The organism is Salinicoccus halitifaciens (assembly GCF_021026095.1).
Lineage (GTDB): Bacteria > Bacillota > Bacilli > Staphylococcales > Salinicoccaceae > Lacicoccus > Lacicoccus halitifaciens.
This window is the reverse complement of sequence record NZ_JAJNCU010000004.1, coordinates 120,015-235,357: the sequence shown is the minus strand read 5'-3', so window position 1 is coordinate 235,357 and position 115,343 is coordinate 120,015. Positions and strand designations below refer to the sequence as shown.

117 protein-coding genes, 6 tRNA genes, 1 riboswitch and 1 other annotated feature (1 of these 125 only partly in view) are annotated in these 115,343 nt (G+C 49.9%); of the genes, 94 read left to right on the top strand and 29 right to left on the bottom strand.

Annotation, left to right across the window (positions count from 1 at the left end; genetic code table 11):
* The 21 genes from LPW40_RS09880 to LPW40_RS09780 form a co-directional block, all read left to right on the top strand.
* Positions 1-61, top strand: partial view of a ribose-phosphate diphosphokinase gene (locus tag LPW40_RS09880; RefSeq protein WP_230822083.1) — the end only. It extends 908 nt beyond the left edge of the window; only the last 61 of its 969 coding nucleotides appear in the window; its start codon lies off the left edge, out of view; its stop codon occupies positions 59-61.
* Between the two features lie 104 nt (positions 62-165).
* Complete coding sequence (locus LPW40_RS09875; protein WP_230822082.1) at positions 166-795, top strand: 50S ribosomal protein L25/general stress protein Ctc; 630 nt, start codon at positions 166-168, stop codon at positions 793-795.
* 61 nt (positions 796-856) lie between these two features.
* Positions 857-1,429, top strand: coding sequence for an aminoacyl-tRNA hydrolase (pth, locus tag LPW40_RS09870; protein ID WP_230822081.1), 573 nt, complete (start codon positions 857-859; stop codon positions 1,427-1,429).
* Complete coding sequence (gene mfd / locus LPW40_RS09865) at positions 1,422-4,892, top strand: transcription-repair coupling factor (RefSeq protein WP_230822080.1); 3,471 nt, start codon at positions 1,422-1,424, stop codon at positions 4,890-4,892. Before pth ends, mfd begins: the two co-directional genes overlap by 8 nt.
* Positions 4,892-6,073, top strand: coding sequence for a MazG nucleotide pyrophosphohydrolase domain-containing protein (locus tag LPW40_RS09860; protein ID WP_230822079.1), 1,182 nt, complete (start codon positions 4,892-4,894; stop codon positions 6,071-6,073). Before mfd ends, LPW40_RS09860 begins: the two co-directional genes overlap by 1 nt.
* The gene (locus LPW40_RS09855) at positions 6,060-6,353 is read left to right on the top strand and encodes an RNA-binding S4 domain-containing protein (RefSeq protein ID WP_230822078.1); all 294 of its coding nucleotides are present in this window, start codon (positions 6,060-6,062) and stop codon (positions 6,351-6,353) included. Before LPW40_RS09860 ends, LPW40_RS09855 begins: the two co-directional genes overlap by 14 nt.
* Positions 6,354-6,396: 43 nt before the next feature.
* Positions 6,397-6,819, top strand: a complete 423-nt coding sequence (locus LPW40_RS09850) for an FtsB family cell division protein (RefSeq protein ID WP_230822077.1) — start codon at positions 6,397-6,399, stop codon at positions 6,817-6,819.
* A gap of 82 nt (positions 6,820-6,901) precedes the next feature.
* Positions 6,902-7,282: a S1 domain-containing RNA-binding protein gene (locus LPW40_RS09845; RefSeq protein ID WP_230822076.1), complete on the top strand. Its 381-nt coding sequence runs from the start codon at positions 6,902-6,904 to the stop codon at positions 7,280-7,282.
* Between the two features lie 62 nt (positions 7,283-7,344).
* Positions 7,345-8,625 carry a tRNA lysidine(34) synthetase TilS gene (gene tilS / locus LPW40_RS09840; RefSeq protein WP_230822075.1) on the top strand — a complete coding sequence of 427 codons (1,281 nt, stop codon included), beginning with the start codon at positions 7,345-7,347 and terminating at the stop codon, positions 8,623-8,625.
* A complete protein-coding gene (hpt, locus tag LPW40_RS09835; protein ID WP_230822120.1) occupies positions 8,615-9,148 on the top strand; it encodes a hypoxanthine phosphoribosyltransferase in 534 nt (177 codons plus the stop codon). Before tilS ends, hpt begins: the two co-directional genes overlap by 11 nt.
* A gap of 73 nt (positions 9,149-9,221) precedes the next feature.
* Entirely contained in the window at positions 9,222-11,336 is a 2,115-nt protein-coding gene (gene ftsH / locus LPW40_RS09830) for an ATP-dependent zinc metalloprotease FtsH (protein ID WP_230822074.1), read from the top strand.
* Between the two features lie 55 nt (positions 11,337-11,391).
* Entirely contained in the window at positions 11,392-12,264 is an 873-nt protein-coding gene (gene hslO / locus LPW40_RS09825) for an Hsp33 family molecular chaperone HslO (RefSeq protein ID WP_230822073.1), read from the top strand.
* Positions 12,265-12,331: 67 nt separating this feature from the next.
* A complete protein-coding gene (cysK, locus tag LPW40_RS09820; protein ID WP_230822072.1) occupies positions 12,332-13,261 on the top strand; it encodes a cysteine synthase A in 930 nt (309 codons plus the stop codon).
* A 165-nt stretch (positions 13,262-13,426) separates the two neighbouring features.
* Positions 13,427-14,215 carry a dihydropteroate synthase gene (folP, locus tag LPW40_RS09815; protein ID WP_230822071.1) on the top strand — a complete coding sequence of 263 codons (789 nt, stop codon included), beginning with the start codon at positions 13,427-13,429 and terminating at the stop codon, positions 14,213-14,215.
* Positions 14,208-14,573, top strand: coding sequence for a dihydroneopterin aldolase (folB, locus tag LPW40_RS09810; RefSeq protein WP_230822070.1), 366 nt, complete (start codon positions 14,208-14,210; stop codon positions 14,571-14,573). Before folP ends, folB begins: the two co-directional genes overlap by 8 nt.
* Positions 14,573-15,040, top strand: coding sequence for a 2-amino-4-hydroxy-6-hydroxymethyldihydropteridine diphosphokinase (folK, locus tag LPW40_RS09805; RefSeq protein ID WP_230822069.1), 468 nt, complete (start codon positions 14,573-14,575; stop codon positions 15,038-15,040). Before folB ends, folK begins: the two co-directional genes overlap by 1 nt.
* Before the next feature lies 1 nt (position 15,041).
* Positions 15,042-16,046 (top strand): tRNA dihydrouridine synthase DusB, encoded by a 1,005-nt coding sequence (gene dusB / locus LPW40_RS09800; RefSeq protein WP_230822119.1) that lies wholly within the window; start codon positions 15,042-15,044, stop codon positions 16,044-16,046.
* Between the two features lie 13 nt (positions 16,047-16,059).
* Positions 16,060-17,550, top strand: coding sequence for a lysine--tRNA ligase (lysS, locus tag LPW40_RS09795; RefSeq protein ID WP_230822068.1), 1,491 nt, complete (start codon positions 16,060-16,062; stop codon positions 17,548-17,550).
* Positions 17,551-17,690: 140 nt separating this feature from the next.
* Positions 17,691-18,527 (top strand): glutamate 5-kinase, encoded by an 837-nt coding sequence (proB, locus tag LPW40_RS09790; RefSeq protein ID WP_230822067.1) that lies wholly within the window; start codon positions 17,691-17,693, stop codon positions 18,525-18,527.
* Positions 18,524-19,795, top strand: a complete 1,272-nt coding sequence (locus LPW40_RS09785; RefSeq protein WP_230822066.1) for a glutamate-5-semialdehyde dehydrogenase — start codon at positions 18,524-18,526, stop codon at positions 19,793-19,795. Before proB ends, LPW40_RS09785 begins: the two co-directional genes overlap by 4 nt.
* Before the next feature lie 72 nt (positions 19,796-19,867).
* Positions 19,868-20,239, top strand: coding sequence for a cupin domain-containing protein (locus LPW40_RS09780; RefSeq protein WP_230822065.1), 372 nt, complete (start codon positions 19,868-19,870; stop codon positions 20,237-20,239).
* Positions 20,240-20,267: 28 nt separating this feature from the next.
* Here LPW40_RS09780 and LPW40_RS09775 read toward each other — a convergent pair whose 3' ends face one another.
* A complete protein-coding gene (locus LPW40_RS09775; protein ID WP_230822064.1) occupies positions 20,268-21,140 on the bottom strand; it encodes a helix-turn-helix domain-containing protein in 873 nt (290 codons plus the stop codon).
* A 464-nt stretch (positions 21,141-21,604) separates the two neighbouring features.
* On the opposite strand from LPW40_RS09775, the gene LPW40_RS09770 reads away from it, so the two are divergent.
* From LPW40_RS09770 to LPW40_RS09740, 7 genes are all read left to right on the top strand, one after another.
* Positions 21,605-21,680, top strand: a tRNA-Val gene (locus tag LPW40_RS09770).
* Between the two features lie 24 nt (positions 21,681-21,704).
* Positions 21,705-21,779: transfer RNA gene (locus tag LPW40_RS09765), tRNA-Gly, on the top strand.
* 56 nt (positions 21,780-21,835) lie between these two features.
* Positions 21,836-21,909: transfer RNA gene (locus LPW40_RS09760), tRNA-Pro, on the top strand.
* A 10-nt stretch (positions 21,910-21,919) separates the two neighbouring features.
* Positions 21,920-22,001: transfer RNA gene (locus LPW40_RS09755), tRNA-Leu, on the top strand.
* A 29-nt stretch (positions 22,002-22,030) separates the two neighbouring features.
* Positions 22,031-22,103: transfer RNA gene (locus LPW40_RS09750), tRNA-Ala, on the top strand.
* A gap of 26 nt (positions 22,104-22,129) precedes the next feature.
* Positions 22,130-22,203, top strand: a tRNA-Ile gene (locus LPW40_RS09745).
* 167 nt (positions 22,204-22,370) lie between these two features.
* Positions 22,371-23,687, top strand: a complete 1,317-nt coding sequence (locus LPW40_RS09740; protein ID WP_230822063.1) for a CitMHS family transporter — start codon at positions 22,371-22,373, stop codon at positions 23,685-23,687.
* A 36-nt stretch (positions 23,688-23,723) separates the two neighbouring features.
* On the opposite strand, the gene pdxR is transcribed toward LPW40_RS09740, so the two are convergent.
* The gene (gene pdxR, locus LPW40_RS09735; RefSeq protein WP_230822062.1) at positions 23,724-25,058 is read right to left on the bottom strand and encodes a MocR-like pyridoxine biosynthesis transcription factor PdxR; all 1,335 of its coding nucleotides are present in this window, start codon (positions 25,056-25,058) and stop codon (positions 23,724-23,726) included.
* 101 nt (positions 25,059-25,159) lie between these two features.
* On the opposite strand from pdxR, the gene pdxS reads away from it, so the two are divergent.
* The gene (pdxS, locus tag LPW40_RS09730) at positions 25,160-26,020 is read left to right on the top strand and encodes a pyridoxal 5'-phosphate synthase lyase subunit PdxS (protein WP_230822061.1); all 861 of its coding nucleotides are present in this window, start codon (positions 25,160-25,162) and stop codon (positions 26,018-26,020) included.
* A gap of 258 nt (positions 26,021-26,278) precedes the next feature.
* Here pdxS and LPW40_RS09725 read toward each other — a convergent pair whose 3' ends face one another.
* The 3 genes from LPW40_RS09725 to LPW40_RS09715 are packed head-to-tail and all read right to left on the bottom strand — an operon-like array spanning position 26,279 to position 28,849.
* The gene (locus tag LPW40_RS09725; protein WP_230822060.1) at positions 26,279-27,271 is read right to left on the bottom strand and encodes an ABC transporter substrate-binding protein; all 993 of its coding nucleotides are present in this window, start codon (positions 27,269-27,271) and stop codon (positions 26,279-26,281) included.
* Between the two features lie 23 nt (positions 27,272-27,294).
* Positions 27,295-28,074, bottom strand: a complete 780-nt coding sequence (locus LPW40_RS09720; RefSeq protein WP_230822059.1) for an ABC transporter permease — start codon at positions 28,072-28,074, stop codon at positions 27,295-27,297.
* Positions 28,007-28,849: an ABC transporter ATP-binding protein gene (locus LPW40_RS09715; RefSeq protein WP_230822058.1), complete on the bottom strand. Its 843-nt coding sequence runs from the start codon at positions 28,847-28,849 to the stop codon at positions 28,007-28,009. The genes LPW40_RS09720 and LPW40_RS09715 overlap by 68 nt, the downstream gene beginning before the upstream one ends.
* Positions 28,850-29,070: 221 nt before the next feature.
* Here LPW40_RS09715 and LPW40_RS09710 point away from each other — a divergent pair, with 221 nt between their 5' ends.
* Together LPW40_RS09710 and LPW40_RS09705 are read left to right on the top strand one after the other, a co-directional pair.
* Positions 29,071-30,063, top strand: a complete 993-nt coding sequence (locus LPW40_RS09710; RefSeq protein ID WP_230822057.1) for an LLM class flavin-dependent oxidoreductase — start codon at positions 29,071-29,073, stop codon at positions 30,061-30,063.
* 104 nt (positions 30,064-30,167) lie between these two features.
* Entirely contained in the window at positions 30,168-30,653 is a 486-nt protein-coding gene (locus tag LPW40_RS09705; RefSeq protein WP_230822056.1) for an SRPBCC domain-containing protein, read from the top strand.
* A gap of 35 nt (positions 30,654-30,688) precedes the next feature.
* Here the strand turns inward: LPW40_RS09705 and LPW40_RS09700 are convergent, their stop codons facing one another.
* Positions 30,689-31,003: a DMT family transporter gene (locus tag LPW40_RS09700; RefSeq protein WP_269063308.1), complete on the bottom strand. Its 315-nt coding sequence runs from the start codon at positions 31,001-31,003 to the stop codon at positions 30,689-30,691.
* Positions 31,003-31,338, bottom strand: a complete 336-nt coding sequence (locus LPW40_RS09695) for a DMT family transporter (protein ID WP_230822055.1) — start codon at positions 31,336-31,338, stop codon at positions 31,003-31,005. Before LPW40_RS09695 ends, LPW40_RS09700 begins: the two co-directional genes overlap by 1 nt.
* A 52-nt stretch (positions 31,339-31,390) precedes the next feature.
* Positions 31,391-31,486: riboswitch (guanidine-I (ykkC/yxkD leader) on the bottom strand.
* 130 nt (positions 31,487-31,616) lie between these two features.
* Here LPW40_RS09695 and LPW40_RS09690 point away from each other — a divergent pair.
* Complete coding sequence (locus LPW40_RS09690) at positions 31,617-31,805, top strand: hypothetical protein (protein WP_230822054.1); 189 nt, start codon at positions 31,617-31,619, stop codon at positions 31,803-31,805.
* A 65-nt stretch (positions 31,806-31,870) separates the two neighbouring features.
* On the opposite strand, the gene LPW40_RS09685 is transcribed toward LPW40_RS09690, so the two are convergent.
* On the bottom strand, positions 31,871-33,082 hold the full coding sequence (locus tag LPW40_RS09685; RefSeq protein ID WP_230822053.1) for a NupC/NupG family nucleoside CNT transporter: 1,212 nt from the start codon (positions 33,080-33,082) through the stop codon (positions 31,871-31,873).
* Between the two features lie 216 nt (positions 33,083-33,298).
* Between LPW40_RS09685 and LPW40_RS09680 the strand changes: the two genes are divergently transcribed.
* From LPW40_RS09680 to tuf, 29 genes are all read left to right on the top strand, one after another.
* Positions 33,299-33,766: a CtsR family transcriptional regulator gene (locus tag LPW40_RS09680; protein ID WP_097041440.1), complete on the top strand. Its 468-nt coding sequence runs from the start codon at positions 33,299-33,301 to the stop codon at positions 33,764-33,766.
* A gap of 4 nt (positions 33,767-33,770) precedes the next feature.
* Complete coding sequence (locus LPW40_RS09675) at positions 33,771-34,292, top strand: UvrB/UvrC motif-containing protein (protein WP_230822052.1); 522 nt, start codon at positions 33,771-33,773, stop codon at positions 34,290-34,292.
* Entirely contained in the window at positions 34,279-35,301 is a 1,023-nt protein-coding gene (locus LPW40_RS09670; protein ID WP_230822051.1) for a protein arginine kinase, read from the top strand. Before LPW40_RS09675 ends, LPW40_RS09670 begins: the two co-directional genes overlap by 14 nt.
* Positions 35,302-37,749: an ATP-dependent Clp protease ATP-binding subunit gene (locus LPW40_RS09665; protein WP_230822050.1), complete on the top strand. Its 2,448-nt coding sequence runs from the start codon at positions 35,302-35,304 to the stop codon at positions 37,747-37,749.
* 121 nt (positions 37,750-37,870) lie between these two features.
* Positions 37,871-39,244, top strand: a complete 1,374-nt coding sequence (gene radA / locus LPW40_RS09660) for a DNA repair protein RadA (protein WP_230822049.1) — start codon at positions 37,871-37,873, stop codon at positions 39,242-39,244.
* A gap of 33 nt (positions 39,245-39,277) precedes the next feature.
* Positions 39,278-40,327 (top strand): PIN/TRAM domain-containing protein, encoded by a 1,050-nt coding sequence (locus LPW40_RS09655; protein WP_230822048.1) that lies wholly within the window; start codon positions 39,278-39,280, stop codon positions 40,325-40,327.
* Position 40,328: 1 nt separating this feature from the next.
* The gene (gene ispD / locus LPW40_RS09650) at positions 40,329-41,012 is read left to right on the top strand and encodes a 2-C-methyl-D-erythritol 4-phosphate cytidylyltransferase (protein ID WP_230822047.1); all 684 of its coding nucleotides are present in this window, start codon (positions 40,329-40,331) and stop codon (positions 41,010-41,012) included.
* Positions 41,009-41,494, top strand: coding sequence for a 2-C-methyl-D-erythritol 2,4-cyclodiphosphate synthase (gene ispF, locus LPW40_RS09645; RefSeq protein ID WP_230822046.1), 486 nt, complete (start codon positions 41,009-41,011; stop codon positions 41,492-41,494). Before ispD ends, ispF begins: the two co-directional genes overlap by 4 nt.
* Positions 41,494-42,945: a glutamate--tRNA ligase gene (gltX, locus tag LPW40_RS09640; RefSeq protein WP_230822045.1), complete on the top strand. Its 1,452-nt coding sequence runs from the start codon at positions 41,494-41,496 to the stop codon at positions 42,943-42,945. The genes ispF and gltX overlap by 1 nt, the downstream gene beginning before the upstream one ends.
* A 257-nt stretch (positions 42,946-43,202) precedes the next feature.
* Entirely contained in the window at positions 43,203-43,859 is a 657-nt protein-coding gene (cysE, locus tag LPW40_RS09635; RefSeq protein WP_230822044.1) for a serine O-acetyltransferase, read from the top strand.
* Complete coding sequence (cysS, locus tag LPW40_RS09630) at positions 43,843-45,237, top strand: cysteine--tRNA ligase (RefSeq protein WP_230822043.1); 1,395 nt, start codon at positions 43,843-43,845, stop codon at positions 45,235-45,237. Before cysE ends, cysS begins: the two co-directional genes overlap by 17 nt.
* Positions 45,197-45,634 (top strand): Mini-ribonuclease 3, encoded by a 438-nt coding sequence (locus LPW40_RS09625; protein WP_230822042.1) that lies wholly within the window; start codon positions 45,197-45,199, stop codon positions 45,632-45,634. The genes cysS and LPW40_RS09625 overlap by 41 nt, the downstream gene beginning before the upstream one ends.
* Positions 45,627-46,367: a 23S rRNA (guanosine(2251)-2'-O)-methyltransferase RlmB gene (rlmB, locus tag LPW40_RS09620; protein ID WP_230822041.1), complete on the top strand. Its 741-nt coding sequence runs from the start codon at positions 45,627-45,629 to the stop codon at positions 46,365-46,367. Before LPW40_RS09625 ends, rlmB begins: the two co-directional genes overlap by 8 nt.
* Before the next feature lie 4 nt (positions 46,368-46,371).
* On the top strand, positions 46,372-46,896 hold the full coding sequence (locus tag LPW40_RS09615) for an NYN domain-containing protein (protein ID WP_230822040.1): 525 nt from the start codon (positions 46,372-46,374) through the stop codon (positions 46,894-46,896).
* Between the two features lie 57 nt (positions 46,897-46,953).
* A complete protein-coding gene (locus LPW40_RS09610) occupies positions 46,954-47,547 on the top strand; it encodes an RNA polymerase sigma factor (protein WP_230822039.1) in 594 nt (197 codons plus the stop codon).
* A gap of 80 nt (positions 47,548-47,627) precedes the next feature.
* Complete coding sequence (rpmG, locus tag LPW40_RS09605) at positions 47,628-47,762, top strand: 50S ribosomal protein L33 (RefSeq protein WP_269063307.1); 135 nt, start codon at positions 47,628-47,630, stop codon at positions 47,760-47,762.
* A 20-nt stretch (positions 47,763-47,782) separates the two neighbouring features.
* Complete coding sequence (gene secE / locus LPW40_RS09600; protein WP_097041408.1) at positions 47,783-47,959, top strand: preprotein translocase subunit SecE; 177 nt, start codon at positions 47,783-47,785, stop codon at positions 47,957-47,959.
* Positions 47,960-47,976: 17 nt separating this feature from the next.
* A complete protein-coding gene (gene nusG / locus LPW40_RS09595; RefSeq protein ID WP_097041406.1) occupies positions 47,977-48,516 on the top strand; it encodes a transcription termination/antitermination protein NusG in 540 nt (179 codons plus the stop codon).
* A gap of 146 nt (positions 48,517-48,662) precedes the next feature.
* Complete coding sequence (rplK, locus tag LPW40_RS09590) at positions 48,663-49,088, top strand: 50S ribosomal protein L11 (RefSeq protein ID WP_097041404.1); 426 nt, start codon at positions 48,663-48,665, stop codon at positions 49,086-49,088.
* Positions 49,089-49,166: 78 nt separating this feature from the next.
* Positions 49,167-49,865, top strand: coding sequence for a 50S ribosomal protein L1 (gene rplA, locus LPW40_RS09585; RefSeq protein WP_230822037.1), 699 nt, complete (start codon positions 49,167-49,169; stop codon positions 49,863-49,865).
* A 44-nt stretch (positions 49,866-49,909) separates the two neighbouring features.
* Positions 49,910-50,062, top strand: a sequence feature (ribosomal protein L10 leader region).
* A gap of 34 nt (positions 50,063-50,096) precedes the next feature.
* Positions 50,097-50,597, top strand: coding sequence for a 50S ribosomal protein L10 (gene rplJ / locus LPW40_RS09580; protein WP_230822036.1), 501 nt, complete (start codon positions 50,097-50,099; stop codon positions 50,595-50,597).
* Positions 50,598-50,634: 37 nt separating this feature from the next.
* Positions 50,635-51,003, top strand: coding sequence for a 50S ribosomal protein L7/L12 (gene rplL / locus LPW40_RS09575; RefSeq protein ID WP_097041399.1), 369 nt, complete (start codon positions 50,635-50,637; stop codon positions 51,001-51,003).
* A gap of 100 nt (positions 51,004-51,103) precedes the next feature.
* Positions 51,104-51,694, top strand: coding sequence for a class I SAM-dependent methyltransferase (locus LPW40_RS09570; RefSeq protein WP_230822035.1), 591 nt, complete (start codon positions 51,104-51,106; stop codon positions 51,692-51,694).
* A 271-nt stretch (positions 51,695-51,965) separates the two neighbouring features.
* Positions 51,966-55,502 (top strand): DNA-directed RNA polymerase subunit beta, encoded by a 3,537-nt coding sequence (rpoB, locus tag LPW40_RS09565; protein WP_230822034.1) that lies wholly within the window; start codon positions 51,966-51,968, stop codon positions 55,500-55,502.
* A gap of 38 nt (positions 55,503-55,540) precedes the next feature.
* The gene (gene rpoC / locus LPW40_RS09560) at positions 55,541-59,158 is read left to right on the top strand and encodes a DNA-directed RNA polymerase subunit beta' (RefSeq protein ID WP_230822033.1); all 3,618 of its coding nucleotides are present in this window, start codon (positions 55,541-55,543) and stop codon (positions 59,156-59,158) included.
* 357 nt (positions 59,159-59,515) lie between these two features.
* The gene (gene rpsL / locus LPW40_RS09555) at positions 59,516-59,935 is read left to right on the top strand and encodes a 30S ribosomal protein S12 (protein ID WP_230822032.1); all 420 of its coding nucleotides are present in this window, start codon (positions 59,516-59,518) and stop codon (positions 59,933-59,935) included.
* Between the two features lie 81 nt (positions 59,936-60,016).
* Complete coding sequence (gene rpsG, locus LPW40_RS09550) at positions 60,017-60,487, top strand: 30S ribosomal protein S7 (RefSeq protein WP_230822031.1); 471 nt, start codon at positions 60,017-60,019, stop codon at positions 60,485-60,487.
* 59 nt (positions 60,488-60,546) lie between these two features.
* Positions 60,547-62,628: an elongation factor G gene (gene fusA, locus LPW40_RS09545; RefSeq protein WP_230822030.1), complete on the top strand. Its 2,082-nt coding sequence runs from the start codon at positions 60,547-60,549 to the stop codon at positions 62,626-62,628.
* A gap of 130 nt (positions 62,629-62,758) precedes the next feature.
* The gene (gene tuf, locus LPW40_RS09540) at positions 62,759-63,946 is read left to right on the top strand and encodes an elongation factor Tu (RefSeq protein WP_230822029.1); all 1,188 of its coding nucleotides are present in this window, start codon (positions 62,759-62,761) and stop codon (positions 63,944-63,946) included.
* A 283-nt stretch (positions 63,947-64,229) separates the two neighbouring features.
* Here tuf and LPW40_RS09535 read toward each other — a convergent pair whose 3' ends face one another.
* Genes LPW40_RS09535 through LPW40_RS09525 form a run of 3 tightly spaced genes read right to left on the bottom strand, consistent with a single transcriptional unit; the run spans position 64,230 to position 67,758 of the window.
* Positions 64,230-65,405: a M20 metallopeptidase family protein gene (locus LPW40_RS09535; protein ID WP_230822028.1), complete on the bottom strand. Its 1,176-nt coding sequence runs from the start codon at positions 65,403-65,405 to the stop codon at positions 64,230-64,232.
* Positions 65,402-66,592 (bottom strand): M20 metallopeptidase family protein, encoded by a 1,191-nt coding sequence (locus LPW40_RS09530; RefSeq protein ID WP_230822027.1) that lies wholly within the window; start codon positions 66,590-66,592, stop codon positions 65,402-65,404. The genes LPW40_RS09535 and LPW40_RS09530 overlap by 4 nt, the downstream gene beginning before the upstream one ends.
* On the bottom strand, positions 66,583-67,758 hold the full coding sequence (locus LPW40_RS09525) for an amidohydrolase (RefSeq protein WP_230822026.1): 1,176 nt from the start codon (positions 67,756-67,758) through the stop codon (positions 66,583-66,585). Before LPW40_RS09525 ends, LPW40_RS09530 begins: the two co-directional genes overlap by 10 nt.
* A gap of 159 nt (positions 67,759-67,917) precedes the next feature.
* Here LPW40_RS09525 and LPW40_RS09520 point away from each other — a divergent pair, with 159 nt between their 5' ends.
* Genes LPW40_RS09520 through LPW40_RS09500 form a run of 5 tightly spaced genes read left to right on the top strand, consistent with a single transcriptional unit; the run spans position 67,918 to position 72,206 of the window.
* Entirely contained in the window at positions 67,918-69,108 is a 1,191-nt protein-coding gene (locus LPW40_RS09520; protein ID WP_230822025.1) for a glycine C-acetyltransferase, read from the top strand.
* A 12-nt stretch (positions 69,109-69,120) separates the two neighbouring features.
* Entirely contained in the window at positions 69,121-70,065 is a 945-nt protein-coding gene (locus tag LPW40_RS09515; protein ID WP_230822024.1) for an NAD-dependent epimerase/dehydratase family protein, read from the top strand.
* A 41-nt stretch (positions 70,066-70,106) separates the two neighbouring features.
* Complete coding sequence (locus LPW40_RS09510) at positions 70,107-70,811, top strand: HAD family hydrolase (protein WP_230822023.1); 705 nt, start codon at positions 70,107-70,109, stop codon at positions 70,809-70,811.
* A complete protein-coding gene (tadA, locus tag LPW40_RS09505; protein ID WP_230822022.1) occupies positions 70,795-71,286 on the top strand; it encodes a tRNA adenosine(34) deaminase TadA in 492 nt (163 codons plus the stop codon). Before LPW40_RS09510 ends, tadA begins: the two co-directional genes overlap by 17 nt.
* A 38-nt stretch (positions 71,287-71,324) precedes the next feature.
* Positions 71,325-72,206: a Cof-type HAD-IIB family hydrolase gene (locus LPW40_RS09500; protein WP_230822021.1), complete on the top strand. Its 882-nt coding sequence runs from the start codon at positions 71,325-71,327 to the stop codon at positions 72,204-72,206.
* 27 nt (positions 72,207-72,233) lie between these two features.
* Here LPW40_RS09500 and folE2 read toward each other — a convergent pair whose 3' ends face one another.
* The 4 genes from folE2 to thiD form a co-directional block, all read right to left on the bottom strand.
* Entirely contained in the window at positions 72,234-73,112 is an 879-nt protein-coding gene (gene folE2 / locus LPW40_RS09495) for a GTP cyclohydrolase FolE2 (RefSeq protein ID WP_230822020.1), read from the bottom strand.
* Between the two features lie 10 nt (positions 73,113-73,122).
* Complete coding sequence (gene bshB2 / locus LPW40_RS09490) at positions 73,123-73,791, bottom strand: bacillithiol biosynthesis deacetylase BshB2 (RefSeq protein ID WP_230822019.1); 669 nt, start codon at positions 73,789-73,791, stop codon at positions 73,123-73,125.
* A gap of 12 nt (positions 73,792-73,803) precedes the next feature.
* Positions 73,804-74,163, bottom strand: coding sequence for a DUF1806 family protein (locus LPW40_RS09485; protein WP_097041362.1), 360 nt, complete (start codon positions 74,161-74,163; stop codon positions 73,804-73,806).
* A 63-nt stretch (positions 74,164-74,226) separates the two neighbouring features.
* Positions 74,227-75,057, bottom strand: coding sequence for a bifunctional hydroxymethylpyrimidine kinase/phosphomethylpyrimidine kinase (gene thiD / locus LPW40_RS09480; protein WP_230822018.1), 831 nt, complete (start codon positions 75,055-75,057; stop codon positions 74,227-74,229).
* A 116-nt stretch (positions 75,058-75,173) separates the two neighbouring features.
* Between thiD and LPW40_RS09475 the strand changes: the two genes are divergently transcribed.
* Genes LPW40_RS09475 through LPW40_RS09465 form a run of 3 tightly spaced genes read left to right on the top strand, consistent with a single transcriptional unit; the run spans position 75,174 to position 76,481 of the window.
* Complete coding sequence (locus tag LPW40_RS09475; protein WP_230822017.1) at positions 75,174-75,827, top strand: uracil-DNA glycosylase; 654 nt, start codon at positions 75,174-75,176, stop codon at positions 75,825-75,827.
* Positions 75,824-76,099 carry a DUF5327 family protein gene (locus LPW40_RS09470; RefSeq protein WP_230822016.1) on the top strand — a complete coding sequence of 92 codons (276 nt, stop codon included), beginning with the start codon at positions 75,824-75,826 and terminating at the stop codon, positions 76,097-76,099. The genes LPW40_RS09475 and LPW40_RS09470 overlap by 4 nt, the downstream gene beginning before the upstream one ends.
* Before the next feature lie 19 nt (positions 76,100-76,118).
* The gene (locus tag LPW40_RS09465; protein WP_230822015.1) at positions 76,119-76,481 is read left to right on the top strand and encodes a DUF423 domain-containing protein; all 363 of its coding nucleotides are present in this window, start codon (positions 76,119-76,121) and stop codon (positions 76,479-76,481) included.
* A 109-nt stretch (positions 76,482-76,590) separates the two neighbouring features.
* Here LPW40_RS09465 and LPW40_RS09460 read toward each other — a convergent pair whose 3' ends face one another.
* The 3 genes from LPW40_RS09460 to hemQ all read right to left on the bottom strand — a co-directional run bounded on the left by LPW40_RS09460 (position 76,591) and on the right by hemQ (position 78,220).
* The gene (locus LPW40_RS09460; RefSeq protein ID WP_072710409.1) at positions 76,591-76,830 is read right to left on the bottom strand and encodes an indolepyruvate ferredoxin oxidoreductase subunit alpha; all 240 of its coding nucleotides are present in this window, start codon (positions 76,828-76,830) and stop codon (positions 76,591-76,593) included.
* A 155-nt stretch (positions 76,831-76,985) separates the two neighbouring features.
* The gene (locus tag LPW40_RS09455; RefSeq protein ID WP_230822014.1) at positions 76,986-77,222 is read right to left on the bottom strand and encodes a hypothetical protein; all 237 of its coding nucleotides are present in this window, start codon (positions 77,220-77,222) and stop codon (positions 76,986-76,988) included.
* Between the two features lie 251 nt (positions 77,223-77,473).
* Positions 77,474-78,220, bottom strand: a complete 747-nt coding sequence (hemQ, locus tag LPW40_RS09450; protein WP_230822013.1) for a hydrogen peroxide-dependent heme synthase — start codon at positions 78,218-78,220, stop codon at positions 77,474-77,476.
* A gap of 138 nt (positions 78,221-78,358) precedes the next feature.
* On the opposite strand from hemQ, the gene pta reads away from it, so the two are divergent.
* The 11 genes from pta to iadA all read left to right on the top strand — a co-directional run bounded on the left by pta (position 78,359) and on the right by iadA (position 90,049).
* Positions 78,359-79,351: a phosphate acetyltransferase gene (gene pta, locus LPW40_RS09445; protein ID WP_230822012.1), complete on the top strand. Its 993-nt coding sequence runs from the start codon at positions 78,359-78,361 to the stop codon at positions 79,349-79,351.
* On the top strand, positions 79,344-80,180 hold the full coding sequence (locus tag LPW40_RS09440; protein WP_230822011.1) for a lipoate--protein ligase family protein: 837 nt from the start codon (positions 79,344-79,346) through the stop codon (positions 80,178-80,180). The genes pta and LPW40_RS09440 overlap by 8 nt, the downstream gene beginning before the upstream one ends.
* Positions 80,181-80,225: 45 nt before the next feature.
* Positions 80,226-81,404, top strand: a complete 1,179-nt coding sequence (locus LPW40_RS09435) for an MFS transporter (RefSeq protein WP_230822010.1) — start codon at positions 80,226-80,228, stop codon at positions 81,402-81,404.
* Between the two features lie 57 nt (positions 81,405-81,461).
* Positions 81,462-81,665, top strand: coding sequence for a hypothetical protein (locus LPW40_RS09430; RefSeq protein ID WP_230822009.1), 204 nt, complete (start codon positions 81,462-81,464; stop codon positions 81,663-81,665).
* A 137-nt stretch (positions 81,666-81,802) separates the two neighbouring features.
* The gene (locus tag LPW40_RS09425; protein ID WP_230822117.1) at positions 81,803-83,104 is read left to right on the top strand and encodes an HD domain-containing protein; all 1,302 of its coding nucleotides are present in this window, start codon (positions 81,803-81,805) and stop codon (positions 83,102-83,104) included.
* A 12-nt stretch (positions 83,105-83,116) separates the two neighbouring features.
* Positions 83,117-83,641 (top strand): YwhD family protein, encoded by a 525-nt coding sequence (locus LPW40_RS09420; protein ID WP_230822008.1) that lies wholly within the window; start codon positions 83,117-83,119, stop codon positions 83,639-83,641.
* A 185-nt stretch (positions 83,642-83,826) separates the two neighbouring features.
* Positions 83,827-84,228 (top strand): YwiB family protein, encoded by a 402-nt coding sequence (locus tag LPW40_RS09415; protein ID WP_230822007.1) that lies wholly within the window; start codon positions 83,827-83,829, stop codon positions 84,226-84,228.
* Positions 84,228-85,874 carry an arginine--tRNA ligase gene (argS, locus tag LPW40_RS09410; protein WP_230822006.1) on the top strand — a complete coding sequence of 549 codons (1,647 nt, stop codon included), beginning with the start codon at positions 84,228-84,230 and terminating at the stop codon, positions 85,872-85,874. Before LPW40_RS09415 ends, argS begins: the two co-directional genes overlap by 1 nt.
* A 16-nt stretch (positions 85,875-85,890) precedes the next feature.
* Entirely contained in the window at positions 85,891-86,856 is a 966-nt protein-coding gene (locus LPW40_RS09405) for an ABC transporter substrate-binding protein (protein WP_230822005.1), read from the top strand.
* Between the two features lie 68 nt (positions 86,857-86,924).
* On the top strand, positions 86,925-88,904 hold the full coding sequence (locus LPW40_RS13705) for a S9 family peptidase (protein WP_230822004.1): 1,980 nt from the start codon (positions 86,925-86,927) through the stop codon (positions 88,902-88,904).
* Positions 88,901-90,049 carry a beta-aspartyl-peptidase gene (iadA, locus tag LPW40_RS09395; protein ID WP_230822003.1) on the top strand — a complete coding sequence of 383 codons (1,149 nt, stop codon included), beginning with the start codon at positions 88,901-88,903 and terminating at the stop codon, positions 90,047-90,049. The genes LPW40_RS13705 and iadA overlap by 4 nt, the downstream gene beginning before the upstream one ends.
* A gap of 20 nt (positions 90,050-90,069) precedes the next feature.
* Here the strand turns inward: iadA and LPW40_RS09390 are convergent, their stop codons facing one another.
* Positions 90,070-90,675, bottom strand: a complete 606-nt coding sequence (locus tag LPW40_RS09390) for a hypothetical protein (RefSeq protein ID WP_230822002.1) — start codon at positions 90,673-90,675, stop codon at positions 90,070-90,072.
* Between the two features lie 106 nt (positions 90,676-90,781).
* Here LPW40_RS09390 and LPW40_RS09385 point away from each other — a divergent pair, with 106 nt between their 5' ends.
* Entirely contained in the window at positions 90,782-91,888 is a 1,107-nt protein-coding gene (locus tag LPW40_RS09385; RefSeq protein WP_230822001.1) for a M24 family metallopeptidase, read from the top strand.
* Between the two features lie 157 nt (positions 91,889-92,045).
* Entirely contained in the window at positions 92,046-92,576 is a 531-nt protein-coding gene (locus LPW40_RS09380) for a hypothetical protein (RefSeq protein WP_230822000.1), read from the top strand.
* A gap of 25 nt (positions 92,577-92,601) precedes the next feature.
* Here LPW40_RS09380 and LPW40_RS09375 read toward each other — a convergent pair whose 3' ends face one another.
* Positions 92,602-93,054: a hypothetical protein gene (locus LPW40_RS09375; protein ID WP_230821999.1), complete on the bottom strand. Its 453-nt coding sequence runs from the start codon at positions 93,052-93,054 to the stop codon at positions 92,602-92,604.
* 243 nt (positions 93,055-93,297) lie between these two features.
* On the opposite strand from LPW40_RS09375, the gene LPW40_RS09370 reads away from it, so the two are divergent.
* Entirely contained in the window at positions 93,298-94,500 is a 1,203-nt protein-coding gene (locus LPW40_RS09370; RefSeq protein WP_354542476.1) for an MFS transporter, read from the top strand.
* A 99-nt stretch (positions 94,501-94,599) separates the two neighbouring features.
* Positions 94,600-95,643: a PepSY domain-containing protein gene (locus tag LPW40_RS09365; RefSeq protein ID WP_230821997.1), complete on the top strand. Its 1,044-nt coding sequence runs from the start codon at positions 94,600-94,602 to the stop codon at positions 95,641-95,643.
* Positions 95,644-95,824: 181 nt separating this feature from the next.
* Here the strand turns inward: LPW40_RS09365 and nhaC (LPW40_RS09360) are convergent, their stop codons facing one another.
* Positions 95,825-97,291 (bottom strand): Na+/H+ antiporter NhaC, encoded by a 1,467-nt coding sequence (gene nhaC / locus LPW40_RS09360; protein ID WP_230821996.1) that lies wholly within the window; start codon positions 97,289-97,291, stop codon positions 95,825-95,827.
* Between the two features lie 116 nt (positions 97,292-97,407).
* On the bottom strand, positions 97,408-97,842 hold the full coding sequence (locus LPW40_RS09355) for an acyl-CoA thioesterase (RefSeq protein WP_230821995.1): 435 nt from the start codon (positions 97,840-97,842) through the stop codon (positions 97,408-97,410).
* A gap of 264 nt (positions 97,843-98,106) precedes the next feature.
* Here LPW40_RS09355 and LPW40_RS09350 point away from each other — a divergent pair, with 264 nt between their 5' ends.
* Together LPW40_RS09350 and LPW40_RS09345 are read left to right on the top strand one after the other, a co-directional pair.
* Entirely contained in the window at positions 98,107-99,540 is a 1,434-nt protein-coding gene (locus LPW40_RS09350; RefSeq protein WP_230821994.1) for a plasmid pRiA4b ORF-3 family protein, read from the top strand.
* 99 nt (positions 99,541-99,639) lie between these two features.
* A complete protein-coding gene (locus LPW40_RS09345) occupies positions 99,640-100,344 on the top strand; it encodes an MOSC domain-containing protein (RefSeq protein ID WP_230821993.1) in 705 nt (234 codons plus the stop codon).
* 30 nt (positions 100,345-100,374) lie between these two features.
* Here the strand turns inward: LPW40_RS09345 and LPW40_RS09340 are convergent, their stop codons facing one another.
* Positions 100,375-100,893, bottom strand: coding sequence for an acyl-CoA thioesterase (locus tag LPW40_RS09340; RefSeq protein ID WP_230821992.1), 519 nt, complete (start codon positions 100,891-100,893; stop codon positions 100,375-100,377).
* Between the two features lie 148 nt (positions 100,894-101,041).
* On the opposite strand from LPW40_RS09340, the gene LPW40_RS09335 reads away from it, so the two are divergent.
* Positions 101,042-102,235, top strand: coding sequence for an amidohydrolase (locus tag LPW40_RS09335; protein ID WP_230821991.1), 1,194 nt, complete (start codon positions 101,042-101,044; stop codon positions 102,233-102,235).
* A 34-nt stretch (positions 102,236-102,269) separates the two neighbouring features.
* Here the strand turns inward: LPW40_RS09335 and LPW40_RS09330 are convergent, their stop codons facing one another.
* A complete protein-coding gene (locus LPW40_RS09330; protein WP_413776004.1) occupies positions 102,270-103,133 on the bottom strand; it encodes an alpha/beta fold hydrolase in 864 nt (287 codons plus the stop codon).
* Between the two features lie 174 nt (positions 103,134-103,307).
* Between LPW40_RS09330 and LPW40_RS09325 the strand changes: the two genes are divergently transcribed.
* The 3 genes from LPW40_RS09325 (at position 103,308) to LPW40_RS09315 (ending at position 107,167) form a co-directional block, all read left to right on the top strand.
* Positions 103,308-104,795 (top strand): aldehyde dehydrogenase family protein, encoded by a 1,488-nt coding sequence (locus LPW40_RS09325; RefSeq protein ID WP_230821990.1) that lies wholly within the window; start codon positions 103,308-103,310, stop codon positions 104,793-104,795.
* Between the two features lie 17 nt (positions 104,796-104,812).
* The gene (locus LPW40_RS09320) at positions 104,813-105,331 is read left to right on the top strand and encodes a helix-turn-helix domain-containing protein (RefSeq protein ID WP_230821989.1); all 519 of its coding nucleotides are present in this window, start codon (positions 104,813-104,815) and stop codon (positions 105,329-105,331) included.
* Between the two features lie 207 nt (positions 105,332-105,538).
* Positions 105,539-107,167: an IS1182 family transposase gene (locus LPW40_RS09315; protein ID WP_230821988.1), complete on the top strand. Its 1,629-nt coding sequence runs from the start codon at positions 105,539-105,541 to the stop codon at positions 107,165-107,167.
* Here LPW40_RS09315 and LPW40_RS09310 read toward each other — a convergent pair.
* From LPW40_RS09310 to LPW40_RS09290, 5 genes are all read right to left on the bottom strand, one after another.
* On the bottom strand, positions 107,120-107,521 hold the full coding sequence (locus LPW40_RS09310; protein WP_230821987.1) for a hypothetical protein: 402 nt from the start codon (positions 107,519-107,521) through the stop codon (positions 107,120-107,122). The genes LPW40_RS09315 and LPW40_RS09310 overlap by 48 nt on opposite strands.
* Positions 107,522-107,660: 139 nt before the next feature.
* Positions 107,661-108,833: an NAD(P)/FAD-dependent oxidoreductase gene (locus LPW40_RS09305; protein ID WP_230821986.1), complete on the bottom strand. Its 1,173-nt coding sequence runs from the start codon at positions 108,831-108,833 to the stop codon at positions 107,661-107,663.
* Positions 108,823-109,158, bottom strand: a complete 336-nt coding sequence (locus LPW40_RS09300; protein ID WP_230821985.1) for a (2Fe-2S)-binding protein — start codon at positions 109,156-109,158, stop codon at positions 108,823-108,825. Before LPW40_RS09300 ends, LPW40_RS09305 begins: the two co-directional genes overlap by 11 nt.
* Positions 109,151-109,426: a (2Fe-2S)-binding protein gene (locus tag LPW40_RS09295; RefSeq protein ID WP_230821984.1), complete on the bottom strand. Its 276-nt coding sequence runs from the start codon at positions 109,424-109,426 to the stop codon at positions 109,151-109,153. Before LPW40_RS09295 ends, LPW40_RS09300 begins: the two co-directional genes overlap by 8 nt.
* Before the next feature lie 54 nt (positions 109,427-109,480).
* Positions 109,481-110,848 (bottom strand): sigma-54 interaction domain-containing protein, encoded by a 1,368-nt coding sequence (locus tag LPW40_RS09290; protein ID WP_230821983.1) that lies wholly within the window; start codon positions 110,846-110,848, stop codon positions 109,481-109,483.
* 134 nt (positions 110,849-110,982) lie between these two features.
* Between LPW40_RS09290 and LPW40_RS09285 the strand changes: the two genes are divergently transcribed.
* The 4 genes from LPW40_RS09285 to nhaC (LPW40_RS09270) form a co-directional block, all read left to right on the top strand.
* A complete protein-coding gene (locus LPW40_RS09285) occupies positions 110,983-112,158 on the top strand; it encodes an NAD(P)/FAD-dependent oxidoreductase (protein ID WP_330166188.1) in 1,176 nt (391 codons plus the stop codon).
* A complete protein-coding gene (locus tag LPW40_RS09280) occupies positions 112,155-113,159 on the top strand; it encodes a proline racemase family protein (protein ID WP_230821982.1) in 1,005 nt (334 codons plus the stop codon). Before LPW40_RS09285 ends, LPW40_RS09280 begins: the two co-directional genes overlap by 4 nt.
* A 12-nt stretch (positions 113,160-113,171) precedes the next feature.
* Positions 113,172-113,903: a hypothetical protein gene (locus tag LPW40_RS09275; RefSeq protein WP_230821981.1), complete on the top strand. Its 732-nt coding sequence runs from the start codon at positions 113,172-113,174 to the stop codon at positions 113,901-113,903.
* A 30-nt stretch (positions 113,904-113,933) separates the two neighbouring features.
* On the top strand, positions 113,934-115,343 hold a 1,410-nt coding region (gene nhaC, locus LPW40_RS09270; RefSeq protein WP_230822114.1), incomplete at its 3' end, for a Na+/H+ antiporter NhaC.

The following is a 115,343-nucleotide window of genomic DNA, read 5'->3' as shown; positions in this document are numbered from 1 at the left end:
TGCCCAGGCGATCGTCAGAGTGTATAAAGAGGAATCCGTCAGCACTTTATTCGATAATTAAAAGTTTTTTTTACAAACAGGCGGGTAATATGTTATTATTGTTTGTGCTATGTGTTAAATTGGACATAATACATTGTCTGTTATATGAAAGGTGGAATTATTATCATGGCAAAATTAGCCTCGGCAAATAGAGAAGCAAAAACCCGTTCATCCGTTAAACAACTGCGCAACAGCGGTCAAGTACCGGCAGTAGTATACGGATACCAAGTTGAAAACACTTCAGTTTCGGTTGATGAAGTTGAATTCATCAAAGTCATCCGTGAAGTGGGCCGTAACGGTGTAATCGATCTGGACCTGAACGGTGAAACGACGAAAGTGATGGTCTATGACTATCAGTTCGATTCACTTAAAAACCAGATCACTCACATCGACTTTGTGGCAATCAACATGAAAACGGAAGTTACTGTTGATGTTACAATCGAAATCACAGGTGAAGCGGTGGGCGTTAACGAAGGCGGCATCGTGGAACAGCCGATCTTCGAAGTTGAAGTTACGGCGACACCGGACAACATTCCGGAAACACTGGTAGTGGATGTCAGCGACCTTGGAATCGGCGATACACTTTATGTCTCCGACATCAGAACGACAGGCAACTTCACAATCGAAAACGAAGATGATGAAGCACTCGTGACAGTTGTACCTCCACAAAAAGAGGAAGAGCTTGACGACGAAGAGTCAGAGGAATCTGCAGAGGAATCAGCAGAAGAAACTGAAGAAGAATCTTCACAGGAGTAATACATCAAATGACAGGCGGTGGGCGACCATCGCCTTTTTTAACGTTGCATGAGGTGATGAGATGAGATGTATAATTGGGCTTGGAAATCCAGGGAAGAAATATGAAATGACGCGTCATAACATTGGTTTCATGGTGGTCGATAAAATTGCTTCGGATCTGAATATCGAAGTCACCGACCATAAATTCAAATGTGATTACGGCATCGGTGTCCATGACGGTCATAAGGTCATGCTGGTCAAACCCCAGACTTTTATGAACCTGTCAGGCGAGGGCGTCCGTCCGCTGCTGGACTATTACAATATAGAAATGGAAAAAGTCATTGTGCTCTACGATGACCTGGACCTGCCGCTCGGCAGACTGCGGCTGCGGCAGAAAGGAACCGGCGGCGGGCATAACGGGATGAAATCACTGAACCAGCATCTCGCCACCGAAAAGTACAAGCGTGTCCGCATAGGGATCGACCGTCCGCCTGAAGGCACGACGGTCGTGAAGTATGTGCTCAGCAAATTTTCGAAGGCGGAACAGCCCATCCTCGGAAAAGTCGTTGACAGGGCGAGTGAGGCAACCATCAAGTTCATCACCGAACCTTTCGAGGAAGTCATGACGGAATTCAACGGTGATGTCGATGGATAAGAAAATTTTAAAGCGCATACGTAATGATGAAAGGTTCCTCGAGGTCGCAAAACACGACAAAAAAGAGAACCTGCTTGTCACCGGCGTGAACGAAGATTTCAAGGCCACGCTGCTGTATCAGCTTTACGAGATGAACAAAAGGCCGTACGTCATTTTCGTCCAGAACAACCACCAGATGGAAAAGCTGGCGGCAGTGCTGATGGACCTGATGGAGGACAATGTATACACATTCCCGGTCGGCGATATCATGATAGAAAACCATTCGAAACAGAGCCCTGAATTCATCAAGTCAAGGATGGCTGCAGGCTATGCTCTGGCACATAATGTGCCGGGGCTGTTTCTCGTGCCGGTGCATGCGCTGATGAAACCGCTCATGCCGAAGGAGAAGCTTCTGACGCATCAAAGGACTTTCAAAAATGCGGATATCGTGGATTACGAAGAGTTGTTGGAATATCTGGTCAGCATCGGCTATAAACGCTTATCGAAAGCACAGAATGCCGGGGAGTTCGCGGTCCGCGGGGACATCATCGACATATTCACGCCGGAATCGCTGTACCGCATGGAGCTTTTCGGTGATGAAGTCGATTCTCTGCGCATCATCGATCCGGAGACGCAGCGTTCGATTAAAAACATCGATGCCTTCACGCTGGAGCCGTATGCTGAATATGTCCTCGATGCCGATGATCGGGAGCGGCTCCTTGCCAAAATCCGCGAATTGTATGAACAGGATGCGGATCATCTGGATGAGGCGGGAAAGGAAGCTTTGACGGAGCACTTCGAAGAAGTGACGCACCCGGACCTAGCTTTCGAACATCTCGCGCGGTATGCGCATCTCCTGCATGAATCCGGGAACTCGATCATCGACTATATCGGTGAGGATCACCATGTGATGGTGGACGAAGTGACGAACATCACATCGGCATATGAAGCGGAGCTTTCAGCGGTCAGTGAATTCTACAGTTCGATGGTTGAAGCCGGCAAAGTGTTCAAAGGCGGTGGCAACTACCTCGAAGGGCAGCTTGACCGGCTGCTGTCGATGAAAGGCAGCACATATTTCACGCTCTTCACAAAGAGCATGCCGGTTGAAATCGGGAAGATCGTCAAAATATCGGTGCGCCCGACTGAAATCTACTACGGACAGTATGATATCCTTGCATCGAACCTTAACAGGATGCTGCAGGACGACTATTTGGTCAACATCATCCTGAGGAATGAAGAGGAGCTTTTGAAGACCAAGCAGCTGCTCGATGATTTGAAGATCACAAGCTACATTCATGAAATACCGGTCGACTCGGGCATCGTCCTCACCCTCGGTGAGATGCCGAAGGGCTTTATTCTGCCCTTCATGCAGGTGGCGGTGCTGACTTCAAAGGAACTTTACAATAAAACCATCAAAAAGAAGAAGCGGCGCCAGAAGCTCACCAATGCCGAGAAGATCAAGTCCTATCAGGACTTGAATGTCGGGGATTACGTCGTCCATGTGCACCACGGCGTCGGGCGCTACCTCGGCATAGAGACGATGGAAGTCGGCGGCATCCACAACGACTACATGAAGCTGCAGTACAAAGGGACGGATCAGCTGTACATCCCTGTGGATCAGATGGACCTCGTCCAGAAATATGTATCGAATGAGGACAATGCACCGAAGATGCACAAGCTCGGCGGCACGGAGTGGAAGAAGACGAAGGCCAAAGTCGAAGCGAGCGTCAATGAGATCGCCGACGAGCTCATGAAGCTGTACCAGGAGCGTGCAGAGGCGAGGGGCTACAAGTTTTCGCCGGACACCGACATGCAGCAGGCGTTCGAGGAGCGTTTCCCTTATGAACCGACCCCCGACCAGATAGCTTCGGTGAACGAAATCAAAAATGATATGGAAGACATCAAGCCGATGGACCGCCTGCTCTGCGGCGATGTGGGCTACGGCAAGACCGAAGTCGCCATCCGTGCAGCCTTCAAGGCCGTCCAGGACGGCAAGCAGGTGGCATTCCTCGTGCCGACGACCATACTTGCAGCCCAGCACTTCGAAAGCCTGATCGAGAGGATCGAGGACTATCCGGTGAATGTGGCGATGATGAGCCGCTTCCGGACCGCCGCACAGAACAAGAAGACGCGGGAAGGCCTGAAGGAAGGGACGATCGACATCGTCGTCGGCACCCATAAGATTCTGGGCAAGGATGTCGAATTCAAGGACCTCGGCCTCCTGATCGTCGATGAGGAGCAGCGTTTCGGGGTGCGGCACAAGGAGCGCATCAAACAGCTGAAGACGAATGTGGATGTGCTGACGCTCACTGCAACGCCGATCCCGCGGACACTGCACATGAGCTTATCCGGGGTGAGGGACTTGTCGGTGATCGAGACGCCGCCTGAGAACCGCTTCCCTGTACAGACTTACGTGCTTGAATACAACGGCAACTTCGTCCGTGAGGCGATCGAAAGGGAGCTTGCACGGGACGGGCAGGTGTTCTACCTCCATAACCGTGTGGATACGATCTATCAGAAGAAGGCCCATGTGGAATCCCTTGTCCCCGATGCGAACGTCGGCGTCATGCACGCGAAGATGACCGAAAAAGAGATCGAGGAGACGATGCTCGACTTCGTCAATCATGAGTTCGACGTCCTTGTCACGACGACGATCATAGAGACGGGCGTGGACGTGCCGAATGCGAATACGCTGATCATCGAGGATGCCGACCGCTTCGGCCTCAGCCAGCTCTACCAGCTGCGGGGCCGGGTCGGGCGGAGCAACCGGATCAGTTACGCCTACCTCTTCCATCAGCCGAATAAAGTGCTCACCGAAGTGGCGGAAAAACGGCTTGAAGCCATCAAGGAATACACCGAGCTCGGCAGCGGGTTCAAGATTGCGATGCGGGACCTCAACATCCGCGGTGCGGGGAACCTGCTCGGCAAACACCAGTCGGGCTTCATCGACTCCGTCGGATATGAACTGTACTCCGAAATGCTTGAATCCGCCGTCAGGGAGAAGCGGGGTATCGAAGAAGAGGAGAAACCGCTCAACATTCCGATCGACATCACGCTCGATGCCTATATACCGGGCACCTACATCACCCATGAACAGTCGAAGATCGATATTTATAAACGCCTCCGGGCGGCAAGTTCGATCGATGCGGTCATGGACATTGAAGACGAGCTGATCGACAGGTTCGGCACATTCCCGGAAGAAGTCGACAATCTGCTGCAGCTTGTGCGTGTGAAAGTCTATGCCCTGATGTACGGCATCTACCAGGTCAAGGAAGACGGCGGCAGGATCCATCTCCACGTCTCCAGGCAGGCGACTTCACAAATCGACGGGGAGAAATTGTTCATGGATACAAGGGACTACGGACGCATCATCCAGGTCGGGGTCCAGGACGGCGAACTCAAGATTACGGTCGCAACGAAAGATATCAAAAAGCTTGTCAATATCATGGAAGATATACAGGACAGCAGGATGGAGGTTGCATGATGAATACAATCAATATCATCGGACTCGGCAGTTCGGACATCGACAGCATGCCGCTCGGCATATGGAGGGAGATCAAGTCTTCCCGTAATCTTTATCTGCGGACGGAGGACCATCCGGTCACCGCAGTATTGAAGGAAGAAGGGCTCAAATGGCAATCATTCGATGACATTTACGAAAGCAGCGGCACTTTCGAGGAGACATATGAAGAAATCTGCAGCCGCCTCATCCGGGCGGTAGAATCATCGGATGTGGATTATGCCGTGCCGGGGCATCCTTTATTTTATGAAACGACGACGGAGCTCCTGCTGGCACGCGCAGCGGAGGAAGGTTTCCGCGTCGACATCAAGGGCGGCGGCAGTTTCATAGATGCGGTCGTCACCGCAGCGGGGGTGCCCGTCAATGACGGCTTCCAGCTGCTCGATGCGACGACGCTTGAACTCCGGGACCTTTCGCACAGGAAGCATACGATCATCACGCAGGTGTATGACCAGTTCAGCCTGAGTGATGTCAAACTGACGCTGCTCGATTACTACCCGGCGGAGATGGATGTCAAAATCATCACCGCTGCAGGCGGCAGTGATGAGATGGTGTACGAGGTGCCGCTCCATGAAACCGATCATCTCCACGTTGCGAGCAACCTGATGGCGCTCTTCATCCCTGCATCATCGCTCGAGGCGCAGGATGTGAAGTCGGTCCACCATATGATGAATATCTTTGATACGCTTGTCGGTGAGGACGGCTGCCCGTGGGATAAGAAGCAGACGCATGAATCGCTTCAAAAATACCTGCTGGAAGAGGCATATGAAGTGATCGAGGCGATCGAGCAGGGGGACGATGATGCCATCGTCGAAGAACTCGGGGACATACTGCTCCAGGTTGCGCTGCATTCCGCCATCGGCAGCAAGAGGGGGCACTTCGATTTCATGGATGTCCTCGGCGGAATGACCGAAAAGGTCATCAGGCGCCATCCGCACGTCTTCTCGGATGCGGTCGTTGAGGATATGGAGGACTTGAACGAAGTCTGGCAGAAAGCCAAGAAGGCCGAAGGCAAGAAAGACAAGATCAAATATGAAAAAGAATACGGGGAGAAGGTTCTCGGGTGGATGAAAGAGACGATCCATCATCAGAAGACTTTGTCCGAACAGGTGGAGGAAAAGGAGGATACGAATGAGACTGGATAAATTTCTTAAGGTGTCACGCGTCATCAAGAGGCGGACACTCGCAAAAGAAGTGAGCGACGAAGGCCGCGTGAAGATCAACGGACATACGGCCAAGGCGGGTACGGTCCTGAATGTCGGCGATATCGTCGAGATCAGGTTCGGCAATAAAATCGTGACGCTTGAAGTGCTGATGCTCGAATCCCATGCAAGAAAAGAAGAAGCGGAAAGAATGTATAAGATCATCAGCGAGGAAAGAATTGAAAAAGAAGAAAAAGACGAGGAAATCAATGAGTTTCTGTAGAATTTAATCTGAAAATAGTGTATTTTAAAAGTGAGAGCTGATGATGAGGAATGGACGTGGTGCTGTGAACAATAAAGTTGTGAAATTACTCAACAACTACACCCGGAAAAAGGAATCCGAGAAAAAAGTGCTGACGGGTGAGCAGCGTGTCAGCAGGAGAAGGACAGTGCTGGTCAGCAGTCTCATGCTGGTCGTCGCAGGCATCCTTCTGGTCATGGCCCTGCATCAACACAATCAAAATTCACTTTTAAAAGAAGAAGTGGTCTCGAACGAAGAGATCCTGGAGAATAAAATCACGGAAGCCCGGGATCTGGAACAGCAGATCAAGCAGTTGAACGATGATAATTACATCATGCGCATTGCGCGCAGCGAATTCTTCCTGTCCGAGGAAGGGGAAATCATTTTCAACCTCTCGGAAGGCAATGATGACGAAAGTGTTACAACCGAAGATGGAAACGGAGAATAATCATTACATATGTAATGATTATTTTTCATTTTTATAGTATCATATATAGAGATAACAGTAATTGGGAGGATATCATATAAACATGTCATTAGAAGTGGGCAGTAAAATCACAGGGAAAGTAACAGGTATCAAACATTTCGGTGCGTTCGTCGAGTTGCCGGACAGAAAGAACGGATTGGTGCACATCAGTGAAGTGGCCGATCAGTATGTAGAAGATATCAATGATCATTTGAGTGTCGGCCAGGAGGTGGAGGTCAAAGTACTGTCCATCGGTGATGACGGTAAAATCAGCCTTTCCATAAAAAAGGCGAAAGAAAACAAACCAAAGCCAAGACCTCGCAAAGAAGCGTCACCAAAAGATTTTGAGGAGAAACTTTCTTCTTTCCTTAAAGACAGTGAAGATCGACTTTCCACGATCAAGAGACAAGCAGAATCTCGTCGGGGCGGCGGGGGTCGCAGATAAAAAATCAAGGCGATTACTAGTAATCGCCTTATTTTATTTTTGTATATAAGTTGGAGATTAAAATGACCGAAGATATCGATAAATTGATGCAGATGATGTGGGCACCGTCCGATACGATTGCGCTGGCAGTCTCCGGAGGCATCGATTCCATGGTCCTGTACCATATTCTCACGGAACGGGACGACACATACCGGAAGCTTGTACTGCTGCATGTCAATCACGGGGTGAGGCCGGAATCGGCGGATGAAGAAAGCTACATAAGGCGCCTCGGCTCCCGGAACGGGCATGCTGTGGAAGTGGCGCACCTCTCCATGGCGGGGGATTTTTCCCAGGCTAAGGCCAGGGCTTTGCGCTACCGTTTTTTTAAAGAACAGTGCGGGAAACATGGGGCCGCTGTCCTTCTGACGGCCCATCATCTGGATGATCACCATGAAACCATCCTCCACCAGCTGCTGACGGGCAGGCACCTCAATGATACGCTCGGTATAAAATCAGCAGGCACCGTCGATGGACTCCCGGTCGCAAGGCCCCTTTTGGCCGTCTCCCGGCAAGTGATAAAGCAGTATCAGAACAGGCACCATGTCCATTACTTCGAAGATGAGACGAATGCAGAAGATGATTATACGAGGAACTATATACGCCATCACATCATGCCGGCGATCAGGGCGCATGAGCATCTTCACGAAACAAGCCTCGGCCGGGCTGCAGAAGATATGGATGAACTGAAAAAACTTGCACGGCTCAGGGCATCGGAATTCATAAGTCACACCAAAGATGAAGACCTTGAAAGAACTGCGTTGAATAATGAGCCGCACATCATCAAAGTGTTCATCCTTCAGAAGTGGCTCAGCCTCCATGGGATCCATGCCGGGCGGAAATTCATCGAAGAGCTCATCGCTGTCAGTCAGGGTGATGCATCCCAGAGTGACCTCCATGCCGGGGGTAAAACCATCAAATTGAGATACGGCAGGCTGTTCATCGATGATGGGAGCACAAAACATGTAAGATTAATGGATGAGGATCTTTTGATCACAGCCAACGGGACTTACCATCATAACGGTTACCGGATAGATGTGGAGCTTCCCCGGGAGATGCTGCCGCTCACCGTACGTCCGAGGATGGATGGTGATGTGATCAGGCTGCCGAAGGTGGGGCGGAAGAAGTTGTCCAGAATTTTCATCGACAACAAGGTCCCGCGGGAGGAGCGGGAAAAAATTCCCGTGATCGCCGATAAGTGCAATGAAATCATTGCACTGGGAACGATCTATAATATAATTGAACCACGAGAAAATTATAACGGATTAAATATATCAAAGGAGAAAGCGCATGAGCCTGAGGAATGATATCAGTGAAATAGTTTTATCGGAAGAAGATATTGAACGGATCGTGACCCATCTGGGCGAGACGATCACAAAAGACTATGAAGGAAAAACCCCGATCATGGTCGGGCTGCTTAAAGGGTCTGTCCTGTTCATGGGGGATCTGATCAAAAAGATCGATACGCATCTGGAAATAGATTTCATGGATGTATCAAGCTATGTGGGTACAAAATCGACGGGGGAAGTCCAGATATTAAAAGACCTTTCCGGATCGGTCGACGGCAGGCATGTTCTGATCGTTGAGGACATCATTGAGACGGGGACGACGCTGAATTCGATCATCGACCTCATCAAGTATCGTAATGCCGCATCGATTGAAATCGTCACACTGCTGGATAAACCGGTGAACAGGAAGCTGCACGTCGACGTCAAGTACATAGGAACGGAAATTCCTGATGGTTTCGTCGTCGGATATGGCCTGGATTTCGATGAGAAATACCGGAACCTGCCATATATCGGCCTGCTTAAACCTGAGTTTTATTCATAAACCATATAAGTGGAATTACTTGAAGATATTGTGATATTATTTTTTTTAGTGTATTAGAAATGGAGGATTACGAATGCCGAAGAATACAGGTCGTAATATGATACTAATCCTTGTATTAGTTGTCATCATGTTTGGTATTTTCTCACAATTTAATGGTACTGGCGGTCTTGAAGAAGAGCTTCAGTACAGTGAATTTTTAGAACAGCTTGAAGCCGGCAACGTTGAAGAATTACTCATCCAGCCGGACAGGAATGTTTATTTGATCGAGGGGCGTCTCAGCACGCAGGAAGAACAGGAGTCATTTACATCCGTCATTCCCTATAACAGTGTGGATGACCTCGACAGCATATTGGATACGGCACGGGCCCAGGACGGCCTGAACTTTGCGGTGGAACCGGCTGAGCAGCAGAGTCCATGGACGACCATGCTGTTTACATTCATACCACTGCTCCTCATACTCTTCCTCTTCCTGTTCCTGATGAGTCAGGCCCAGGGCGGCGGCGGAGGCGGCGGCAAGATGATGAACTTCGGCAAATCCAAGGCGAAGCTCTATGACCAGAATAAGAAAAAGGTCCGTTTTGACGATGTTGCCGGTGCAGATGAAGAGAAGCAGGAACTGATCGAAGTCGTCGACTTCCTGAAGGATCACCGACGCTTTGACAGGATCGGCGCACGTATACCGAAAGGTGTCCTTTTAGTGGGACCTCCGGGTACCGGTAAGACATTGATCGCAAGGGCTGTTGCCGGTGAAGCCGGCGTACCGTTCTTCTCGATCAGTGGTTCCGACTTCGTTGAGATGTTCGTCGGTGTCGGTGCATCCCGTGTACGTGATTTGTTCGAAAATGCGAAAAAGAACGCACCATGCATCATCTTCATAGATGAGATCGACGCAGTCGGACGCCAGCGTGGCGCCGGTGTGGGCGGCGGTCATGATGAGCGTGAGCAGACACTGAACCAGCTGCTTGTTGAGATGGATGGCTTTGGTGAAAACGAAGGCATCATCATGATTGCAGCGACGAATAGACCGGATATCCTCGACCCGGCGCTTCTGCGCCCGGGACGTTTCGACAGGCAGATCCAGGTCGGCCGTCCGGATGTCAGAGGCCGTGAAGCAGTGCTTAAAGTGCATTCACGCAATAAGCCGCTTGACGACACCGTCGACTTGAAGGCGATCGCACAGCGCACGCCGGGCTTCACAGGTGCAGATCTTGAGAACCTGCTGAATGAAGCGGCACTTGTTGCGGCAAGGCAGAACAAGACGAAGATCGACATGCGTGACGTCGATGAAGCGACCGACCGTGTCATTGCCGGTCCGGCCAAGAAGAGCAAGATCATTTCCGAGAAGGAAAGGAAGATCGTGGCGTTCCACGAAGCGGGGCACACAATCATCGGCATGGTGCTGGATGATGCGGACATGGTCCATAAAGTCACGATCGTCCCCCGCGGCCAGGCAGGCGGATATGCCGTCATGCTTCCGCGTGAGGACCGTTACTTCATGACGAAGCCGGAACTTGAAGATAAGATCGTCGGCCTGCTCGGCGGACGTGTCTCCGAAGAGATCAACTTCGGTGAAGTATCCACCGGTGCCCATAACGACTTCCAACGCTCTACAGGGATTGCGCGCAGCATGGTTACGGAATACGGTATGAGTGATAAGCTCGGACCCCTTCAATTCGGCGAATCGAACGGACAGGTGTTCCTTGGTAAAAGCATGCAGGGCGATCCGAACTACTCGGATAAGATCGCCTATGAAATCGATCAGGAGATGCAGAACATCGTCAAGACGCAGTATGAACGCTGCCGTCAGATCCTGACCGACCATAAGGAACAGCTTGTATTGATTGCGGAAACATTGCTTGAGGTCGAGACGCTCGACCGTGAACAGATTGAAAGTCTCTTCTACGATGGCAAGCTGCCTGAGAGAACGTTTGTGGACCACACGGCGGATGATTCCGAACTCGATGAGTCCGAAGAAGAGGGCAAAATCGGAAAATCATACGAAGAAGTGAAAAAAGAAGCAGAAGAGAAAGAACGCAGCTCCGGTCAAGGTACATCCGAAGACTCCGGCCGCAGTCTGGAAGAACGTCCGGACATGGTCGGTGAACCGGAAAACCGTGAGGATAATGTGCGTCTCGATGAACAGAAGAGACGTGCAGAAGAGTGGGAAGATAATAACAGAAAGAATTAATCAATCACAGCCAAAGTCGCCTTCCGGCGACTTTTGGTGATTCAGGAGGAATAAAATGAGTGACCATTTAGTAAGAGGACTTGGATTGGATGATGAAATCCGCATATTGGCAGTGGATACGACGGAAACGATCAATGAAGCGGTGAGCCGCCACGGCGCCTATCCGACAGCGGCAGCAGCGCTCGGGCGTACGATGACTGCAGCCGTATTGATGGGATCGATGCTCAAGAATGAAGAGAAAGTGACTGCGACCATCGAAGGCGGCGGGCCGATCGGTGCGATCGTCGCCGACAGTAATGCGAACGGTACGGTCCGTGGATATCTGGGGAACCCGCAGGTTCATTTTGACTTGAACGATTCGGGCAAGCTGGATGTGAAACGTGCGGTCGGTACAGAGGGCTACCTGCGTGTGGTGAAGGACATTGGCCTCAAAGAGCATTTCACCGGCTCGACTGAAATAGTCTCCGGTGAGATCGGCGAAGACTTCTCCTACTATTTCTATGCGAGTGAGCAGGTGCCGTCCATCGTCGGTCTCGGCGTACTCGTCAATCCGGACAACACGATCAAGGCTGCAGGCGGCTTCATCATACAGGTGTTGCCGGGAGCGAGCGAAGAGACTTTCGATTTCCTGGATGCACGGTCGAAAGAAATGGAGCCGGTGTCCAAACAGATCGATAAAGGGATGTCCCCGAGGGAGATTATAAACGCAGCAATCGGGGAAGATAACTGGAGAGAGCTTGGCGAAATGCCGGTTTCCTTCGAGTGCAACTGTTCAAAGGAACGGTTCCTGAACGCGATTTCGGCACTCGATCCTTCAGAGATCATCTCGATGATCAAAGAAGACGGCGGTGCGGAAGCGGACTGTCATTTCTGCCGCAATAAAGTATGGATCGAAAAGGAAGAACTGCAGGAATTGATCACGCACTAATCCATTGTAATGGAGCGCATTGCGTGCTATATTCATAGTGTGATACTAGGAAAAGGGAGTGCTTTCATTGAGTAAAGTTTATAACAACATTTCAGAAACGATCGGCAACACGCCTCTGGTGAAATTGAACAATCTCACTGATGAAAACAGCGCAGATGTATATGTAAAACTTGAATTCATGAATCCGGGCAGTTCTGTAAAGGACAGGATTGCGCTGGCGATGATTGAAGCGGCTGAAAAAGAAGGGAAACTGACGAAGGATACGGTGATCGTCGAACCGACAAGCGGCAACACCGGCATCGGACTTGCCATGGTGGCAGCGAGCAAAGGCTACAAAGCGACCCTTGTCATGCCGGATACGATGAGTAAGGAACGGCGCAACCTGCTGCGTGCATACGGTGCAGAGCTTGTGCTCACACCGGGCGCCGACGGCATGAAAGGTGCAATTAAAAAAGCAGGCGAACTGGCTGAAAAAGAAGGCTATTTCATGCCGCAGCAGTTTGAAAACATGGCCAATCCTGAAATCCATGCAAAAACGACAGGCGTGGAACTGGTCAACCAGATGGAAGGATTGTCCATAGACGGTTTCATCTCCGGCATAGGGACCGGCGGTACAGTATCAGGTGCAGGCCGTGTGCTGAAGGAGCATCATCCGAATGTGAGGATCGTTGCGGTTGAGCCGGCGGATTCTGCAATCCTGAGTGGTAAGGACCCGGGACCCCACAAAATCCAGGGTATCGGTGCAGGATTTGTTCCGAAAACACTGGACACGGAGATTTATGATGAAGTTGCAACGGTCACAAATGATGAAGCGATGGAAGTCGGCCGTGAGCTTGCAGCAAAAGAAGGGATCCTCGGTGGGATTTCCTCGGGCGCTGCGGTCAAAGTCGGCCTCGATGTCGCCAAAGAGCTCGGAAAAGGTAAAAACGTCATCGTCATCCTGCCTTCAAACGGCGAGAGATATTTGTCGACGGCATTATTCAATTTCGAGGACTGATGCAATTACAATGAGAAATGACTGTAAGCATGCTTACAGTCATTTTTTATTTGTGCCGGACGCATCGGGCGAATTCCTGCACAATGGCTTTACGGTGTGGAATCGCCGGGCGGAAACGTGTTATAATATGTCTGTTAAAATTCTAAATAGTAAGAGGTATCTGTCATGAAAAAATTGAAGATCATGGGAATACTGAACATCACACCGGATTCCTTCAGTGATGGGGGCAAATATCATGATGCGGACAGTGCAGTCAGACGTGCGCATGAAATGGTGGATGAAGGCGTGGATATCATAGATGTCGGGGGCTACTCGACGCGTCCCGGATATACGGAGATCACGGAAGAAGAAGAAATCAGCCGTGTAAAACCCGTCATTGAGGCGATCAAAGATCTGGGCGTGGAAATATCCATCGATACATTCCGCTCCAACGTGGCGAGAGCCGCCCTTGAGGCGGGGGCCACGATGATCAATGACCAATGGCGCGGTACATATGATGAGGCCATCCTTGACGTGGCGGCCGAGTTCGATGCGCCGATCTTCCTGATGCATAATAATCATCATGCTCAATACGATGATGTGGTGAAGGATATGATCAGTGAGCTGGAGGAATCGGCGGAACTTGCTATGTCTCATGGTGTGAAAAAGGAGAAGATCTGGCTCGATCCGGGCATCGGTTTTGCAAAGTCACGGGAAGAGGAGCTTGAAGTCATGCGCCGTCTTGATGAACTTGTGGCCGTCGGCTATCCTGTCCTCCTTGCGACGAGCCGGAAACGGATGATCAAGGAATTGATAGACGGTGAATCAAAAGCGGATGAAAGGGATGCGGCGACTGCGGCAACCACGATCTACGGCCTTGAAAAGGGTGTGGGTGCGGTGCGTGTCCATAATATCGCCATCAACCGTCAGCTGGCGGATACTTATGTCAAACTGAAGGAAGATATTGATGGATAACATTAAGATAAATGGAATTAAAACATACGCATACCACGGTGCACTTGATGCGGAGCGCGTCCTCGGCCAGTTCTTCATCACCGATGTCACCATGTATCTTGATTTGAGGGCCGCTTCAGAAAACGATGATCTGGATGGCACTGTGCACTACGGGGAAGCATATGAACTGGTGGAACAGGTCATCAAAAGCGAACCGGTCAATCTGATCGAACATCTGGCCGAAAAAGTCTCGAGGGCTTTATTTGACCGGTATGATAAAATATTGGAGATGGATGTTACAGTCACAAAACCGAGTCCGCCGATCGACGGACATTATGAAAATGTGAGCATTACTCTAAACAGAAAGCGGGAAAATTGATGGCAAATGTGTATCTTGGCCTGGGAAGCAACCTGGGCGACCGGGAAGAAAATCTGGAAAAAGCAATTGACGCCTTGAATGATTTCGATGAAATCGACGTAAAAGACCGTTCCCGGGTTCTTGAGACTGAACCTTACGGAAAGACCGACCAGCCTGAATTCATGAATATGTGTGTGGCGATCAAGACGCGCATGTCCCCGCTCAGCCTGCTTGAGACGGTGCTCGGCATCGAGCATTCCCTCGGCCGCGTGAGGGAAGAAGTATGGGGGCCGAGGATCATCGACATCGACATCCTGCTTTACGAAGATCTGGAGCTTGAGCTCGATGACCTTTCGATTCCGCATAAGGAGATGCATAAACGGAGTTTTGTGCTGGAGCCCCTCGCTGAAATTGCACCGGACGTGAAACATCCGACACTGGATAAGACGGTGCTCGAGCTGAAGGAAGACCTGGAAAGGGGTGACTGATATCTTTAAGATAGGTAATATAGAAATCAGCAACCGTGTCGTGCTCGCGCCGATGGCCGGTGTGAGCAATGCGGCATTCAGGCTGACGGTGAAAGAATTCGGGGCAGGGCTCGTCTGTGCGGAGATGATCAGTGACAAAGCGCTCCTCGCAGGAAACGACAGGACGATGAAAATGCTGTATGTCGACGAAAATGAGCATCCCCTGTCCCTTCAGATCTTCGGCGGCGAGAAGGATACGCTTGTTGAAGCTGCGAAGTATGTGGATCAGAATACGAATGCGGATATCATAGATATCAATATGGGCTGTCCCGTCTCCAAGATAATCCGGTGCGAAGCAGGAGCCAAATGGCTGCTCAATCCGGATAAAATTTATGAAATGGTCAAGGCGGTGACCGACAATGTATCGAAGCCGGTCACGGTGAAAATGAGGATCGGCTGGGACGATGAGCATATTTATGCCGTTGAAAATGCAAAGATGGCGGAGCGTGCAGGTGCTGCTGCAATCAGCATGCACGGCCGCACGAGGGTCCAGATGTACGAAGGTGAGGCCAACTGGGATGTCATCAGGCAGGTCAAGGAGGCGGTGGATATCCCGGTGATCGGAAACGGGGATGTCACGAGCCCGGAACTTGCCCGCGCAATGCTTGAAGAAACGGGTGTGGATGCCGTGATGATCGGACGCGCAGCCCTCGGCAACCCATGGATGATCTATCGCACTGTCCATTATCTTGAAACCGGCGAGCTGATTGATGAGCCGGATTTCGAAAGCAAGATGGAAGTGATGAAGCTTCATATGGACCGTCTGATTGACCTTAAAGGTGAAAAAATCGCCGTCATGGAGATGCGGAAGCACGCTTCCTGGTATTTGAAGGGCCTCAAGGGTAACGGCGATGCCCGCAAAGCAATCAACCAGGCAGTGACCAGGGAAGAAGTCATCAAAATCGCAGATGAATGCATCAGGGAAGTAAAGGAACGGCAGGAAGAGTCCGCAGTTCAAAAAATTTAAGGAGTGTTCAGTGTTGACAGAAGAAATGAATGACCAGATGAGTGTCAGAAGGGAAAAGATGCAGCAGTTGATCGATCTTGGCATCGATCCTTTTGGCGGGAAATTTGAACGCACATCTTATACGGATGAGCTTGTAAGAGAGTGGGATCAATTTTCAAAAGAGGAGCTTGAAGAAAAAGAAAGCGAATCCGGGACGATCGTTGCAGGCCGGTTGATGACCAAAAGAGGTAAAGGAAAAGCCGGCTTTGCCCACCTCCAGGATATAAACGGCCAGATCCAGATCTATGTAAGGAAAGACCAGATCGGTGAAGAAGATTTCGAAAATCTATGGAAAGAGGCCGACCTCGGCGACATCATCGGTGTCAAAGGTGTCATGTTCAAAACGAATACCGGTGAGCTCTCCATCAAGGTGCAGGACTTCAAGCTGTTGACTAAAGCACTCCGCCCTCTGCCGGATAAATATCATGGATTGAAGGATGTCGAAGAGAGATACCGCAGACGTTACCTTGACCTGATCACGAGCGAAGCGTCCAAAGAGACGTTCATCAGGCGCAGCATGATCATCCAGGAGATGCGTAATTATCTGAACCAGCGAGGTTTCCTCGAAGTGGAGACGCCGATGATGCATATGATCGCAGGCGGCGCCCAGGCGAAACCATTCGTGACGCACCACAACGCACTGGATGTGGATCTCTTCATGCGTATCGCGATCGAGCTGCACTTGAAGCGGCTGATCGTCGGCGGTATGGAGAAAGTGTATGAAATCGGACGGGTGTTCAGGAATGAAGGCATCTCCACGCGCCACAATCCTGAATTCACGATGATCGAGCTGTATGAAGCGTATGCAGATTATAACGATATCATGGATCTGACCGAAGCACTGGTTGCGCATATTGCAGAGAAAGTCACGGGCAGCACCACGGTGCAGTACGGCGGCGAAGAAATCCACCTCGGCACCGGCTGGAAACGCGTGCACATCGTGGATTTGATCAAGGAAGCCACAGGCGTGGACTTCTATGAGGTGAAATCGGACGAAGAGGCACATGCACTCGCCAAAGAACATGGGATTGAAGTGAAGGCAACGATGCAGTATGGTCATATACTGAATGAATTCTTTGAACAGAAGGTTGAGGAAACGTTGATTCAGCCGACATTCGTCTACGGGCATCCGATTGAAATATCGCCGCTCGCGAAACAAAATGCGGATGATCCGAGGTTCACGGACCGTTTCGAGCTGTTCATCGTCGGACGTGAGCATGCGAATGCATTCACCGAGCTGAATGATCCGATCGACCAGAGAAGGCGCTTTGAAGCCCAGGTGGCGGAAAAAGAGGCGGGGAACGATGAAGCCCATGATATGGACGAGGACTTCCTTGAAGCGCTTGAGTACGGCATGCCGCCGACAGGCGGACTCGGGATCGGCGTGGACAGACTGGTGATGCTGCTCACGGATTCAGCGAGCATACGCGATGTCCTGTTATTCCCTTATATGAAACAAAAATGATCCGAGTGGAGAATGCAGAACCCGAATGTATCGGGTTTTGCATTTTTTATTCATGAAAACGTATTCATTGAGTTTAGGTCTTTATTTATATACAGATTCATGTATAATTACAATCATTATGTAGTTCAGGAGTGGTAAATATGAATCGTGATATTTTAAAAGATGTAAACCGTGTCGTGATTAAGATTGGAACGAACTCCATCATGAAATCCATAAATAAAATCGACTATCATAAGATTGACCGTCTTGCTTTCGTGTGCGCAACCCTGCGCCAGCAGGGCTGCGATGTCGTCCTTGTGGCATCAGGTGCCGTCGGTGTCGGGGCGAGCGTGATGAACCTCGACGAATACCCGGAGGACATTGCGGAGAAACAGGCGCTTGCTTCAGTCGGCCAGGGGGAACTGATTAATTTATACAGCAGGTTCTTCCAGCATTACGACCAGCATGTCGGGCAAATACTTATGACGCGGGACATCATCAATTATCCGAATTCATATGCAAACTGTCAGACCGCCATCAACACGCTTCTGAAGAACAACATCATTCCGATCATCAATGAAAATGATGCGGTGTATGTCGATGAATCCGGCCACTGCTCAAAGTTCGGTGAGAATGATACACTGTCGGCTGTGGTTTCGGAAGTCGTGGATGCGGATCTTCTGATCATACTGAGTGACATAGACGGGCTGTTCGATGCCAATCCACATACGGAAGCGGATGCAAAGCTGATCCCGTTCGTCGGTGAAATCGATGAAGAGATACTGGAGATGGCCGGCGGTGCCGGTTCGGTCTTCTCGACGGGCGGTATGGAGACGAAGCTCGGTGCGGCGAAACGTGTGATGGACAATGATAAACTCATGATCATCGCTTCTGCGAAAAATCCGACGATCGTCTTTGACATATTGAATGGTGAGAATGTCGGGACTTTATTCAAAAAAGAAACAGTGGAATTAATGATACAGGGGGAGAATGAATGATGAAAACAATGATGACGGAAGAAAATGTACTGTACGGACTCGGGAAGAACGCCAAAAAAGCGGCAAAGGTCTTAAGAGGCCTTCCGGCAGGGGATAAAAACGCAGCGCTCCTGGCGATGAGCGAAGCAATTGAAAAAAACCATGAAAAGATTTTGAAAGCGAACGCAGAAGATATTAAGAACGGTAAAGAAAACGGATTGACGGATGCATTGATCGAGAGGCTGACGCTGAACCCGGACAGGCTTGCCGGCATGCAGACCGGACTTAAAAAGATGGCCGGGCTTGAAGATCCGACGTCGAAGAGTGATGCCCAGTGGGTCAACGAGGCAGGCCTTAAAATCAGCAAGAAAAGGGTGCCGCTCGGCGTCATCGGCATCATTTACGAATCGCGCCCGAATGTGACGGCTGATGCTTCAGGGTTATGCCTGAAGGCCGGAAATGCCGTCATTTTAAGGGGCGGAAAAGAGGCGCTGAACAGCAATACGGCGCTCGTTGAAGTGCTCCAGGAAGGGCTCGCCGGGACGAATGTGCCGAAGGAGAGCATCCAGCTGATCAAAGATCCGTCCAGGGAACTCGCCACACAGTTCATGCAGTTCAATGAAGGTGTCGACTGCCTCATACCGAGGGGCGGCGCGGGCCTGATCCAGGCGGTGCTGAAACAGGCGACTGTGCCGGTGATCGAGACGGGCACAGGCAACTGCCATATGTATGTGCATGCTTCAGCGGATGTGGAAATGGCCTCTTCGCTGATCGTCAATGCCAAAACCCACAGGGTTTCCGTATGCAACGCACTGGAGACGCTGCTTGTGGACGAGAGTGTGGCGGAGGATATGCTGCCGGTGTTCGCCAAGGCGCTGGAAGAAGCGGGCGTCACTATACACGGCGATGAAAAGGTATGTGAGATCGTCGAAAGTGCAGTCAGTGCAGGAGAGTCCGATTATACGGATGAATACCTCGGATACGATATCGCAGTGAAGGTCGTGGGCGGTTACGATGAAGCGATTGCGCACATTGATGAGTATTCAACGGGCCACTCCGACGCGATCGTTGCGACGGATTATCAGGCCATACAGGATTTCCTGAATGAAGTGGATTCGGCGGCGGTTTATGTCAATGCATCCACACGCTTCTCGGACGGCGAGATGTTCGGCTTCGGCGGTGAGATCGGCATCAGTACACAGAAACTGCATGCAAGGGGGCCGATGGGTCTAGAAGCGCTGACGAGCTATAAATATATCGTCGAAGGTTCCGGCCAGATCAGGGAATGATGTTGTTCATTTCACCGGCTCCACTCAATATGGTATTTTTAAGGCAGTAATGAATGAAGGGGGAGAAGTGGGATGGCTTCAGAAAAAATCTTTCCGGAAGGTGAACAGAGGACGGACCATTTTACGGGGGAAGTTTATTTCAATGTAATCTTCAAAGATGATGCCCCGTTGAACACGCCGATTGCGAATGTGACATTCAAGCCCGGCGGCAGGACGAAGTGGCATTCGCATGAGGTGGGCCAGGTGCTCCTCGTCACCCATGGTGAAGGCTGGTACCAGGAAGAAGGCAAAGAGCCGCAGACGATCAAAGCGGGTGATGTCCTCAATATCGATAAGGACGTCGTCCATTGGCACGGTGCGAAGAAGGACAGCGAACTCGTGCATCTGGCATTGACTGCCGGTGAAGTGGACTGGATGGGCCCGGTGGAAGATAAAGATATTTAAAATGAAAATGAGCGGAGAACTTCTCCGCTCATTTTTGCATTTGAATATTGTCGAGGTGCATCCTGAAATTGTCGGCGAGCTGCTTCCGGTCCAGTATATCAAACGTATGGATGGATTCTTCCATTAACTGTATGCCACGGTCCTCGTCACCTGTCACGTAGTGGTAGAATCCGCTTAGATATTTAGAGACATTTTTCTCATACAGCAGATATTGGTCCGTCTCCAGCAGTTCTTCCAGAATATCATGGAATTTTTTGCTGTGCACGGTTTCCCCTTTTTCCAGAAGGACCAGTATGACGTTCGTCAATGTCTGGATGGTCATCGTCCGGTGTTTGCCGATCACCCGGTAATACTGTGTGTTGTTGATCATCTCGTTGGTCAGCATGACGAGTGATTCGATGGTGAAGAGGGGGAGTGAATTGGCGAACAGGACGATTTCATAATTGCACCAAAGATCCACTTCCATCAGATGATCGATCAATTTGGCTTCCCGTTCATTTTTCTCGTACCGCTCTTCATCGAGGTCCTTGATCAGTGCTGAGAGCATGATCGCATTGAGCTCGAAGAATTTGATGTCCCGTTCTTCGTACTTCTTCAGCTGCGCATCCCTGAGTTCAATGATCTTTTCGACGTCACGTTGTATGTAGTGTTCTTTCATATCATTTATAAGTTGTTCGAATTCACTCAGTTCAAACTCTTTTTCAGCATGGAAGAATTCTTCAATGGTAATATTGAGCCGGTCCAGAATCACAAGCAGCTTATTGATGGTCAGTTCACTGACACCGCGCTCGAATTTGGACAACTGGGCGATTGACAAATCGGTATCACAGACTTCCTTCATCGTCAGGTTCCTTGACTGCCGGAAGTCCCTGAGCAGCATACCTATGGATTGATTTGACATTTTCCTCACCTCTGATGTTAGCTTTCATTAAAGATACTACATGGTCATGGAGAAGTAAAAAGAAAACTATAATCTTTTTGTTTTCATATATGAAAATAGTTAATGGAGTCAGAATATTCGTAGTATAATAAAGTCATCAAGAAAAGGTGGGGGAGATATTATGAAAAAAGCAAGACGTTTAGTTACTGTTATTGCGTTGACGGGGATACTCACAATTGTTGGAACAAAGAGTCTGCCGGTTGATCCTATCCTTTATTTAATGTAAGACATGAATCTTCAGAAGCACTTTTGACCTTGTTATACATTTTTGTATAAATACATTAGCTCCCAAAAGCAGGGGGAAAACTCAATTTAATTGAGCCTTTCCACCTGCTTTCCCTTTTTACACATTAAAATGTTAAGATAGTGTTGACATTGTAATGGATGATATATTATGATGTATTAGTATTCATCATCCGGTGAACGGAGAATTAGCTCAGCTGGGAGAGCATCTGCCTTACAAGCAGAGGGTCGGCGGTTCGAGCCCGTCATTCTCCACCATTTCTAAAATTCAATTTACATATTGCGGAAGTAGTTCAGTGGTAGAACACCACCTTGCCAAGGTGGGGGTCGCGGGTTCGAATCCCGTCTTCCGCTCCATTTTCATTAAGCGGTTATGCCGTTTTATTTTTTTGAAGGCAGTTAAAACAACTTTACGGGAAGTAGCTCAGCTTGGTAGAGCACTTGGTTTGGGACCAAGGGGTCGCAGGTTCGAATCCTGTCTTCCCGACTTTTACAACGCGGGTATGGCGGAATTGGCAGACGCGCTAGAATCAGGATCTAGTGTCTTCGGACGTGGAGGTTCAAGTCCTCTTACCCGCATCATTTTTATCATAATATATTTGTTATACGGGGGCTTAGCTCAGCTGGGAGAGCGCCTGCCTTGCACGCAGGAGGTCAGCGGTTCGATCCCGCTAGTCTCCACTTTTTTTAATTTACATACATAAGAAGGGCCTATAGCTCAGCCGGTTAGAGCGCACGCCTGATAAGCGTGAGGTCGGTGGTTCGAGTCCACTTAGGCCCACTCAAAACGCATGGAAATATCCGTGCGTTTTTAATTTTGTCTTTTTTTTGAAATATATGTTACCGATTACAGTTTTCTCAAAATTTGCACTTGACCGGTAATTTGACCTCTGTCAAAATAGTTTTATTGGCCTTTGCGGGCTGAGATTTTGGAAAGGGGTTTCATTTATGCTCAGCATCATCGCTTTTATAATCATCGCAACGATTGTTGCATTATTGATCACCCAGAGGGTGCATCCTGTCATCGCCCTCACGCTCGTCCCGGTGGTGGGAGCCCTGATTGCAGGTTTCGGCTTTGAAGAAATCAGCGACTTTTTCAGCGAAGGCATCGCCTCCGTCCTGCCGGTGGTCATCATGTTCATCTTTGCGATTTTATTCTTCGGAATCATGCAGGATTCAGGCATGTTCAACCCATTAATACATAATATGGTGAAAATCTCACGGGGGAATGTCATCCTCGTGGCGATGGTCACCGTAATCATCGGCGGACTCGCCCATCTGGACGGGGCGGGCGCCTCGACATTCCTGATCACGATACCGGCGCTGCTGCCGCTCTACAAGAAGCTCAATATGAGTCCTTATCTGCTCGTCCTGCTGATTGGCCTGAGTGCGAGCATCATCAATATGGTACCGTGGGCCGGGCCGCTTGGACGTACTGCAGCCGTGCTCGGTGTGGATGCTGCAGAACTGTGGCCGCCTCTGATCCCTCTGCAGATCATTGCAATCATCTTATTGATTTTGTTTGCTGCATTCCTCGGCTGGATGGAAAAGAAAAGGATAGAAAAAGAAGGGCAGCTCATCAACCCGGATAATGCCGGAATGTTTGAAAGCAGCGTCAACACAGGCTCTGAGTCCGAGGGCAAGGATCTTGAACGTCCTAAATTGCTCTGGTTCAATCTCCTTCTTGTTGTGGTTGTCATCATCTCTTTGGTGACGAACATCCTTCCGGCGGGACTGATCTTCATGATCGCTTTATGTATCGGCATGCTGGTGAACTACCCGGATGCGGAAGTCCAAAAAGACCGTCTGGCGAGCCATGCACCGAACGCGCTCATGATGGGGAGCATCATCCTTGCAGCAGGTACGTTCCTCGGCATCATGGACAACAGCGGCATGCTTGAGTCCCTGGCTGAAGACATGGTCAGCGTACTCCCGGCGTTCATTGTCCCTTATCTTCATTATGTAGTGGGGGCATTTGGTGTACCGCTTGATATGGTGCTGAATACGGATGCCTATTACTTTGCTCTGCTGCCGATCGTTGAAGGCATCGTCAGCCCGCTTGGTGTGGAAAGTGTTGAAATCGCATATTCCCTCTTGATCGGCAACATCATCGGCACGTTCGTCAGTCCTTTTTCCCCTGCGCTTTGGCTTGCGGTCGGGCTCGCAGGAATCGAAATGGGCAGATACATCAAGTATGCATTTTTCTGGATCTGGGGTTTCAGTCTGGTGATCCTCTTTGTCGGGTTCCTCCTGGGTCTGTATTAAATCAATAAAGCTTTCCGGAAATTCTTCCGGAAAGCTTTATTTATATACATCGCCAAGAAAATGGCTGAGAGTGCCGATGATTTCCTCCGTCTTCGCTTCACCGATGCCGATGATTACCGCATCATTGAAATGATCGCTCACCGAATAATTGTTTTTACTGATCAGGCCGTAGGCTTCAATATCCGGGCCGATGTCCCTGCCCGGACACTTCAAAACGAAGTGCATGCCGGTATGCTCGCCGCTGACTCTCACCTGGGGGAAATGTTCCCCAAGCCAGTCCGTGATCTCCTTCATCTTCCTTGAGTATATTTTGCGCACCCTGTTGATATGCCTGTTCAAATAACCTTCCGAAATATACCTCGCCACGATATGCTGCATCTGCCTGGATACATTGCAGGATAATTTTTCAGCATAATACTTTTCTGCCAGCGGTTTCGGAAGCACCATCACCGACAGCCTGAGCGACGGATAGAGCGATTTGGAGAACGTGCTCATATATATGGTGCGCTCGTTCCGGTCAAGCCCCTGGAGTGACGGCAGGGGCCTGCCCGTATATCTGAATTCACTGTCATAATCGTCTTCAATGATGTATTTGCCGTCCAGAAAAGCATAGTTCAAAAGTTTCACACGCTTCTTCATGGAGAGTACGGCACCGCTCGGGAACTGATGGGAAGGCGTGATGTGCACCACTGGGTTTTCATGTTTTTTGACATCTTCGATATTGATCCCGTCTTCTTCGACTTCCGCGATATCACACGACAACTTCAAATGGGAAAGGACTTTTTTAACTATGGGATAGCCGGGATCTTCAATCGTCATTTTCGGATAATCCATTAAAAATAAAGCCTGCTGCAGCAGGTATTCCGTCGAGGGGCCGATGAAGATCTGATCGATCGAGCAGGAGACGCCGCGGTTGAAATGAAGATAGTCGAAAATCGCTTTTCTGAGGGCATGCTCGCCGCTGTCCTCCCCGGGGTTGAGCAGATCCTCCTCCCCGAACACCTCCCTTGAAATCTGCTTGATGATGCCTTTTTGGACGATGGTGGTGTCGATTGCGCCGAGGCTGAGGTTGTAATTGACGGGCTCCGGCCTGGTGATGACGGGTGTCTCTTTCGGTGCGGTTTTCAGCAGATCGATTTCAGATACGAAGAACCCGCTCTTTTCCACGCTGTATATGAGATCTTCATCAAGGAGCTGTGCATAGGCACGTTCAACTGTGGTCATGCTGATATTCAAGTCCATTTCAAGCTGTCGTTTGCTCGGGAGTTTATCCCGGCTTTTGAGCTCGCCGCTTAAAATCCGCCTTTTCATCTCTTGATAGACCTGTTCATATAAACTCGTTTCACTTTTTGCATCCAATTTTATATACATTATCTGACCCCTATATAATTAATCATTCTGACACTTTTTAAGAGTCAGTTAATACACTAGAATATATCATAAGAACAAAATATAAGGAAGTGGGATGAACAATGACTCAAGATAAGCTGACGATGCCGTATAAAGGTGTCATCATGGATGTAGTGAATGCTGAACAGGCAAAAATCGCAGAGGCTGCAGGTGCGGTGGCTGTAATGGCACTGGAGCGTGTGCCGTCTGATATACGCGCTGCAGGCGGCGTCGCGCGTGCTGCAGATCCGCGCATCATAGAAGAAGTGGTGAACGCCGTATCGATTCCGGTGATGGCGAAGTGCCGCATCGGCCACATTTCCGAAGCACGCGTACTGGAAGCGATGGGCGTCGATTACATCGATGAATCAGAAGTGCTGACCCCTGCGGATGAAGAATACCACCTGTTGAAATCCGATTATAAAGTGCCGTTCGTCTGCGGTTGCCGGGATCTCGGTGAAGCGGCCCGCCGTATCGGTGAAGGCGCTGAAATGCTGCGCACGAAAGGTGAGCCGGGAACGGGCAACATCGTTGAAGCGGTGCGTCATATCAGGAAGGTGAACCAGCAGGTTAAAATGATCACTGTTTTAAATGATGACGAGCTGATGACATTCGCAAAAGACCTGGGTGCACCGTATGACGTGCTCAAACAGATCAGGGAAGAGGGCGAACTGCCTGTAGTCAACTATGCAGCAGGCGGCGTCGCAACACCCCAGGATGCGGCGTTGATGATGGAACTCGGCGCTGACGGCGTATTTGTCGGATCCGGCATATTCAAATCCGAACAGCCTGAAAAGTTCGCAAGGGCGATCGTACAGGCGACCGAGAACTATCAGGATTATAAGCTGATCGGTGAGCTGGCAAAAGAACTGGGCAGTCCGATGTCCGGCATCGATGTGCGTACACTCGCCGAAGCCGACAGGATGCAGGACCGCGGCTGGTGATACGAATAAAATGAGACCGGGACATCAAGTTTCGGTCTCATTTTATTGTAATGCAGGTGGATAGGAGAAGCGTGCTGGGACCTTGCCGCTCATTCAGGAGGAATTTTAAGGCGTGAATGAGCAATCCCGATGCTTTTCTGCTCACTCAGGATGTTTTAAGAGGACGAGTGAGCAGTCACAATGCCCTCAAGATGCACAAACGGCAGCGAACAACAAAAAGGCCGGGACGATGTCCCGGCCTTTTTACTCTGTTTCGCTTTATTCCTCTGAAGTCACGTTATCGATGAACTCTGTGTTGATCAGACCCTCGATGTCATCGCTTGAAATGTAGTCCGCTTCAAAGCTGATAGTTGCCATCTCCTGGAGGACCTGTTCGTTTATTTCGTGAGTTGGATACAATCTGTCGCTTGCTTCAAGCGTCTCTTCCTCACTCAGTTCACTGCCTGTGACATCCCTGATGTGATCTACAAAGATGCCGACTGCTTCTTCGGTGTTCTCGTTTATGAAGTCGATTGCCCGGACGTGCGCTCTCAAATAGGCTTCAGTGAGCTCGGGGTTCGTTTCGGTGAATGCATCTCTCGCTGTCACCACGGTCATCGTCGAATCTTCTCCCCAACCGAATTCATCCTCATCCAGAAGGATGTCTGCATTCGCCTGGTTTTCCAGGAAAACGCCCCAAGGTTCCTGGGTTGCCGCCGCGTCCACATCACCCTGCAGGAACAACGTTGAAGTATCTGCAGGCGCCTGAGGGTTCAGGCTCACTGTCCCGCCGGAATCATCGATGTCGAGCCCGACTTCATGCAGGGCTTTCCTCAACATGATGTCCTGTGTGGAACCGATGGTCGGAACCGCAACGTTTTTGCCGTCCAGATCCTCCACGGAATCGATGCCGGAACCTTCAGCCGTGGCAAGGACTGCACCGCCGTTGACCGCACCGGCAATGATGGAGTGTGCCGGGTTCCTCATGTAAGTCGTCGTGGCAGGCGTAGGGCCGACCGTGCCGATGTCGAATTCATCGGTGGACATGGCTTCCATGAAAGCACTGCCGTCCGGGAAGGTCATGGTTTCAATTGCAATGTCCTCACCGAGTTCTTCTTCAAAGTAACCGTTCTGAAGTGCAATCACCGTCGAGATGTGTGTCAGGTTCGGGAAATAGCCGATCCTCACTTCTTCGGCGGGTTCTTCCGCGCCGCCGCAGCCTGCAACGACTGCCAAAGATAATGCGATGATGCCCAGTATGAATTTTTTCATTTTATATCCTCCTGATTTTTTATTTAAACTGTCTGGCCGTAACGGCGTGCTACTGCACGTTCCATGCGCAGGAAGACCTGATTGTCTATGATCGTTCCGATGATGCCGATGACGATCATGATGGACAGTACAAGGTCCATCGCCTGGATTGAACGGCCAAGGTCGAGCAGGTAGCCGAGACCCCCGGTCGAACCGAGCAGTTCACCCGCCATGATCGCCCGCCATGCAAAGGCCCATGCGACCCGGAGGCCGGAGATGATGTGCGGGATGGAGGCGGGGATGACCACCGTCCTGACGAGGTGTGCACCTGAGGAGCCGAGTGTTTTTGCTGCGTTCAAATAAAGGGATGGCACATTCTTGAATCCTGCACTCGAGTTCACTGTCATCGTCCATGTCGCCCCGATGGCGACGATGAATAATATTGCGGTGTTGCCGAGGCCGAACCATACGATCGCAAGAGGGAACCATACGATGCTCGGTATGGACTGCAGTGCAGTCACAAAGAAGCCGAGGGTGTCGTCGACCCACTTATAACGTGCGATCAGGAACCCGAAGGTCAGGCCGAGGACGATGGCAATCGAGAAGCCCACGAGCAGTCTTGTGAGCGTCGTGGCCGTCGCGGTGACGATCTGGCCGGAAATGATGCTGCTGATCAGTGTGCCGATCACCGTGACACCGCCCGGTTCATTCGGGATGATGAGGGGCGGGAACATGAATGTCGGGAAGAAGCCGAGCTTAGATATTACTTCCCATATCCCGATGATCACCGCTACGAAGATGATCCGTCTTAAGGCTGTAGTCATCACCAAACTCCTCCTTCAACACTTTTTCCATTTCAATTTCAAGCTCTGTCATCACACGTTTTTCAAGATCGACGATGACACTGTCGGCCGGATCTCTCGGGCGTGCAGCGCGGACGGTGAAGGATTCCTTTATCTTTCCGGGACGCGTGCTCATCAAAAGTACGCGGTCCGATAAAGTCAGCGCCTCACGGATGTTGTGGGTGATGAATAAAATCGTGTTGCCGGTCTTCCTCCATATATTCTGAAGTTCCTTATGCAGTACGAGCCTTGTCTGTTCATCGAGGGCCGCAAACGGCTCATCCATCAGCAGGACTTCCGGATCCATCACAAGGGCGCGCGCAATGGCCACCCGCTGTTTCATGCCTCCGGATAATTCATGCGGATAGGCATCGGCAAAATTGCCGAGGTGCACCATCTGCAGACCCTCGACCGCTTTTTCTTCCACTTCGGCCTTGGACATCTTCTTCAGGTTCAGTCCGTAAGTGACATTCTGCTTCACGGTCATCCAGGGGAACAACCCGCCTTCCTGGAATACGACGATCCGGTCCGTGCCGGGCTTCGTCACCTGCTCACCATTGACACGGACGTCTCCGGATGTCGCTTTGTCCAGCCCTGCAATCAATTTTAAGATTGTCGACTTCCCGCAGCCGGAAGGTCCGAGGAGGGAGACGAACTCTCCTTCTTCAATATTGAAGTTGATGTCGTCCAGCACATGGAGTTTCTGACCGTCACCTTTTTTAAATTCTTTATGTACATCTTTCAATTCCACTTTCAAGTCCGTTCACCTCACTAAAAAATCATACGAATACAATAGGAATAATAACCATAATATCCTAGTAAGTCAATATAATTTGGTCCATCCCTTTATATTCCCATGTTACGGAGGGCAGGGCAAGGCTTCATTTCAGGCAGTAAAATTGAACGGGAAACAGGCAGCTGATAGTATTATTTCTAATTTGGAAAATAACTGCTGGAAATTTGAAAGGATGGCTTCAAATGAAATTAAGCGTATTGGATCAGGCGCCGGTCACGACGGGAAACAAGTCGGCGGATGCACTCATAAAAGCCGAGGAACTCGCGGTGCTTGCAGATGAACTCGGGTACCACCGCATGTGGATGGCTGAACACCACGGCACCAAATCGCATGTAAGCTCGGCACCGGAAATCACGGCGGCACGGCTTGCTGCGAAAACTGAAAATATCCGGATCGGCACGGGCGGTGTAATGGTGATGCACTACTCGCCGCTTAAGCTTGCCGAGGTGTTCAAGACGCTCAGTGCGTTTTCACCCGGACGGATCGATTTCGGTGCAGGGCGCGCGCCGGGCGGCGACCACTTCGCAATGTACGCACTCGCACAGGGCGGGCAGCCGAAAGTGGATGATTTATATGAAAAATTCCGGATCACGATGCAGCTGCTGAATGATGAAGTGCCGGAAGGCCGCCTGTACGGCTCAGTGCCGGCATACCCGGAAGATGTCGTACGGCCTGAGGCTTGGATGCTCGGATCGACCGGCAACAGTGCGATTGCAACTGCCGAGATGGGGGCGGGCTATTCATTCGCACAGTTCTTCAACGGGGAACTTTCGAAAGAAATACTCGACCTCTACAGAGACCGGTTCAAACCGTCGCCGCTGATGGAAAAGCCGGCGATCAACGTATCATATATGGCGACAGTGGCCGAGACACGCGAGGAAGCGGAATATGAGGCGCTGCCGTATGACATTTCAAGGCTCATGCTGCAGCAGGGCCGCATCACCCAGACGATGACCCCAGAAGAGGCACAGAACTATCCGCTCAGCGAAATGGATAAGATGTCCATACGCGAGGGACGTAAACTGCATCTTGTCGGCTCCGCCAAAGAAGTCGCGGAACAGCTGAAGGAAGAGCAGGAGATGTATGGCTTCGAAGAGGCGATGATATGCAGCATCCCGCATTCTCAGGAGAAGCGGCTGGATGTATACAGGCTGCTCGCAAAAGAGCTTTTGTAACAGAATAAACCACTGCACGCACAGGAATACACCCCTGTGCTTTTTTAATTTTCGGGAAGTTTGGTATACTGGAAATATGCCTGATATAATTAAATACAAGGGGGATGAACACAATGAACACCGAGTACAGCACCAACGAATACAATGCGTATCAGAAACTTGAAATCGACATCAACGCGACGACCGAGGACGTATTCTACTTTTTCGGAACCTCGGAAGGCAGTAAAAAATGGTTTCCCGAATTGACTTTCGAAGACGAGCCGAGACCTGAGAAGTTATTCTTTGAAAAGGGTGACGGGACGCATGACCACTTATATATACTGGATTATGCGGAGCCGAGAAGGCTGATGTTCACATGGGACCCTGGGGACATCAGCCTTGAAGTGCATGACATCGACGAAGATACCGTCAGGGTGACATTCGAGGAAAGGATGCCGCTCGCATTCAAAGGCATCGTCAAAGATTTCACCGGCTGGTATTTCCAGATCGAAAATTTAAAACATATCGCCGAAACCGGGGAACTGAAGGAAATGGACGATGACGCCTTCCAGACTTTGGAGAAAAAGGTGAGGGAGAAGCTGGGGCGCTGACAAAATAAAAACCCGCACTGTTGTGCGGCTACATATCAGCTGATCGCCTTCAGCCCGACGGCACTGCCGATGATGAGGGCGATGAAGAAGATCCTCGGGAAGTTTTTCGGTTCATTATAAAACAGCATGCCGAGTATCGCGCCGCCTGCTGCGCCGATTCCCGTCCAGACGGCATAGGCGGTGCTCATGGCGATCTCATTCATCGCAAGCGACAGGGAGATGAAACTGATGCCAAAGAAGAATAATATGCCGAAAAGCGAGAGTCTCGTCCTTTTATGCGTATAGACGTTTATTGCGTTGACGCCGAGCATCTCGAAGATGCCCGCCAGTATCAAAAGTATCCAGGCCATTATTTTTCCGCCTCCTCAATGCGTTCTTCCGATGTGACCATCTTCAGGCCGATGACGCCTGTGAGCAGCACTGCGATGAATACGAGGTTCCAGACTGTGAACGGCTGCCCGAACAACAGGAAATCGGTGATTGCGACACCGGTCGCGCCGAGTCCGACGAACACCGCATAAGATGTGCCGACCGGCAGCTCCATGGAAGCGACGATCAGCAGATAGAAGCTGATATAAATCGCAATCAGGGTCAGCACCCACTGCCACCAGTTGTCGGCATGGTTCAGGCCGATGACCCAGCCGACTTCAAAAATCGAAGCGATGATGATCTTGATCCAGTTCATAATTTCAAATCCTTTCGATATATAAAATAAAAAAAGCCTGGGAGATATTTAAATCTCCCAGGCTTTTATCCCTCCGTGTCACGGCCTCTGCCATGGGTCCACTCTCGGTCCAGGCCAGCGGTGCTGCGGAACCCTAGTGAACTCTCTCTGCTATATTCAATCATATGTTAGCACACGGGATTGTTTCTTTCAAACCATGGGCTTCCCGCAGATTATCAGTGCCGGCCCCGGGGATTTCCTGTACAATGATTTTATGAATCATACTGGGGGATACAATCATGCTTTTGGAAATCATGTATGCACTGCTCATCATTTCAATATCCGGCTTCCTCATCAGCGGGATGCTTTCCATCCTGCAGTTCGGCGGCTACTTCAAAAAGCACCGTCAGCGGTATATAAAATATTTCATCGTTTTCGCTGTCATCACAATCATTATGATGGGCATATTCACCATCATCGCGTCTTAAATATATTTTTAAATCAGTGCAAAAAAAGAACGCTCATTCGAGAGCGTTCTTTTTTGATTCATCGATTAAAAGAAGAAACCGACGACAGCTGCTGTAAGCAGGCTGACGAGTGTTGCACCGTATACGAGCTTCAGGCCGAATCTTGCCACCTTGTCCCCGCTTTCGCTGTGGAGACCTTTGACGGAACCAGCGATGATACCGATGCTGCCGAAGTTGGCAAATGAGATCATGAATACTGAAAGCATCGCCTGTGTCTTCCTCGATACTTCTTCAGCGATAGGCTGGAATTCCACGATCGCAACGAATTCGTTGGTGATCAGCTTGGTCGCCATCAGGCTTCCTGCAATCTGGGCGTCCTCCCATGGAATCCCGATCAGGAATGCGATCGGCATGAAGATGTAGCCGAGGATATCCTGGAACGTGAGGTTCGAGCCCGGTATGAGCAGGAACAGCTCGTTGAGCAGGTTGATCAGTGCGATGAAACCGATCAGCATCGCGCCGACGATCAGGACGATTTTACCACCATCGATGATATAGTCGCCAAGCACCTGGAAGAACGATTTGCCCGCTTCCGGCTTGGTGGAGATTTCAGCACCGTCATCGACGATCTCCTCTTCGTAAGGGTTGATGATATGTACGATGACATAGATGCCGAACAGGTTCAGTACAATCGCAATCAATACAAACTGGGGCTCAAGCATCGTGAAGAATGCGCCCACGATGGAGAGCGAGATGGAACTCATCGCCTGTGCTGCGAGTGTATAGAGCCGCGGAGTCGTCATCTTCGGCAGCTGGTTCTTGAGTGATACGAAGACCTCCGACTGGCCAAGCATCATTGAAGCCGCACCATTGTAGGACTCGATGTAAGGGAGTCCTGTGATTCTCGTCAGCAGGATTCCGAGACCTTTGATGATGAGCGGCAGGATCCTTGTATAGGAAAGGATGCCGATGATCGCCGATATGAAAATGATCGGAACCAGAACGTTAAAGAGGAAGACGTTGACCGGATCCCCCGCCTCGTCCGTCATCAGATCTCCGAAGACGAACAATCCGCCTTCACGCGCGAAACCGAGCAGATGGTCGAAGGCTGCCGCAAGCCATCCGATAAATGTCTGACCCCATGTCGTATTCAGTAAAAGAAATGCGAAAAGGATCTGGAGTGCAATCAGAAGCAGGATGTTCTTCCACTTCTTGAGCGCAAGCTTACGGTTGCTGCTTGCAAGCCAGGCGAGTAACATTACAAACAGCAGGCCGACTATCCCCATTACAATACTCATGATAAAATCCTCCAAAATAAAAATATATGATGTAAAATATGTATATGCTGTCCCGCTTTCCATTATAAAGTATAAAAGGCTGAAACGCGATACCGAATCATTATAATGCAAACGTTTGCAGAAATAAAGAAAGACTTTATTTTTTGAACAAGAAATTTGCCAAAATATATCGCAGGCTGTATACTTTAGTCAAAGAAGGTCAAAAGAGGTGATTGCATGCGTAATATGTCGGATATCATTGAAGAATATTTGAAGGAATTACTTGCGGATTCCGACGGCGAAGCCGTTGAAATCAAGCGTGCATCTATTGCTGAGAAATTCGACTGTGTCCCATCTCAATTGAACTATGTCATAAAAACGAGGTTCACCAATGAGCACGGATACCTTGTGGAAAGTAAACGGGGCGGCGGTGGATATATCCGGATCACCAAGGTCGAAACACATTCAAAAGCGGAATATCTTGCCCGTTTAAAGCAGATGATAGGGACCGGACTGAGCCAGCGGAATGCACAGCATATCGTCCAGTCCATGTATGAAAACAAAGTGATCACATTAAAGGAAGGCAAAATCATCAACGCAGCCCTCGACAGGGAATCGCTGATGATCGAACTGCCGTACAGGGATCAGCTCAGGGCGAAGATTTTGCTAAATATTATCGACGTCATCCTATACACCGAGGAGTGATTTTATGATATGTGAATCATGTCAGGAAAATGAAGCGACTGTTCATATAACGACAGGCAGTGGCTTGAACAAAACAGAGAGGTATTTATGCGAAGTTTGTGCCAATAAGTCGTTTTCGAATCAGTTCGCGAATTTCCCGGATGATTCGTTCAACATTCATCAGCTTCTGCAGTCACTCTCGGCACAACAGCCGGCGGGGGCGGGGATGAAGCAGAAAAGGCACTGTGATACGTGCGGCTCCACGATAGAGAACATACTTAAAAACGGCAAGTTCGGCTGTGCGGACTGTTACGGCACTTTCAGCGGCAAAAGCAATGAGATCATCACCAGGGTGCAGCTCTACCAGACGGAACATGTCGGGAAGGTCCCGGCGAAGTCTTCTGCTTACCTTAAAGTGAAGAAAGAAATCGAAAGCCTCCGGGAGAAGCTCGCAGAACTCGTGGAGCGCCAGGAGTTCGAGGAAGCTGCAGTGGTCAGGGACCAGATAAAATCATTGGAAGCAGGTGATGGCAATGGCGAAGGTTAGTCCATGGATCACGGCAGCCGAAGAGAAGCCTGTGGAAATGTCTTCAAGGATCCGCCTTGCAAGGAATGTGAGGGACATCCCTTTCCCCCATATGCTGAAAGGCGGGGAGATGGATGAGGTCACGGCCAGGTTGAAAACTGTATTGAGCGGCTTCGGGGAAGTCGATCTGAATGTGATGAAGTTTGAAGACAAAGCGCTCCTCGTCGAAAAGCACCTGATCAGCCCCCTGTTCACGAAGCGGGGACAGCTGAGCTACATCAGCGGTGATGAATCGGTGTCCATCATGGTCAATGAGGAAGATCATATCCGCATCCAGGTGATGGGGGCGGATGAGTCGCTTGATGAATTATATGAGAGGGCATCCGAACTTGATGATAAACTGGAGGCGGAGATCAATTATGCCTTCGATGACAAATACGGCTTCCTGACCGCCTGTCCCACGAATGTCGGCACAGGACTCAGGGCGTCAGTCATGCTGCATCTGCCCGGTCTGTCACTCGGCAGCAGGATACAGAGGATTGCAAGCAATCTGAACCGTTTCGGATTTACGCTTAGGGGAATATATGGGGAAGGCTCCGTCCCGCTCGGCCACATCTACCAGTTGTCCAATCAGCTGACGCTCGGCCGGACTGAAGAGGACATCATCAGCAGCCTGAATGAGTTGAAGATGAGGATCATGGAAGAAGAAAACGAGATGCGCTCCATCATGAATGATGATCATCTCCTGAAAGCGAAGGATTCAATTTACCGTTCCTACGGCACTCTCAAATATGCCCATACAATTTCCTTGAAAGAAGCGGCGAATCACTTGAGTAATGTTAAACTGGGGATGGACTTGAATCTGCTCCCCGAAAACACCATAAGGTTTCAGGAACAGATACAGCTGATTCAGCCGGCATTCATCAAAATGCGTTTGAACACCATGGAAAAAGAGTATGGATCATTAGAAAGAGCAGTCGACGAAGAACGTGCAACACTATTACGTGAATTAATAGGAGGGACATCATAAATGTTATTTGGAAGATTAACTGAAAGAGCCCAAAAAGTGCTCGCTTATGCGCAGGAAGAAGCAATCAGCCTGAAACATTCAAGCATAGGGACAGAACACCTGTTACTCGGTCTGGTCAAGGAGAAGGAAGGCATTGCTGCAAAAGTCCTGTCGAGCTTCAATATAAGCGAAGATAATGTACGCGACGAAGTCTTCAACCTCATCAATGAGGGCGAGGACGGAACCGGATCCATCCATTACACCCCGCGCGCGAAAAAAGTGATAGAGCTCTCCATGGATGAAGCGCGCAAGCTGCACCATAATTTCGTGGGCACTGAGCACCTGCTGCTCGGCCTCATCCGCGAAAGTGAAGGTGTGGCGGCACGCGTCCTGACCAACCTGGACTTGAATATCACAAAAGCACGAGCTTCCGTCATCAAGATGCTCGGCAATCCGGAAGCGATCCAGAGCAAAGAGGGGCAGAAGAAGGACAACAACACCCCGACGCTTGATTCACTCGCAAGAGATCTCACGGAAATCGCTCGTGAAGACCGTCTCGATCCGGTGATCGGAAGATCCAAGGAAATCACCAGGGTGATTGAAGTACTGTCCCGCAGGACCAAGAACAACCCTGTCCTGATCGGTGAGCCGGGTGTCGGTAAAACTGCGATCGCAGAAGGTCTCGCCCAGTCCATCATCAAAAATGAAGTGCCGGAAACATTGAAGGACAAACGTGTGATGTCCCTTGACATGGGCACGGTCGTTGCCGGTACGAAATACCGCGGTGAATTTGAAGAGCGCATGAAGAAAGTGATGGAAGAAATCCATAAGGCAGGAAACGTAGTGCTGTTCATTGACGAGCTCCATACATTGATCGGCGCAGGCGGGGCGGAAGGTGCAATCGATGCATCCAACATCCTGAAGCCGGCGCTTGCCCGCGGTGAGCTGCAGTGCATCGGTGCCACAACCCTTGAGGAATACCGTAAGCATATTGAAAAAGATGCAGCGCTCGAACGCCGCTTCCAGCCGGTTCAGGTTGATGAGCCGAATGTCGACGATACGATCCTCATTCTTAAAGGCCTCAGGGACAAGTACGAAGCGCACCACAGGATAACGATCACCGATGAAGCGGTCGAGGCGGCAGCCAAAATGAGTGACCGCTACATCCAGGACCGCTTCCTGCCGGACAAGGCGATCGATTTGATTGATGAAGCTTCATCCAAAGTCAGACTGCGCAGCTACACTTCACCGCCGGACTTGAAAGATCTTGAGAGCAAGCTCGAAGCGATCAAGAAGGAGAAGAATGCAGCGGTGCAGAGCCAGGAATTCGAAGCTGCGGCCAACTACCGCGACCGCCAGTCCAAGCTTGAAAAAGAACTGAAGGAAAAAGAGGAGAAGTGGAAAAAGGAACAGGGTCAGGCATCGCAGTCCGTCACCCAGGGTGATATAGAAATCGTCATCAGCGGAATTACGGGCATCCCGCTGTCCAAGATTGCAGAGGGCGAATCGGATCGTCTCCTTAACCTGGAATCCATCCTTCATGACAGGGTCATCGGACAGCAGGAAGCAGTGACTTCGATCTCCAAAGCTGTGCGCCGTGCAAGGGCCGGCCTTAAAAATCCGAAACGCCCGATCGGCAGTTTCATCTTCCTCGGTCCGACCGGGGTTGGTAAGACCGAACTTGCAAGGGCGCTCAGCGAAGCGATGTTCGGTGAAGATGATGCGATGATCCGTGTGGATATGAGTGAGTACATGGAGAAACACTCGGTATCCAGACTCGTCGGTTCACCGCCGGGTTACGTCGGGTATGAAGACGGCGGCCAGCTGACCGAGAAAGTCAGAAGAAAACCTTACTCACTCGTCCTGTTCGATGAAATTGAAAAAGCGCACCCTGATGTCTTCAACATGCTGCTGCAGGTGCTGGATGACGGCAGGCTGACGGATGCAAACGGCCGTACGGTCGATTTCAGGAACACGATCATCGTCATGACATCAAACGTCGGCGCCCAGGAACTGAAGGACCGCAAGTTCGCAGGTTTCGGCACGACTTCCGATTCAACCACCAATGACTATGAGACGATCAAGAGCACGATGATGAAAGAGCTGAAAGATACATTCAGGCCGGAGTTCATCAACCGTGTCGATGATATCATCGTCTTCCACAGCCTTGAAAAAGAACACCTGAAAGAGATCGTCTCCCTGATGATTGATCAGCTGCAGGAAAGGCTGAGCGACCAGAACATCAATATCGAGGTCACTGAAGCTGCAAAAGCACAGATTGCAGAAGACGGCTATGACCCTGAATATGGTGCAAGGCCGCTTGCAAGAAGCATACAGAAGAATATTGAAGATACTTTGAGTGAGTCATTGCTCTCAGGTGCCGACTTCGAAAACAAAGTTGTCACTGTGGATTATGAAAATGAAGAATTTACGGTGGGCATGAAGGAAAAAGAAGCGGCGGAGAAATAAGCAGTGTCAGCCCAAATCATGTATGAATGGTTTGGGCTGTTCTGTTTTCTTTTACATACTTTCAAAACAGGCCCGATAGTAATACAATAATAAGAAAAAGAAGCGGAGGTCATCAGCACATATGGCAAAAGTGAAGAATGTCTTCGAGTGCATGGCATGCGGATATGAATCGCCGAAGTGGATGGGCAAATGCCCGAGCTGCGGCGGCTGGAACCAGATGGAAGAAAAGCTCGTGCATAAGGAGACGAAAGGACGGGGTACGCTCGGCAAGCAGGCGCCGGATGAAAAAGTCAGCCGCCCGACAAAGTTGAACAACGTCAAAAAATCACAGACGCCGAGAACATTGACGAAAAGCGGCGAATTCGACCGGGTGCTGGGCGGCGGGATCGTCGACGGCTCGCTCATATTGATCGGCGGGGACCCGGGGATCGGCAAATCGACGATCCTGCTCCAGACTGCACTGACACTGTCGGAAGAGCATGAAGTGTTATATGTCTCGGGCGAGGAATCGCTTGAACAGATCAAGCTCCGGGCGGACCGGCTGGATGAGAGAAGTGATAACCTGCAAGTATACTGCGAGACGAACCTTTACCATATCCATGAGGAAGTCAAAAGGTCAAAGCCGGATTTCCTCATCATCGACTCCATCCAGACCATATTCCATCCGGACATCACCAGCGCGCCGGGCAGCGTCTCCCAGGTGAGGGAATGTACGCAGAGTCTGATGAACATCGCGAAGGGCGAGAACATCGCAACTTTCATAGTGGGCCACGTGACGAAGGAAGGGCAGATTGCCGGACCGCGCATGCTCGAGCATATGGTGGACACGGTACTTTATTTTGAAGGCGATCAGCACCAGACTTACCGGATTTTAAGGGCGGTCAAAAACCGTTTCGGCTCCACGAATGAGATGGGCATATTCGAGATGAAGAGCTCGGGGTTGAAGGAAGTCCTGAATCCGTCGGAAATCTTCCTTGAGGAACGGTCCAAAAACACACCCGGTTCGGCAATAGTCGCAACGATGGAAGGCACGCGGGCGATGCTGGTCGAAGTCCAGGCACTTGTCGCACCGACACATTTCCATAACCCGAGGCGCATGGCGACGGGCGTCGACCATAACCGTTTGTCTTTATTGATGGCGGTGCTTGAGAAGAGCGGCGGCTACCTTATGCAGCAGCATGATGCCTACATCAAGGTGGCCGGCGGTGTGAAACTGGACGAACCTGCTGTGGACTTGAGCGTCATCATCAGCATCGCCTCCAGCTTCAAGAACATGGAAGTGCGCGGGGATGACTGCTTCATCGGGGAAGTCGGACTGACAGGTGAAGTCAGAAGGGTCACGAAAATAGAATCACGTCTGCAGGAAGCGGCAAAACTCGGGTTCAAGCGGGCAATCGTGCCAAAATCCTCCCTTGCAGGCATCCAGCTGCCGGAAGGATTGGAAGTCCAGGGTGTGAGCCACCTGACCGAGGCGATAAAGCACGCCTTCGGCTAGCATTTTTAAATTATTTGAAAGGCGGTGAATGATTTGCTGAAATATCTGATATATATATTATATTTCCTGATCGGTGTATCCCTCGGCGTATGGCTGCTGCCGGATTTGATTTCTCTGCTCCCGGTCGAACTGCCCCTGCTGCTGGATAACGTGCTCATCCATGGCCTGATCGGGGGATTGCTCTTTTTATTCCTCTTCCTTTGGACTGTTCCGAAGGTCGAATCCCTGATCGCCAAGGGCGAGGGGATGATCCTGAACCGGAATCTGCCGGAAATCATCTTTGCGACATTGGGCATGATTATAGGGCTTGTCGTTGCTGTCTTAATATCATTATTATTAAATACGTTGAATATCCCTATAGTCAGTGAAGTCATTTCTTTTGCACTGGCAGTCATACTCGGTTATCTCGGCTTCCAGATCGGTATGAAAAAGCATACTGAACTGCTGGATGTCTTCCCGGGACAGAACGGCAGGCAAGCCGGGAAAGTGGTGCAGGGCCAGAAGAAATTGGTGGACACCAGTGCGATCATAGACGGCAGGATTGTAGATGTCGTCAAAACCGGTTTTATAGAAGGTGAACTGGTGGTCCCCCAGTTTGTCCTGGATGAACTCCAGCTGATTGCAGATTCCACGGATGCCATGAAGCGTGACCGCGGGCAGAGGGGTCTCGATATGCTGAATGAGCTTCAGGACAGCGGACTGGACGTCACCGTCCAGCCGGTCGCCTATGAAAAGCTGGATGTGGACCAGCAGCTCGTACAGCTCGCCAAAGAGGAAGATGCCGCCCTCATCACTACGGACTATAATCTGAACCGTGTGTGTCAGGTCCATAACATCAAAGTGCTCAACGTCAATGAATTGTCGGATGCGATAAAGCTGGTCATCAGACAGGGCGATACACTGGATATCATGGTGACGAAACACGGTAAGGAAGAAGGTCAGGGCGTCGGTTACCTTGAAGATGGGACGATGGTGGTCATAGAGGAAGGCAGGAATCTGATCAACCGCACCGTCAGTGTCGAAGTGACAAGTGTCCTGCAGACGAATTCAGGGCGCATTATTTTTACAAAGAGAGAGAGTTAATATGTCTTATATTGCGATTATACCGGCGGCCGGCCTAGGCAGCCGCATGGGTTATGGTAAAAACAAGGTATTCATCGAACTGGACGGGAAATCCATCATCGAACGGACGGTGGCGCTCTTCGAGGAAGATCCGAACTGCACCGGTATTTACCTTGCGGTGAGGGAAGATGAGACGGCATTGATGGAAGAGAAGCTTTCGGCCTACCCTAAAGTCAAAGGTGTCTTCGCCGGCGGCCGGGAGAGGCAGGACAGCATTTATAACGTTTTGAAGAAGATTCCCGAGAGTGACCATGTATTCATACATGACGGTGCGAGGCCGTTTGCAAGCCGTAAACTTTTGAATGAGGTTTATAAGGCGGTCATCACGCACAAGGCCGTAATATGCGGCGTGAAAGTCAAGGACACGATCAAAAGGGTGGACGGCGCCACAGTGACGGAGACGCTGGAGCGGGAAGAGCTGCTCATCACCCATACGCCGCAGGCGTTCGATTACCGGCTGATCATGAAGGCACATGAGAATGCCCGCCGCGAGGGCCTTGCGGTGACGGATGATTCAAGCATGGTCGAAGCCCTGGGGGAATCAGTATATATTGTGGAATCGGATTACAACAACATTAAAATTACGACACGGGAAGACCTCGTCATCGCGGAGTCGATCATAGCCGGAAGAGGTGAGAGTAAATGATAAGGATCGGTCATGGTTTTGACGTCCATGCGTTTGCCGAAGGCAGGCCGCTGATCATCGGCGGGCTGAAGATACCGCATGATAAAGGTCTCGCAGGCCATTCGGATGCGGACGTCCTGCTCCATACGATTGCGGATGCAATCCTCGGGGCACTTGCACTCGGTGATATCGGGAAATTTTTTCCGGACACCGATGAGTCATTCAAAGATATGGATTCCAAAGTGCTGCTCGGTGAAGTGGTTGAAAAAATGAATGAGGAGCAGTACAAAATCGGCAATGTCGATGCCGTCATCATGGCCCAGGCGCCGAAGTTCAGGCCCCATATCGATGAGATGAGGGAAAGTGTGGCATCGATTTTGAACACAGAGGTTTCAAATGTTAATATTAAAGCGACCACTACAGAAAAACTAGGATTTGTCGGCAGGGCTGAAGGCATCACTTCGGAAGCAGTTGTTCTGCTTACAAAAATGGAGGAATATTAATGGATAAAGTTAGAGTCAGATATGCACCGAGTCCGACCGGATTTCTGCATATAGGGAACGCGCGTTCAGCGCTGTTTAATTATTTGTTTGCACGCCATTACGGCGGTGATTTCATCATCCGCATCGAGGACACCGATAAATCCCGCCATATCGAGACCGGCGAGGAATCCCAGCTCAACAACCTGGCCTGGCTCGGAATCGATTGGGATGAGAGCATAGACAAGGACGGAGGCTACGGCCCGTACCGCCAGTCTGAACGCGGACATATATATGAACCATACATCCAGAAACTTCTGGATGAGGATCTGGCATACCGGTGCTATATGACGAGCGAGGAGCTCCAGCAGGAGCGCGAAGAACAGATTGCACGCGGTGAGATGCCGAGATACGGCGGCCATCATGCCAACCTGACAAAAGAGGAAGAAGAGGCGCTGATCGCCGAGGGCAGGGAACCTGCCATCCGCATCCGCGTGCCGAAGGATAAAGTCTATAAATTCAATGACATCGTAAAAGGCGAAGTGACTTTTGACTCAAACGGCTTCGGAGACTGGGTCATCGTCAAAAAAGACGGTGTGCCGACGTACAACTTTGCGGTCGCGATCGATGATCATGAGATGGAAATCACCCATGTCCTGCGGGGGGATGACCACATTTCAAACACTCCGAAACAAATGATGGTGTATGAAGCGCTTGGTCTGGAAGCGCCGGAATTCGGCCATATGACACTGATCGTCAATGAGAGTAAAAAGAAATTGTCCAAGCGTGACGGTGCAATCATCCAGTTTATTGAACAGTACAAAGAACTCGGTTATCTGCCTGAAGCATTATTCAACTTCATCGCACTGCTCGGATGGACGCCTGAAGGTGAAGAGGAGATCTTCTCCAAAGAGGAATTCATCGAGTTGTTCGATGAAAAGAGACTTTCAAAAGCACCTGCCTTCTTCGACAAGCAGAAGCTGACCTGGATCAACAACCAGTACATGAAAGAAAAGGATGCTGAAACCGTCTTTGAAATGGCATTGCCATTTTTAGTCGAAGAGGGGCTGATCAGCAGGGATCCGCAGGGCGAGGAACTCGAATGGGCAAGGAAACTTGTGGCGCTCTATCAGCCGCAGATGAGTTTTGCCGGTGAGATCACAACGCTGTCCGAGCAGTTCTTCAAGGATGACATCGAGTTTGATGCAGAAGCGACGGAAGTGATCAACCAGGAACACATACCGGAACTGATGAACGCATTGTATGATGAATTCGAAGGATTATCCGACTTCGATCCCGCCACGATCAAAAAGTCCATTAAAAATGTGCAGAAAGCGACTGGTTATAAAGGCAAGCAGCTTTTCATGCCGATCCGCGTGGCGGTGACGGGGCAGACGAGAGGGCCGGAACTGCCGGATGCCATCTCCCTGATCGGCAGGGAAAAAGTGCTCGAGCGTGTAGCCAAGCTGAAATGAGATGAGCCTAAGTGATTGCAGTAAGGGGAATAATCGATTAATATATCTGTAACAGAGAAAAGAAGTATGGTGTATTGTGGAAATCAGAGATTGTCTGGCGGCTGAAAAGACAACCACAGTATATTCAGAAATGCGCAGACCACAGGTGAATATTAAAAAGTGCAAAGTGTATTTTGTAAACAGAGTGGAACCGTGCGGAAGCGCCTCTGTCCAGTTATTTGGGCAGCGGCGCTTTTATTATTGAGAGGAGGATCAGCTTGCTTAATCGAATGAAGGAAGACATCAATATGGTACTTGAACTGGACCCGGCCGCAAAGAGCAAATTAGAAGTGGCTTTGACATATTCGGGGCTGCATGCGGTATGGCTGCATCTGCTGGCACACAAACTGTACAAGAGGAAGTTCGCGACATTATCAAGGGCGATTTCACAGCTCAGCCGTTTTATAACGGGGATAGAAATACATCCGGGCGCAGAAATCGGCAGGCGCCTCTTCATAGACCACGGCATGGGTGTGGTCATCGGCGAAACATGCCGGATCGGCAACAACGTGACAATCTACCAGGGTGTGACGCTCGGCGGAACAGGGAAAGAGGAAACGAAGCGGCATCCGGACATCGATGATAACGTACTGGTCTCCGCGGGGGCGAAAGTGCTCGGGAATATCCGCATCGGTGAAAACACCAAAATCGGCGCGAATTCTGTCGTCCTCATCAATACGCCAAAGGATTCGACTGTGGTCGGCATCCCGGGGAGAGTCGTCAAGAAGGCCGGCGAGAGAGTCAAGGATGCACGTGATATGAACGTCACGGATTTACCGGACCCGATCCTCGATATGATCCTGGGTCTTGAAGACGAAATAAAAGATTTCAGAAAAGAAGTTAGGAATGAGGTACAAGATGGTTCGCATATATAATACGCTGACAAGGCAGAAAGAAACATTCAAACCGCTCGAAGAAGGTAAGGTCAAGATGTATGTCTGCGGCCCCACCGTGTATAACTATATCCACATAGGGAACGCAAGACCTGCAATCGCCTTCGATACGGTCAGGAGATATCTGGAATACAAAGGCTATGACGTGGAATATGTATCAAACTTTACAGATGTGGATGATAAACTCATCAAGGCATCACAGGAGCTTGGGGAATCCGTGCCTGACATTGCCGAACGTTTCATCGAAGCGTTCTTCAATGATACGGGTGCGTTGAATGTGAGGCGCGCCACCGCCCATCCGAGGGTGATGGACCACATGGACGATATCATCAAGTTCATTGAGGTGCTCATTGAAAAAGGGCATGCCTACGAATCAGATGGAGACGTTTATTTCAAGACGCGCTCTTTCAATGAGTATGGCAAGCTGAGCCACCAGTCGATCAACGACCTCAAAGTCGGCGCGCGCATCGATGCAGGGGAGAAGAAGGAAGACCCCCTGGATTTCGCGCTGTGGAAGCAGGCAAAGCCCAATGAAATCAAATGGGATTCGCCGTGGGGCGAGGGACGTCCGGGCTGGCATATCGAATGCAGCGTGATGGCAAGGGAGCACCTCGGCGATACGATTGATATCCATGCGGGCGGACAGGATTTGACTTTTCCGCATCATGAAAATGAAATCGCACAAAGTGAGTGCATGACCGACGCGACATTCTCAAACTACTGGATGCATAACGGCTATATCAATATCGACAATACGAAGATGTCGAAATCCCTCGGCAACTTCATACTCGTCAATGACATCATCAAGGAGATCAATCCGAATGTGCTGAGGTTCTTCATGATCAGTGTCCATTACCGCAATCCGATCAACTATAACCGCGAACTTGTGGAAGCGGCGAAAGCAGGTCTCGAACGTATCCAGGGCAGCTATGCCCAGGCGAAAGAACGCCTGGACAGCGCGGTCGGCATGGAAGCGGATGAAAAAGTGATGGAAATCATCCGGAAGAATGTGGAAACATTCGAATCCCAGATGGATGACGACTTCAATACGGCAAATGCGATCAGCACATGGCATGATCTGACGACCGAGCTCAACAAATATCTGCGGTATAACACAACGAACCGTGAAGTGCTGTCCGAGTTCATCAAAGTGTTCGATCAGTACGGTGAAGTGCTCGGCATCATCCTGGAGGAAGAGGAAGTCCTGCTGGATGAAGAGATTGAAGCGATGATCGAGGAACGCAATGAGGCACGGAAAAATAAAGACTTTGCACGGGCGGATGAAATCAGGGATGAATTGAAGGCACAGGGCATCGTGCTTGAAGATACAAAAGAAGGGGTACGGTTCAGGCGTGGATGACTTTAAAGTGGAAGACGTGCCGAGCCTGTCCCTCGCTTTTCTCGGGGACGCGATCTACGCGGTGCATATACGCACCCGTCTTTTAAAGGCGCACCCGCGCATGAAGCCAGAAGAGCTGCACAGGGAAGCGAACTTATGGGTGAGTGCGGGTGCCCAGTCGCGCGCGCTGCTCCATTTGAGGAAAGCATCGCTCCTCACGGATGAGGAGTGGGATATAGCGAAGCGTGCACGCAATAAGTCCAGCGCCACACGTGCCAAAAATGCAAGCATCAAAGAATACCGCAACGCCTCGGGTCTTGAGGCGCTGATCGGTTATCTGGACCTCACGGGAAATCACGGCAGGATTGAAACGCTCATGCAGGAGATAATAAAGGAAGGGAGGGTTCACAATGACTGAATCGGTGATCGCAGGAAAAAATGCGGTGAGGGAGGCATTACGTTCCAAAAGCGACATCAACAAAATATTCGTTCAGGATACAATCAATAAAAACCAGGTGAAGGAACTGCTGGACCTGGCGAAGGACCGGAAAGTGATCGTCCAGCATGTCCCGAAAAGCAAGATGGACGGGCTGACTGATGAGAAGCACCAGGGCATCATAGCGATGATCAGTGCCCATGAGTACATGGAACTCGAAACATTCATGGAGCGCATCTCGGGAAAGGAGACGGCGAACGTCATCATCCTCGACGGGCTTGAAGACCCGCATAATCTCGGGTCGATTTTAAGGACCTGCGACGGTGCGGGCTTCGACGGGGTCATCATCCCGAAAAGGCGTTCCGTCCAGCTGACCGAAACGGTGGCGAGGACATCGACGGGCGCCATCGAATATATCCCGGTCGTCCGTGTCACCAACATCAACCAGACGATCGACAGGCTGAAGGAGAAGGGTTTCTGGGTCGTCGGCAGCGATGGCAGCGGAAAGACGGACTACCGTGAACTGGACATGAATATGAGCACCGCCCTTGTGATCGGCAGCGAAGGGCAGGGCATCAGCAAAAAGACGCTTGAAAAGTGTGACTTCATCGTCAAAATTCCGATGAATGGTGAAATTACGAGCTTGAATGCCTCGGTGTCTGCTGCACTTTTGATGTACGAAGTGTACAGGAAGCAAAACCCTCCCGGGACGTGATGATATGAGGAAAAAACGCAGAATTCTGCTCGTCGACGGCTACAACCTCATCGGTGCCAATAAAGAACTGCATGCAGAATCGAAAGCGTCTCTTGAAATTGCGAGGGAGGAAGTCGTGACGGTGCTTGCCGAATACCAGATGGTCTCGAACTATGAAATCATCATCGTGTTTGATGCGTATGAAGTGAAGAGCATGGAAACGATCATGGAGAAACATGGCATCACCGTGATCTTTACAAAGGAAAAGGAAACGGCGGATGAGTTCATTGAACGTTTCGTGCATGACACATACCATCCTTTCCTTTGCGAGATCAGCGTGGTCACAAGCGACCTGACCGAACAGAATGCCATATTTGCACTCGGCGCCTACAGGATATCCTCACGGGAGATGTGGGTGCTGCTTGAGGATTCGGAAAAAAATATCAGTAAAGAAATTGATGCAATAAATGAAAAACTGCCAAGGCAGAAACTCGATATCAGTCCGGATGTCCTTTCAGAACTTGAAAAATGGAGAAGGGGCCTGAAATAGCAGCTTGAGGAATGATCCGCCTCCCCATATATTTATATATAAAAGGGGGGACGGTTTATGTATCTGATTGCCGAACACCGCTTCTGCATCAAAGAGACACTGGATGATGAAATGAACCGCTGTGCATACAGGGTCAGCAGGGGCGACACTGATGCATTCGACTGGATAGATGAGAATTTCAGGCCCGCCGTGTTCAGGAAGACCTTGAAATACCCTTTCACTGTGCATGATCGTGAAGATGCCCTGCAGGAGATGATGGAGCTTGCGCTGAGGCTGTGCCACAAGTATGACCCGGTGGCGGGGAACTACCGCCATTATGCTTCCAAAGTGATCACTTATGAATTGATGAAGCTCTTCTACAGGGAGATCGACCATCAGTCAGGTGAGATGCTGAAATCTGCGGAGGACATCACTTTTGAAGCGGGGGACTACAGGAACACTAGGCGGGATGACCCCCTCGACATCATCCTGGATGAGGAAAACAGGATGAACATACTCAACAACCGGAAAGTGTGTTCCCCGCTCGAAAGGAAGATCGTCTACTACTGCGATTACGGTTATGAGATTAAAGAGATCAGCGAAAAGCTCTGCGTGAGTGAAAGGGCGATCGTAAACGGGCTGCACAGAGTCAGGAGAAAACGCGGGAAATGACGGGCTGCCGGATTTAACAGTGATTGACATTATTTTTTAAAATCGGTATAGTGTATAAGAATTGAAATGGGATGTATCATATGAAAATAGCATTGGCGTGTACTGTATGTGGATCAAGAAATTATCAAATCATGTCCGATCATAAAGAACGTCTGACATTGAAAAAGTTTTGTAAAAAATGTAATCGGCATACGACTCATAAAAGTTCCATCTGAAGTAGGAGGATATGTTAAAGATGTCTAACAATAAGAATTTCTTTCAAAACGTCGTTAGCGAGATGAAGAAGGTCAGCTGGCCGACAGGACAGGAAACTGCGAGATTTACGGTAATTGTTACATTGACGGTTATATTTTTTCTGGCTTTTTTCTATGTTTTGGATTTAGGTATCACTGCAGTGATAGATTTTTTGTAATTTAAAGGAGCGATTGGATGTCTGGTGAAAAAAATTGGTATGCCGTACATACTTATTCGGGATATGAAAATAAAGTAAAAGCGAACCTGCTTGCCCGTCTTGAATCGATGAACATGCAGGATCAGATTTTCCGAGTGGTGATTCCGGAAGAGGAAGAGACCACGGTCAAAGACGGCAAGCGTAAAACAGCGATGAAGAAGACCTTTCCCGGGTATGTGCTTGTAGAACTGATAATGACAGACGAATCCTGGTATATTGTGAGGAATACACCGGGTGTGACGGGTTTTGTAGGCTCACAAGGTGCAGGAAGCAAACCGAATCCATTACTGCCCGAGGAAGTGAAGTTCATCCTGAAATCCATGGGCATGGCTGAGAAGACCATAGATTTCGAAGTTGAAGTCGGAGAAGTCGTCAATATTATAGACGGACCGTTCAAAAATCAGTCCGGTGAGATAAAATCCATTGATGAGGAACGTTATAAGCTGACAGTTCTCGTCGAAATGTTCGGGCGGGAAACACCGGTTGAAGTCGAATTCGACCAGATTGAAAAATTATAATAACGCGTCTTGTAATATGAACAGAATAATGGTAAAATATCATGGTCGGAATTTTCCGGCCATCTTTATTTTTAAAAGATGCGGGTGGGAGGATAAAATTTATAATATCCTATGACCACATCACGATAAACGAGGAGGTGCACATCGTGGCTAAAAAAGTTATCAACGTTGTGAAATTGCAGATTCCTGCAGGTAAGGCGAACCCGGCTCCACCGGTAGGTCCGGCACTGGGTCAGGCAGGTATCAACATCATGGGGTTCTGTAAAGAATTCAACGCACGTACACAGGAGCAGGCTGGACTCATCATTCCGGTTGAAATCTCTGTATTTGAGGACCGCTCATTCACTTTCATCACAAAAACTCCGCCGGCTGCAGTGCTTTTGAAACAAGCTGCAAGCGTGGACAAAGGTTCTGGTGAACCGAACAAGAACAAAGTGGCGAAAGTATCAGAAGCGCAAGTGCGTGAAATCGCTGAAACGAAAATGGAGGACCTGAATGCGGCTGACGTAGAAGCGGCAATCCGCATGGTCGAAGGTACAGCCAGAAGCATGGGCTTCGAAGTTCAAAAGTAAATTAAACGAGACTGTATAGAAATGTATTAATACAAACGTGGGAGGATTACCCGCTAAAACCACAAGGAGGAATTATAAATGGCTAAAAGAAGTAAAAAGTATCAGGCAGCACTTGAAAAATTCGATGCCGATTCTTCGTATTCAATCGAAGAAGCAGTCAAACTGGCTCAGGAAACAAGTACTGTAAATTTTGATGCTTCTGTTGAAGTCGCTTTCCGCCTGGGTATTGATACACGTAAAAACGACCAGCAGATCCGCGGTGCAATCGTATTGCCGCACGGTACTGGAAAGTCACAGCGTGTATTAGTATTCGCAAAAGGTGAAAAGCTCAAAGAAGCTCAAGAAGCAGGCGCAGATTACGCAGGAGACCAGGAGTTCGTTGAAAAGATCAACGGCGGCTGGTTTGACTTTGATGTAATCGTCGCTACACCTGACATGATGGGTGAAGTCGGTAAACTGGGCCGTGTACTCGGACCTAAAGGCTTAATGCCGAACCCTAAGACAGGCACAGTCACAATGGATGTCAAAAAAGCTGTTGAAGAAATCAAAGCAGGTAAAGTGGAATACCGTGCCGAGAAATCCGGTATCGTCCATGCCGCAATCGGTAAAGTATCTTTCGATACAGATAAGCTGGTTGAGAACTTCAACACACTCCATGATGCCCTTGCAAAAGCAAAACCTGCATCTGCCAAAGGCACTTACTTCAAGACTGTGGCAGTTTCATCCACGATGGGCCCTGGCATCAGAGTGGATAATAATGAAGCGAGAATCGTCTAATTTAAAATAATATTGACAAGTGCAGCTGCATGTTGTACAGTTGCACTTGTATTAAAATATTACCTGAGACAGCAGGAGTGGCGGATCACCGTCACTTAAAACGACATCCTGCCGAGGCAAATGAAAAAGACTTGAATTGACCAACATATATTCAAGCACTTTTTGCCGTGGGTAAAAGGTGCTTTTTTTATTGCACCAGCCTATACACACAAAAATTATGGAGGTGTAAAAATGTCAAAAGTGATGGAATCTAAACAGCAGCTTGTTGATCAGATCGCAACACAGCTGAAGGAATCTGTTTCTACAGTGGTCGTCGACTACCGTGGACTGACAGTTGCTGAAATGACCGAATTACGTAAGAACCTCAGAGAAGCAGGCGTCGAATTCAAAGTATACAAAAATACGATGACGCGCCGTGCAGCTGAAAAAGCTGAACTTACAGAGCTGAATGAATTCCTGACTGGACCAAACGCTGTTGCATTTTCCAATGAAGATGTAATCGCTCCTGCCAAAGTCCTTTATAACTTTGCAAAGGAACACGAAGCGCTTGAGATCAAAGCAGGTGTCATCGAAGGAACTTTCGCTCCGGCGGAAGATGTGAACGCAATCGCATCCCTCCCTTCAAAAGACGGACTTGTATCAATGCTGCTTTCCGTACTTCAGGCTCCGGTACGCAACTTCGCTTATGCAGTTAAAGCGATCGGTGAAGAAAAGGAAAACGAAGAAGCATAATCGCGTGAAAATAATATAAAAATCGGAGGAAATTATAATGGCTAATCATGAACAAATCATTGAGTCTATTAAAGAAATGTCAGTTTTGGAACTAAACGACCTGGTAAAAGCAATTGAAGAAGAATTCGGTGTAACTGCAGCGGCTCCAGTAGCAGCAGCAGGTGCAGGCGGCGGAGAAGCAGCTGCTGAAGAGCAGACTGAATTCGACGTTGAACTTACGGATGCCGGTTCATCCAAGATCAAAGTCATCAAAGTTGTGCGTGAAGCAACAGGCCTTGGCCTTAAAGATGCTAAAGCACTAGTCGATGAAGCGCCTAAAGTGGTTAAAGAAGCACTTTCCAAAGAAGATGCTGAAGAGCTTAAAGGCAAGCTTGAAGAAGTCGGCGCAGGCGTAGAACTTAAATAATTTTTGTGTGAAGAAAGTTTTTTGAATGAGGCTCATGATAAACATAATGTTTAGATGAGCCTCGTTTTTTTATTACATATCATGTTACCGGGGTGAGGCCATGTCACATTACTTTACAACCGATCAGAGTGCACATGATTACAGCGAAATCTCTTTCGACTTCAACGGTGAGGTGTACAGGTTCAAGACCGACCGCGGCGTATTTTCGAAGGAGCGTGTTGATTACGGCACAAAGACGCTTCTTGAAGGCGTCGTTGCGGACCGCCACGGGAATCCCTCTTCAATGATTGATATGGGTGCGGGCTACGGTCCGGTCGGTATCGTCCTCGGCAGAGTGTTGAAGCTCGAACCGGTGATGGTCGAAGTCAATGAAGATGCGATCGCACTGCTCCATGACAATGTTGAGAGGAACCATATCGACGCAAGGATTTTGAGCCGGGAAGAATACGACCGCTCGGATGTCCCGGCGGGGCTGTATGTCACGAACCCTCCGTTCAGGGCGGGGAAGGACACGGTGATGTCGATCATAGATGACGGTCATGAGCGGTTGGAGGAGGGCGGTGCGTTTTACATGGTCGTCCAGAAAAAGCAGGGCATGAAGTCTTATAAAAGTGCAATTGAACAAAAGTTCGGCAACGTCAGCACCGTCATGAAAGACAAAGGCTACTATGTATTGAAGGGCATCAAATGACGGCGGCTGCACGGCCGGAACCACAAAACGAAAAGAAAATCAATAACGAATTTGACTTGACAAAACTGTTGTGATATAGTTATAGAATGTAAAAATATAATACCAATAAGTATGCACTTTTTGTCTGCTTATTGAAATGGAGCGTATTAAATACTGTTTAATATAAATAGAAAATGGGGTTGATTTCGATTCCGTTTTCTTTTTGTCTTTAAACATAATAGTATGCTAATGTGTATGTTTTACGTAAATTTTATTAGGGGTGAATCTGTCGATGAGTCAAGTGATTCAATATGGAAGACATGCCAAACGCAGAAGCTATGCACGTATCGAGGAGAAATTGGATCTGCCTAACTTGATTGAGATTCAGACGAAGTCTTATGAATGGTTTTTAAAGACGGGTCTGATAGAAATGTTCAAGGACATTTCACCGGTGGAGGATTTCACTGGAAATATGTCATTGGAATTTGTGGATTACAAACTTGGTGAACCCAAGTACGATGAAGATGAGGCAAAGAACCACGATGCTACTTATTCTGCACCATTACGAGTGAAAGTTCGCCTGGTGATAAAAGAAACGGGTGAAGTGAAGGAACAGGAAGTATTCATGGGTGACTTCCCATTGATGACGGACACTGGAACTTTCATCATTAATGGAGCTGAACGTGTCATCGTATCCCAGCTCGTACGTAGCCCTTCCGTCTACTACTCTGAAAAATACGACAAGAATGGCAGACTGAGTTATGGTGCGACGGTAATACCGAACCGCGGTGCATGGCTTGAGTATGAAACCGATGCTAAGGATGTGGTGTACGTCAGGATCGACCGTACCCGCAAACTGCCGATCACGGTTTTGGTCAGAGCCCTAGGATTCTCAACAGACCAGGAGATCATCAACCTTCTGGGAGATAATGAATATATACGCAACACATTAGACAAAGATACTACAGAAACCGTGGATCAGGCACTGCTTGAAATCTACGAACGCCTGCGTCCGGGTGAACCACCGACGGTGGAAAATGCGAAGAACCTGCTGTACTCAAGGTTTTTCGATCCGAAGCGCTATGACCTGGCAAGCGTCGGCCGCTATAAGATGAATAAGAAGCTTCACCTGAAAAACCGTCTGTTCAACCAGGTGCTGGCTGAACCGATCGTTGACAAAGAGACGGGTGAAATCATCGCTGAAAAAGGTGCGACGATCGACCGCAGAACACTGGATTCCATCACCGAAGCGCTTGAAACGACAGCAAACCTGGAAACTTATGAGCTTGAACAGGGTATCCTGGATGAGCCGATCGAGGTCCAGTCGATCAATGTTGAAGCACCGAACTTTGAAGAAGGCACGACGACAGTCATCGGCAATGCCTTCCCGGATGTAGAAGTGAAATCCATCACTCCATCAGATATCATTTCTTCAATCAGTTATTTCTTCAACCTGCTGCATGGTGTCGGATACACAGATGATATAGACCACCTTGGAAACCGTCGTCTGCGTTCCGTGGGCGAACTGCTCCAAAACCAGTTCAGGATCGGGGTATCCCGTATGGAGCGTGTGATCCGTGAGCGTATGTCCATCCAGGACACCGAATCGATCACCCCGCAGCAGCTCATCAACATCCGTCCTGTGATTGCGTCCATCAAAGAGTTCTTTGGCAGCTCACAGCTCTCACAGTTCATGGACCAGACCAACCCGCTTGCGGAATTGACCCACAAGAGGCGTCTGTCTGCCCTCGGGCCCGGCGGTCTTACCCGTGAACGTGCAGGCATGGAAGTGCGTGACGTCCACTATTCACACTACGGACGCATGTGTCCGATTGAAACGCCGGAAGGCCCGAACATTGGTCTGATCAACTCATTATCAAGCTATGCGCGTGTAAATGAGTTCGGCTTCATCGAAACGCCTTACAGGAAAGTCGATCATGATACAGGCCGTGTGACGAGCCAGATCGATTATCTGACGGCTGATGAAGAAGACAGCTATGTCGTTGCACAGGCTAACTCCCCGCTCAACGAGGATGGCAGCTTCGAAAACGAAGAAGTCTTCTGTCGCTTCCGGGGCAACAACACCCAGATGCACAGGGACCGCATCGACTATATGGACGTATCGCCAAAGCAGGTCGTTTCTGCAGCTACGGCCTGTATCCCGTTCCTTGAGAATGACGACTCCAACCGTGCCCTGATGGGTGCGAACATGCAGCGTCAGGCAGTACCTCTTCTGATTCCGGAATCACCGCATATCGGTACGGGCATGGAGCACGTATCTGCGCGCGATTCAGGTGCAGCAGTGGTTGCCAAATATAAAGGCAGGGTGTCGCATGTGGAAGCGAAGGAAGTTCACGTATACCGTATTGAAGAGCAGAACGGAAAAGAAGTCGAGACTGAAAAGGACGTTTATAAACTGTCCAAGTTCATCCGCTCCAACTCCGGTACATGTTATAACCACAAACCGATCGTCTCAGTGGGTGATGTCGTCTCCAAAGGTGAAATACTCGCCGACGGCCCGTCCATGGACAACGGTGAAATGGCACTCGGCCGCAACCTGGTGGTCGGCTTCATGACATGGGACGGCTACAACTATGAGGATGCTGTAATCATGAGTGAGAGACTGGTCAAAGATGATGTCTACACTTCGATCCATATTGAAGAGTATGAATCCGAAGCCCGTGACACAAAACTTGGACCGGAAGAGATCACGCGTGATATACCGAACGTATCAGATAACGCCCTGAAGAAGCTGGATGACCGCGGTATCGTCTACATCGGTGCCGAAGTGACCGACGGTGATATCCTTGTCGGTAAAGTGACGCCTAAAGGTGTGACGGAACTGACTGCAGAAGAGCGTCTGCTCCATGCAATATTCGGTGAAAAAGCACGTGAAGTGCGTGACACTTCACTCCGTGTACCTCACGGTGCCGGCGGCATCGTGCTGGATGTCAAAGTGTTCAACCGCGAAGACGGCGATGAATTGTCGCCTGGTGTCAATCAGCTTGTGAGAGTCTACATCGTCCAGAAGAGGAAAATCAGTGTCGGGGACAAGATGTGCGGCCGTCACGGCAACAAAGGTGTCATCTCCCGCATACTGCCGGAAGAGGACATGCCTTACCTGCCGGATGGCACACCGATCGACCTGATGCTCAATCCGCTTGGTGTACCATCACGTATGAATATCGGACAGGTGCTTGAAATGCACCTTGGCATGGCATCCCGTGCCATGGGTCTCAAGATGGCTTCACCGGTATTCGATGGTGCGAATGAAGACGATGTCTGGAATACGATGGAAGAAGCCGGTCTCGCACGTGACGGAAAAACCGTCCTTTACGACGGACGTACAGGTGAACCATTCGAAAACAGGATTTCTGTTGGTGTCATGTACATGCTGAAACTTGCACACATGGTCGATGATAAGCTTCACGCGAGAAGCACAGGACCATATTCACTCGTGACACAGCAGCCACTCGGAGGTAAAGCCCAGTTCGGTGGACAGCGTTTTGGTGAGATGGAAGTCTGGGCACTTGAAGCATATGGTGCCGCATACACATTGCAGGAGATCCTGACCGTCAAATCAGATGACACCGTCGGCCGCGTCAAGACTTACGAAGCGATCGTCAAAGGTGAAAACGTACCGAAACCAGGTGTTCCCGAGTCATTCAGAGTATTGATGAAAGAGCTCCAGAGTCTGGGTCTGAACGTCAACATCATGGATAATCAGGATGAAGAAGTCGATATGCATGACACGGATGAAGAAGATGCTTCCAATCAGCTGAATGTCAGCGACAAGAAGCAGGTTGAGACTGAAAATGTCACTGAGTGATGTACTGAGCTTGATTAAACATTAGGGAGGAAAGCTCATTGATAGATGTCAATAGATTTCAATATATGAAAATCGGCCTTGCTTCACCGGAAAAGATCCGTTCGTGGTCATTCGGTGAGGTCAAGAAACCCGAAACAATTAACTATAGAACTTTAAAGCCGGAACGTGATGGATTGTTCTGCGAGAAGATCTTCGGTCCTACAAAGGATTGGGAGTGCAGCTGCGGAAAGTATAAACGTGTACGTTATAAAGGCATGGTCTGTGACCGTTGTGGTGTGGAAGTGACAAGAGCCAAAGTACGCCGTGAGAGAATGGGGCACATAGAACTTGCAGCCCCTGTCTCCCACATCTGGTATTTCAAAGGCATCCCCTCAAGGATGGGACTGCTTTTGGATATGTCTCCGCGTTCACTTGAGGAGATCATTTATTTCGCTTCTTATGCGGTAATCAAGCCTGGATCCACAGGGCTTGAGCCAAAACAGCTGTTATCCGAAAGAGAATACCGGGAGTATTATGACAAGCACGGCAACACCTTCACTGCGAAGATGGGTGCGGAAGCGATCAAAGATCTGCTTCGTGAAGTCAACCTGGAAGAAGAGCTGGCAAGTCTGAGGAAAGAGCTCGAATCCGCTACAGGGCAGAGATTGACGCGTGCAATCAAGCGCCTTGAAGTGGTTGAATCTTTCCGTAATTCCGGCAATGAGCCGGAGTGGATGATTCTGGATGTACTCCCGATCATCCCGCCGGAAATCCGTCCTATGGTGCAGCTGGACGGCGGACGCTTTGCGACAAGTGACCTGAACGACCTGTACCGCCGTGTAATCAACCGTAACAACCGTTTGAAGCGGCTTCTCGACCTGGGTGCGCCGGGAATCATCGTCCAGAACGAAAAGCGTATGCTGCAGGAAGCAGTGGATGCATTGATCGATAACGGCCGCCGCGGCCGTCCGGTGACAGGACCGGGCAACCGCCCATTGAAATCATTGTCACATATGTTGAAAGGTAAGCAGGGACGGTTCCGTCAAAACCTGCTCGGTAAGCGTGTCGACTACTCAGGCCGTTCGGTCATCGTCGTCGGACCGAACCTGAAAATGTACCAGTGTGGTCTGCCGAAGGAAATGGCCCTTGAACTCTTCAAACCATTCGTCATGAAGGAACTGGTTCAAAGAGAGATGGCGACCAACATCAAGAACGCCAAAGGCAAGATTGAACGTATGGAAAGCGAAGTCTGGGATGTGCTGGAAGATGTCATCAGTGAACACCCTGTACTTTTAAACCGTGCACCGACACTTCACCGTCTCGGTATCCAGGCATTTGAAGCAGTGCTTGTAGAGGGCAGGGCGATCCGCCTCCACCCGCTTGTAACGACTGCTTATAATGCTGACTTTGACGGTGACCAGATGGCGGTCCACGTACCATTATCGAAAGAGGCTCAGGCAGAAGCGAGAATGCTCATGCTTGCAGCACAGAACATCCTGAACCCTAAAGACGGCAAGCCGGTCGTGACACCGTCACAGGATATGGTCCTCGGAAACTATTATCTGACGCTTGAGCGTGAGAATGATAAACGCGAAGGACATATCTTCAAAGACGCAAACGAAGTCATCATGGCTTACACGAATGGGTACGTGGGGCTTCATACAAGGATTGGTGTCCATACCGACTCATTTGAACATGAGAAGGTTTCGGACGATCACCGTGGAGAAGTGATGCTGACGACGGTCGGCAAGATCATCTTCAATGAAATCATGCCGCCATCCTTCCCTTATATAAATGAACCGACAAGAACGAACCTTGAAGAAAAGACACCGGATAAGTATTTTGTAAGAGTCGGGGAACTCGGTGAAGGCGGACTGAAGGAATATTACAAAGACAGGCCATTGGCTGATCCTTTTGATAAGAAGTTCCTGGGTCAGATCATCGCTGAAATCTTCAATAAGTTCCATATTACGGAAACTTCCGTAATGCTGGACCTGATGAAGGATCTGGGCTTCAAATATTCTTCGAAAGCGGGCATCACCGTCGGTGTATCCGATATCGTCGTACTGCCTGATAAGCAGAAGATCATTGATGAGACAGATGAGAAAGTCGAAAAAGTCCAAAAGCAGTTCTCACGTGGTCTGATTACGGAAGAAGAACGCTACAACACAGTGATTGAGCTCTGGACCAGAGCCAAAGATATCATTCAGGATAAACTGATGGGCTCACTGGACCGTCTGAACCCGATATTCATGATGAGTGACTCGGGTGCACGTGGTAACGCATCAAACTTCACACAGCTTGCAGGTATGCGTGGACTGATGGCCAACCCGTCAGGACAGATCATCGAGCTTCCGATCACCTCAAGTTTCCGTGAGGGACTGACAGTACTCGAGTACTTCATTTCGACACACGGTGCGCGTAAAGGACTTGCGGATACGGCACTTAAGACTGCCGACTCAGGTTACCTGACACGCCGTCTCGTAGATGTGGCACAGGATGTAATCGTGCGTGAGAAAGACTGCGGTACTGATAAAGGACTGCTTGTATCTGCGCTGACTGAAGGATCTGAACTGATCGAACCGTTATTCGACCGTCTTGAAGGCCGTTACGCAAAAGAAACGGTCAGACATCCTGAAACCAAGGAAATCATCGTGAAAGCGAACGAGCTGATCACTCTTGAAACTGCTAAAGAGATTGTAGGCAGTGGCATTGAAGAAGTGTACATCCGTTCCGCCTTCACATGTAACGCCCGTCACGGTGTATGTGAACGCTGCTACGGTAAAAACCTGGCAACGGGTGAAAAAGTCGAAGTCGGCGAAGCGGTCGGCACCATCGCAGCCCAGTCCATCGGTGAGCCGGGTACACAGCTGACGATGCGTACATTCCATACAGGCGGTGTTGCAGGAAGCGACATCACCCAGGGTCTGCCACGTATCCAGGAGCTGTTTGAGGCACGTAACCCGAAAGGTCAGGCAGTGATCACTGAAATCAGCGGTGAAATAACCGATATTGAAATCGTCAAAGACCGCCAGCAGGAGATCAAGGTCAAAGGTGAACAGGAGACGAGGACGTATACCGCGATGGGCGCTGCACGTCTGAAAGTCGAAATCGGTGACACGGTCATTCCGGGTCAGCCGCTGACTGAAGGTTCAATCGAGCCTAAAGAACTCCTCACCGTGGCCGGCCTTAACCGCACGCAGGAATACCTTCTTAAAGAAGTTCAGAAAGTTTACCGTATGCAGGGTGTTGAAATCGATGATAAGCACGTCGAAGTGATGGTCAGACAGATGCTTCGCAAGGTGAGGATCATCGATGCAGGAGATACGGCACTGCTGCCTGGTGCTTTAGTGGACATCCATGCATTCACGGATGCAAACAAAGAGATCTTCAAGAAGAGGAAACGTCCGGCGACAGCGAAGCCTGTACTGCTCGGCATAACAAAAGCATCACTCGAGACCGAAAGCTTCCTGTCGGCTGCAAGCTTCCAGGAAACGACGAGAGTCCTTACGGATGCTGCAATCAAAGGCAAGCGTGATGACCTGCTCGGCCTCAAAGAGAACGTCATCATCGGCAAACTGATACCAGCAGGTACAGGAATGCCGAGATACCGTGATGTTGAAGTCGACATGGATCAGACGGCAGAAAGTGCCGAAGAAGTGCTTGTGGAAGAATAATTTGAAAATCGGCCGGCATCACAGGCCTTAATACAGATAAATCCCGGGGTGGCCGCTGCATTGCAGGCGGCCATTCCTTGATTATCCTGTAGCTAATCCTTGTACTTCATGTCTTAGCTTGTTAGTATGGACATCTCGGGCAATCGAGGGTAAAAATTCAAAGAAAAACTTGACAATGGTAATTCCCAGATGCTATTATTGTTAAGGTTACTCTATGATGGGTAATTTACCTCGTGAGAGACAATTTAGATGCGAAAATGTAAGAATCATTTCTTACAGATTTTTTATATTCTAAAAATGAACCACCTGGATGTGTGGTATTACAGAAACTTAGTAAAGGGAGGAGGAATATCCAAGATGCCAACTATTAATCAGCTAATCAGAAAGCCTCGTAAAACAAAAGGTAAAAGCACAGACTCACCAGCATTGAACAGAGGTTTCAACAGTCTTAAAAAGCGCGTCACTAAAGATGCTGCGCCTCAAAAACGTGGTGTTTGTACACGTGTAGGTACAATGACTCCAAAGAAACCGAACTCTGCACTTCGTAAATATGCTCGTGTGAGACTTTCAAATAATATAGAGGTCAACGCATATATCCCTGGTATCGGCCACAACCTGCAGGAACACAGTGTTGTTCTTATCCGCGGAGGCCGTGTAAAAGACTTACCGGGTGTCCGTTATCATGTCGTTCGTGGTGCACTTGATACTTCAGGTGTTGACGGCCGTATGCAGGGTCGTTCACTTTACGGTGCGAAGAAGCCTAAAGCCAAGAGCTAATAAGGTTCAGATGTTAACGTTACGTTAAAAGCATTAAACTTTGAAAGAATAAGTGATAATATTTGAAGGGAGGATTACAATATGCCTCGTAAAGGTCCAGTTGCAAAAAGAGATGTGTTGCCAGATCCGATACACAACTCAAAACTGATTACAAAATTGATCAACAAAATGATGATTGACGGTAAACGTGGTACTTCACAAAGTATCCTGTACAGTGCATTCGATTTAGTGGAGGAGCGCTCAGGCAGGGACGCTATGGAAGTTTTCGATGAAGCAATCGAAAACATCATGCCGGTACTTGAAGTTAAAGCTCGCCGTGTCGGTGGTTCAAACTACCAGGTGCCTGTGGAAGTGCGCCCTGAACGTCGTACTACGCTGAGTCTGCGTTGGCTCGTGAACTACGCTCGTCTGCGTGGGGAAAAGACAATGGTAGAAAGACTCGCAAATGAAATTCTTGACGCTGCAAACAACACTGGTGGTGCTGTCAAGAGACGTGAAGAAGTACACAAAATGGCAGAAGCTAACAGAGCGTTCGCTCACTACCGCTGGTAGGTGCGGGTGTCTGACAGTTATAAACCGCAATCCATTTTTGGAAGGAGAAAAGAATACTCATGGCAAGACCATTCTCATTAGAAAGAACGCGTAACATCGGTATCATGGCTCACATCGATGCCGGTAAGACTACGACGACTGAACGTATTCTTTATTACACAGGACGTATCCACAAGCTTGGTGAAACGCATGAAGGTGCTTCACAGATGGACTGGATGGAGCAGGAGCAGGAACGTGGTATTACAATCACATCTGCAGCGACGACAGCCGAGTGGGACGGACACCGTGTAAACATCATCGATACGCCTGGACACGTAGACTTCACTGTCGAAGTTGAACGTTCACTTCGTGTACTGGACGGAGCTGTGACAGTGCTTGATGCTCAATCAGGTGTTGAACCGCAGACGGAAACAGTATGGAGACAGGCAACAACTTACGGCGTTCCTCGTATCGTATTCATTAACAAGATGGATAAAATCGGTGCTGACTTTGAATATTCAGTCGGTACCATCAGAGACCGCCTGCAGGCAAATGCCCATCCTATCCAGTTCCCTATCGGAGCGGAGGATAACTTCAACGGAATCATCGACTTGATTCACATGACAGCTTACAGCTACGGTAATGACCTGGGGACAGAGATTGAAGAAATCGAAATCCCTGAAGAGTACAAAGCAAAAGCTGAAGAGTTGAGAGAATCCCTCATTGAAGGTCTGGCAGATGTCAACGAAGATATCATGGAGAAATACCTTGGCGGCGAAGAAATCAGCACCGATGAGCTTAAAGCTGCGATCCGTCAAGCGACGTGTGATGTTGAATTCTACCCTGTACTTTGCGGTACAGCATTCAAAAACAAAGGTGTCCAGTTACTTCTTAACGCGGTAATCGATTATCTTCCATCCCCATTGGATGTAAAACCGATCGTCGGTCATGTTAAAGATGATGAAGAACAGGAGATTGTTGCAAAACCTGACGATTCCGAGCCGTTTGCAGCACTTGCATTCAAAGTGATGACAGATCCGTTCGTCGGTAAGCTGACATTCTTCCGCGTGTACTCAGGTACGCTGGATTCTGGTTCTTATATCAGAAACACGACTAAAGACAAGCGTGAACGTGTTGGACGTATCCTTCAGATGCACGCAAACTCCCGTCAGGAGATCTCAACGGTTTACGCCGGAGACATCGCTGCTGCGGTAGGTCTTAAAGATACAGGTACCGGTGATACTCTTACAGACGAGAAGAACCAGGTGATCCTGGAGGCTATGGAATTCCCAGAGCCGGTCATCCACTTATCCGTTGAGCCTAAATCCAAGGCGGACCAGGATAAGATGACTACAGCGCTTGTGAAACTTCAGGAAGAAGACCCTACCTTCACTGCACGTACTGACAATGAGACCGGCCAGGTCATCATCGGCGGTATGGGTGAGCTTCACCTTGATGTACTTGTCGACCGTATGAAGCGTGAATTCAAGGTAGAGTGTAACGTTGGTGCGCCAATGGTTTCTTACCGTGAGACATTCAAATCTTCAGCATCCGTACAAGGTAAATTTGCACGTCAGTCAGGTGGACGCGGTCAGTTCGGTGATGTTCATATTGAATTCACACCTAATGAGCAGGGCGCAGGATTCGAATTCGAAGACAATATCGTCGGTGGTGCTGTACCACGTGAATTCATCCCATCTGTTGAGCAGGGCCTCAGGGATTCCCTCGAAAACGGTGTTCTTGCCGGTTACCCGCTCGTTGATGTCAAAGCAAGATTGTTTGATGGTTCATACCACGATGTCGACTCATCCGAGATGGCATTTAAAATTGCTGCATCACTTGCTTTGAAAGAAGCTGCAAAAGTTTGTGACCCTGTCATCCTCGAGCCTGTCATGAAGGTTGAAATCGTCATGCCTGAAGAGTACCTTGGTGACATCATGGGTGACGTAACAAGCCGTCGTGGACGTGTGGAAGGTATGGATGCCCGTGGTAATGCACAGGTCGTCAATGCTTTCGTCCCACTTTCTGAAATGTTCGGTTACGCAACATCACTCCGTTCAAACACTCAGGGACGCGGAACTTACACGATGACTTTCGATCACTATGAAGAAGTGCCTAAATCAATCGCTGAAGAAATCATCAAGAAAAACACAGGTGCATAATTAGGTGGCTTGATTTTTACAGCCAAATCATTTATAAGTGGTTTAGGAAACACCTTGGGGGAGTGATTCACTCTTCCCAAGTAAACTATAAAACAAATTAATTTCTTTAAATAAGGAGATGTATTTTAAAATGGCTAAAGAAAAATTCGACCGTTCCAAAACGCATGCTAACATTGGTACAATTGGTCACGTTGACCATGGTAAAACAACATTGACAGCTGCTATCGCAACTGTACTTGCTAAACATGGTGACACTACAGCGCAAAGCTACGACATGATCGACAACGCACCAGAAGAAAAAGAGCGTGGTATCACAATCAACACGTCTCACATCGAGTACGAAACAGATTCCCGTCACTATGCACACGTTGACTGCCCAGGTCACGCTGACTATGTTAAAAACATGATCACTGGTGCTGCACAAATGGACGGCGCTATCCTTGTTGTATCTGCAGCAGACGGCCCGATGCCACAAACTCGTGAGCACATCCTGCTTTCACGTAACGTTGGTGTACCGGCACTTGTTGTATTCCTTAACAAAGTCGACCAAGTTGACGATGAAGAGCTTCTTGAGCTTGTAGAAATGGAAGTTCGTGAACTTCTTTCTGAATATGACTTCCCTGGTGATGACATTCCAGTTATTGCTGGTTCTGCACTTAAAGCACTTGAAGGCGACGAAGAGATGGAGCAAAGAATCCTTGACCTCATGGACGCTGTGGATAACTACATCCCAACTCCTGAGCGTGACTCTGACAAGCCATTCATGATGCCGGTTGAGGACGTATTCTCAATCACTGGCCGTGGTACTGTTGCAACTGGTCGTGTGGACCGTGGACAGATCAAAGTCGGTGACGAAGTTGAAATCATCGGTCTTGCTGAAGAATCAAGCAAAACTACAATCACTGGTGTTGAAATGTTCCGTAAGCTTCTTGACTATGCAGAAGCAGGCGACAACATCGGCGCACTTCTCCGTGGTGTAGCGCGGGAAGACATCCAGCGTGGACAAGTACTTGCAGCACCTGGATCAATCACGCCACACACTCAGTTCAAAGCTGAAGTATATGTTCTTTCAAAAGAAGAGGGTGGACGTCACACTCCATTCTTCAACAACTACCGCCCGCAGTTCTACTTCCGTACAACTGACGTAACTGGTGTTGTAAGCCTTCCTGAAGGAACTGAAATGGTTATGCCTGGCGACAACGTTGAAATGAACGTTGAACTCATTTCACCAATCGCTATCGAAGACGGTACACGTTTCTCCATCCGTGAAGGTGGACGTACTGTTGGATCAGGCGTTGTAACTGAAATTGTTAAATAATTTCAGACCTTATAAACAGAAAGCGCAAAATCTCAATCGAGATTTTGCGCTTTTTTTGTTTTGATGAAATATTTTGGAAAATGCCTGCTCACTCACAGTGATTTTCAGGTCTGAGTAAGCAGAATCCTGTCATGCCTGCTCATTCACAGTGATTTTCAGAGCTGAGTAAGCAGAATCCTGTCATACCTGCTCATTCATAATGATTTCCGAGCCTGAGTAAGCAGGATCTTGTCGTGTCTGCTCACTCACAGTGATTTTCAAGACTGAGTAAGCAGCCCAGACCCTATATCTCCCTGAAATTCGTGATCAGGCGCAAATAGCTTTCCACGCCTGCCTGCATGCCTGCTTCGTCGATGTCGAACTTCGGGTGGTGGTGCGGGTAATCGGTTCCGAGCTCTTTATTCATCGTGCCGATGTTGAAAAATGCGCCGGGCACTTTTTCAAGGTAATAGGCGAAGTCTTCGCCGCCCATTGAGAGTTCGACTTCCTCGACTGATGTAATGAACTCTGTTTTGCCTTGGGTTGCTTCAAGCAGCGTGTCGACCAGCTCATCCGAGTTCAGGACGGCGGGATAGCCTTTGACGTATTCGAGCTCGCATTCCAGCGCAAAGCTCTCTTCGATGCCTCTCCGGATGCCTTCCATCCGGGTGATCACTTTGTCCTGGACTTCTTTTTCAAATGTCCGCACGGTGCCGCTGATATCTGCATTGTTCGGTATGATGTTGAAGGCGCTGCCGGCATTGAACATGGCTGCTGTGACGACTGCGGATTTCAGGGGATCGACCGTCCGGGAGACGATCGTCTGCAGCTGCTGGATCAGTGAAGCTGCTGCGACCACAGGGTCATTTGCCACATGGGGTTCTGCACCGTGCCCGCCGCGGCCCTTCACTTTAAAGTGGAAGGAATCTGCTGCCGCATGCTTGTATCCGTAGTTGTAGCCGAGCATGCCTGTCGGGTACTTGCTGGAGACGTGTATGCCGTATACATAATCCACACCGTTGAGGACACCCGCTTCCACCATGCTTTTCGCTCCGCCTGGCAGCTGTTCTTCAGCATGCTGGAAAATAAAGACCACGTTCACAGGTAAAGTGTCCTTATGGGCACACAGGATTTTTGCGGTGGTGATCAGCATTGCAGTGTGTGCATCATGGCCGCAGGCGTGCATGACGCCGTCGATTTCGGATTTGTATGCCACATCACTCTCTTCTGTGATCGGCAATGCATCAAAATCGGCACGCAGGGCCACGGTCTTGAAATCATCATTCACATGCAGTTCCGCACGCAGGCCGTTGCCGCCGACATCACGCTCGATTTCAAGCGGCAGGTCTTTGATCTGATCGTATATAAAAGCTTTCGTATTCGTTTCCTGGAAGGACAGCTCCGGATATTTGTGCATATGCCTGCGCACAGCCTGCATTTCTTCATATCTGGATTCTATCTCTTTTCTTATGTCCATCATTTTACGGCCTCCCCGTCAAAGTATATGCATACTGCACGCAGCATGACCGACAGCGCATTGACCAGCCCTTTTTCATCAATGTCGAACATGCCGTGATGGTGCGGGTAATCTGCCCTGAAATTTGAATTCCTGACACCAGTGAAATAGAAGGTGCCGGGCACTCTCTGCAGATAATAGGAAAAGTCCTCGCCGCCGAGGCTCGGCTGGAGTTCCTTCACTTGATCGACTGTGGAGACTTCTGCGGATGCCTGTATGACGATATCCGTCTTTTCATGATTATTGACGACCGGCGGATAGCCTTTCATGTAGTCGAGCTCATAGGATACGCCGGTCATCGTCACAAGGCCTTCCAGGCATTTCTTCAGTTCCCTGATCATGACTTCCTGGGTTTCATGGTTGAATGTCCTGATCGTGCCGCCGACTTCGACTTCGTCAGGGATGACGTTATGCTGGTGGCCGCCGTTGAACATCGTGATGGAAAGGACGACCGGTTCCATCGGCGATGATTTCCTGGTGACGGCATACTGCATCTGATGGCAGAAGGAGAGTGCTGCGGCAAGCGGATCGATGGCGCCGTCCGGTTTCGATGCATGGCCGCCCTTGCCTTTGATTTTCACTGTGAAGTCATCCGGTATGCCGGTGGCTGTGCCTTTTATATAACCGATGGTGCCGATGTCGAGGCTTGTTGAGACATGCTGGCCGAAAATCGCATCGACGCCGTCGAGGCAGCCGTCTGCAATCATCTGTATGGCGCCCCCGGGATCGACTTCCTCGGCATGCTGGAAAATGAATACGACATTGCCTTTCAACGAGTCTTTATTTTCGCTTAATATGCGGGCGGCTGTCATGATCACAGATGTATGGGCATCATGTCCACATGCATGCATCACTCCAGGGACTGTAGAGCGGTATGGCACGTCCTTTTGGTCATGGATGGGCAGGGCATCGAAATCTGCACGAAGTGCCACTGTGGGCAGATTAGGATCGATTATGAGCCTGCCGACGACACCACGTCCGCCGACGCCTTCCTGGACTTCGAGGCCGAGGTCATGAAGGTAGCTTGCGATATATGCCGGCGTATGGACTTCTTTGAATGACAGCTCAGGATTCATATGGAAATGGCGTCGGAGTTTTACGAGTTCATTGAAGTGGTCATCGGAAATCTTCTCTATCTGTTTCAGTTCCATTCAATCACCTGCTCGATCTCCAGAATTTTCATGAACATCGACAGACCGCTGACCATGGCGTCTTCATCAAGGTCGAACATCGGATGATGATGGAGGTATGTCGAGTTTTTATCTTGATTGCCGGAACCTGTAAGGAAGAAGGCGCCCGGCTTCTCAAGGATATAATAGCTGAAATCTTCACCGATCATGAGCGGCTTGGCTGTTTCAAACGGCAGCCCGAGTTCGAGTGCAGCTTTTTCAATCACTTCAGCTTCCCTTTCATGGTTGATGACGGCAGGGTAGCCGTAGTTGTAGAGCAGCTCGCCTTCGGCACCGCGTTTTTTTGCCGTATATTCAACTTCCTTCTGGAATATTTCATGGATCTGATCTTTGATCTCAGGTTTGAATGTACGGACCGTGCCGACGATTTCAGCAGTGTCCGGGATGATGTTGAATGCCGTCCCGGCACGCACTTTACCGAAAGTCACAACGGCGTTTTCGATCGGGGATATCTGCCGTGAGACGACGCTTTGAAGGTTTGTGATCACTTCGGCGGCGATCAGCACCGGGTCGACGGAATCATGCGGCTGTGCAGCATGTCCGCCCTTGCCCTTGATTGTGATGACGAAATAGTCCGGGCTTGAGATCATCGGGCCGGGCTTCACCTTCACCGTATGGGTCGGGTGCTGGCTCCAATAGTGCTGGCCATAGACTTTGTCCACGCCTTCCAGGACATCGTCTGCGACCATGGAAACTGCACCGCCGGGCTGTATTTCTTCGGCGAATTGAAAGATGAATGAGACGGCGCCCTTCAATTTGCCCGCCTTCTCCTGCGCGGCCGCAAGGTCGAGCAGCGCAAACAATGTACTCGTATGTCCGTCATGCCCGCAGGCATGCATGAGGCCGTCAACAGTCGATTTATATGGCACATCCTTTTCATCCTGGATCGGCAGGGCATCAAAGTCAGCACGTATGGCGATATGCGGGCTGCCTGTGCCGAGTGTTGCGCGGATGCCGCCGCCCCCGACTTTCTCCCTGATCTTAAGCGTGTCATACGCCTGCAGATATTCAAGGATATATTGATAAGTCTCCTCTTCATGGAATGACTCTTCCGGATGCATGTGGAGATACCTTCTGTGTTCGATCATTTGGGGAAGGGTGGACTCCGCCAGATCGTGTATCGTCATATTCTAACCTCCATTAAGATAATAGTTAATTTTATCAAACAACCTAAATTTTTCAAACTATTTAATTTTAATTGAATAGTTCAATTACTTTATTATACAGGATTTCACTAAAAGAAAGCGCTTTATTATGATAAGATGGATTTGAGAGGAGAGGGGCAAATGTCTAAAATACTGAATGAATTTTTATCTTCGAATTTACAGGAGTTGAAAGATAACGGTCTGTACAATGAAATCAATATGGTCCGGGGTGCGAACGGCCCGGTGATCGACATTGACGGCAAGGAATTGATCAACCTGTCTTCAAACAACTATCTGGGGCTCGCCACAGATGAAAAGCTGAAGCAGGCGGCAAAGGATACGATCGATTCCCACGGGGTCGGTGCAGGTGCGGTGAGGACGATCAACGGTACACTCGATGTCCATGTCGAGCTGGAGGAGACGCTTGCTGAATTCAAGGGGACCGAAGCGGCGGTCGCGTTCCAGTCCGGCTTCAACTGCAATATGGCGGCCATACAGGCTGTGATGAACAAGGAGGATGCGATACTGTCAGATGAACTGAACCATGCTTCAATCATCGACGGCTGCCGTCTGTCCCGTGCGAAGATCATCCGCGTCAACCACTCGGATATGGATGATCTGAGGAAAAAGGCGAAAGAAGCGACAGAGTCCGGGCAGTACAAAAAAGTGATGTACATCACGGACGGGGTGTTCTCGATGGACGGGGATGTGGCGAAACTGCCGGAGATCGTCGAGATCGCCAAAGAGTTCGACCTCATCACCTACGTGGATGATGCGCATGGCTCTGGTGTCATGGGCAAGGGCGCCGGCACGGTGAAGCATTTCGGTCTTGAGAAGGAAGTCGATATCCAGATGGGCACCCTGTCGAAGGCGATCGGCGTGGTCGGCGGCTATATCGCCGGCACAAAAGAGCTTGCCGACTACCTGAAAGTGGCGGCCCGTCCGTTCCTGTTCTCGACTTCACTCACACCGGGTGATACGAAGGCGATCAACGAAGCAGTGAAGATGCTGATGGCATCGACAGAGCTGCATGACCGCCTGTGGGAGAACGGGGACTACTTGAAGAAGGGCCTGAAAGAACTCGGCTTCAATATCGGCAATTCAGAGACACCGATCACGCCATGCATCATCGGCGATGAGAAGACGACCCAGGCGTTCTCGAAGCGGCTGATGGAAGAGGGCGTCTATGCGAAATCCATCGTCTTCCCGACGGTGCCGAGGGGGACCGGCCGTGTGCGCAACATGCCGACGGCAGCACATACGAAGGAGATGCTGGATGAGGCACTGGAAATCTATGAAAAAGTAGGAAAAGAACTAAACGTGATATCATAAGAGGGGTATATTATGGAACGAATAATGATTACAGGCGCACTCGGGCAGATCGGCACGGAATTGACTGTAAAACTGAGGGAGATATACGGCGATGACAATGTGCTGGCGACCGATATCAACGAACCTGCCGAAGGGCCGCTTAAGGGGAAGCCGTTTAAAATACTGGATGTAAGAAGATATGATGAGATGGTGGAGACGGCGGATGAGTTCAAGCCGGATACCATCATGCATATGGCGGCACTGCTCAGTGCGACATGCGAGGAAAAGCCGCTGATCGCATGGGATATCAATATGGGCGGGCTCGTCAACGCGCTCGAGACCGCAAGGAAAAGGGACATCAAATTTTTCACGCCGAGCTCGATCGGGGCCTTCGGTCCGTCCACGCCGAAAAAGGACGCACCGCAGACGACGATCCAGCGGCCGACCTCCATGTACGGCGTCAACAAAGTGGCCGGGGAGCTGCTGTGCGATTATTATTTCAAGAAGTTCGGCGTGGATACGCGGGGCCTCCGTTTTCCGGGCCTTATCTCCCATGTCAAGGAACCGGGCGGCGGCACCACCGACTATGCTGTCGAAATATATTTTGAAGCGGTCAAATCGGGCAAGTATACCTCCTATATAGGTGAAGGGACGTATATGGACATGATGTATATGGATGATGCCATCGATGCTGTGATACAATTGATGGAGGCGGATGCCGAAGATCTCACCGACCGTAATGCATTCAATGTCTCGGCAATGAGCGTCGAGCCCGGAATGATTGCACGTGAGATTGAAAAGCATATACCCGGATTTGAGCTCGATTATGATGTGGATCCCGTCAGGCAGGGGATCGCGGACAGCTGGCCGGATTCCATCGATACGAGTGAAGCGGAGAAACAGTGGGGTTTCAGCCCCAGATATGATCTGGAAAAAATGACAACGGAAATGATAAACGCAATCAGGGATAAATCATAAGAAGGCATTGTGCCTTCTTATTTTTAACAGGAGGACAGGAATTGAAAGCGATACTGTTTGATAAGGACGGCACATTGTTGAATTATGAAAAAGTATGGACGCCATTTGCGATCAAAAGTGTCGAAGCCTTCGCAGAGCAATTTGAACTTCATTCCGAGAAGGAAGATCTTGCACGTGCGCTCGGCCTTGTCGACAATAAGATGCAGTCCGACTCCATAGCTGCAAGCGGCACAGGTGCCGATATACATGCGGTTTACGAAAGTTTTGCCACCGGCGGCGGCAGGTGGGCACGGGAGTTCTATGAGGACAATCAGGATTTCATCGCGAGCCATATGGAACTGATCGACGGCTCGAGGGAGGTGCTCACCGCACTGAAAGCCATGGAGTATAAAAATGTCATCGTGACGAGCGATTCCAGGAAAGGTGCGGAGCTTTTCATCAGGCAGCTCGGACTCGATGAATTGATTGATGATATCGTGGCCGGCGATGACACTGACTATAAAAAGCCGGATTTCAGGGTGCTCCGCCCATTTCTTAAAAAGCACGGCTACAGTGTGGATGATGTCGTGATGATCGGTGACAATAATGCCGACACCATGCTCGGAAAAGATGAAGGGCTGTACACGATAGGTGTGCTGAGCGGCACATCGGGGCGGGAGCAGCTGAAAGGCGCCGACCTCATCGTCGACAGCGTGACCGACCTGATCCAGGACGGAGAGTTTGTAGTGAATGCAAAATCAAAATGACCACAAAATGTTCATGAAAGAAGCACTCGAAGAAGCGAAAAAAGCATATGAAAAAGGTGAAGTCCCCATCGGGGCGGTTGTGGTGCACAACAACGAAATCATTGCACGCGGGCACAACCTGAGGGAGACGGTCGGCCATCCCCTGACGCACGCCGAGATGATCGCAATCCACCGGGCGAGCGGCCATTTTGAGTCTTTCCGCCTGGAGGACTGCACCCTGTATGTCACCCTGGAGCCGTGCGTCATGTGTTCAGGGGCCATCATCATGAGCCGTCTGCCCCACATCGTATTCGGTGCCTATGACAGGAAGGGCGGGACGGTGAGGAGCCTGATGGAGCTGCTTGACGAACCCCGTTTCAACCACAGGCCGAAGGTGACGGAAGGTATCATGGAGGAAGAATGCAGCCGGCTATTAAAAGATTTCTTCAAAGATTTGAGGCGGAAGAAAGCACAGGATAAGAAGCATGAGTTATAATGTAAAATATATCATTAAAAGGGAGTTTTATTTAACTTATGGTTAAGTTGATAGCAATTGATATGGATGGGACCCTGCTCACACCCGAGCATGAAATCACACCAAGAACCATACTCGCAATCAATAAAGCGATCGAGCAGGGTGTCCATGTCGTCATTGCAACAGGAAGAGCCTATTATGAAGCCCATGCGATAGTGCGGGAATACCGGCTGCAGATTCCATATATCTGCCTGAACGGGGCACAGGTGCGTGATGACCGGCATGAAGTGGTGGCCGACCATCCCCTCACGCGCAATCTGATTACAGAGGTCTCGGAAGTCCTGAAGGCGGAGGATATCTTCTACCAGGTTTATACGGACCGTGCAATATACACGACGAGCATCGAGAGGGATATCGACATCTTCATAGAGCTGGCCAGACAATCCGGTGGGACCCCGGATGTGGATAAGATCAGAAGGCTGATGCGTGAGAGGCTCGCCAAAACTTCATTGCAGGAAGTCCGGGATTACAGGGATGTATATGAACGTGAAGATGAGAACGTATTGAAATTCCTTGCGGCGTCAACCTCCCGTGCGAAGCTGGTGAGGGCCAAGAACTATCTTAATGAAATTGATGATATTGCCGTCTCCGCATCATCCCCGGGGAACATCGAACTCACCCATGCGGAGGCACAGAAGGGCATTGCACTCGAAAAGCTGGCAAAAACTCTGGATGTCGATCTGAAGGATACGATGGCGATCGGTGACAACCTGAATGATATATCCATGCTGAAACGCGTCGGCACAGCCGTGGCCATGGGGAACGCAACATCCGAAGTGAAGGCCATTGCGGATGTCGTGACCGGCACGAATTCAGATGATGGTGTGGCCGAAGTCATTGAGAAAGCGCTCAATAATGAACTGGAACCATCTTCCAAATAAAAAAAGACATCCTAGGATGTCTTTTTATTATTTCTGATATTTCATGCGGCTGAAGGCATCGTGCTGGTGGATGCTTTCCTCGTTGCGGCATTCCAGCTCAAAACCTTTGACCCAGTCAAGATCGGCAATATCGTAGGCGATCAGGCGGATCAGGTCTTCGACGAAGCGCGGGTTTTCGTAGGCGCGTTCGGTCACAATCTTCTCATCCGTCCTTTTCAGGATTGGGTAGAGCTGGCTTGAAGCATTAATCTCGAGCAGTTCATAAACGATTTCCTTATGGTTTTCAGGCACTTCTGCATCAGGGTCGACATCGATCAGCACCTTGACATAGCCGCGCTGGTTATGTGCACTGTATTCACTGATTTCCTTCGAGCATGGGCAGAGTGTCGTGACCATTGCGGTCATGCCGAACTGTTTCCTCGTAAGTCCGCCTTCGTCCAGGGCAAGAGAATATTTTACATCTGCGTGGGCCATGCCGTGCAGGTTCGTGCCGGGGCTTGGTTTGGAAAAGTACCATTTGCCGTCTGCAGTGACTTCTGCGTTTTCCTGGCGCATGCGGTCGCGGAGCACTTTCAGGACCTGTTCAAGCGTTTCAAAGTCCAGGCTGACACCGTTCTTGTTCTCCGTCTCCAGTGCTTCGAGCAGACGGCTCATGTTGACGCCCTTCTCCTCACGGCGGAGGCTCGTTGCAAGTTCAAAGTTTCCGACGGACTGGTAATCACCGATCACGACCGGATAACTCAAATTATTGATGCCCACAGATTCCACTGCAAATAAAAAATCTTTTTTAGAATTTTGAAGATCAGCCATTTCAGCTTTCTCTGTTGGCTTGGTCCCTTCTACAGGTTCAACAGAACCAAAATGTTTAAAACGACCTTCTCGTGTCGTTAAATCCAATTCTTCCATAATAATCTCCTTAATCTATATCATAACTGTAAAATTGTTCTAACTTTAAATAAGCTTCCCTTGTTTCCTGGCCTTCCACGGTGTCGGCAGCGAGCCGTTTCAGCAGCGGGCCGGTCTGGGAAATATGAGCCGCCATCACTTCTTCTTTCCTGTCTTCATAGCCGGTGATGTCATTGATGATGTCGGGATCCCCGAGGTCTTCCAGTGTATCCTTGTCAAAAGCGACGAGCTGGAGGGCCGGTCTTTTTTCAGGCGCCATATCTTTCACAGCACCCACAATGGCTTCTGCGGTCGCCTCATGATCCGGATGGACAGAATACCCCGGATAGAAGGAAATGATTCTTGAGGTGTTGAGTTCGTCAATCAAACTTTTGATGACTGAAGCCAGGTGGCCGGGCTGTTCAAATTCGAGTGTCTTATCCCGGTAGCCAAGAAGCCTTAAATCAGTCAGCTTCATTATTCTAGCACTTTTCTCGACTTCCTGCTTCCTTATCTCATGCAATGATTCCCGCGTTGCGAAAGGAGGATACCCGAGGCTTCTTCCCATGTCACCGTAAGTCAGGCAGGCGTATGTCACCGGCACGCCTGAGTCGATGTATTTCATGATGGTGCCGGAAACACCGAATGCCTCATCATCCGGGTGGGGGAAGACGACTAAAACATGTCTTTCTTTTTCCATTCCGATTTCCTCCTATTTGAAAAACTCATTAGAAGATATTTCCAAAGCACTGGCCAATTTCCCTTCATGGTCAAAGCCGTGCATGATGAATTCATCATTCTCGTTGATGACATAGTGCGTCAGGCCGAGCACATAGATCCATCCGCCGTTCACAAGCTTCAATCCGACACGGTACTGACCGTTCCTGCCGCCCCGGATGGCACCCTGAACAAACTCGACCTGGATGTTCCGCAGGAATGTGCCTGCATTAAAGATGTTCTCGTCCAAGTGGTCCGCGTAGACCCCACTCGTGATTTCAACGTGTATATAGACAGGCCGGTCCTGATATTGATTCAGTATTTCCTGCACTTTCTCACGGTCAATCTTCTCCATTAAAATGCCACTCCCACTTCTGCATATGAATTCAATTTAAAAGAGATAGACAGGCTATCTCTTTTAGATCTGTTCTTCTTTTACTTTGATTTCTTCCACTGTATTCGCTGCGCCGTGTCTGACGACACCGACGTGTTCATTCAGTCTCCAGCCGTTCTTGATTGCTGAAGTGACGAAGGCCTTGGCTGACCGTACGGCTTCAAGAGGTGTTTCACCTTTGGCGAGCTTCGCGGTGATTGCTGCAGCGAATGTGCATCCTGCACCGTGGTTGTATGATGCATCGATCTTCTCGGTTGTCAAAAGGTGGAATTCGTCACCATCATAGTATACATCAATCGCTTTGTCACCCTCGATGCCCGTACCGCCTTTGATGATGACATGCTGTGCACCCTGCCTTACGATCTCCACTGCACATTCTTTGACTTCGTCCAGTGTCTTGGGTGTTTTGCGGCGGGTCAGATGGCCCGCTTCAACCAGGTTCGGGGTGACGATTGTTGCATGCGGCAGAAGATGTTCAATCATCGCGTCCACAAGACCCGGATTGAGCACTTCATCATCACCTTTACAGACCATGACCGGGTCGATGACGAAAAATTTCGCACCGCTGTTCAGGAATGCCGTCTTCGCCCTCTCAATCACTTCTTCCGAAGGCAGCATGCCGGTCTTGATGGCATCCGGTGAAATGGATAAAGCTGTTTCTATCTGTGAATCCACGACTTCGAGAGCCGTGGGGAATACCCGGTGGGACCAAGTTTCGGGATCCATCGTCACTGTGGTCACAATGACGGACATCCCGTAAGTTTCATGTTCCTGGAATGTTTTCAGGTCGGCGGCTATACCTGCGCCTCCGCTGACGTCCGTACCCGCGATGGTCAGGGTCTTTTGAAGCTGCATAAAAGTTCCTCTTTTCCTCTAATAGATTAATAATGATATTTTACTATATTTGACGCTGTAATTCTAGAGCATTGCTTACTTGAGTGGTATAATTGAATTTTAAAAGAGGTGATGTAATGGAATGGTCGGAAGTATTCGCAAAAATAAAGGAAGAACATGATTTCAGCACACTGGAAGCGGTGCTGGAGGATAAATATGAAAACGGCAGAGTATTCCCGCCAAGGGACGAAATATATACGGCATTCGAATTGACATCATTTGAAAACGTCAGGGTGGTCATACTCGGCCAGGATCCCTACCACGGGGAGAGGCAGTCGCACGGACTTGCTTTCTCGGTGAATGAAGGCATCAAAATCCCGCCGTCACTCAGGAACATATACAGGGAACTTGAGGACGACCTCGGCATCAGACGCACAGGCGGCAGCCTGAAAGACTGGGCCGCACAGGGTGTGCTGCTGCTCAACACGGTGCTCACCGTGGATGCGCACGAAGCGAATTCGCACCGCGGGCTCGGCTGGGAGAAATTCACGGACAGCGTGATCAAAATGGTGTCCGAAGAGCTTGAAAATGTCGTGTTCATACTCTGGGGCAAGCCCGCCCAGAAAAAAGAGGCACTCATAGACGGTTCAAAGCATATGATAATAAAATCCGTACATCCAAGCCCTTTATCCGCATACCGGGGGTTCTTCGGCTCCAAACCTTTCAGCCGGACGAACGAATACCTGGAGGAAAACGGACGGGCACCGGTGGACTGGAGTGAGCAGGAATGAAGCGGGAGATCATCAGCCAGTTGAAGGCAGAGCTCCATATGCTCGAAGTCTCCAGCCTGCCCCATGAGTTCGAAAAGCATCTGTATGCTGTCGAGACGCTGGTCGGCTTGCTGAGGGCGGAGGGGCCGGACACGGCCCGTGCCGGGACGGAAGAAGCGGAACCGGACCTCACGGATAAGGATAAAAAGATGCTTGAAATGATGGGCGGCAGCCAGAAAGAGGGCAGGCCGCCTGAAGAAAAACGGACGGACGATTCAATTTTTGATTTTTAACAGCAGGGAGTAAAGTGAAATGAAATTATTTGTAATTCTAGGGGCGGTGAACGCCTTCATATCAGTCGCACTGGGTGCATTCGGTGCGCACGGACTCGAAGGGAAGATCAGCGATCATTACCTCGGCGTATGGGAAACGGCTGTGCAGTATCAGATGTTCCACTCGGTGGGGCTGATCGCGGTCGGAATCCTGATCGGGCTCACGGACGTGCCGATGAATGCGGCGGGATGGCTGATGTTTGCAGGCATCATATTTTTCAGCGGATCACTGTATATACTCGCGGTCTCAGGCATCTCGGTGCTCGGTGCCATCACTCCGATCGGCGGCGTGCTGTTCCTTGCTGCCTGGGTGATGGTGATCATTGGAATAGTGAGGATTTGATCATCGGCTGCATCCATTCAGGATGCAGCCTTTTATATTGGGGCGGCCTGCATTAAGGCAAAATAAAGACCGGACCTCACAGAGGTCCGGCCATAAGTATTTCCATCTATTATGCGAGGCCGTAGAATTTCTTGGCTTTTTCGAAAAACGGCTCGTCTTCCGGCGTCATATCGTATTCTTCAATGATCGCTTCCACCGGGCAGACCGTAACACATGCACCGCAGTCGATGCAGATATCCGGGTCGATGAAGTACTGATCTTCGCCTTCTTCTATACAGTCTACCGGGCAGACATCGACGCAGTCGCCTGCTTTCTCACCGATACACGGCTGGGTAATGACAAATGCCATTTGAATTACCTCCTTCAATCTATGGATTCCTTCACTTAAATTTGGTTCGTTTAAATCCGGCTATAATTGAATAGTAAGTGAATCCCGGCCATTTTTCAAACCATTTCTGGAAACTCGGTTAAAATACACATTTAGGCTGAGCCGCGCCGTGTAATTTAACCCCGCTTCCGTGTTTCGTCCGCTTCTTTCTTCAGCTGCATATATTCCTTGAATTCCCGTTGTGCAAACCAGATTGAAATCAACCCGAAAATCACGATGGCGAGTCCGAACCAGTCGCCTTCGGCAATGATGAAAATCAGGCCCACAACCAGTAACAGTACTGCCACGACCGAGGTCACGGTGCCTGTAAATATGAGTATCCATCTTTTTGATCTGTTGATATTCGATGACATAAGCTTTCCTCATTTACTGTTTTAATCCATCATACCTGAAGCAGTCACTTATAAAAAATGCCGGATGACTCCGCACCCGGCATTTCCAGACTATTTTTTACCCGACTTATTCTTATTGAATATTTTCTTAATGATTATAGGTGCCAGAACTATTGCAAGTCTCCTTATTAAACGGCCCATGTCAACACCCCTTCGAATTATTTAATCCAGCATTGTGTTATAGCCGATTTTCCCGGTGTTCAAACATCCGCCTACTTGAAAAAAGCAGGCAGTTCGTCAGCCGGCAGGTGGACACCGACATAGAAGTCGCCGAATATGCCGTAGCGTGCGGAAGCTTCGTCGAACCTCATTTCATAGATGATGTTCTTGAATTCGAGCATATCATCGGAGAATAAAGTCACGCCCCATTCATACTTGTCGAGCCCCTGTGAGCCTGTGATGAACTGCTTGACCTTGCCTGCATACTGGCGGCCGATCATGCCGTGGTCATACATCAGGCGGCGCCTTTCCTCCATCGGAAGCATATACCAGTTGTCATCCAGATCGCGCTTTTTATCCATCGGATAGAAGCAGATGTACTTGGACTTAGGCACTTCCGGGTACAGGCGGCTTTGGACGTAAGGGTTCTCATACGGATCTTCATCCGATTCCTTGGCAAGGTATCCGCTCATCTCAATGACGGATACATATGAGTAGGCCGGGATCAGGTAATCCCTGATGCCAAGCTTATTAAATTCCAGTTCCAATTTATTCAATTCATCGATGGTCGGACGCAGCATCCAGAGGATGATGTCCGCTTTCTGGCCGGTCACATTGTAAAATGAATAGCTGCCTTCTTTATTTTTATGAACTTCCTCTTCCCGCTCCAGGAAAGATTGGAGTTCACCGATCAAATGGTCTTTTTTTGATTCTTCCAGGGTTTTCAATGAAGTCCAGTCGACATTGTACAATAAATGCAGACTCCACCATCCATCCAGTGTTGAAACAGCTTCGCTCATTTTAAAAAACCTCTCTTTTTTAATTGTTATCATATCTATGATACTCCAACTGAAAACGTTTTAAAAGTATTTAAGGATGAAATATTGTGACAGAAAAGGTATAATAATCTCGTACATAGGCTTTTCAAGGAGGAAACCATGAGTCAATTTTTAGATAAACTAAAAGCTAACTTGGAAGGGGAGAACGTCAGAGTCGTTTTCCCTGAAGGTGTTGACGGCAGAATATTGAAAGCGGCAGTTGAACTGGAAAAAACAAATTATGTCCATCCGATCGTTTTGGGCAACCAGGATGAGATCAGGGCGCTTGCCGAAGAAAAGTCGCTTGATATTGAAAATCTGGAAATCATCAATCCTGTAGACTGCGAGGATAAGGAAGAACTTGCAGATGCTTTCGTCGAAAGGCGGAACGGCAAAGTGACGAAAGAGCAGGCGGATGACATCATCAATGATGTGAATTATTTCGGAACGATGATGGTCTATACAGGGAAAGCCGACGGGCTGGTTTCCGGTGCCATGCATTCCACCCCGCACACTGTGCGTCCGGCATTGCAGATCATCAAGACGAAGCCCGGCGTCTCGCGTACAAGCGGGATCTTCTTCATGCTGCGCGAAGATGAGCTGTATGTCATGGGGGACTGCGCAATCAACCCGGTCCTGAACGCTGAGGAACTCGCGGAAGTGGCTGTCGAAACAGCGAAGACCGCACAGAGCTTCAATGTGGATCCGACGGTGGCACTGCTCAGCTTCTCGACGAAGGGCTCCGCCAAGACCGAAGAGACCGAACGCGTCAGGACAGCTGCACAGTATGCCAAGGATAAATTGCCCGGCGTGCCGATCGACGGTGAATTCCAGTTCGATGCAGCATTCGTCCCGAGTGTCGCCGAGAAGAAGGCGCCGGACTCCGAAGTCCAGGGCAACGCGAACGTCTTCATCTTCCCGAACCTGGAAGCCGGAAACATAGGATATAAGATCGCACAGCGCCTCGGCGGCTTTGAAGCATACGGTCCGATACTGCAGGGGCTCAATCAGCCGGTGAACGACCTGTCCCGCGGCTGCACCACGGACGAAGTGTATAACCTTGCACTCTTCACCGCAACACAGGCACTGGCACTGAAGAACGGCCATGAATGAATTTTTTGAAGCAGAATGGGATTACATCCCGCCTGAAGTGACGCCGCATCCGTATCACTCATTTGCGATCGACGACGCACTTCAGGAAACCGTGAGCAGCGATGGATCGTTCAAGTTCCGTGCATGGACTCATCATCCATTCGTCATCCTCGGCCTTCATGACGCGAGGCTCCCGCACCTCCATGACGGGCTCGCATATTTATCGAAGGCGGGCTACGATTACATAGTCAGGAACAGCGGAGGGCTCGGCGTCGTGCTTGATGAAGGGGTGCTGAACATCTCGCTCGTCATGAATAAAAGCCATTCGCCCTCGATAGATGACGGCTACGATCTGATGCTTGCCCTGGTCCGGGACGTGCTGGACGGTGCAGATGTGGAGGCGTATGAAATCCATGGGAGCTACTGTCCTGGAAGTTATGACCTGAGCATTGACGGCAGGAAATTCGCCGGCATCTCCCAGCGGCGGATCAGGGACGGGGTCGCCGTCCAGATTTACCTGTGCGTCACCGGAAGCGGGGCCGCGCGGGCGGAGGTCATGAAGGAATTCTACGGGCATGCGAAAAAGGATGCCGAGACACGCTTCCAGTACCCGGATATAGAGCCGGACGTCATGGCTTCATTGAACGAACTCCTTGGAAAAAGCTGGACCGTGGATGATATGCTTGATAAATTTTTGGACGTTTTGAAGATCGGCCCCAAAGATACCGGCACCCTGCCCGAAGAATTCGACGGCAGGTACACGGAATATGTCCTGCGGATGATCAGGCGCAACGAGGATATCAGGGGCGAACTCGACAGGAAGATATTTTCGGACCTTTTAAACCAGTAACGGCATGTTACTGGTTTTTGTGGTTTTGGTAAAGGAGTGGACGCATTGTCTAAAAGTAAATACAGGGCGAAGATTTGGACGCCGGAGTTCATCATCATATTCTTATTTCATTTCATCGTCATGTTTTCGATGTATTCGACACTGGTGACGATCGGGAGCACGGCAATTGAAAATTACGGGGCGTCACCGGCCACCGCCGGATTCGTGGCGAGTGTATTCATCGTCGGGGTGCTGGCCGGGCGGGCGCTCACCGGCTATCAAGTCAACAACATGGGTGCACAGAGGATCATGTATATCGGGACGGTCTTCTTCTTCATTACATATGCACTATACTTCATAGACGGGGGCCTTTATTTCCTGATTGCCGTCCGTCTTTTGAACGGTATCGCCACCGGCGTGATCAGCACCGCCCTGAACACGCTTGCGACGATTTCAGTCCCGCCGGAGCGGCGCGGCGAAGGCATCAGCCATTTCAGCCTGAGCATGGTCCTCGGTTCGGCGGCCGGGCCTTTTTTATCGTTCCTGATACTTGAACACATCAGCTTCAACACGATGCTCATCTACATCGGCCTTGCCGTGCTTGCGGTTTCATTGATGCTGCCGCTGATCAGAACCAACAATACGGTGCGGCCGGAAGGCGCGCCGAGGGGCAGGTTCGTGATGATCGACAAGGATGTGCTTCCGATGGGCTTCTCGGTCCTCTTCATGGGGATTGCATATTCTGCGGTGCTGTCCTTTTTGAACCTGTATGCCATCGAGCTGGACCTGGTCACTGCCGCAAGCATCTTCTTCCTCGTCTATTCCGCAGCAATCCTGATGACGCGGCCGGTGACGGGGAAGATGCTGGATAAGTACGGTGCGAATATCATCATCTATCCGGCCTCCATCATCATGGCCGCCGGGTTCTTCACCCTTGGACAGGCTGCGGCGGGGGGCGTGCTCCTGCTGGCCGCTTTCCTGATCGGCCTCGGCTTCGGCAATTTCCAGTCGGTCGCCCAGGCGGTGTGTGTAAAGATCGCAAAAAGGGAGAATGTCGGCCTTGCGACCTCAACATTTTTCATCATGCTCGAAATCGGCCTCGGCTTCGGCCCGTTCTTCCTTGGAATGATCGTGCCTGCCACCGGCTACGGGGGACTGTACCAGCTGCTCGTCCTTTCGATAGCGGCCGGACTGGTCATTTTCCACGCCGTTTACGGCAGACATGAAAAAAAGCATGAAATATAGTTTAGCCTCCTATGCATTTTGGGAATTGGAGTATTAAGGAAAAGGAGGCGCAATCAAATGGATAAGAAGAATGATGAGAATAAAAGAATGACGACACGTGAAGACGAAGCTGAACTGGAGGAGAAGGAAAAGGTGCACGGGGATGAAGTCAGGGAACAGGTGCCCCCGGACCAGCCGCCGAGCGATGAGATAAAGGAAGACGCCGAGCGTGAGGAAGACGTCCAGGAACAGAAGGACGAAAAGCGCGAGCGGCGTATATAAAGGAATGTTTACGGTGGAGGCGTGCTGCCTCCGCCGTATTTTTACGTCCGCGCACCGGACGGAGGCGCGGGATTTGCACTTAATATGAAGAGTTATGATAATATGGAAACTGAAGGCGAAGGAGGCAGACGATCATGTTGACAGAAGTGCCGTATGCAAAAAAGCAGCTGGCTGAAGAAAAAGTCTTTAAGGACCCGGTGCACCGGTATGTCCATGTCCGCGATCAATTGATCTGGGATTTGATAAAAACACGGGAATTTCAGCGCCTCCGCAGGATTAAACAGCTGGGGACACTTTATCTGGCTTTTCATTCTGCCGAACATACACGCTTCAACCACTCACTCGGTGTGTATGAAATCGTCAGGCGGATGACCGAGAATTTCAAGGAACATGAGGAATGGCAGGGCGGATACCGCCTGCTTGCGCTGGCATCCGCCCTCCTGCATGACCTTGGGCACGGTCCTTTTTCCCATTGCTTCGAGAAGATATTCCATACCGATCATGAGGAATATACACGCAAAATCATACTGGGCGACACGGATGTCAATAAAGTCCTGAAGCGTGTGAGTCCCGATTTCCCGCGTGAAGTCGCACAGGTGATCGACCAGACGCATGAAAACAAGCTCGTCATCAGCATGATTTCAAGCCAGATCGATGCGGACCGGATGGATTACCTGCAGAGGGACTCCTATTATACAGGCGTCAGCTACGGTCGTTTCGATATGGAGAGGATACTGCGTGTGATGAGGCCTTCAAAAGAGGAGGTCATCATCAAGGAGAGCGGGATGCATGCTGTGGAGGATTATTTGATGAGCCGGTACCAGATGTACTGGCAGGTCTACTTCCACCCCGTCTCAAGGGGCGGTGAGGTGCTTTTGAACCTCGCTTTGAAACGGGCGAAGCATCTGCATGAAAAAGGGCATGAATTCAAACAGGCGCCCAAATATTTCATACCGTTCTTCGAAGAGGATGTCTCCGTAGACGATTATCTGCGGCTGGATGAGATGGTCGTCAATTTCTATCTGCAGGAGTGGATCAATGAAGACGATGACATACTCTCGGACCTCGCCAACCGTTTTGTGAACCGTGAGCTGTTCAAATATCTGCCTTTTGACGGTTCATTCATCACCCAGAGCGAGCTTGAGGATCTGTTCAGAAGGGCGGGCATCGAGCCGGAGTACTATATTTTCAGCGACTCGTTCTCGGATCTGCCGTATGATTACGACCGGCCGGGGGCAAAGAACAACCGTAAGCCGATACATCTCAAGAAGAACAACGGGGAGCTCAGGGAAATCAGCAGCCAGTCGGCGATCATCAATTCCATCACGGGTGTGCACCGTATGGAATCGAAATTATACTATCCGAAAGAGAAGATATTAGCGATCGAAGACCTTGAAATCAAAGGTGAAATAATCAATATATTGAATCAATTAGCATAGGAGCAGGATACAATGTCAAATGATTCCAATGGAAAAAAGCCGGGCTTCCAGTTCAATATAATCAAGGATGACCCGTTGACCGGCCACAAGGGCCAGAACTTCGGCATGATCAGTGTGGAGAATGTTGCGCCGGTCTACATCGATATCGATACCCAGGAAGTGTTCATAGATGTCGGGGGCCTGCATGGGCGCGCCGAAGTCGAACGGCGCGTCAAATGGGTGACTGACCCCGAGGCACCGAAAGGCGAGGGGGAGAGGCGGTTCTGGCTGGTCTGGGTGACCGTCGAACGCACAAAGGACGGGCCGGTGTATGAAGGCCTGACCGTATGCTATGAATCCATCAATAAGGAGAAGAAGCGCGGATACAAGCTGATGCACGAGCATGTGAACCAGATGGACCGATCCATGAAAGGCAAGATCATCCTCGATGGAATGGACAAGGAAAGCAGAAGCTCCCTGAAGAAATTCCTTCAGAACCATAACGAGGAAATGTGGAATAATTCCAAAGAATTGCAGGAAGTAATGAAAGATGACTGAAACTTTGTCTGAATTGTGTCTTTTATAAATGGAGGTTGCAGATTTCCCTGAACGACTATAAAATACTATATAGTTATATAAAATATAACTGGGACATTAAGACAGGGGACACCCTGTCTTTTTTTTATCACCGATTTTTTTAATGTCTGAATATGTTATAATCTACCTTACTTGCAGGTGATGATATGAAAGGTGAAACATCAAAATTTTTACTCACGCAGAACTTCCGGGTGGGCGGGGAAGACCGCTCATTCGTCCAGAAAATCGAAGTTACGGAAATTGAAAAACGCGACCGGTACTTGAAGTACCGGGAAGATATGGAAGGTCACCGGCTGGATGTCGTCCTGCGCATCGGCGATGACTTCATTAAGATTCAGAGAAGCGGGATCGTCAGCATGAAGTTCACTTTCGTCGAAGGCGAAATGACGGATACATTTTATGAATCAGCGGCGGGACGCCATCATTTCAAGCTGTACACGAAAGCGCTGCTCATTGAAAGCGACCGTGTCATCATTGAATATGATCTATATGAGCAGGGTCAGCTGCTGGGCAATTATCATTATGAATTGGAAAGAGAGGGTTATTGATGAATTTAAAAGCCGGCTTATTGGAAGCCTTGAAAAATGCAGTGCAGAAATCCGGGATTGTGGATGAAGTGCCTGAAATTAAAATAGAAACCCCGAAAGATAAGGCAAATGGGGATTTTTCGTCGAATGTTGCGATGACGCTGACAAAGCAGGCGAAGAAGAACCCGCGGGACATCGCTTCCGCCATCGTTGAAAATCTGGACCACTCCGCAGCAAATGTGAAGTCGGTGGATATCGCCGGACCGGGCTTCATAAATTTCTATATGGACGAATCGTCGGTGACGCAGATCGTCCCGCAGGTGCTGGAGCTCGGCGAAGCATACGGCCGTTCGAACCCTGATGAAAAACAGAAGGTGCTCGTGGAATTCGTCAGTGCAAACCCGACGGGCGACCTGCATATCGGGCATGCGAGGAATGCGAGTGTCGGCGACACGCTGTCCAATATACTGGATTTCGCAGGATATGATGTGGAACGTGAATATTACATCAATGATGCAGGCAACCAGATCGACAATCTCGCACTGTCCATCGATGCGCGCTACCTTGAGGCGCTTGGGCAGGAACTCATCATGCCGGCAGACGGCTACATGGGTAAGGACATCAAAGCGATCGGCGAAAAGCTTGCCGAGGAAAACCCGGAACTGATCGAGACGACGAAAGAGGACCGCATACAGATGTTCAGGAAACTCGGCGTGGACTACGAGATGGAGAAGCTGAGGAAGGACCTGGCTGACTTCAATGTCCATTTCGACAACTGGTTCAGTGAAACTTCATTGTATGAGAACAAGGAAGTCGAAGCGGCCCTTGAAGTGATGACGGGGAACGGCTATACGTATGAGGCCGAAGGTGCACTATGGCTGCGTACAACCGACTTCGGCGACGACAAGGACCGGGTGCTGCGGAAAAGCGACGGCACATACACATACCTCATGCCGGACGTCGCCTACCATTACGATAAGGTGGAACGGGGCTATGACAAGCTGATCAACATTTTCGGGGCGGACCACCACGGCTACATCAACCGTCTGAAAGGATCGCTCGGTGCGCTGGGCAAAGATCCCGAAATGCTTGAAATAAAGATCATGCAGATGGTACGGTTGATAGAGAACGGTGAGGAAGTCAAGATGAGCAAGCGTACCGGCAAAGCGGTCACGCTGCGGGAATTGATCGATACGATCGGTGTCGATGCATGCCGTTATTTCCTCGCGATGAGGAGTTCCGATTCACACCTTGATTTTGATATGGATCTGGCAAAATCGGAATCCAATGATAACCCGGTCTACTACGCACAATATGCCCATGCGAGAATCTGCAGCATTTTAAGACAGGCGGAAGAGAAGGGGCATGAAGTTACCGGAGATGCGGACGTTTCCATCATAGAAAACGAACAGGCACTTGATCTCATCAAGAAGATGGCGGCATTCCCGAACATCATCAAAGGTGCGGCGGAGCACCGCGCCACCCACAGGGTCACGACTTACATCCAGGAGCTTGCCAGCACTTTCCACAAGTTTTATAATGCTGAAAAAGTGCTCGGTGAGGACGATGATAAAACGGGTGCGTATTTATTGATGATAGAAGCGGTCAGACAGACGCTTGAGAATGCGCTGAATCTTGTGGGCGTATCCGCGCCGGAAAAAATGTGATTGAAGGAGCGTTCTTATGAGGAAGGTCGTCAAAACAGTCGTCATGCTTTTCCTGGTCATGAATTTATCAGGCTGCGGCATGATGATGATGCAGCAACAGCAGCAACAGCAGAATGATTTCTCCGAACAGCAGGAACCGACATCTTCAGATTCGAATTTAAGCAGTGACCGAGGCTCTGAGCTGAACAGCTCAGAGTCTTTTTCTACTCCTGAAAGGCGGATCGTCTCATTGATCCCGAGCAACACCGAGATAATTGCCGCCCTCGGGCTGGAAGAGGAAATCGTCGGAATCACCACCGTGGATACATACCCTGAAGACCTGGTGAATGATCCGGATGTCGAACGGCTCGACGCATTCGAATTCGATGTTGAACAGCTGATGGCACTGGAACCCACGCATATTCTGTCCCATGAATCTTCATATGCCGTCCACGGCGGTGTGCTGGAAGACGCGGCAGCAGCGACCGGGGCGGAAGTCATCTTCCTGGAAGAGGTGGAAACTGTCGATGAGATTCCGGAAACGATGATGGCGGCCGGTGGATTTCTCGGCGCGCCTGATGAAGCGAGCGAGGCCGCAGCGGCATTCGAAGCAGACCTTGCTGCGGTCATGGAAGCGGCGCCGGACCGCGGAACCGTCTTCCTGCAGGTGAGCAGCGGCCCTGAAATGTATACGACGGGGCGGGGGACATTCCTCCATGACGTAATCGAAAAAGCCGGTGCTGAAAATATATTTAAAGACCTGGAAGGGTTCGTCAGTGTGAGTTATGAGGAGATACTGGACAGGAACCCGGACTACATCATTTCCGCGAGCGGTGCCGACGCGGAGCAATTGAGCAAAGAAGTGGAGAATTTCCGCGGCGTTGATAATCTGTCGATACAATCGGAGGACCGGCAGTGTGCGGTCGATCCGGACATCCTGACGCGGCCCGGCCCGAGGATCACCCAGGGCATGACGGAATTGTCCGAATGTCTGGAAAATTAAATACCTTTCAATTCAAACCGCCCCTTTATTAGTGTTAAAATGTAGGAAACTGATAAGGGGGATTTTTTGTGTCGAAAAAAGTGGATATCCAAGATATATTCAATATCAAATCGGTGGCTTCACCTGTAGCGGTGCCGGGTAGGAACGCAGTTACATATTCAGTGACCCATCTGGATGAGGAAGAGAACATTTACGTGACGAACCTTTATAAGCATGACGATTCCGGCAGCCGCCAATTGAGCTATAAAAAGGAGCGCATCTCGAACGTGAGGCATTCTCCGGAGGGGACGGAGACAATGTTCATCGCCAAAGGCGAACATGACAAGCCGCAGGTGTTCCTGATCAGACTGGACGGCGGTGAAAGGGAGCAGCTCACGGCGGAAAAAGAAGGGGTGGCGAGTGCACTGTTTTCTAGTGACGGCAGCAGGATCTTCTACCATGTCTCGAATGTGCCGGAAACGGAAAAAGAGATGGCGGAAGCTGAAGCGGAGAAGGATAAAGAGAAGTTCCCTGAGCCCGTCGTCATCAACCGCATGAAATATAAAGCCGACAGCATCGGGCTCGTCAAGGAGAAGTACCAGGCGGTGAAGTCAGTGGATTTGAAGACAAGAGAAGAAGAAACTATCCTGTCGGGTGAGGCGAACTTCACGCTGCATGCCGTGATGGCAAGCGGGACGATCATCTATTCATCGGATGAAAGCGAGGACAGGGACTTCAATTTCTCCGAAAAACTGTACATTAAAAGCAACGGCGGGGAAAGTGAAGAAATCGCAAAAGATGAAGGGTACATCGTTAAAGTGGATGTCAGCCCGGATGAAGCGCATCTGCTGATCACACATATCGGGCGGGAATTCGAAAATGCGACGCATGCACATATCGCCCTTTATGATGTGGAAGACGGGAAATGGTCTGAGCTCACAGCACGGCTGGATAAGCCGGTCGGTGACTATGTGGCGCATGACACCCAGCAGTCGACCGTAATGAATCCGACGGCCTGGATTTCGGAAACAGAATTCCTCTTCCTTGTTTCGGAAATGGGGAGTGTCAACCTTTACCGGGGGGACCTGGAAGGCGGGCTTTCGCCGCTGCTCCGGGACGCCCATCATATACATGGGATAGACGCGGATGAAAACTATGCATATCTTGCGATTTCAAGGCCGGAGCATCCCGGCGAACTGTACCGGTACGATTTGAAAGAGGCCGGGCTCGAGCCCCTGACGTCGGTCAATGAGGCATATGTCAAGGCAACAGAGATTGTGAAGCCTGAAGCGGTGGAATATAAGAGCTTCGATGATACGGTAGTCCATGGATGGTTCATGAAGCCGGCAGGCTTCAAGGCAGGGCGGAAGTATCCGATGGTCACCAACATTCACGGCGGACCGCATGCATTTTATGCGAACACCTTCTTCCATGAGATGCAGGTGTTCGCCGCTAAAGGCTATGCGGTGCTGTATGTGAATCCGCGCGGCTCCCACAGCTACTCCCAGTCGTTCGTCGATGCCGTGAGGGGTGATTACGGCAACGGGGATTACAAAGACATCATGGCGGGTGTGGATCACATCACCGGAAAATATGAGTGGATCGACCAGGACAACCTCGGTGTGACCGGCGGTTCATACGGCGGCTTCATGACGAACTGGATCGTCGGCCATACGAACCGCTTCAAAGCGGCGGTCACGCAGCGCAGCATCTCCAACTGGGTGAGCTTCAGGGGTGTTTCCGACATCGGCTATTATTTCAGTGACTGGCAGATCAAAGCCGATTTCAACGATATTGAGACGATGTGGCACCATTCACCGATCAAGTATGTGGATGATATTGAAACACCGCTCTTGATACTGCACAGTGAGAATGATTACCGCTGTCCGGTGGAACAGGCGGAGCAGCTGTTCATCGCATTGAAATATAAAAAGAAAGATACGACTTTCGTCCGCTTTCCGGCTGCAGACCATAACCTGTCGCGTACAGGCAAACCGAACCTCAGGGTCGAAAGGCTCAAACATCTGACTTCATGGTTCGATGAATATCTGGAGCATGATGTGTCATGATCACCATCATCACCGGTGTCGATGTGTTCGCACCCGTATACTCAGGCATAAATGACGTGGTGATCATCGGCGGACGGATCGCCCTCATTGAAAAGGAGACCGACATCGAGAAGTACCTGGCGCTGGATATCCCGGTCAATATCATAACGGGGGAAGGGAAGATGCTCACACCGGGCATCATCGATCCCCATGTCCACCTGATCGGCGGCGGCGGGGAAGGCGGCTACCACACCCGCACCCCGGAAACGCATATCGGACAGTTCATCGATGCCGGCATCACCACGGCTGTCGGCCTCATCGGCACGGACAAGACGAGCCGGTCGCTTGAGGCGCTCTACGCCAAGTCGAAGGCGCTGACGGCAGAAGGCATCACCGCCCTGATGTATACAGGGAATTACCAGGTTCCGCCGCCGACGATTACCGGGACGCTGGAGCGCGACCTTTATTTAATAGATACAGTGATCGGTACAGCGGAAATTGCGATTTCCGACCACCGCTCGAGCCAGCCCACGACGATGGAGCTCGCAAAAATCGTGGCCGAAACACGGGTGGGCGGCATGACGGCCGGAAAGGCGGGGGTGACCCATTTCCATACAGGCGGCGGCAGGGCAGGGCTCAGCCAGCTGAAGGCACTGATCGAGGACTATGACCTGCCGGCGCATAACATCTATCCGACGCATGTCAACCGGACGGATGATCTGATCGAAGAAGCGGCCGGGCTGACGAAGCTCGGTGCGTATGTGGATATGACCGCCGGGGAGGATATCATTGCTGATGTGGAAAAATTCAAGGCTGCCGGCGGCGATATGGAACGACTCACACTGTCCTCCGACGGCAACGGCAGCCTGCCGGTGTTCGATGCGGCAGGGAATCTTCAGGGGCTCGAAGTGGCAACCCTAAAGACCCTCACCGACAGCGTAAAGGCACTCCATGACAGCGGGGTCCTCTCCACAGGGGAGGCGCTCAGCACCGTCACCCAAAACACCGCAGCGGTGCTGCAGCTCCATGAAAAAGGCCGCATCGCGGAAGGTATGCATGCAGATCTCCTGCTTTTCGATGAAGGCTTCAAGCTGGATACGGTCATCGCGAAAGGGAAAGTGCTCAGGCAGTACGGCAAAACGCTTGTAAAAGGGACTTTCGAATAAAAAAACGGCCCTTGCGGCCGTCAGAATAACCATAATTGGAAGATATGGATTCTGTTCCAAATGTTGAAGAGCACATAACTGAATATGTGGATGCCTATGATACAGAGGATGATCGCCCAGAAGACGTCGACCGGCTCCTCTTTCAGGGAAAGGAAGAGGAAGTAGGCCGGGTACAGGTTGGCACCCGTCAGTATAATCAGAATCGCAAGTCCGAAGATGAGCAGGATATGCTCGGTCCCCATGCCGATCACGTAATAGGAAAACAGGACGGCGAAGAACAGGATGATGGATAAAAGAAACAGGAATGTCGCAAAGACCGCATAATACGAATAGATCACACGGAGCGGGACCTTCCGTTGTTTAAAATAACGCACCAGGAGGTACAAATAGATGATGTTGAAATTGATGAAAAGAAGGAGAATGATCATTCTTAAAATCACAACGGGATAATTGTCGGTCAGAAATCCGCCGGCTTGGCCGATCACGCCATAATTGATCAAGTAAGCGGCAAATCCGGTAATGACGGTATAGAGGGTCAGCAGTGCCAGAGAAAGGAACAGCGGCAGCTGAAAGTTCTCATTGATTTTGGAATGCAGTCTGTTGAAGAACCGGTAAAATCTTCTCATATTCATCACCATTCGTTATAACATTACTTTAAATCATACCACGGTGAGGTTTTATTTATAACTGAAAGACCCCGTGCAAATAAAAAAGCAAAGGATGAGGAACTGAATGTCGATATATAAAGAGAGAGTTTCGAAACTTGCATCAAGTGTCAATGTGGATACTGTGCTGCTCACCGAGCCGTTGAACATCTTCTACTTTACAGGGTGTTTCATCGAACCGCATGAAAGGCTCCTTGCGCTCATCATAGATACGGAGACTGAAGAGACAACGATTTTATATCCGGAGCTCGACCAGGAGATCGTGAATGAGACGGCGACGGTCGTCAATCATCTGCCGCACCGCGACGGGGAAGACCCGTTCGGTTTGTTGTTCGATCAGTTCGCCCGCGGGCAGACGAAATCGATCGGCATCGAAGGCAGCCACCTGGTGTATGAAAGATATATGAAACTGCTCGATGAATATGCCGCTGAAAGCATCTTTTCAATCGACTCGGCGGTCAATGCACTGCGCGGCATCAAAAATGAGGAGGATAAGGCACAGCTGCAGGAAGCGGTCGATATGACGGAGAAGGCCCTGTCGGATCTGACGGAAGCGGGCGTCATCGGCAGGACGGAAAAGGAGATTGCGGATTTTCTGACAGGGAAGCTGAAGTCATATGGCGCAAAAGATGTCTCATTTGGTCCGCTCGTCCTCACCGGTGAGAACTCGGCGCTGCCCCACGGGGAGTCCGGCGATACGGAAGTCCGTCCGGGGGATTTCCTGCTGATAGATTTCGGCGTCGTCACGGAGTCGAGGTATGTCTCCGATATGACACGCACATTCATCATCGGGGAACCGACGGACCAGCAGCGCGAGATTTATGAAGCTGTACTTGAGGCGAACCTCGCAGGGATCGAAGCGGCGGTCCACGGCACACCGATGAAGGAAGTGGACCTTGCAGCGCGGGATGTGATCATCGAAGCGGGATATGGGGATTATTTCACACACCGCATCGGCCACGGCCTCGGCTACGGACTGCATGAACAGCCCTCACTCGACAGCGAAAACGAAGATCCGCTCGAGCCCGGCCATGTGGTGACGATTGAACCGGGCATTTACCAGACCGGGTTCGGCGGCGTGAGGATTGAGGATGCACTCTACATCGGTGAAGAAGGGACGCATAATTTCAACAAGTTTCCAAAGGATATCGAAGAGATCATACTCGAGAGATGAAGAGGCGTCAATTTCTGATGACCGGCCGCAGCAGCAATGTTGCGGCCGGTTTCTTTGAGGAAAATGAGTGGAAATATTGCATATCGGTGTAAATTTCTTGTGAAATAATGTATAATATACTGTGGTTGAAATAAACGGACGGAGGATCGGACTCGTGATGAATAAAAGTCATATGTATCATTTGGATGATTTCAACAACTTTATAATGACAGTCGAAAATGATTCTGATATCGCCATATACAGAGCACTTCTTGAAGGTATACGCGGAGAAAATTATTCCGAGATCAAAAATCTGAAACCTTCTTCCATTGAAGAGGAGGAAGGCCGGTATTTTGCGACTTTATGCGATGAAGAGGATGGCATAGAAACATACCGCAAAATGGAGATTTCGGAACAGCTGTATGAGGATTTGATCTGCGCCCATCACCAGACATTCTACCTGGACAGTTCCTGGAATTCGGAAACGATGGAGCTTTACGAATTTGAAGAATCGCCTTATATATTCAAACCCCTCGAGGTGGAGAGTGAGGCGGGCATTGGTGAAAAGATTGATGATGAAGTGATAGAAAAACGTGAACACATCTTAAACCACTTCCTTGCCGGAAAAAACCAGGGTGCAATCACCATGGCCGACTCAAATACGGTGCTGAATGTGCGCTTTCACTTGAACTGGAAAATAGAAAGATGAAAACGGCCCCGGCGGGGCCGTTTTTTCAATCTCCCGTTTCTTCGAAAAAGACCACCATACCTTCCCGGTCATACATCTCGATGAGCTTGAGCTGGGCCAAATCACCATTGGCATCGAGAGAATAGTCCAAATCGGAGATTTCGGCTGTGTACTTCACATCCTTCTCGACACTTGAAGCGAGATCCGAGAAGACCAGCAGCAGTTCCCCCTGATGATCCACAAGAGTGATTTCCAGCTGATCATCCACTGCCTTATACTTTCCTTTCAAGTGCTTTGCGGAATTGATGATGACCTCTCCCGAATCGAAAGTCAAAGACAATAGCTCACCCCTTTCCTCTTCTGAATCAAATTCCGTTCTCGTCTCCAGAAAATTTGTTGAATCGATGACCTTGAAAGTCCGCCCGTTGAAGTCGTCCTCACTGCATCCGCTCATGAAAATGGCCAGGCACATCAGCATCCCAAAGGAAAAACGTTTCATAAAGCTCCCCCCTCCCTGTTTCCCCCCTTATTTGCGTATGTATATACCATAATTATCTCATAAACCAAAATAAATTTAAAGTAAATTTTTTGAAAAATCAAAATACTTAAGGGGGGTTAAAAGGTGCTTTTGAAGCTGATTTGGAGGGCTTTATGGATAATGCCGGCCTTCATCACCAATTTACTAACAAACGCCATAGTGGTAGCATTATAAATAATAAAAAACCCGATGGAGATGCTTATCATGGACTTTATAGAGAAGGGGACCCCGGCGTTCAACAAAATATCAATCGCATTCTTTGCTGCGGGTTTCAATACTTTCGCAATCCTCTACACCGCACAGCCGCTCATGCCGGAATTCACCGAAGTCTTCGGCGTCACGCCCGCCACTTCGAGTTTATCGCTCACTTTGACGACGCTCGCCCTTGCGGTGAGCATGATCATCTTCGGTTCACTGTCCGAAGCCGTGGGGCGTAAGCAGATCATGGTCACATCGATGTTTGCAGCGTCCCTTTTATGTGTGCTCACCCCTTTAAGCGGGGAGAGTTTCACGATGCTCCTCATACTCAGGACCCTTCAGGGGGTCGTCCTTGCCGGTGTGCCGTCGATAGCGATGGCCTACATCAGTGAGGAGATCCATCCACGAAGCATGCCGCTTGCGATGGGGCTGTACATAAGCGGGAACTCGCTCGGCGCGGTTTTCGGCCGTGTATTCTCCGGGCTTATGGGCGATGTGTTCAACTGGCAGGCCGCCTTCCTCGCAATCGGCATCATCAGCATCATCGCCACCCTGGTATTCTGGAAGCTTTTGAATCCTTCCCGGCATTTTGAAGCCCAGAAACTGTCGGCGGGCGCTTTGCTGGCTTCGCTCATCGGCCACCTGAAGAATCCGGTGCTGCTGTGCCTCTTCGGGACCGGATTCCTGCTGATGGGGATGAACATTGCACTGTTCAGCTATGTGACTTTCGTACTCCTGGGTGATCCGTTCAACATCAGCCAGTCGATCGTCAGCTGGGTCTTCCTCATCCTTCTGATCGGCACGGTCAGCTCCGTCATCAACGGCAATCTGGTCATGCGCCTCGGGCAGGAAAAGGTGATCTATCTCGGGCTTTCAATCCTCACACTCGGGATATTGGTTTTATTCATCCCGAATGTACCGGCGATCATTCTCGGACTGTCGCTGTTCACATACGGGTTCTTCGCAAGCCACTCGGTGGTGAGCGGGCTCGTCGGCAGGAATGCCGCCGGCAATAAGGCCCAGGCGTCTTCGCTCTATCTGTTCTTCTACTATGTGGGGGCGTCGCTGCTCGGGACTTTTGCGGGGCTTTTCTGGACAAGCCACCACTGGCCGGGCGTGGTCACCGTCAATCTCGCCGCAGCCCTGCTGTGTTTTGTGCTCATCGCACTTGCGATCCGGCTCAGGAATAAAGTGCGGGCCGGCACTTAAAATCCAATCTTCATTTTTTAACTGTCCTTTAATTTTACTTTAAGCGCTTTTTAGCCTGCCGCGGCTATCATATAAATAAGATCAAAAGGAGGAGTTAAGATGAAATTCTACAAAAACACATTACTTGCAGGCAGCTTATCCGCAGCGCTGGTGCTCGGTGCCTGTTCGACAGCGAGTGCCTCGGATGATATGGACTGGGAAGATGAGAACCGTGAAGGGACGGTTGAAGTCAAAAGCGGGGAAACATCAGAACTCGGTTATTCCGTGCAGGATGCAGTCGACCTGGCGGGCGAGCGTTTCGAAGGTGTCGTCGTTGAAGTTGAACTGGATGAAGATGACGGCGTGCATTATTATGAGATTGAAATGGAAGACGGCGAAGATGAATATGACATCAAGATCAATGCAGAGGATTTGAGCATCATTGAAGAAGAGACCGACCGTGATGATGGGGATGACAAAGCCGGCAGCACGGAAAATGTGACACCTGCAGATTCCGGGTTCATCGGGATGGATGAAGCGGTGAGGATCGCCAAGGATGAAGCAGGCGGCGGTGAAGTGCATGAGAAGGAATTCGACAGGGACGACAATGAGTACGAAATCGACGTTGTAAAGGACGGTTCCAAGCATGAAGTTGAAATCAATGCAACGACCGGCGAAGTGGAGAAAGTGGATGTTGAAAAGCAATCAGGCGGACAGTCTTCAAGTACCGGTTCAGCCTCTGATTCCGGGTTCATCGGCATGGACGAAGCAGTAAAGATCGCCACAGATAAAACCGGCGGCGGTGAAGTGCATGAGAAGGAGTTCGACAGGGACGACAATGAGTACGAAATCGACGTCATGAAGGACGGCTCCAAGTATGAAGTTGAAATCAATGCAACGACCGGTGAAGTGAAGAAGATCGACCAGGAAAATAAAGCCGGCGGTGAGTACACGAATAACATCGAAGTGGACGGAGACTTCATTTCATCTGAAGAAGCGGCCGGCATCGCAATCGATGCTGCAGGCGGCGGCACGGTGAAAGAATGGGAACTGGATAAGGAAGACAGCGAATACGATTTTGAAATCGACTACGACGGCCGTGAGTACGAAGTTGAAATCAATGCCGCGACCGGTGAAGTGCTCGACGTGGAACAGGACGACTGATCGCAAAGGAACTGGTACAGAACTTTATATGAAAAAAATGAATCCGTATGTTTGCTTTCCCGGGGGCATCGCGCAAGCCTGTAGTCTTGCGCAGATGCTGTTCCCCTGGGAGTCAAACGTACGGATTTTTCGTCTCCTTCATTCAATTTATAATTTTTTAAGGACTTATGTCCCAGACCCTTCATGCTTCTGCAGTCTTATTCTCCTCCGGATAATGTTTGGCGATATAAGCATCGCGTTCCTCCGCCGAGACTCTGGTGATGCCGAATCCGGTGGCTGCCAGTATGATGGCGATGATTGGAACGGTGAAGTTCAGGATTGCAAAAGGTGCATACTCCCATGCGACGACGCCGAGTGTGCCGTAGATGAAGACGCCGCATGTATTCCATGGGACGAAGACGGAAGTCAGCGTGCCGCCGTCTTCAAGTGAACGGGACAAGTTTTTAGAATGGAGTTTATTGTCGATATAAGCCCTTAAGTACATCCTTGAGGGCACGACGATCGAGATATACTGCTCAGAACATGTGACGTTCGTCGTGAAGCAGGACAGGATCGTTGCCGTGATGATGCCGAATGTGCCTTTGGCGATTTTAAGGATCTGATGCATGATGGCACGGAGCATCCCTGAATATTCGAGTATCCCGGCAAAAGTCAGGGCGGCGATCGTCAAAGCGATCGTATACATCATATCCATCAGGCCGCCCCGGTTGAACAGCGTGTCCACCATCTCATTGCCCGACTCGAGCACATAGCCGTTCATCAACGTCGAAGCGGCATCCGCAAGCGTATCTCCCTGGATGAAGATGGTGCATATCACCCCGAGCACCACACCGGTGATAAGCGCCGGCACCGCTTTCATCTTCATTATTATGAAGACGATGACGAGAGCAGGGACGATCAGCAGCCAGGGGCTGATGACGAAATTTTCGCTCATGCCGGACATCATCGCCTGAATATCTTCAGGTGAGGCGGTCGAGCCGCCGATGATGTTGATGCCGATGATGAAATACGCGGTGAGTGCCACGATGAGTCCCGGTATGGTGGTGTACATCATATGTCGGATATGCTCGAAAAGGTCCGTGTTCGTCAATCCTGCAGCGAGGTTCGTCGTATCCGACAGCGGGGACATCTTATCCCCGAAATATGAGCCGGAGATGACCGCACCCGCTATCATGGCGGCATTGATATCCATGCTTATCCCGATGCCCATGCCGGCGACGCCGATGGTCGCCATTGTCGACCATGAACTGCCTATCGCAAGAGAGACGATGGCACAGATGACGCATATCGTGACAAGGAAATACTGGGGACTGATCACCATCAGACCGTAATAGATCATCGAGGCGACGACACCGCCGCTGATCCATGATCCGATGATGAGGCCGACGATCATCAGGATGACGACCGCCGGGAGGGCGAGACGGATCCCCTTATACATCATCTCCTCGATATCAACCCATTTAAAGCCGGAAAATACGGCGACGAGTGCGGCAGTGATGGTACCGATGATCAAAGGCAGATGGGGGTCGGTCTCAAGCACCACGATGGCGTACAGCATCGATGCAATCATCACCACAAGCGGTGTGATGGCCAGGAAAAAATTGAACTCCTTTTTGGTCTTATGTTCAAAAAGCGGCTTTTTGTCCATGACATCGTCCCTTTTTGATTTAATTATACACAGGGAAACCGCTTTCACAAGACAAAATTAGTATAAAAATACACCGCAGGCCAAGCCTCCCGGTGTGATTTGTTGGAAACAAAGTTTTATTTCATTTTTATCTCTTCATACTTCTGGAACCACTCCGGAAAGACCCGTTTGAAGGGGACCGTCTTAAATTCCCCGTCGACCTTTTTGACGACGACATGCGTCGTGGTACCGAAAGTGCACAGCTCCCCGTCACCATTTACAATCTCATATCCGTAAATTGTTTTCATGCCGTTGTTCAGCTGCACCCATGTCCTGACAAAAGCGCGGTCGCCGTATTTCAAAGCTTTTTTATAAGTGATGTCGACGTTATATACAGGTGCGTAATAACCTTCGCGTTCCATGGCCACATAATCATAGCCGATATCCTCGATCAGCTGCATTCGGCCGACTTCCGCCCACTTCAAATAATTGCCGTGATAAACGACACCCATCATGTCTGTATCTGCATACATCACCTGAATCTCTTTTTCAGCAATATAGCCGCTTTCCATAAAAAACGTCCTTTCCCATTCAGATATCCAAAAATTATTATATCATGAATATATTGTCTCATAAATTCAAAGGCCGCGACGGCGGTGATATCAGCATGAAATGATGGGGAAATGCAGCAAGGAATCGGCGTCCGCAACCTCTCTATTAAAATAAATGACTGAATTGACTGAAAATTGACATAAATATCTAGTGTATCATTACAATTTGTGATACATTATATTTAAGCTTAAATGGCGACATGGGAGCATTTAAAGGGGGTCGTTATGTTGGGGATTCAAGAATTCTATAAGCAATTTGTCACAGAAGAGAGGTTAAAGCAGCTTAACGAGAAACGGAACAAGGGGTATCAATCAATTGAGGAGTTTGCAGTCTACAGGCATCGGGAGATCACCAACCCGTATCATATCAGCTGGCTCGTCGAGCAGCTGAATGCACAGGACCTTAAGCTCATCGAGCAACTGAAGTCATCTCAATCGAAGGACGATTATTATACCGTGGAGGCATCAGAGGACGAATATCCTTTTCTGGTTGAACAGTTCATACTTGTTCCTGTCGATGACAAACAGTGTGTGGTCCATGAAGAGATGCTGCGGAGCCTGGTCAAGGAGATGAATATAGACAACAAGGATTTGAAGTGGCTGGAGGAAATCAGTCCGCTGAAAAGGACAATCCTTCTTTCATATGCCGATCTGAAACTGGAGGAGCTGCTGAGGGGGATTACAATCACTCAATTGAAAGAAATTTCGAAAGCGCTTTCACACACGCCGGCCTCACTCCAGAAGGAGGTTTTCGTCGATGAGCTGAAGTCACTGCTGACGGACCGGACACGCATCAAAGATATACTGCTGTCGTTATCGGATGAAAGTTTCCAGGTCATAAAGGAACGGGCCGAGAACGATCACCCGTTTTATGAAAATGCCGGTGAATTCAAAGAGCTGATCAAATCCGGGCTGATCATCAAGCTGGAAGATGACTACGGCATCACTCATCCGAAGATACTCGAGACGATCAGGGAGACGAATTTATCTGAAGTGACGGAACAGCGGTATAAAAATGTCCTGCTGAAGAATAAAAAGATGCACACTTCCTATAATGCATTCAGGATAAAAGTCTCGCTTCCGGGCGGGGAAAATGTGATTTACCGTGAAATGGTCATACCGACGCGCTTGAATTGTTATGAACTCCATCTCATCATCCAGTCCGTCTTCGACTGGAGCAGTATGCGCTATGCAGAATTCATCTACGATAAGGTGGTGATCCGTGTATTTTCAGGGGACACCGATGAAGATGACCGGGAAAAAACGAGGTTCACATCGAGTCATATACAGGTCGATGCACTTCTGACGGAAGGCGGCAGCCTTGCATATATTTATGATTATGAAGCCAGGTGGCTGCATAAGATCGAGCTTGTCGAATTTTTATCGGAAGAAGGAAAGCCTTATCCGGAAATCGTCGACTACACAGGGCCTTCCCCCATAGAAGGATCCAGAGGGATTGAAGATTTTGACAGGCTCTATGCAATCCTTAAGGATAAGGAACATCCTGATTACGAGGAGACGGAGGCATTGGCGAAACGCTCCCATTATAAGATGAGATTTCCTAAAAGTGCAATCAACCGCAGACTCCACAAGTTGTTCGACGTCCAGTACGCGATTACGGAGTTCAATGATGAGAATATCAATCTGGTGGAAAATTGAGGCGGCGCAACGGAATGTTGTGATAAAGTGATGTTAGATGAAGACGGACCTGTTCAGCAGGGAAGCCCGGTTTTATTATCAGCTCACTGGAGGATCATTATGCAATTCGGCAAAGTTGAACATTTATTTACAGGAAAGGCCAAAACTTATGGCGATGACAACGCGGAACGGAAGATGGACCGCAAATGGACGACCGCGATTTACCGCAGCGAGACCGATGAAGCGGTGCATCTGACGGAAACAGGATTTAAAAACGATGAGGTCGGGGATAAGAAAAATCACGGCGGACCCGAAAAGGCGGCTTTCTGTTACACTGTCCGCCACTACGCAGAATGGGAAAAAGAGCTCGGACAGGAAATGGGGCCGGGGGCTTTCGGTGAAAACCTCGCCGTCAGCGGATTGGATGAAACCAATGTATGCATCGGTGATGTTTATCAGCTCGGCGGGGCCAGGGTACAGGTTTCCCAGCCGAGGCGGCCGTGCTGGCGCCCTGCAAGAAGGCACAGGATCATCGACCTTGCGCTCAGGATCGAAGACAGCGGCCGGACCGGGTGGTATTTCAGGGTGATTGAAGAAGGTCGTGTGCAGGCCGGCGACCGCTTCAAACTTCTGGAAAGGCCGCACCCCGAGTGGCCTGTCGATGCCTGCAATGAGGTGATGTACAGGCAGACCGAAAACCTGTCCCTCACAGAAAAACTCAGGGATGTGGAGCTGCTCGCAGGAAGCTGGAAAAAATCCTTGCAGAAGCGTCTCGACGGCATTCCTGAAAATAAGGAACCGAGGGTGTTCGGACCCAATAAATAAGGAACCGGGGAAAACTCCCGGTTCCTTTTATCATGCCTGCTCTTCAATGCTTTTCAGGAATTCGATCATTTCTTTACTCTTCATACGCTGATCCTGACGCTTTTGAATGCGGTCATCGGCCGTCTTGAACAGCCATTCCTCATGCTGGTTCGTCGGATAGACTTTCGGCACTTCGACTTTTTCACCGTCTTCATTGACGGCGACGAATGTCAGGAAGCTGAGGACTGCAAGGTCGCTCTGATATGTAAATGGATTATCCACTTTGATCTGGACGCATACTTCGAGCGAAGACGTCCCCACATGTGATATATATGCCTCATATGTGACGATTTCACCGGCGCGGATCGGCTTTAGAAAGTTCACGGAATCGATGGATGCAGTGACGCAGTTCGTTTCAGCATGCTTCATCGCCGCAATTGCTGCGATCTCATCGATGTTTGCCAGAATCTTGCCCCCGAACATCGTATTCAGATGATTGGTGTGCTCGGGGAACACCTGCGTGGATTTGATGGATTTTGAAAAGCTCATAGGTTTTTTATTGATTGTCATGTCGCCTGCCCCTAAGTTTGAATTTATATGTCTCATCTTATCATAATTTTTTTCACGTTTGGCAACTTTTGTGAAACCGGTAACATATGATTTGAAGACTGTGAGGATAAAGTTTAAAATGAAGGTATCATTATCAGGAGGTTTTTGCATGTCACTTACAGAAAAACTGTTTAAAAAGCTTGAGGAAAAAGAAGACCGCATGATCGAGATCAGGCGTCATCTTCACGAGAATCCTGAACTTTCATTCAAAGAAGAGAAAACTGCCCGTTACATCGCAGATTTCTATAAAGATAAAGATGTGAAGGTCACAGAGAAAATCGAGGGCGAGAACGGCATTGTCGTTGAAATCAACGGCAAAAACGAAGGGAAGACGATCGGCCTCCGTGCGGACTTTGATGCGCTTCCTATCACGGAAGAAACGGATGTGCCGTTCAAGTCGAAAAATGAGGGCGTCATGCATGCCTGCGGACATGACGGGCATACGGCCTACCTGCTGACGCTCGGCGAAGCACTCATCGAGTTGAAGGACGAGTGGGACGGTACGATCAAACTGATCCACCAGCATGCTGAAGAAGTGCCGCCGGGCGGTGCGAAGAGTATCGTCGCTTCCGGCATACTGGATGACCTCGATGAGGTTTACGGCATCCACCTCTTCCCGATGTTTGAAACTGGGGAAGTCGGCCTGGTGGAAGGCAACGCCATGGCCGGACGTTCGAACTTCAATCTCCATATCCAGGGCAGCGGCGGCCACGGTGCGATGCCTGAGACGACGATCGACCCGATCGTTGCAGGTTCCCATTTCGTGACACAGGTGCAGACGATCGTTTCAAGGAGAATGAATCCGAAGCATACGACGGTGGTTTCCGTGACTGCATTTGAAGCACCCGGCGGCCAGAACGTCATCCAGGATAAGGTGACGCTCCGGGGTACCGTGCGTTACATGGAAGAGGAGAATAAAGAGCCGATCCATGACGAGATGGTCAAAATCATCAATGGCCTGGAGACCGCTTTCGGCGTTACATGCGACCTCGAGTACATCTATGATTATCCGGTGCTCTACAACGACCCGGAGAAGACGCAGGCGGTCGGTGAAATTCTGAAGAACAGCAAGGGCGGACACATTAAAAATGTTGCCAGCCATGACCCTTCAAGCGGTTCCGAAGATTTTTCCTACTATCTGCAGAAGACACCGGGGACGTTCATCAACGTCGGTGCAAAACCTGAAGGTGTGGAGAAAGCCTACATCAACCACCATCCGAAGTTCGACATCAATGAAGACTCCCTCCTGATCAGCGCTAAAGTGCTTGGGGAAGTCGTGCTTTCAAGACTTGGAAATGAATGATTAAAAAAGATGGCCCGGCAATGGGATTGCCGGGTCATCTTTTGTTTTCCAGAAACTCTGTGACCAGCTCATCCGTCTCTTCTGCATCCCTGCCGACCCAGATTATATGGCCCCAGGATTCAGTGACGATCAAAGTGCTGTCCGGGATATTGTCATGGGCAAAATATGCATGCTCCAAAGGGACGGAAGCATCATTCCTGCTGTGGATGATGAGGGCAGGGCACCGGATTTCCTGCAGATCAGCCGCAGTGATTTCTTTCGTGGCGGCCAGGTCGATCAAAAAACCTTGACCCGAAGACTGCCTGTTGTTCATCAGGCGGATTTCTTCGATGTCGTTATCCGACATTTCATCAAGAATCTCTTTATTTGAAAGTGTACTGAATGAAGGCGCCATAAATCTGAAGACGGTTTTCGGGAAAAGGTTGTTCATCGTTGATAAAAGCCGCCATGTCACTTTCTCGACCGGTGAACGGAAAGCGACCCGGGCTATTTTATATAAACTGTCATCGGGGCGCAGCCATTCCTGTGTGACTGCACTTTGCAAAATTAAGCTTTTGATTCTTCCGGGGTATTTTGAAGCCAGATAAATGCCGGACGTGCCTCCTGCAGAAATCGCAATCAGATGGACTTTGTCAATCGACAGATGGTTCAGCAACCCAATATAATATTCGGCAGTTTCTGCAAGGGAATCTCCGATGCCCTTGGAAGTTTTCCCATAACCTGGCCTTGAAGGTATGAGGACTGTATATCCCCCGTCGACCAGCATTTTAACGCCGAATGTTTCATTGCTGTTGGAGTGGCCGCCATGCAGCAGTAAAACCGTCTCCTCCCCGTCACCAGTGACCGAGTACTCCATAATATGGTGATTAAGCTGAAAAGTGCCGGTGATTCTATCCAAATAAATCCCCCCTTTATGTAAAATCATCTTGGTTTATTATTCCCCGTTTGGCTAAGTGATAACACATTAATTTCACTCACGGTGAAATTTTGATTGATTTTTTATTTGGCATCGTATATGATTTAGTTGACAGAAGATTTAGTCATTACATATCAAAACAAGGAGTGGGATGGGATGTCATTGATGGAATTGAAACCTGGAGTAAAAGAGTTTTTGGAGCAGGAGAAGGGGCTGTATATCAACGGGGAGTATGTGCCTTCGGAGAGCGGCAATACGTTCGAAGTCAAAAACCCGGCGACCGAAGAAGTGATCGCGACTGTCAGTGAAGCGACTGAAAAAGACATCGACAAGGCGGTGCGTGCCGCAAAAGAGGCGTTCGACAATGGGGAATGGACGAAGATGGATGCGGCGTCAAGGTCTGAACTGATCTATAAGTTCGCCGACCTGCTTGAGGCGCACCGGGAAGAACTTGCGCAGCTGGAAGCACTGGATAACGGAAAGAAATATATGCAGGCACTGGAAGATGATGTGGACGGCACGGTCACCCATTTCAGATATTATGCAGGATGGGCGACGAAGATCTTCGGCAAGACGACGAACGTCGACCCGAATTATGTGACGTACACCGTACATGAGCCGGTCGGCGTCGTGGCGCAGATCGTGCCGTGGAACTATCCGCTTCTGATGGCCGCATGGAAGATGGGCGCAGCGCTTGCTGCAGGCTGTACGATTGTGCTGAAGCCTGCCGAGGATACGCCGTTATCCATCCTTTATGCAGCGAAACTCTTCAAAGAAGCGGGCTTCCCCGACGGTGTGGTCAACATCGTACCGGGCCAGGGTTCGGTCGCGGGCCACTCGCTCGTCACCCATAAGGACGTATCGAAAGTGGCGTTCACAGGATCGACGAACACCGGCCGTGAAATCATGAAGCATGCCGCTGAAGACATCAAGTCCATCACGTTGGAGCTCGGCGGAAAATCACCGGCGATCGTACTGGCAGATGCCGATCTTGATTCAGGGCTTGACGGGATCTTCGACGGAACGATGTACAACTCCGGCCAGAACTGCAGTGCGACGACAAGGGTATATGTGCAGCGGGGAATCTATGATAAGGTGGTCGAGGAGCTGAAGAAGCGGGCGGAGGATCTGGTCGTTGGCGACGGTCTCGACGAAAACACCGATATCGGCCCGTTGATCTCAGAGAAGCAGATGAATAAAGTCCTTGGATATATCGAGGAGGGCAGAGAAGCCGGCGCGAAAGTGATCACCGGCGGCAGCCGCATCGGAGATAAGGGGTATTTTGTCGAGCCGACGATATTCACGGATGTCACCGATGATATGGCGATCGCGAGGGAAGAGATATTCGGACCAGTAATGTGCGTCATGCCGTTCGATGATATTGATGAAGCGATCAAAAGGGCGAATGACAGTGACTACGGCCTTGCTTCAAGCGTCTGGACCGAGAACATCAAAGACGGCCACTATATCGCATCGAAACTGGAAGCCGGCACAGTATGGATCAACGATTTCGGACTCGAGCTCGAGACCATGCCGTTCGGCGGCTACAAGCAATCCGGCATCGGCCGCGATATGGGCGGGGACTACGGCATCGCAAACTATGTGGAAGTGAAGAGTGTGTTCGTCAATATGCACAGATCATAAGCAAATGAGGTCAGGACATGAGTGAGACACTGGGAAGTGAACTGAAGAAATTAAGAAAAGGCAGGAAGATGACGTTGAAGGAGCTGAGCGCCGAAAGCGGGTTGTCCATCAGCTTCTTATCCCAGGTCGAACGCGACTTGAGGACACTGACTTTCACATCATTGAAAAAAATATCAGAAGCACTCGACGTCAATGTCAATTTCTTCTTTGATGATAACCAGAAAGACCCGGTGGACACCGCGTCACTGAACGGCAATTTTTCATACGAGGACTTGTCCGGGGATATAGAGAATCCTTTATTCACCCCGGCACTCGTGGAATTGAAGGCGGGGGAGACACAGCACTCGCCATATACCCACAGGGGGCAGGAATTCATCTATGTGCTCAGCGGGACACTGCAGGTCATCATTCAGGGCGAGCAGACTGTCCTGGGACCGGGCGACTCGATCCACATCGACTCAAAAGTGGAGCACGAGTGGTATAACGATAGCGACGAACCGGCGAAGATCCTCCTCGTATCTTCCAATGTGACATGAAAGGGGCTGGGACATAAATCCCGGCTGAAACCAAATGTCCCCGGATTAAAATGTGAATTTTAATCCGGGGACATTCTTATATATAAATATAAGACAAAACAAAGACACTCTCTTATAATGTAAGTAACCACACAAACAAAAAAGAGGTGCCTTATGTATAAAGATTATAACATGAACCAGATCACAATTCCATAGGATATCGAAGTGATGATTCCAGAAGATGACATCGCCGTAGCGGTGAATGACATGGTGGAAAGCATCCCGGATGCGGCATTCGAAGGATTCGAGCATCACTTCGGCGCGTCCTCCCATCACCCAAGAATGATGATGAAGATCATCCTGTGCGGGTACACCCGGTCCGTGTACTCCGGCCGTAAAATCGCAGCCGAACTCACTGACAGTCTGCGGATGATGTGGCTTGCGCAAAATCAGAAACCCTCCTATCGCACCATCAACCGGTTCAGGGTCCATCCTCATATGAGCGTGCTCATCGAAGAGGCTTTCATCCAATTCAGGGGCCAGCTGCAGGCCAATGATTTGATTGATGCGGATGCGATTTTCATCGACGGCACGAAACTGGAAGCCAATGCCAACAAGTACACATTCGTCTTCAGGAAGAGCGTGGAGAAACATCAGGAGAAGCTGCGGGCGCAATCAAAACTGATGTATGACACGATGTACGAAGCACAGATCCTCCCGGCACTGCTTGAAGAATCGGAGGACCTGGTTACAGCCGAGCATCTGAACACCATGCATCAGGCATTGGAAACAGTGGAGAATGATTTGACAGAGGCGATTGAGGCGACTGAAGATGTGCCGGACAGAAAGGCCATCCGGTCGGAACGGTCAATCATTCGAGAAACCAAAAAGAAATGCGCGGACCTGCGGGACCGCGAGCTGAAATATACCCAGCAGTTGGAGATTCTCGGCGAACGGAACAGCTACTCGAAAACCGACCCGGATGCGACCTTCATGCGCATGAAGGAAGACCACATGCGCAACGGGCAGCTGAAAGCCGGCTACAACCTGCAGGTCGCAAGTAACAATCAGTTCGTTTTAGGATTTGATCTTTATCCGAATCCAACAGATACCCGGACATTGAAACTGTTCCTGCATACGATGATGGAGACGTTTCATCACCTGCCGGAAAAGATCGTCGCCGATGCCGGCTATGGCAGCGAGGCCAACTATGAAATGATCATGGATGACTATGAACGGACGGCGCTCATTCCCTACAACACGTACTACAGGGAGCAGAAGAAAAAACACCGGACGGATGAGATGCACCCTGCCAACTGGGCATATGACGCTGAAAATGATCTGTACATTTGTCCGGACGGGCGGGAGATCCGGTTTGACCGGTACGCTGATCGGACAGACAAATACGGTTACACCCGGTCATTCAAAATGTATGCATCCGCAGACTGCAGCGGATGCCCGTTGTATGAAAAGTGCATCCAGAGCGATCAACAAATCAACAAACGGATCCAAAAGAATATGAACCTGGAGTATTTCAAAGCCCAGGCCCGACGCACGCTTTCAATGAAAGAGAACCGGACAATCTATCAGCAGAGGAAGATAGATATTGAAACGGTTTTCGGCAATTTGAAGGCGAATTTGGCGTTCAAACGCTTCTCGGTCCGGGGTGCACGCAAGGTCAAAATCGAAACCGGGCTTGCGTTACTCGCCTTGAACCTGCGGAAATTCCGGCAGATTCAGGCGGACCGTCTGCAGAAATATGGAAAAAGTGGCGATTCATCCGAATTAATCGATGAATCGCCACTTTTCTTAGTTTTCAAAGGGCTTTATGTCCCAGCCCCTTTTATTTTGATTTGAGAGGAGTCTGGATGGGAGTGCCAGGTTCGGACGGCGGCCGCTGTATTTCAGGCTCTGTCCGGATATTGGTCCCGGATTCGGACAGCGGTCGTCGGACTTCACGTTCTGTCCGGATATTGGTGCTGGATCCAGACAGCGGTCTCTGCACATCAGGTTCCGTCTGGATATTGGTCCCGGATTCAGACGGTCCTCTCCGTACTTACGGCTCTGTCTGGATATTGGTGCTGGATCCAGACAGCGGTCTCTGCGCATCAGGGTCCGTCCGGATTTTGCTTTTGAATCCAGACAGCGGTCTCTGCGCATCAGGGTCCGTCCGGATTTTGCTCTTGAATCCAGATGGCGGTCGCTGTGCATCAAGTTCTGTCCGGAGTTCAGTCACGAATCCAGACAGCGGTCTCCAGACCTCAGATTCCGTCCGGATTTCAATCCCGCATCTGGGCGGGCACCTCACTATTTCAAATCCTGTCCGGACTGACTCCAATACGGTCTCTCATCATTTCGCGAGCCAGTAGAGCTGGAGTTTTTCCCGGCCTGCATCCAGGTCTTCATGGAATTTCACCTTGGCGTTTTTACGTTCTTCGTTGATCTTCCTCAAAGTGTCTTCAGATGCTGCCTCATCTCCCAGAATCCGGTGGGCGGCCATCTCTCCCTGGAGCATCGCGACTTTGGCGTTTTCAATGCCGGTGATGTTGCCGGCGACATAAAGGCCCTCGATTTCGGTCTCCATCTTCTCGCTGTGGAGGGGCACGTACCCGCCGAGGGACTCAAGGTATACATGCTTCAGATTGAACAGCGAAGTAATTTCATTGACCGGCGAGAGGCCGTCGGAAATACAGACAAAGTCACAGACAATCTCTTGCTCCGTCCCTTCAATCACGCTGCCGTCGGCTCTCGTCTTAATGGTGGTGACGGACTCGACCTGATCCGTCCCATTGATGCGGACGACTCTTTCCTTGATGGAGATCGGGAGGCCGAGCGTCCTCACCCCGCCAGAAGGGAAGAAATTCAGCACAGGACCGTGCAGCAGCGTGAGTCTTCGGCCGACGCCGCCTGCGAAAGCTAAAAATTTCGAAGGGGCAGACCGGCTGAGGCCCATCAGCGTTTCCAACGCATCTTTCGGTGTTGCCGTATTGATGTCATTTGCCGCAGGCAGGCATATCTTCTTCACTTCCACATCTGCATAGCCGAGCTCCATGGCGATCACCATGGAGAGGGGATTGATGCCGATGATGACCCCGGCTTCGCCGGGTGCGACCCGGTGGAAATTGGTGAGCACCTGGGCCGCCCCGACGGTCATGACCCCGGGCAGTTCCCATCCGGGCAGCGGGGAGGAGTTTTCTTTGGAACCGGTCGCGGCGACGAGGCACCGGGCCGTGAAATTGCCTTTATCCGTATATATGGTGAATAAAGACCCCTCCCGCTCGGCATTGTAGACGGAGGTGCCGAGGCTGAATTCGACTTTACCCTCAAGCCCGCCATACAGTTCATCGGCGATTTCCATGCCGTTCCACCAGTTTCCCCTGGATTCCTCGTAGAGCTGGCCGAGCAGCCGGCCGCCGTGGTGGTAATATTCGTCGATGACGAGCACGCGCTTATCATCCTTCAATACACCTGCGGCGCTGAGCCCTGCAGGCCCGGCGCCTATGATGATCACATCATAATCCATCGTCTCCGCCTCCTTTGACGAGATGCGGCAGGGCGCCCTGCCGCCTGATTTCCATGTCCTTACGGACAGGGGTCAGGCAGGCGCGCACATTTTGCGCACCATCAACGGTCACCCTGCATTCGGAGCAGTGGCCGATGTTGCAGTACAGGCCCCGCGGGGCCCCATCCCTTTCATGGTGACGGAGTGTCCGCACATCATTGGCGAGGAGGGCGGCTGTGATACTTTCGCCTTCCGCCCCGTAGTAAGTCTCCCCGTTCCATTTAAAAGGCACAATCTTATTTTTTCTCGGACCGAGGATTTTATGGTCCAGTATCCTTCTAGTCATCATGCGCACCTCCTGCCAGCGTTTCAAAAGAAATCGTGCGGATCGGCGGCTGCGACCTCAAATGGATGAAATCGGGTCCGCTGTCTGTCTCATCCATCATTTTATTGATCAGGTGCCCGCATGTCCTGCCGTTGCAGAATCCCATACCGGCCCGTGTCTTCAATTTCATCTCCCTGGCATTGTTCACGCCTCTTTCCATTTCCTTCATCATCTCGGCATATGTGACATTTTCACATCTGCACACGACGAAATCCCCGTTATTGTCCATGACCTTCACCTCAAATGATTTATCTTAACAAGTAATAAGAAATAAACGTGCCAGTCACAGTTTGAATTTCTTGATCTTCGAGTATAATGTCGGGCGGCTGATGCCGAGCACCGCAGCGGATTTTTCGATGTTATGATCATTGTTTTCAATGACCTGCCGGATATAATCCGCTTCAAGCCTGTCGACATACTCTTTCAATTCGACATCACCGGCAGGGACGGTGTAGGCCGTGAGGTTCCGGCTCTGTCCGACTTCCTGCAGGTATTGATGGAAGATATCGTTATCAAGGGTGCCGCCGTTCGAGAATATCACTAGCCGTTCGACGACATTGATGAGCTCGCGTGCATTGCCCGGCCATTCATATTCCCTGATCTGCCGGAGCAGTTCCTGGTCTGCATACATGAGGTCGGTATTGTACTTCTCGGACAGCTGGAACAGATAATAATAGAACAGTGATTCAATATCGTCCGGCCTCTCTCTGAGCGGCGGGATGTGGATGTTGATGACATTGATCCGGTAGAGCAGGTCGGAACGGAAGTTGTCGGAAGACAGCAGTTCGGTGATCCTCTTATTGGTGGCGGACACCAGCCTGAAGTTCGTCGTCATCTCCTTCTTCCCGCCCAGTTTGAAATATTTCCTTTCCTGCAGTATGCGCAGGAATTTCACCTGCATCTCGAGCGGCATCTCACCGATTTCATCAAGGAATAAAGTCCCGTCCTCCGCAAGCTCGATTTTACCCTTGTTGCCTTCTTTGCTTGCGCCGGTGAAGGCGCCCCTGTCATAGCCGAACAGTTCCGACTCGAACAATTCATTCGGAATCGCACCGCAGTTGAGCGGGATCATATCGCCCCGGAGCCCGCTGATCTTATGTATCGCCTGGGCGAACAGCTCCTTGCCGACACCGGTTTCACCGGTGATGAGGATGTTTGCATCCGTACGCGCAGCTTTCTCGATCTGATTCTTCAAGTTTTCCATGATGGAGCTCTTATAGATGATGTTCTTGAAATGGTTGTCATTGTTCAACTGCTTGACGTTATCGCTCAAAATATCGACTTTGCTTTTGAGTGCCTCCATCTCCTTTTCCCTTTTGATCTGCGAAGTGACGTCCACTTCGGAGACGACGGCGCCGAGGACTTCCCCGTCCACAGTGACCGGTTCCGCCTTGATGTCCACATAGATGTCCGGGGTGGCCTTATGCCGCTTCTTTTCGAAAGATTTGTTATCCCGTAAAGATTCCAGTATGAGCAGCTGGTCTTCCGAGAACACTTCCTTGATGTCCTTCCCGATGACATCTTCATGCTTCAGGTTGAATATTTCGGATGCACGGTCGCTCCAGTAAATCAGTTTCTCGTCTTTATCGATGATCGTGAATGAATGGTTGTAAAAATTGATGAGGACTTCAATCATTTTCTTTTCAATCATGGGCATCTCCTTCTGTAAACTTTATTATACTGATTATAAGATTCTTTACACTTTATCACAAACGATAATAGTAACATCATGTTTAAAGCTGGCACGCTTATTTCTTATATACAGTTAAAGGAGGGAGTGGCATATTGACCAGTCATTTTGATGTAATGATCATCGGCGGCGGCATCATCGGTGCAAGCATCGCCTATTACACCGCAAAAAAAGGGTTGAATGTAGGGATGATCGAAAAGCATACGGTCGCATCAGGCACGACTTCAAAGTGCGACGGCAATGTCCTGCTGATAGATAAGGAGCCGGGCTTCGACAGCAGGATGGCAATCCAGAGCCAGGCGCTGATCAAGGAATTGTCGGAAGAGCTTGAAATGCCGTTCGAATTCAGGCATCCGGGCAGCATCTTCCTCTGTGCGAATGAAGAGGAGCTGGAGCAGGCTTATATATGGGTCGACCGGCATAATCAGGCGAACGGCGAGCAGCGGTTCTTCAACAAGCTCACAAAAGAAGATCTGAAGAATGACTCCAAACATTTTTCCGATCACCTGACGGGCGGGCTCGAGTGTACAAATGATTCGACCGTGAATCCCTACATGCTGACATTCTCGCTGATCAATGAAGCGGAAAAGTACGATTTCACTTTATATGAACATTCACCGGTCACCGATATTAAAAAGATGGATGGGGGAACGTTCAAAATATATTCCGGAGAAAAATCTTTCACCGCGAATAAAGTGATCAATGCAGGCGGCATTTACGCCCCTGAAATCAGCAGGATGCTCGATATCGATCTGCCGATCACGCCGAGGAAGGGCCATATACTGGTCGCATCACGGACGGAACTGATGGGGACACGAAAAATTCAGGAGTTTGGATATTTGATGACGAAGTTCGGGCGGGAGCGGGTCGCCCCGGAAGCGATGAATGATTACGGCATCGCCCTGGTGCATGAACCGACGGAGAGCCAGAATTTCCTGATCGGTAGCAGCCGTGAATTCACCGGCTTCGATACGAAGGTGAATCCCCGCGTCATCCGGCTGATTGCACAACGGGCGATCGAATACTTTCCGAAGATGAAGGATTTGAACATCATACGCTCCTATGCCGGACTCAGGCCGTGGACGCCCGACCATCTGCCGATCATATCCGGTACGGATATCGGAAATTATTATATTGCGGCAGGGCATGAAGGTGACGGCATCGGGCTCAGCGCCATCACCGGCAGATGGATGAGTGACATGGTCACCGGCTCGCTCACCGAAGACATCAGTCCGCTCAGCCTGTCGAGATTCAAGGAGGCAGCTTTATGAACATCCATTCAAAACAGTTTTTGACCATCGATACACATACGGGCGGCAACCCGACACGGACAGTCCTCACCGGCATGCCGGAATTGAAGGGGGAGACGATTCAGGAAAAGATGCTCGATATGAAGGAGAACCATGATCATATCCGGAAGTTCCTCGTCTACCCGCCGCGGGGTCATGATGTGATGAGCAGTACGATTGTGCTCCCTCCCTTGAAGGAGGGAACGGATTTCAGTGTGATATTCGCAGAAACCGGCGGCTATCTGCCGATGTGCGGACATGACACCATCGGCACGTGCACGGCACTCGTCGAGCTGGGTTATGTGGAAGTGACCGAGCCGTACACCACCGTCGTGCTGGATACCCCGGCCGGTGTCGTTGAAGCGGAATGCAAGGTGGCAGACGGCAAGGTCGAGGAGGTGACTTTCGTCAGCACGGACGCGTTTCATCTGAAGACCGTGTATGTCGATTACAAGGACAGGAAGGACATCAAATGCGATATCGCCTACGGCGGCAACTTCTACGGCATCATCGATGCAGCGGACCTCGGACTCAAGCTTGATGTCGATGCATCCGAGGAAATCGTCTCGGTCGCCATGGCGCTCCGGGATGCAATCAATGAGCAGCATGAAATACAGCACCCTGAATTCCCGTTCATCGACAAACTGACCCATATGGAACTGTATGAGCCGGGTGAAGTGACCAGGAATGCCGTCGTCGTGCCGCCGGGCGGCATCGACCGTTCGCCGTGCGGCACGGGGACATGCGCCAAAGTGTCGACCCTGCATAAGGACGGTGTGCTTGGACCTGATGAAGAATTCATCCATGAAAGCATCACGGGTTCACGGTTCAGGGCGAAGCTGCTCAGCACAAGGGAAGAGGCGGGCATCTCCTTCAACAGGATATCCATCACGGGTTCCGCCTGGATAATGGGCCGGCATGATTTTTATTACCACGAAGACGATCCGCTGAACGAGGGGTATCTTCTGATACCTGAAATATAAGGGGGTGGAAAAGTGATTCGGAAAGTGATCAACAGCCATGACATCCATATCAACGGACAGCTGCTCAGAATTGTGCATAAGGATGAGCTGCAAGGTACCGTTGAGGGATATGACAATGTCGACCTGCTGCTGAATGAACCGCGTGGCAGCAAATATGTAAATCTGATCATCCATGATTCTGAGCTGAATGTCGAAATGCATTCCAGCTCCGTGATCGATAACAAGGATATGCTTTTGAAGGGTTTTCTCTGTTCATTGCTTGAGCGGGGCAGCATCAATAGGGCTAAAGCGTACTATATACATGAAAAAGATGCCGAGTATATTTATGAAGATAAAGATCTCGGTCATGAAGTGATTCACGAGGTCACAGAAGATACCTATATCCATCACGTGAACGGGAAGAGGGTCGCTGTTGAAGCGGTCGATTTTGAACTGTCGGTGGAGAACATTGCTGCAGTGAAGGCGCATGTCGAGGCCATGAATGATTTTTCAGGCTATAAAGTATTGGTGCATAAAGATATGCATGCAGTCGTCAATGAAGAGAAGATGATTATCGCATATCCCGTGAGCGAAGTGGTTGCCGTCCTGAACCGGCACTTTGGCAAGAGGGAAATCAGGACATTGAATTCAAGTCTTGTAAAGGTTGAAGGGGATCGATTTCGATTCCGGCATTTTCTGATATCGAATTCTCAATTTTATATTGATGATTCTGATATATATTCGAAGGGGTTTGTCATTAGATAGATGAAAACAAGGGGGAAAGATATGAACAATATGAATGTGGAAAAGAGACTGCCCAGCGTAACGATGCTGATTGCAATCATGATTATATTCGTTGTGGTGATGTTTGGCTCAATAGTGATCCTGGAACTGCCGATCCAGCTGGCACTTCTTCTGGTCTGGTTCGTCATAATGGGGTTCGGGATTTATCTGAAGTACTCTTATTTCGAGATGGAACGCGGCCTGTTGAAGGGCATCCATGAGGGGATGGGTGCGACACTCATACTGATTGCGGTCGGGGCCCTCATCGGCTCGTGGATCGCCGGCGGTGTGGTGCCGACGATGATCTACTTCGGCCTAAGCATCATCAGCCCGGGCATATTCCTGATGGCAGCGATGATCATCTGCGCAATCACGTCACTGGCCACGGGCACATCATTCGGTTCAGCCGGCACGGCGGGGATTGCGATGATGGGCATCGGCGAAAGCTTCGGACTGCCGGTCGCGCTGGTCGCCGGTGCCGTATTGTCCGGGTGTTACGTCGGGGATAAAATGTCACCGCTGTCGGATACGACGGTGATGACGGCTTCGCTTTCGAATGTCGATGTATTCAGGCACATCAAATCGATGGCATTCGTATCGCTCCCGGCATTTATCATAGCGGCCATACTGTACTGGGTGGTCGGGATGTTCCTCATGGAAGGCGGCGGGGATCTGACGATTGCAGAAAATACGATGGCGAACCTGCAGGATACATTCAATATTTCCTGGATCATGCTCATACCGGCGGCTGTAGTCGTGGCGATGCTCATTTTCAAACTGCCATCGGTGCCGGTAATCATCTTCGGGGCGCTCCTCGGCAGCATCTGGGCAGCTTTGTTCCAGGGCTACGGCATTATCGAGGCACTTGGGACGATGTATACCGGAAGCGGTGTTTCGACGGGCATCGAGTTCATCGATAACCTGCTCGACCGCGGCGGAATCACATTCATGCTGGACGTCATACTGCTGATTATCCTTGCGCTCGGCGTCGGTGGTCTGCTGCAGACGATTGGTGCATTCAAAGTCATCGGGGATATATTCGCAAAATGGGCCACAAGCACAGGCAACTTGACGGTCACGACGATGCTTGCATCATTCTTCGGCGTATTCTTCGGCGGGGCGGCATACGTTTCACTGCTCACAGGCACCAAGATCACAGAAGAGAATTACAACAGGCAGGGCGTCAGCCGTACACTGCTGTCACGTAACGTTGAAGCCGGCGGCACAGTCACGACTCCAATGGTGCCGTGGTCCGACGGCGGGGTGTTCATGGCAGCCACACTCGGTGTCGCAACACTTGCTTATCTGCCGTTTTTCTGGTATGCATTTTTGGTCATCATCATCAGTCTGATTTACGGCTATGCAGGATTATTCATAATGAAGAAAGACAAATATGAAATGGAGAGGGATAAAGAGCATGAA

Coding starts and splice junctions, on each gene's coding strand:
- rpsL (WP_230822032.1), top strand. CDS start 59,516: ATGCCAACTATTAATCAGCTAATCAGAAAGCCTCGTAAAACAAAAGGT.
- LPW40_RS09695 (WP_230822055.1), bottom strand. CDS start 31,338: ATGAACTGGATCAAGATCATCATCGCTTCGATTTTTGAAGTCGGCTGG.
- tadA (WP_230822022.1), top strand. CDS start 70,795: ATGCAAAATCAAAATGACCACAAAATGTTCATGAAAGAAGCACTCGAA.
- nhaC (WP_230821996.1), bottom strand. CDS start 97,291: ATGGACAAAAAGCCGCTTTTTGAACATAAGACCAAAAAGGAGTTCAAT.
- rplJ (WP_230822036.1), top strand. CDS start 50,097: ATGTCAAAAGTGATGGAATCTAAACAGCAGCTTGTTGATCAGATCGCA.
- fusA (WP_230822030.1), top strand. CDS start 60,547: ATGGCAAGACCATTCTCATTAGAAAGAACGCGTAACATCGGTATCATG.
- LPW40_RS09320 (WP_230821989.1), top strand. CDS start 104,813: ATGAGTGAGACACTGGGAAGTGAACTGAAGAAATTAAGAAAAGGCAGG.
- iadA (WP_230822003.1), top strand. CDS start 88,901: ATGATCACCATCATCACCGGTGTCGATGTGTTCGCACCCGTATACTCA.
- LPW40_RS09290 (WP_230821983.1), bottom strand. CDS start 110,848: ATGATTGAAAAGAAAATGATTGAAGTCCTCATCAATTTTTACAACCAT.
- pth (WP_230822081.1), top strand. CDS start 857: ATGAGATGTATAATTGGGCTTGGAAATCCAGGGAAGAAATATGAAATG.
- rpmG (WP_269063307.1), top strand. CDS start 47,628: ATGAAAATAGCATTGGCGTGTACTGTATGTGGATCAAGAAATTATCAA.
- LPW40_RS09500 (WP_230822021.1), top strand. CDS start 71,325: ATGGTTAAGTTGATAGCAATTGATATGGATGGGACCCTGCTCACACCC.
- LPW40_RS09335 (WP_230821991.1), top strand. CDS start 101,042: ATGTCACTTACAGAAAAACTGTTTAAAAAGCTTGAGGAAAAAGAAGAC.
- proB (WP_230822067.1), top strand. CDS start 17,691: ATGAATCGTGATATTTTAAAAGATGTAAACCGTGTCGTGATTAAGATT.
- LPW40_RS09570 (WP_230822035.1), top strand. CDS start 51,104: ATGTCACATTACTTTACAACCGATCAGAGTGCACATGATTACAGCGAA.
- mfd (WP_230822080.1), top strand. CDS start 1,422: ATGGATAAGAAAATTTTAAAGCGCATACGTAATGATGAAAGGTTCCTC.
- bshB2 (WP_230822019.1), bottom strand. CDS start 73,791: ATGGAAAAAGAAAGACATGTTTTAGTCGTCTTCCCCCACCCGGATGAT.
- LPW40_RS09475 (WP_230822017.1), top strand. CDS start 75,174: ATGGAATGGTCGGAAGTATTCGCAAAAATAAAGGAAGAACATGATTTC.
- LPW40_RS09860 (WP_230822079.1), top strand. CDS start 4,892: ATGAATACAATCAATATCATCGGACTCGGCAGTTCGGACATCGACAGC.
- LPW40_RS09375 (WP_230821999.1), bottom strand. CDS start 93,054: ATGAAACGTTTTTCCTTTGGGATGCTGATGTGCCTGGCCATTTTCATG.
- thiD (WP_230822018.1), bottom strand. CDS start 75,057: ATGCAGCTTCAAAAGACCCTGACCATCGCGGGTACGGACGTCAGCGGA.
- LPW40_RS09465 (WP_230822015.1), top strand. CDS start 76,119: ATGAAATTATTTGTAATTCTAGGGGCGGTGAACGCCTTCATATCAGTC.
- tilS (WP_230822075.1), top strand. CDS start 7,345: ATGACCGAAGATATCGATAAATTGATGCAGATGATGTGGGCACCGTCC.
- LPW40_RS09390 (WP_230822002.1), bottom strand. CDS start 90,675: ATGAGAAGATTTTACCGGTTCTTCAACAGACTGCATTCCAAAATCAAT.
- folP (WP_230822071.1), top strand. CDS start 13,427: ATGAAAAAATTGAAGATCATGGGAATACTGAACATCACACCGGATTCC.
- folE2 (WP_230822020.1), bottom strand. CDS start 73,112: ATGGAAGAATTGGATTTAACGACACGAGAAGGTCGTTTTAAACATTTT.
- LPW40_RS09700 (WP_269063308.1), bottom strand. CDS start 31,003: ATGGCCTGGATACTTTTGATACTGGCGGGCATCTTCGAGATGCTCGGC.
- LPW40_RS09325 (WP_230821990.1), top strand. CDS start 103,308: ATGTCATTGATGGAATTGAAACCTGGAGTAAAAGAGTTTTTGGAGCAG.
- LPW40_RS09305 (WP_230821986.1), bottom strand. CDS start 108,833: ATGGATTATGATGTGATCATCATAGGCGCCGGGCCTGCAGGGCTCAGC.
- LPW40_RS09855 (WP_230822078.1), top strand. CDS start 6,060: ATGAGACTGGATAAATTTCTTAAGGTGTCACGCGTCATCAAGAGGCGG.
- LPW40_RS09720 (WP_230822059.1), bottom strand. CDS start 28,074: ATGACTACAGCCTTAAGACGGATCATCTTCGTAGCGGTGATCATCGGG.
- LPW40_RS09485 (WP_097041362.1), bottom strand. CDS start 74,163: ATGGAGAAGATTGACCGTGAGAAAGTGCAGGAAATACTGAATCAATAT.
- LPW40_RS09300 (WP_230821985.1), bottom strand. CDS start 109,158: ATGACTAGAAGGATACTGGACCATAAAATCCTCGGTCCGAGAAAAAAT.
- LPW40_RS09420 (WP_230822008.1), top strand. CDS start 83,117: ATGTCAAATGATTCCAATGGAAAAAAGCCGGGCTTCCAGTTCAATATA.
- LPW40_RS09340 (WP_230821992.1), bottom strand. CDS start 100,893: ATGACAATCAATAAAAAACCTATGAGCTTTTCAAAATCCATCAAATCC.
- LPW40_RS09520 (WP_230822025.1), top strand. CDS start 67,918: ATGTCTAAAATACTGAATGAATTTTTATCTTCGAATTTACAGGAGTTG.
- cysS (WP_230822043.1), top strand. CDS start 43,843: ATGGTTCGCATATATAATACGCTGACAAGGCAGAAAGAAACATTCAAA.
- LPW40_RS09845 (WP_230822076.1), top strand. CDS start 6,902: ATGTCATTAGAAGTGGGCAGTAAAATCACAGGGAAAGTAACAGGTATC.
- LPW40_RS09405 (WP_230822005.1), top strand. CDS start 85,891: ATGAGGAAGGTCGTCAAAACAGTCGTCATGCTTTTCCTGGTCATGAAT.
- LPW40_RS09875 (WP_230822082.1), top strand. CDS start 166: ATGGCAAAATTAGCCTCGGCAAATAGAGAAGCAAAAACCCGTTCATCC.
- gltX (WP_230822045.1), top strand. CDS start 41,494: ATGGATAAAGTTAGAGTCAGATATGCACCGAGTCCGACCGGATTTCTG.
- LPW40_RS09710 (WP_230822057.1), top strand. CDS start 29,071: ATGAAATTAAGCGTATTGGATCAGGCGCCGGTCACGACGGGAAACAAG.
- rlmB (WP_230822041.1), top strand. CDS start 45,627: ATGACTGAATCGGTGATCGCAGGAAAAAATGCGGTGAGGGAGGCATTA.
- LPW40_RS09355 (WP_230821995.1), bottom strand. CDS start 97,842: ATGGAAAGCGGCTATATTGCTGAAAAAGAGATTCAGGTGATGTATGCA.
- LPW40_RS09370 (WP_354542476.1), top strand. CDS start 93,298: ATGGACTTTATAGAGAAGGGGACCCCGGCGTTCAACAAAATATCAATC.
- LPW40_RS09680 (WP_097041440.1), top strand. CDS start 33,299: ATGCGTAATATGTCGGATATCATTGAAGAATATTTGAAGGAATTACTT.
- LPW40_RS09440 (WP_230822011.1), top strand. CDS start 79,344: ATGAATGAATTTTTTGAAGCAGAATGGGATTACATCCCGCCTGAAGTG.
- rplA (WP_230822037.1), top strand. CDS start 49,167: ATGGCTAAAAGAAGTAAAAAGTATCAGGCAGCACTTGAAAAATTCGAT.
- pdxS (WP_230822061.1), top strand. CDS start 25,160: ATGACTCAAGATAAGCTGACGATGCCGTATAAAGGTGTCATCATGGAT.
- LPW40_RS09365 (WP_230821997.1), top strand. CDS start 94,600: ATGAAATTCTACAAAAACACATTACTTGCAGGCAGCTTATCCGCAGCG.
- LPW40_RS09295 (WP_230821984.1), bottom strand. CDS start 109,426: ATGGACAATAACGGGGATTTCGTCGTGTGCAGATGTGAAAATGTCACA.
- LPW40_RS09380 (WP_230822000.1), top strand. CDS start 92,046: ATGAATAAAAGTCATATGTATCATTTGGATGATTTCAACAACTTTATA.
- LPW40_RS09515 (WP_230822024.1), top strand. CDS start 69,121: ATGGAACGAATAATGATTACAGGCGCACTCGGGCAGATCGGCACGGAA.
- LPW40_RS09385 (WP_230822001.1), top strand. CDS start 90,782: ATGTCGATATATAAAGAGAGAGTTTCGAAACTTGCATCAAGTGTCAAT.
- pta (WP_230822012.1), top strand. CDS start 78,359: ATGAGTCAATTTTTAGATAAACTAAAAGCTAACTTGGAAGGGGAGAAC.
- LPW40_RS09780 (WP_230822065.1), top strand. CDS start 19,868: ATGGCTTCAGAAAAAATCTTTCCGGAAGGTGAACAGAGGACGGACCAT.
- LPW40_RS09315 (WP_230821988.1), top strand. CDS start 105,539: ATGATTCCAGAAGATGACATCGCCGTAGCGGTGAATGACATGGTGGAA.
- rplL (WP_097041399.1), top strand. CDS start 50,635: ATGGCTAATCATGAACAAATCATTGAGTCTATTAAAGAAATGTCAGTT.
- rpsG (WP_230822031.1), top strand. CDS start 60,017: ATGCCTCGTAAAGGTCCAGTTGCAAAAAGAGATGTGTTGCCAGATCCG.
- LPW40_RS09685 (WP_230822053.1), bottom strand. CDS start 33,082: ATGAGTATTGTAATGGGGATAGTCGGCCTGCTGTTTGTAATGTTACTC.
- LPW40_RS09665 (WP_230822050.1), top strand. CDS start 35,302: ATGTTATTTGGAAGATTAACTGAAAGAGCCCAAAAAGTGCTCGCTTAT.
- ispD (WP_230822047.1), top strand. CDS start 40,329: ATGTCTTATATTGCGATTATACCGGCGGCCGGCCTAGGCAGCCGCATG.
- LPW40_RS09850 (WP_230822077.1), top strand. CDS start 6,397: ATGAGGAATGGACGTGGTGCTGTGAACAATAAAGTTGTGAAATTACTC.
- LPW40_RS09460 (WP_072710409.1), bottom strand. CDS start 76,830: ATGGCATTTGTCATTACCCAGCCGTGTATCGGTGAGAAAGCAGGCGAC.
- LPW40_RS09705 (WP_230822056.1), top strand. CDS start 30,168: ATGAACACAATGAACACCGAGTACAGCACCAACGAATACAATGCGTAT.
- LPW40_RS09310 (WP_230821987.1), bottom strand. CDS start 107,521: ATGCACAGCGACCGCCATCTGGATTCAAGAGCAAAATCCGGACGGACC.
- folB (WP_230822070.1), top strand. CDS start 14,208: ATGGATAACATTAAGATAAATGGAATTAAAACATACGCATACCACGGT.
- folK (WP_230822069.1), top strand. CDS start 14,573: ATGGCAAATGTGTATCTTGGCCTGGGAAGCAACCTGGGCGACCGGGAA.
- LPW40_RS09415 (WP_230822007.1), top strand. CDS start 83,827: ATGAAAGGTGAAACATCAAAATTTTTACTCACGCAGAACTTCCGGGTG.
- LPW40_RS09670 (WP_230822051.1), top strand. CDS start 34,279: ATGGCGAAGGTTAGTCCATGGATCACGGCAGCCGAAGAGAAGCCTGTG.
- rpoB (WP_230822034.1), top strand. CDS start 51,966: ATGAGTCAAGTGATTCAATATGGAAGACATGCCAAACGCAGAAGCTAT.
- LPW40_RS09675 (WP_230822052.1), top strand. CDS start 33,771: ATGATATGTGAATCATGTCAGGAAAATGAAGCGACTGTTCATATAACG.
- LPW40_RS09725 (WP_230822060.1), bottom strand. CDS start 27,271: ATGAAAAAATTCATACTGGGCATCATCGCATTATCTTTGGCAGTCGTT.
- nusG (WP_097041406.1), top strand. CDS start 47,977: ATGTCTGGTGAAAAAAATTGGTATGCCGTACATACTTATTCGGGATAT.
- LPW40_RS09455 (WP_230822014.1), bottom strand. CDS start 77,222: ATGTCATCGAATATCAACAGATCAAAAAGATGGATACTCATATTTACA.
- LPW40_RS09690 (WP_230822054.1), top strand. CDS start 31,617: ATGCTTTTGGAAATCATGTATGCACTGCTCATCATTTCAATATCCGGC.
- LPW40_RS09610 (WP_230822039.1), top strand. CDS start 46,954: ATGTATCTGATTGCCGAACACCGCTTCTGCATCAAAGAGACACTGGAT.
- radA (WP_230822049.1), top strand. CDS start 37,871: ATGGCAAAAGTGAAGAATGTCTTCGAGTGCATGGCATGCGGATATGAA.
- LPW40_RS09345 (WP_230821993.1), top strand. CDS start 99,640: ATGCAATTCGGCAAAGTTGAACATTTATTTACAGGAAAGGCCAAAACT.
- LPW40_RS09615 (WP_230822040.1), top strand. CDS start 46,372: ATGAGGAAAAAACGCAGAATTCTGCTCGTCGACGGCTACAACCTCATC.
- LPW40_RS09785 (WP_230822066.1), top strand. CDS start 18,524: ATGATGAAAACAATGATGACGGAAGAAAATGTACTGTACGGACTCGGG.
- pdxR (WP_230822062.1), bottom strand. CDS start 25,058: ATGTATATAAAATTGGATGCAAAAAGTGAAACGAGTTTATATGAACAG.
- argS (WP_230822006.1), top strand. CDS start 84,228: ATGAATTTAAAAGCCGGCTTATTGGAAGCCTTGAAAAATGCAGTGCAG.
- LPW40_RS09430 (WP_230822009.1), top strand. CDS start 81,462: ATGGATAAGAAGAATGATGAGAATAAAAGAATGACGACACGTGAAGAC.
- LPW40_RS09525 (WP_230822026.1), bottom strand. CDS start 67,758: ATGACGATACACGATCTGGCGGAGTCCACCCTTCCCCAAATGATCGAA.
- tuf (WP_230822029.1), top strand. CDS start 62,759: ATGGCTAAAGAAAAATTCGACCGTTCCAAAACGCATGCTAACATTGGT.
- LPW40_RS09740 (WP_230822063.1), top strand. CDS start 22,371: ATGCTCAGCATCATCGCTTTTATAATCATCGCAACGATTGTTGCATTA.
- LPW40_RS09535 (WP_230822028.1), bottom strand. CDS start 65,405: ATGATGGACATAAGAAAAGAGATAGAATCCAGATATGAAGAAATGCAG.
- LPW40_RS09530 (WP_230822027.1), bottom strand. CDS start 66,592: ATGGAACTGAAACAGATAGAGAAGATTTCCGATGACCACTTCAATGAA.
- secE (WP_097041408.1), top strand. CDS start 47,783: ATGTCTAACAATAAGAATTTCTTTCAAAACGTCGTTAGCGAGATGAAG.
- LPW40_RS09470 (WP_230822016.1), top strand. CDS start 75,824: ATGAAGCGGGAGATCATCAGCCAGTTGAAGGCAGAGCTCCATATGCTC.
- LPW40_RS09280 (WP_230821982.1), top strand. CDS start 112,155: ATGAACATCCATTCAAAACAGTTTTTGACCATCGATACACATACGGGC.
- LPW40_RS09775 (WP_230822064.1), bottom strand. CDS start 21,140: ATGTCAAATCAATCCATAGGTATGCTGCTCAGGGACTTCCGGCAGTCA.
- ispF (WP_230822046.1), top strand. CDS start 41,009: ATGATAAGGATCGGTCATGGTTTTGACGTCCATGCGTTTGCCGAAGGC.
- hslO (WP_230822073.1), top strand. CDS start 11,392: ATGAGTGACCATTTAGTAAGAGGACTTGGATTGGATGATGAAATCCGC.
- hemQ (WP_230822013.1), bottom strand. CDS start 78,220: ATGAGCGAAGCTGTTTCAACACTGGATGGATGGTGGAGTCTGCATTTA.
- LPW40_RS09350 (WP_230821994.1), top strand. CDS start 98,107: ATGTTGGGGATTCAAGAATTCTATAAGCAATTTGTCACAGAAGAGAGG.
- ftsH (WP_230822074.1), top strand. CDS start 9,222: ATGCCGAAGAATACAGGTCGTAATATGATACTAATCCTTGTATTAGTT.